The sequence below is a fragment of the Bradyrhizobium sp. HKCCYLS3070 genome (assembly GCF_051167575.1).
Lineage (GTDB): Bacteria > Pseudomonadota > Alphaproteobacteria > Rhizobiales > Xanthobacteraceae > Bradyrhizobium.
This window is the reverse complement of sequence record NZ_JBNPTI010000001.1, coordinates 228891-342520: the sequence shown is the minus strand read 5'-3', so window position 1 is coordinate 342520 and position 113630 is coordinate 228891. Positions and strand designations below refer to the sequence as shown.

The window sequence follows — 113630 nt, the reverse complement described above, 5'->3', positions numbered from 1 at the left end:
GAACGAGCCGGCAGCCAGCAGCGCCAGCGTGAAAGTCAGCGCCAGCCTGCGGCCGCGCGCTAGCAGCAACACGGCCCAGACCACGATCGGCAGCACCAGATAGAACTGCTCCTCGACCGCGAGCGACCAGGCGTGCAGCAGCGGCTTCTCCACCGCGGCGTGGTCGAAATAGCCCGACTGCTGCCAGAAGAAGATGTTCGAAGTGAAGGTGACGACGGCGGCCGCGGAACGGAAGAATTCGGCGCGCTCGGAGCCCAGCATGTCCTGCGACGCCGGGAGCGCCGCGAACGCCACCATGGCGTAGAGCGCCGGCAGCAGCCGCCGCACCCTCCGCTCGTAGAATTGCACGAACGAGAAGCGGCCCGCCGCGATCTCCGCGGCGATGATGCCGGTGATCAGGTAGCCGGAGATGACGAAGAAGATGTCGACGCCGACGAAGCCGCCGAAGATCGCCGGCGCCTCGAAATGGAATGCGACGACGGAGAGCACCGCGATGGCGCGCAGCCAGTCGATGTCCTCGCGATGTCCTACACCCGAAGCCGAGCCGGCGCCCGCGCTGGCGAAGCGGGGCTGCATCGATGCGCGCGTGCGAGGCGCGCGCGGGATCGTGGGAGCGAACTGGACGACGAAGCGCGGCAACGGGACGGGTACGCCTTTACGCAAGCCCGCGGCGAACACCTCTTACGGATTCGTCGCCGGCCCATCCGTCCCAGTGACGCGAGACCGGATGTCAACACACACGCGCGATGGGACCGCCGTCCATCGCACGCAAATGTTTCCATCCATTTCTGTCGGCTTTACGTCGACAGTTCGACGGTTTTGAAGTCGGCCGGCAGGATCACTTCCAGCAGCTCGACGTCGTCGGAATAGTCGAGGATCATGTGCCGGATCTTCGGCGGCTGGGTCCAGCAGCTGCCCTCCTGCATCAGCGTCTCGCCGACGCCTTCGAGGTAGCTCTTCACCCAGCCCTTGAGCACATAGACCATCTGGAAGTCGACCGCATGGGTGTGCAGCTTGGAGACTTCCTGCGGATTGCACGGCGGCAGCATGCGGATGACATGCGCGCGCGCCAAACCGTGCGTCGCGTCGGCGATGCCGAGGTCGCGGTAATGGGCATAGGCGCGCAGGCCGTCGGCCTTGAAGTCCTCCTCGCGGTGATGGCTGATCGCGACCTTCTGTTTGCGGCGGCGCGGCGCCGGCGCTGGTCGCCCCTTGCTCGCCAGCGCCTTGCGCGCCGAGGGCGCAGCCGCCCGGCCCGGCTTGGCGGGCGTCTTCGCCAGCGGCTTGGCGCTAGTTCTCGTAACGGCCTTCGCCGTCGCCTTACTGCTCTTGCCGGTCTTCAGCGCCGCTGACTTGGCGGCGGCGCGTGATGCGGGCTTGGTCGTCCGGCTCTTGGTGGCCATGGTGCTCTCCCTGCGTATCCTCGTCGCGAGGGTAGCACATATGGAGAGTCCCAGCAGCCGCTCCAACAAAGGTCGTCATTCCAGGGCGTGCGAAGCACGAGCCCGGAATCCATTCCTCCGCGCGTTCTGCCGCCCGATGGATTCCGGGCTCGCGCTTCGCGCGCCCCGGAATCTCATGAGGCGGCAGCGGTGGCTGTCAGCCTCAATGCAGCCGGAAGACGCCGTCGACGGCGCGCAGCTCGGCCGGCTTGATCAGCTTGGAATGCGCCACCGTGACCGAATACAGCGGACCCTCGATCTTCTCCTGCCAGAACGCCAGGAAGTCCTGCAGCGCCGGGAATTTCGGAAACAGGTCGTAGTTCTGCCAGACATAGGTCTGCAGCAGCGAGCGATGGTCCGGCATCCGATACAGGATCTGCGCCGTCGTCAGCCCGTAACCCAGCACCTGTTTCCGAAAGTCCTCGGAAACCTCAACCTTCGACACCATGCCAACCTCCGTTTCTGGAGCGCATGTCCGTGTGGCCATCCGGGATGGAGCCACCCGGCAAAGATGCGCTCACTGCCTAGAAATGTGACGCATGTCCTCAACCCATCTCAAGCTTAAATGTTTAACGACATGTTGAAAAATGCTGCATTAGCAGCCACTTAGCCCAGGTGCTAATACGGGGTTTCACGGTCCGTTCCGCTCCCGTTAACGCTATCGGAACGCTTTGGCAGAGCCCGCAGTTGACTGCTAATTTTTCTGCTACAAGCCCTTGCCCGGCTGAATGCTCTCCCCTAAATCCAGCCTGCGTGCTGGCACTCGCCGGCGCCGACTGCCAAATTTCCAGAAACTGACAATCGCCTCAATAGCTTAGGAGGACTGTATGGCTTTCCGTCCGCTTCACGACCGCGTCGTGGTCAAGCGCATCGACGCCGAAGAGAAGACCGCTGGCGGCATCATCATCCCCGACTCGGCCAAGGAAAAGCCCTCGCAGGGCGAAGTGATCGCGGTGGGCCCGGGCGCCCGCGACGAGAGCGGCAAGCTGGTCCCGCTCGACGTCCAGGTCGGTGATCGCGTGCTGTTCGGCAAGTGGTCGGGCACCGAGGTCAAGATCGACGGCCACGAGCTGCTGATCATGAAGGAAAGCGACATCATGGGCGTGCTCACCGACACCGCGTCGAAGAAGAAGGCCGCCTAAGCCAACCCGCTCAACGCTCACCCTGAGGAGCGCCTGCGGGCGCCCTGCCCAGGGTGAGACGACCAATTCAACTCAGGGAAACCCAATATGTCAGCAAAAGACGTAAAGTTCGGCGTCGACGCTCGCGACCGCATGCTGCGCGGCGTGGACATCCTCGCCAATGCCGTCAAGGTCACGCTCGGTCCGAAGGGCCGCAACGTCGTCCTCGACAAGTCGTTCGGCGCGCCGCGCATCACCAAGGACGGCGTCACCGTCGCCAAGGAGATCGAGCTCGACGACAAGTTCGAGAACATGGGCGCGCAGATGGTGCGCGAGGTCGCCTCGAAGTCCGCTGATGCGGCCGGCGACGGCACCACCACCGCGACCGTGCTGGCCCAGGCCATCGTGCGTGAAGGCGCCAAGGCGGTTGCCGCCGGCATGAACCCGATGGATCTGAAGCGCGGCATCGACCTCGCGGTCGAGGCGGTCGTTGCCGACCTCGTCAAGAACTCCAAGAAGGTCACGTCGAACGACGAGATCGCCCAGGTCGGCACCATCTCCGCCAACGGCGACGCCGAGATCGGCAAGTTCCTCGCCGACGCCATGAAGAAGGTCGGCAACGAGGGTGTCATCACCGTCGAGGAAGCCAAGTCGCTGGAGACCGAGCTCGACGTCGTCGAGGGCATGCAGTTCGACCGCGGCTACATCTCGCCCTACTTCGTCACCAACGCCGACAAGATGCGCGTCGAGATGGATGACGCCTACATCCTGATCAACGAGAAGAAGCTGTCGTCGCTGAACGAGCTGCTGCCGCTGCTCGAGGCCGTGGTGCAGACCGGCAAGCCGCTGGTGATCGTCGCCGAGGACGTCGAGGGCGAGGCGCTGGCTACGCTCGTCGTCAACCGCCTGCGTGGCGGCCTGAAGGTCGCGGCCGTCAAGGCGCCGGGCTTCGGCGATCGCCGCAAGGCCATGCTGCAGGACATCGCGATCCTGACCGGCGGCCAGGCGATCTCGGAAGATCTCGGCATCAAGCTCGAGAACGTCAACCTCTCCATGCTCGGCCGCGCCAAGAAGGTGATGATCGACAAGGAGAACACCACGATCGTCAACGGCGCCGGCAAGAAGGCCGACATCGAGGCGCGCGTTCAGCAGATCAAGGCGCAGATCGAGGAGACCACCTCGGACTACGACCGTGAGAAGCTGCAGGAGCGTCTGGCCAAGCTCGCGGGCGGCGTCGCGGTGATCCGCGTCGGCGGCGCGACCGAGGTCGAGGTCAAGGAGCGCAAGGATCGCGTGGATGACGCGATGCATGCGACCCGCGCGGCTGTCGAGGAAGGCATCCTGCCGGGCGGCGGCGTCGCCCTGCTCCGTGCCTCCGAGCAGCTCAAGGGCCTGCGCACCAAGAACGACGACCAGAAGACCGGCATCGAGATCGTCCGCAAGGCGCTCTCCGCTCCGGCCCGCCAGATCGCGATCAACGCGGGCGAGGACGGCTCGGTCATCGTCGGCAAGATCCTGGAGAAGGACCAGTACGCCTATGGCTTCGACAGCCAGACCGGCGAGTACGGCAACCTGGTCTCCAAGGGCATCATCGACCCGACCAAGGTGGTTCGCGCCGCGATCCAGAACGCCGCCTCCGTGGCCGCGCTGCTGATCACGACCGAAGCCATGGTCGCCGAGCTGCCGAAGAAGAACGCCGGCGGCCCCGCGATGCCTCCGGGCGGCGGCATGGGCGGCATGGACTTCTAAGTCCGACGCTTCGTCGCAGACGACAATTGCAAAACCCCGGCAGCGATGCCGGGGTTTTCGTTTGTGCTGGAATTGTCGCATCGCCAGCCTCGGTTTCGGGCTCATGCCCCCGATGCATTCAATGCGTAGTTCAGATGAGCGCACGCCGCATCCCGAAGGGCGCAGGCGGGAGCGACATCCGGGGTGTCACGAACCGACCAGGTGATCCCGCATGTCGCTTCGCTCATGCGGGCTACGGGCTCCGCGCCGCCCTACTTCACCATCGTCCCGATCCGCTCGAAACGGATCCGGCCCGGCTTGCCTTTCTCGGCGCTGGTGGCCGAGAAGAAGATCATCGCGGCGCGGCCGATGACATTCTCGATCGGCACATAGCCGATGGTGCCAAGCACACGGCTGTCGGTCGAGTTGTCGCGGTTGTCGCCGAGCATGAACAGCCGCCCGGGCGGCACGACGAAGACGTTGGTATTGTCGAAGAAGCCGTGGTCCAGGCAATCCAGCGTCTCGTAGCTTGCCCCGTTCGGCAACGTCTCGCGCCAACGCTTGACGCGCTCGTTGGCATCGCCGCCGCAGGCAGCCTCTCCGGTCAGATCCTCGACCCGCTCGCGCTCGACGGCCGTATCGTTGATGTAGAGCACTCCATCCTTCATCTGGACGCGATCGCCGGGCAGTCCGACGACGCGCTTGATGTAGACGGTCGCATTGTCTTTCGGCAGGAAGAACGCGACCACATCACCGCGCGCAGGTGTCGCGCCCCAGATGCGCGCCGACGGCGGCAACGAGGAAGGCCATGACAACGGCCAAGTGAAGCGGCTGTAGCCGTAGGGATATTTCGACACGAAGAAGACATCGCCGACGCGAAGCGTTGGAATGTTCGAGGATGAAGGGATGTTGAACGGCTGATACAGGAAGGAGCGGATCAGTACCGGTGAGGCCAGCAGCAGGCACAGCAGCGCAAAGCCCGCGATGAAGATCCCCGCGATCGCCCACCACGGCTCGCGCTTCGGCCCGATTGCACCCGCATCCAGGCTCGTCATCGCGTCTCCCCCCTTCTTCACAGCCTGAGGATGATGGAAGGCCCGGCCATGCGCAATCGCCAAATGAACCGGCGGCCACGCGGCCGCTGATCACCTCCGGCGCCTGCCGCCCCGTCAACAGGAGGCCGCCCGTGGGCGACCTCACCGATTTGGAGTCTTCACCGCCCCTTCCGCCACGGCGCGTCGGCTTCCCAGTCACCGGCCATGATCGAGCCGTAAGGGATCACCTCGTCGGTCACCTCGCCGAGGCCGTAGCGTGCGATCTGCGCCCGTACCGACGCCGCGTTCTTGTAGGCCTGCGGCAGCTCCGACAAATCAGGCTTGCCGCAATAGAACCGCGCATCGATGCCCTCGGGCATCTCCGGGCGATGCGCGCGCAAAAACGCCTTCCGACCGAGATTGCGGCCAGCGCCGTGCGGCGCGAAGCCGAGCGCATCCTTGTTGTCGCGATGCTTCAGGATCAGCACCGGCTCGGCCATGTTGAGCGGCACGATCGTGCGTCCGTCATCGTCAGCCGAGAAGCCGGACCAGTTCGGCGTCGCCCCCTTGCCGTGGTAGAACAGGCCGTCGCTCTTCTGGAAGACGAAGTTGTGCTCGTTCCAGAACCGGTCGGCGACGGCGTTGCCGAGCTTCGCCGCAGCGAGATCGTGAATCGCGTGGTGATTGGCCCTGGTCCACAGCCGCGCGACCTGCAACGCCTCCCAATAGGCGCGGCCGTCGTCGCTCGACGCCTTGATCCAGGCGCTGTGCTCCGGGACCTTCGGCGCATGGATCGCGGTGTGCCGCTTCGCCACCGCCATGCCGCGCTTGTAGAGCTGTGCGCCGAAGCCGCGCGAGCCGTGATGCGTCACCAGCGCCGCCTGCCCGGTCGACCTGAGATGGCCGACATAGGCGAAGTGGTTGCCGTCGCCCTGCGTGGCGAAGTGGCCGATCGCGAAGCGCTCGAGCCCCTTCAGGAAGGGATTGGCCTCGAACCCTGCCATCACCTCGTCGGGCGGCTGATGCAGCCGGTCGCGTCCGCCGGGACCGAAATGGGTCACGGCGTGAACCGCATCGAGAATGCGCTTGGGATCGTCCTTGCGCGCGAACACCGTCACCGCCACCGAGCAGCAAATGTCGGAGGAATGGAAGCCCGGATGGATCGCGTCCTCACAGGCGACCACGCCGCCGACCGGGATGGTGCCGAGCGCCGTTCCCGACGGACAGGCGTCCGGCATCACGGCGCCGGCTACGATGGTCGGCACCCGCATCAACGCATCCATGTGCTGGGTCACCGCCGCGACATTGGCGCGCTCCAGCTCGTTGTCGGCCTCGATCAGCATCGCGAACGGCACGCCGTTGGTGCGCATCAGCGTCTCCGCCGGCTGCAGTTCCTGCAGCGCGGCGAAGATCGCGTCATCATCGGCGCCATCGGCCCGCATCGCATTGGCCGTCGCCAGTCCCTCCTTGAACCAGCGACCGGGCTTGAAGCCCCAGGCGATCAGGGTGTTTCCGTCGATCATGGCTCGTCTCACATTCCAATCAGGTCAGTTTGTAACATCCAGCGGCAGCTGCGTTCATTCGCCGCTCGTAGCGCGATCAGTGGCGCCTGTGCGTGCGTAGTTCGTGACACCAAGATGTTGCGCTCATCGCCGGCCAAGCATATGGCATCCGTCGATGATCTATACCCCCGACACTGTGCTGGCCGAGAATGGCGGAGGAAAGAGCGCGTGATCTCTCGATGCGTCATTCCGGGGCGCGTCGGCAAGCAAATGGCAAAGCCATTTGCGCAGACGGCGCGAGCCCGGAATCCATACTCCCGACGGTCAGTGTGAGGCACCGTCTCAACCACAAATCCCCGGATACAGATCGTCCCAATTCGGGTTGTTCTCCTCGATCAGCCTGATTTTCCAGTCGCGCCGCCACTTCTTCAGCTCCTTCTCGCGCGCGATGGCCGTGATCGCGTTGTCGTAGATCTCGAACCAGACGAGCTTGCCGATGTCATAGCGCGAGGTGAAGCCCGGAGCCGCCTTGGTTCGGTGTTCGTAGACGCGTCGAATGAGATCATTCGTGATGCCCAGATAGAGCGTCCCGTGTTTTTTGCTCGCCAGTAGATAGACGTAGTATGCCATCCGAGAGCCGTGGTTATGGATTCCGGGCTCAGCCGCTACGCGGCTGCCCCGGAATGACGCGTGGAGAGAGGTGTGATCTCTCCTCCCGTCATTCCGGGGCTCGCAGCGAGAGCTCGGAATCCATACTCACGAAACTGAGCTGCAATTTCAATTCTGTCCTACGCCCTCTCACTTCCAAGCGAGAGGCCGCCCTTGGGCGGCCTCTCTTCGATCACGCCGTCTCCGGCGCCTTCAGCCGCACCAGCCGCGTCAGCAGCGCGTCGAGGCCGGCGCCGTCGCCGGCGTGCAGGTCGATACGGCCGACCTTCTCGACCAGGCGCTCCAGCGACTCCAGCTCCTTGAGCCGCAGCAGCAGCGGGTTCTCTTCCATCAGCCTGGCAGTGTTCAGGAGCGAGCGCGTCGCCGCGGTCTCCTCCTGGCGACGGATCAGGTTGGCCTTGGCCAGCCGCTCCGCCTCCACCACCTTGTTGACGAGGTCGCGGATCTCGCCGGGCAGGATCACGTCCTTCACGCCGAGCTCCGTCACCTCGACGCCCGAAACACCCAGCCGCGCGCGCACGTAGTCGCGCAGCTCGGCATCGAGCGAGACCTTGGCCGCCAGCACCTCGTCGAGCGTGCGCGACGCCACCGCCTCCCGGATCGCGAACTGCACCAGCCGGTACAGCCACGCATCCACGTCGGGCGTGGTCGCGACAGCCGCCTCCGCGTCGGCAATCCGCCGGAACGCCGTGAGCGTCACCCGCAGCGCGATGCGATCCTTGGTCAGCATCTCCTGCGCGGTGATCTCCAGCACCGTGGGCCGCAGATCCAGGCGCTTGACCTCGATCTTGCGGCCGACCGCCCAGAAGGCGTGCCGGCCCGGCGCCAGCCGCTCGGTCAGCTTGCCGTCGACATAGAGCAGACCAGCCTCGTGGTTCTCGACCACGGCCTCGGTCACGATGCCCGGCCGGTTACGCTCGATCATCGCCAGGTGCCGCGCGCTCACGCGCACGTCGCTGGTGATGTCGATGCGCTCGACTTCGACCTCAGTCGCAACCTTCCAGTAGACCCGGGTCTGCCAGGGCGTGAGCAGATGCGTCGGCCGGCCATCGAGGCTGACGATCGCGATCTCGTTCGCGCCGGTCTCGACCGCCGCGAACAGCTCCGCGGCGAGATCGGGACGTGCGGCCTTCAGCACTGCGTAGCGCTCGGCCGGGTATTCGGCCTTGACCACGTCGAACACCTGCACCTTCAGCCGGCGCAGCGGGTCGAGCAGCGCATGACGGCCGGGCGCGAGCACGCGCACGAGCTGGCCGTCGCGCCAGACCAGCGCCCGCTCGCCATCCTCCACCGTCACGGTCTTCGTCACCAGATGCCAAGTCACAACACACTCCCACAGCTTGCGTCCGGCCCATCGGCCGAAACGCGATTCATTGATCAAAGGACGTGAGGACCGGACGACGCTTCCTGCGTGAACCGAGCGGACCGAGGCTTGAGCATCTGACGATGCCGGGCGCACGCGCGCGGTCACACGAGCTATCAGCCCGAGCGTCCTTGCGCAGCCTTCCCGGCATCTTCAGACGCGGTATCCACCGCGGCACAGAGCCGGTTCTGCAGTGTCTTGATCTGGTCGAAATGCCCTAGAACTTTCTTCTTGGGCAAAACGGCCGGACCGCGACTGAAGCGCGCGTCCGGTCCTCGTCAGAGGCGATTAGCTTCTCAGGCTAAACCGAAGCGCTGGAGCGGGAGTCGAACCCGCGACCCGATGATTCACAGTCATCTGCTCTACCTAACTGAGCTATCCTTTGGTGGTGTCGATCGGAATCGAACCGATGCCTTCGGGCCTTCAACCCGACGCTCTCCATGAGCTACAGACTCCTTGTTCTTTGCGACGACGGAACACGGGACCGGACACCGGCCGCGCCAGTCGGGATTTCAGCGAGCCCGAACCAAAGTCATCACGAAGGACGGTGCTACTACACACAATCAACGGCACGCGCAAGACGTAGACATCGATTATCTTCGAACGATCTCATTCCGTAACTAATCGTCTACATATCGATCTACTCATAACGACGTCGCTCGCATGCAAATGCGGGCGACGCAATTTCGTAGCCCGGATGTCGCTTACGCCGAGGCCCGCTGGACCTCGGCGCACGCTCATCTGGGCCACCTCTCCTCACCGCTCCAGCTCCACGTCCCAATAGAGATAATCCTGCCACGTCTCGTGCAGGAATCTCGGCGGAAACAGGCGCTGCGCGGCCATCAGCTCGTGCCGCGTCGGCTCGAAGGGCGGCCGTCGCGGCTTGAGATAGCGCCGGTCCTTGCGCGCGTTGCATGGACTGCAAGCGGCGACGATGTTGGTCCACGACGTCTCGCCGCCATCGGCCCGCGGTACCACGTGGTCGAACGTCAACTCGCCGTGCAGATAGCGGCCGCCGCAGTACTGACATTCGAAGCGATCGCGCAGGAATACGTTGAACCGCGTGAAAGGCACGCGCATCGCGGGCCTGACGTAGTCGCGCAGCGCGATCACCGACGGCAGCCGCATGGTGACGCTCGGGCTACGAACGACCCGGTCGTATTCCGCGACGACGACGTGAGAGCCGCTGACGACTGCCCTAATCGCATCCTCCCAGCTGACCACTGACAGCGGGAAGTAGCTCAGCGGCTGGAAGTCGGCGTTGAGAACCAGCGCCGGACTTGTTGCTGACATCGTCGACCTCCTCTCTTCGCTTCAACCGCCTGGTCGTTTTTGGCGCCCATGGCGGGAATCGAACCCGCCTTCCCGGATCGACGGTCCGGTCCCTTCGCCAGATGGGGACATGGGCCTCAGGGTCTACCCGGCGCACCGCTCGACGCTCGCCGGCCATCGCGCCCGCCGTCCGCCGAGTGCGGATGAAACGCGTCCGGATCGGTGCGATTGAGGTAGTCGAGATAGAGCTGCCGCGCGCGCGCCTCGGTCACGCCTCGGCACGTCATGACGATGCGCACGAAGGCTGCTGCCACCGGTGAATCCAGTGCGCGCGCAATGTTGCAAGTCTCGGGATCTTCGCCTGACGTCCGGGTCATCCAACCCTCCGCTTGGTGCGCGGAGGGTGCAGTCCCGCCGCTGTTATGCTCTTGCTGAAATCTGGAGTCCCGGTCGGGCCAGGATTTTCACGAGATCGCTTGGACCCTGACAGGCGACGCGCAGACCCGACCAATCGCTCGACCGATTAAAGGGTCGTTCGTTGGTGGCGGCGTTCGCGAGATGTGAGCGTAGGCTCAACACGGTCGTAGTCCTCAAGAGCGCGCCGGTGATGATCGGCGGCCGATTGCGATGGGGCAGAGCTATGCGCAGAATTTTCCGAAACCGTCAAGACCAAAGCGTGATGCGATGACGTTGCCGGCTTCCGCAATGCGACGGATCTGCAACAGCCGGACTGCTCGTCGGGCAAATCAGTTGCGCATTTTCGCGCACGACAACAGCACTGTCGCCCGCTCGAACGATCGAAGACGCGCGCGCGAAAGCTGATTTGTTGAGCCGGGTCAATCAGATCGCCCCGCTCGCCTCCTGTGCCTCGCATTTTCTTGTTTCCAAAAATCGGAAATCATGCATTCTATGCCGGTCCCGCCCTCATGAGAGGGGCGCTTCGCGATCGTCATGAACGTGGAGGGCGGGATGCGGTGGGCGCGTCGGGTTGCAGCGTGATCTGATCACGCGGACGAACGATCCGGTGCGCACGGCGAAGTCGTGATGTCCTGACACCCCGATGCTGGTGTCAAGGTCGAGAGAGACGAATGCTCCGACCGATGGTGGCCAGAAAGCCCGGCGCACCAGGGAGACCACGTATAAGCCGTAGGTCCATCGCGCGGGGAATGCCGGATGATGCGGCTGAACCTGTGGTGACTGCCGCCTGCTTTCTTTGTTGCAGGCGGGCCATGGGTGAGGCCCTCACCCGGCATTCCCCGCGCCCTCTCCTGATTTACGAGGGCGATGTCGCTGGCAAGCCTCGGGCGTCATTCGCCGCGAGAATGCGATGTCGTGTCCAGGAGTGTTCGAGCTGTGTATCCGTTTTTCCTTCTTCCAGTGCGATCGCATGAAGCGGTCGCCCGGAGCGACGCCGATCCCGAAGCCGCATCAGAAATCGTGCGCTCGTGACTGCACGGCAGCCAACGGATTCTCGATCTTGTGGCTCTAAAAGTGCGTGCTCTAGGAGATTGGGAGATCGGACGAGCGCTACAAGTGAATGCGCCCTCTCCCACAAGGGAAGAGGGCGCTGTATCGCGCAGCGTAGTAGTTGGCGATATAGCACTCGTGCGACGGGATTCACGGCGCACCTTTGCACGCCCTACAGTTCGGAACTACTGCTGAGTGTGAGGGCGACCATGCAGATCCCACCTCAACGCCGCCTGTCCGGCTCACTCGATGCGGGCGAGCACGGCGAGCTTGCGGATGCCCTTGTTCTTGTAGGCATCGAGGAACGCATAGTAGTCGCGGAACGAGACGCAGCCGTTGGAGTCGCCGTTCGGGCCGAGCATGAAGGTGTGCGCCAGCAGGCCGTTGCGACCGTGGATGGCGTCCTCGCCGCCGATCGGGTTGAGCCGCAGCGCCGGCACGCCATGGAACAGCGCCTCGCGCGGCTTCAGCTCGTAGATGTGCGGCGGGGTGACGCCGCGCATCTTGATCTTCTCCGAGCTCGGCTTGTCTAGGTTGTCGCCGAGGCCGGAATGCGCCTCGAGCTTGGTGCCGTCGGGCAGATACACCGCCTTGGCCGAGATGTCGTACACGGCCGTGCTCAAATCGTACGGCGGCCGGCCGCCGCGGGTCGGATCCTTGGCGATGCTGGCAGTGATGTTGGAATCAGCCGAGGCATAGGCCAGGAGCCCGCCATCCTGGTTCTCCGGCTTGCCCCAGAGCTTTTCCTGGATCGAGTGGCGCTCACCCGCGATCGACAGCACCGCCGCCTTGGCACGCTCGGTCATCGCGCGCAGCGAGAAGCCGCTGCTCTTCGGCGCATTGGCCTCGGCAGCCTGCGCCGGCGTCGCGGGCTGCGCGGCCGGCCTGGTGTTGGCGAGCGCCAGCTGCATCGGCGGCCGGGCATCCTTCTTCGACGCCTCGGCGACCTTCGCAGGCTCGGCCGGCTTGGCCTCGGCCGACTTGGTCTCGATCTGCCTGGTCTCGATCTGCTTGGGCGCGGCTTCGGCGAGCTTGGGCAGCGGCGGCGCGCCGTTCGCGGCGTTGGAGGCGACGCCCTGCGGCACGGCCGCGCCGAAGCGGTCGTTGAACATCTGCGGCGTGATGGCGGCGGCCGTGGTGACGGGCGGAGATTCCGGGAATGCCGAGAAGGCCTCACCCACAGCATCGGCGGCGCTGCGCGTTGCAAGCCGCGGCGCCGGGCGCACGACGGGCTCATCCTGCTCGATGCTGCCCAGGGTCGGATAAGCGTCGGCCGCGATGATCTTGGTATAGACCGTTACGGCGCAGCCCCCGATCAGGCATGCGATTGCCGCGCCACCGATCAATTTGTGAGAGAACGCGATCAGGGAGGACTTCCTGCGATTTCGTGCGGCCAACGCAGCTCGACTGTTACTCATTCACTCACGCCCGAACGAATACTCGACAACTCTCGCTCGATGCGCCACGGACACCCGCTTTGCATCTCGCAGAAGCACAGAGCTTCATTAAGGCGACTTTTAGTTAAATGCTGATTAAGTTTTGGCGGATTAGAGGCGGGTTAACCATCAGGGCCTGTTTTGCCGGCAAACAGGGCAGAAACAGGGCAAAACTGCAGCCGGAGGCAATATTGCCGTACCGGAAAAATCGGGAGAGGCAGCATCCGTCGGTCGCGCCGATCCGTAAAACAGCGCACGCCGCGTTAACGATTGGGCCGGGGCGGCGGCGAGCGATCGATGATCTCTCGTATGCGTGCGCTGACGAGGTAAAGGCCGCAGGTCTCGCCAGTCGAAAGCCCCTGCTCCGGCAGGCCGGGTGCGCGACAAGCGCATCCGTAGCAACCCGGAGTTACAGGTGCTGTGGCCGCTGGCGACAGTATGGTACGGGACGATTCTCTGCGACACGCCGTCGGCGAATCGTACCGCGTCCGCTCCCGGCCAAGACGACACGAGAGGACCTCTCCATGCAGATCCCCGGCCGGAAGCTGGCCTTCGTGCTGGCCTCGACCAATCAAGGTACGATGATCGTCAACCGGCTCGACTATCGCATGATCGACGCCAACCGCGGCTACGGCGTCGGCTTCCAGATCCTCAACACCGGCGCCTTCGATCCGGGAGAGGTGCAGCTGGCCGTCCGCCTGCTCGGCGTGCGCCGCAGGCACCATGGGGACGGCGCGGTCGCGATCGACTGCGGTGCGAACATCGGCGTCCACACGATCGAATGGGCGAAGGCGATGACCGGCTGGGGATCCGTGCTCTCGATCGAGGCGCAGGAGCGGATCTACTACGCGCTCGCCGGCAATATCGCGATCAACAACTGCTTCAACGCGATTGCGATCCATGCCGCGGTATCCTCCGAGCGCGGCGTGCTCAACATCCCGAGCCCGAACTATCTGACCCCGTCGAGCTTTGGCAGCCTCGAGCTGCGCCAGCGTCCCAACACCGAGTTCATTGGCCAGGCCATCGACTATGCGAACGACACGGTCGAGGTGCGCAAGCTTCCGCTGGACGATTTCAACCTGCCGCGTTGCGACCTGATCAAGCTCGACGTCGAGGGCATGGAGCTCGAGGCGCTCGAAGGTGCGGCGGCGACGATCGAACGCTGCACGCCGATCATGCTGGTCGAGAAGATCAAGACCGATGCCGACCAGTTGCGGCAATGGTTCGATCGCCGCGGCTACAAGACCATCGACGCCGACATCAACATGGTCGCGATCCACGGCGGGGACAAGGCGCTGGCGGACATCATTCCGCAGCAGGCCTGAGGCGCGTGTCAGCGCTGCAGCTCCGGCGGCGGCGTGCGGTCGAGGAGATCGCCCTTCGGCTCGCTGAGCGCGTAGAAGGCGTAGGTCTCGATGGTCAAGGACCCGCGCTTGCGTGCGGCCTCGCCGACCTTCTCGATGCGGCCGAACGTGTTGCTGACGTAGACCCGCGTCGCGATCTGGGCCTCGTCGACGAAAAGCTGCGTGCCCGCGAGCTTGGCCGGATCCGGCTCCGGGAAATTGACCCAGCGGATGCGCTGGATCGGCTGCAGCACGCAGGTCCCCGGCGGCAGATAGAACGACAGCCAGGCGGTGGTGCCATAATCCATCGCCAGCACGCAGGACGCGTCGGCGCGCACCCGCGCCGCCTCGATCTCGGCAGCCAGCGGCCGCCAGCCGACGCCGACGCTGCGCACCGTGGCATCGCGCCGGTAGCCGGACAGCAGGCCCGTGTTGGCCTGCACGATCAGCGCGACGAACATCACGACGCCGACGGGCACGGCCCAGCGCAGACAGAACGTCGCGGTGCGCTGCTCGCGCGCCGACCAGGCGACGAGATGGGCCGCCGCCGCGGCAGCCACCACGAACGCCGGATAGACCGGCGCGAACCAGTTGGCCTCGACCCGGGCATGCAGCGAATGCCAAACGAAATAGGCGACGATGACCCAGACCATCGCCTCGATCAGGACGCGCGCCGCCGCATCCCCTGCCCTGCGCCGGGCCAGGCCGTAGAGGCCCATCAGGCCGAGGATGAAGACCAGCGGCGTCGCGAAGGCGAACTGCGTCGGGATGATCTCGGCGATGTAGACAGGCCTGACCGCCTCGACCCTGGCACGGCCGAGCTGCTTGATGAACGACACCCATTGGTGATCGGCATTCCACAGGATCACCGGCGCGAACAGCGCGAACGCCACGAGGCCGCCGAGATAGGGCCAGGGCGAGGCCAGCCAACGGCGCAGTTTCGGCACGGCGACGAGCCAGATCAGGATCGCCGCGCCGAAGAACATCGCGGTGTATTTCGACAGCAGCGCCGCACCGACGGCTGCGCCGACCGCGAGCCACCACGCGCCTCTCCCCGTCTCCAGCACCTTGGCGCAGAAGAACAGCACGAAGCTGGAGGCGACCAAGAGCGGCGCGTCGGGGGTCACGATCAAGGTGCCGACCGCCGCCATCAGGGTGACGTTGAGCAGCAGCGCCGCCGTCGCCGCCACGCGCACGCCGCCGAACAGGATCTCGGCCGTGCGATACACCGCATAGCTCATCGGCAGGCCGAGGAGGATCGAGACGAGGCGCACGCCGAGCTCGCTGTCGCCGGCGATCAAGGTGCCCAGCCGGATCACGACCGCAACCATCGGCGGGTGGTCGTAATAGCCGCCCGCGAGATGCTTCGACCACATCCAGTAATAGGCTTCGTCGAAGGTGATCGGCGTGACCGCGGCCGCGATCAGCCGGACAACGACGAGGCCCGCGATGGTCAGCCAGACATTGCGGACCAGCCGGGCGTCCTCGGCACATGCCGCAGGGGTCATCGCTTGCGCCAGACGAACAATCCGGAGATCGCGTAATTCCACACCACGCCCATCAGCGCGCCGGCGGCGCCCGCCAGCCACCAGATCGGCTCCTGGTCATAGACCGAGAAGGCGACGCCGACATTGGCCAGCAGGCCGACCGAGCAGACCAGATAGAAGACGAGCAGGCCACGCAGGATGGCAAAGCCCTTCAGCCGCTGGTCGCGATAGGTGAGGAAGTTGTTGAGGATGAAGTTCGAGGTCATCGCGACGAAGGCGCCGAGCGCCTGCGACTCCGCGAACGGAAGGTCGAACAAATTGAGACCGAGGAACAGCGTGGCGAGATGGACCACCAGGCCGGTGCCGCCGACCATCGCGAACAACAGGAAGCGCAGCGACACCACGTCGTTGGTCATCTTGGCCAGCACGAGGCCGAGGAAGTCGAGCGCGACCATCGAGTCGAGCTTGCTCTCGCCGTGCAGGCGCGAACCGAACGTATAGGGCACCTCGACCGTCTTCAGACCACCCTCGGCGCTGGCGATGATGTCGAGCAGGATCTTGAAGCCCTGCGTGGAGAGCTTCGGCGCGATCGCCTCGAAGCGATCGCGGCGGATCATGAAGAAGCCGCTCATGGGATCGTTGACCTCGACCTTGAGCGCGCGGCGCGCGATCTCGGTGGCGAAGGCGCTGGCCCCGGCCCGCTTGCTGTCGAAGCTTGCGGCGCTGCCGCCCTCGATGTAGCGGCTGCCGACGACGAGCTCGGCCGCGCCGCTCTGCAGCAGCGACAGCATCTTCGGCAGCTGGGTCTCGTCATGCTGCAGATCGGCGTCGATCACGGCGGCAAAGGGCGCGCTGGCGGCCAGGATGCCCTCGATGCAGGCGCCGGACAGGCCGCGCCGGCCGACCCGGCGGACGCAGCGGACGCGTTTGTCGCTGCGCGACAATTCGCGCACCACCTGCCAGGTGCCGTCCGGGGAGTTGTCGTCGACGAACACCACCTCCCACGGCACATCCTTGAACGCCGCCTCCAGCCGCCGGTACAGCGTGGTGACATTGTCGCGCTCGTTGAAGGTCGGAACGACCACCGAAACGATCGGAATATCAGCGGTTTGCGGCGGCGCGGGCATGGCCGGTCGGAGGACATCGTTCATGGTGCGGATGCGTATATCTGCCGCGTTCCACACTGCCAAGCGCAACGGCTGAAGGAAGACGCAAAAAGCCCGGACTGTGGTGCCGGCGTGCACCGCTGCCGAACGGGCGGCCCAAAATGCCAACGACCACAAACAAAGGGCGCGCGTACATCCGGCGCAACCGCTCTGCCGTGGTCGTCTCGGTGCCGGAGCCGTTACAGCTCGACGTCACCGTCCCGACCAAAATGGGGTACCTCGGCGGGATTGCAAGGGGTCCCTGGCCGGCCTAGTTCGGAACCTCCCGGACCACGGGTCCGCGTACGGCCGGAGCCACCGGAACCGTCTGCACCGGCGTGGGCGGCACCTCGACCTTGGCCGGCTGCATCTGACGGGCCATCGGCCCGACGGGAACATAGTAGAAGGCTGCCGCAAGCACGACAGCGGCGACGATTGCCCCCAGCAGGCCGCCGACCGATTCCGCTCTCATTGTCCTATCTCCCCTTCCCGGCCCCCGCCCTGGATACACGAGGCTCCGGAGCACGGGAAGAGCGACGGCGCGACCGCGCCGAACTGGTCAGAACCGGCCCGGTTGACTATCGTCTCCCCTACCGCAACACCCTCGGCAATCAGCATCGGAATTGGTCCGTGAGCAAAGCCCCCGCACGCGCCTCGCAATCCAAGAGCCACATCTACATCGGCATCGGCGGCTGGACCTTCGCGCCGTGGCGCGGTGTGTTCTATCCGGACAAGCTGCCGCAATCGAAGGAGCTCGAATACGCCGCCTCGAAGCTGACCTCGATCGAGATCAACGGCACCTATTATGGCTCCCAGAAGCCGGAGAGCTTCCGCAAATGGGCGCGCGAGGTGCCGGACGGCTTCATCTTCTCGCTGAAGGGGCCGCGCTTCGCCACCAACCGCCGCGTGCTCGCCGAGGCCGGTGATTCGGTGAAGCGCTTTTACGACACCGGCGTGCTCGAGCTCGGCGACCGGCTCGGGCCGGTGCTGTGGCAGTTCGCGCCGACCAAGAAGTTTGACGAGGCCGATTTCGGCAAGTTCCTCGAGCTGTTGCCGCGCGAGCTCGACGGCCGCAAGCTGCGTCACGTCGTCGAGGTCCGCCATGACAGTTTCTGCGTCCCCGGCTTCGTGGCGCTGCTGCGCGAGTTTGCCACGCCGGTCGTGTTCGCCGAGCACGGCAAATATCCGGCGATCGCCGATGTCGTGGGTGATTTCGTCTACGCCCGACTGCAGAAGGGCAATGACGAGCTTGCGACCTGCTATCCGCCGAAGCAGCTCGACGCCTGGGCGAAGCGATTGCAACTGTGGGCCGGCGGCGGCGAACCGGACGACCTGCCACGGGTTGACGACAAGCCGGCGAAGAAGGTGCCGCGCGACGTGTTCGCCTATGTCATCCACGAGGGCAAGGTGCGCGCGCCGGCTGGCGCGATGGAGCTCATCGAGCGCGTGAGTTGACGCAGGAGGCGCATGATGGCCAAGAGCAAGACCCTGTTCACCATCGGCTATGAGCACACGCCGGCCAAGGCCGTGCTCGATGAGTTGCAGGCCGCCGGCGTCAAGCTGCTGGTCGATGTGCGCGCGGTGGCGGCCTCGCGCCGACCGGGCTTCTCCAAGAGCCAGCTTGCGGCCGGGCTCGACGAGCGAGGCATCGGCTATGTGCACCTGCGCGGGCTCGGCACGCCGAAGGAAGGCCGCGAGGCGGCCCGCAGCGGCCACTACGACACGCTGCACAAGATCTACAGCGCGCATCTGAAGACGCCGCAGGCGAAGGAGCAGATGGACGAGCTGGCCTCGCTCGTGAAGAGCGCCGGTCCCGTCTGCCTGCTCTGCTACGAGCGCGACCACGCTCATTGCCACCGGCAATGGATCGCCGAGATCATCGAGGAGCGCGACCATGTCCGAGTCGAGAATCTGATCGCGCCGCAGGTCTGACGTTTCACTCCGCCGCGCAGGTGAAGGATGACGCCTGCTCGACGTCGCCGCCGACATATTTGGCGAATTTCGGCCACGGGCACAGCGGCCGCGTCCGCTGCGGGCTCCATGTCGATGGGAGCTCCTTGTTGGCCGCATTGACCGAGGCCGTGATCGCCTCCGGCGCCTTGCCCTTCTCGACCCAGTCCATCAGCGCGCCCAGCGCATCGAACTTCTCCAGCGTGACGCCGCCGCCGCAATGGGTCTCGCCGGGCAGCGCAAACAGCCGCGCGAAACCGTCGGCCTTGCCCTGGACGTTGGCGTTGAGCTTCTCATACCAGCGGATCGTGTCGTTGATTGAGAACACCGGATCAGCCTGGCCGTGGTAGATCAGCATCTTGCGGGCACCGTTCTGGAACGCCGGCAAAGTCGGGTGATCGACCGCGGGCGGAGCCATGAAGTCCATCGCCGACTCCGTGAAGGGGCCTTCCTTGGCGTAGATCTTCGGTGCGTCCTTGTCGAAGTCGTAGGTCTGCAGCTTCTCGACGAGCTTGTCGGGCGAGCCTTCGATCTCGACCGGCGGCGTCGAGAAGATGTAGTTGAGCGAGGCGCCGCCCATGGTGGCAATGATCGGAAGGTTGTTCCACGGCGCCACCGGGCTTTCGACCTTCCAGGCGCGCCAGTTGCCGGTGCCGACGCCACCATCCGCCGGCCAGTCGGAATACAGCGGCTCGCCCTTGGAATTGTGGGGGCCCGCGAAGACTTTCTTCAAGGCATCGACCTTGGCGGCCGGCAGGCAGGCTTCGGTTGCCCCAGCGGCGCAGCGCAGGCTGTCGAAACTGAACGCCTTCTGGCAGGCTTTCAGGTTGGCCGTGAGGCCGTCCTTGGCGCCGTCGAGCCCGTCGCAGACCTCCGTGATCTTGGAAGCGATCAGCTTGGCATCCTCCCGCGTGATCGACTTGCGGATGTCGACGTCGGCCTTGGTCAGCGCCTGCACGTCCCAGGCGTGCTGCACGGCAGCGCGCGGCAGGTTGAAGCCGGGATTGCCGACCAGGAAGCCGTCATACTGCTCGGGCATGCGCTCGGCAGCCACCATGGTGTGGCGGCCGCCATTGGAACAGCCGGCGATGTAGGAATAGTCCGGCTTCCTGCCGTAATGCGCCGAGATGATCGCCTTCGCGATCGGCGCCAGCGTGATGTCGGCCGAATAGCCGTAGTCGCGGCGCGCCTGCGGATCGAGCCCGAAGGCTGAGCCGGACGCAAGCCCGCGCGGCTTGTTGGCGGGATCGTTGCCGGAGTGGCCACTGTCCGACGACAGCACGGCAAAGCCGCGGCCGAGCGGCGTCACACCGCCACCGACGAGACCGTCGGCCTTGTCGCCGAGCGCCGGCACCACCACGCCGTCATTGCCGCCATTGACCTGATGCAGGAAGCGGCCGTTCCAGGTCTCCGGCAGCCTGATCTCGAACTGGATCGCATAGGCATGGCCATCGACGCCGGTGCGCTCATTGACCTTGCCGGAGAGAATGCAATGCCGCGGCAGCCCGTCGGCGGCCTCCTGCAGCTTCGATCCCGTCAAGGTCAGCCCGGGGATCTTCAACGCCTCGGCCGTCACCTTGCTGCAGGCAACATCCTCAGCCCGCACCGCCTCCAGCCCGGCTGCGCACAAGATCCCTGCTGCGGCCAAAAACGACGCCCCGGTTCGGATCATGCATTCCCCCTGATGATGCTTCTCGTTGGGGGCAGTTAAACGCGGAGGCCAGCCAATGTAAATCTCCGACATCGCGCGCCGTATCGCCTGCGTCAGTGCAATTGCCAGATCTCGAACGGCCGGTCGTAGCCACGCACTGACACCGCGCCGTGGAAGACGGCGTCGCGCGCCCCGTCGCCGGCCGCCTGCCGCACCTCGCTCGAGATCAGGAGTTGCGAATCGAACTCCTTGTTCAGCGCCTCGAGCCGCGAGGCGAAGTTCACGGTGTCACCGATGACGGTATACTCTTTGCGCCGCGGCGAGCCGATGCTGCCGGCGACCACCTCGCCCAGATGTATGCCGATCCCGATCCTGAGCTGCCAGGATGACGATGCGTTGACGCGCTCCATCGCTGCCACCATCTCGCGCGCAGCCATGACCGCCTGCACGGCGGCATCGCGCGCCTCGAACGGCGCGCCGAACAGCGCCAGGAAGCCATCGCCGAGGAATTTGTTGACGATGCCGCCATGACGCTCGAGGATCTCCACCAGCACCGCGAACGCTCCGTCGAGACGATCGACAACCTGCTGCGGCGTCTTCGACCGCGCCGCCGCGGTGAAGCCGCGGAAGTCGACGAACATCACCGCGACCTCGTGGATGTCGCGCGCCTCCGCCGTCCCCTCCTTCATCAGGCGCTCGACGACCTGGGGCGAGACGTGCTGGCCAAACAAATCCGTGACGCGGTCGCGCGCCGACGCGGCCTCGATGCTCGCCGCGAACTGGCGTCGCAGCTGCACGCTGACGGCACCGGCGAGCATCCCGCACAACAGGATGATGAAGCTGCGCTCACCGTGATAATAGATCTCCGGATTCTGGCTGAGATCGATCGAAGGCCGGTCGAACAGCGCCACCACCAGCAGCTCCACCGCAGCAACCAGACCGGTGAAGCTCGACAGCCAGAAATCGAGACGAAGCGTCGAGAGAACGATGAAGATGAAATAGACCAGCGGCGCGCCGAAGCCCAGCGCCTTGTCGTGGCCGATGCCCTCGATCTGCAGGATGAGGACGAACGTTGGCAGCGAGGTCTCGACCAGGGCGCTGACATAGCGCCAGATCACCGGCACGTCCCGGCCGTGGCGGATGTCCGCCTTGATCCTGAACAGGATGAGAGTCTGGAAGCTGATGAATGCGACGATGATCGCGTAGACGTAGAGGACCCCGGTTCGGGTCGGCCAGATCCACTCCGAGATCTTGGGCTCGAAGATTTCGACCAGCACCGATATCACGAGAAACAGAGCCGCAGTGGCGATCAGCGCCCTCACCCGCAGCAGCTCGGTGTTCAACGTCTGACGCATCAGCGCCTGGTCGAACTCGGCCGGCGCTCCGGCCGGCGCTTCGTTCGCCTGTCCTGCTCCTCCCACGATCTGCATCTTGCCTCAGCCGTTCCTGCTCCCGGCCGCCATTGTGCCTCAATCGAGGGTGCGGCGGAAGCGCAGGACGGCGACCGTCATGGCGAACAGCATGAGGCCGAACAGGGCGATCGTATCATGCTGCAGGTTCTGGAGCGTCGAGCCCTTCAGCATGATGGCGCGGACGATCCGCAGATAGTGCGTCAGCGGCAGGCATTCACCGAGCACTTGCGCCCATTGCGGCATGCCGAGAAAGGGAAACATGAATCCAGACAACAGGATGCTCGGCAGGAAGAACATCATCGAGAGCTGCATTGCCTGCAGCTGGTTCTGCGCCAGGGTCGAGAAGGTGTAGCCGATCGAGAGGTTGGTCGCGATGAACAGCGTCGACAGCAGCGCCAAGAGCAGCAGGTTGCCCATGATCGGAACGCCGAACAGCAGGACGCCGATGCCGATGATGATCGTCGCCTGCAGGAAGCCGACCATCACATAGGGGATGATCTTGCCGAGCATGACCTCGACCGGCTTGATCGGCATCGACAGCAGGCTCTCCATCGTGCCGCGCTCGATCTCGCGCGTCACCGAGAGCGCGGTGAAGATCAGCATGGTCATGGTCAGGATGGTGCCGACGAGGCCCGGCACGATGTTGAGCCGCGACGAGGCCGCCGGGTTGTAGCGCGCGTGGGCCCTGATCTCGAACGGCGTCGTGACGGGATTGCCGGTGTAGAGATCGTGCGCGAGCGCGGTCTGCACGATCATGCCGAGCGAGGACAGCGCCGATGACGCCGCGACCGGATCGGTCGCGTCGGCCGCGACGAGCAAGGCCGGCCGGTCGCCGCGGCGGACCGCGCGCTCGAAGCCACGCGGGATCTCGACGCCGAACAGGACCTTGCCGGACAGCAGGAGATCGTCGAACTCGGCGACGCTGCTGACCTCCCGGGTGAAGCGGAAATAGGCGGTGTTCTCCATCGCCTTCAGGATCGAGCGGCCGAGATCGCTGTCCTCCTGCAGCAGCACCGCCGCCGGCAGATGATGCGGCGTGGTGTTGATCGCGTAGCCGAACAACATCAGTTGCATCACCGGGATCATCACGATCATCGCAAACGAGACCCGGTCGCGCTTGAGCTGGATGAACTCCTTGACCAGCATCGCATAGGTGCGCCGCCAGAAGCCGAAGCGCGGCTCGGAAGACGCGTGATGGACGGCTGCGTCGCTCATTGGAAATTGTCCCGTGAACGGTTCATCAGGTCGATGAAGACGTCCTCGAGCGAGGGCGCGGCGGGCTGCCAGTGCAGATCAGCCTTGTCGCGCCAGGGCGCGATCGCAGCGTCCAGCGCGTCGCGGTCGCGGCCGGACACGTGCAGGCTGGTGCCGAACGGCGCCACCATGTCGACCCCCGGCTTGCCGGTGAGGTCCGCCGCGAGCTCGCGCAGATCGTCGCCGCTCACCGTATACGTGGTGAGCGCCGATTGCGCGATCACCTCCGAGACGGTGCCGTGCACCAGCAGATGACCATAGGCGATATAGGCGATCTCGTGACAGCGCTCGGCCTCGTCCATGTAGTGGGTCGAGACCAGCACGGTCAGCCCTTCGCCGGCGAGCGCATGGATCTCGTTCCAGAAGTCGCGCCGCGCCTTGGGATCGACCCCGGCGGTGGGCTCGTCGAGCAGCAGCAGTTGCGGATTCGGCAGGGTGCAGGCCCCGAGCGCCAGCCGCTGCTTCCAGCCGCCCGACAACTCGCCGGCGAGCTGCCGCTCGCGGCCGGCAAGCCCGAGCCGCTGCACCATGTCGCGCGCGGCCCGGCGCGGATCGGACATGCCATAGAGGCGCGCCACGAATTCGAGGTTCTCCCGCACCGAGAGGTCCTGATAGAGGCTGAAGCGCTGCGTCATGTAGCCCACCCGGCGCTTGATCTTGTCGGCGTCGCGACGGATGTCGAAGCCGAGGCAGGTGCCCTCGCCGCCGTCGGGTGTCAGCAGGCCGCACAGCATCCGGATGGTCGTGGTCTTGCCCGAGCCGTTCGGGCCGAGAAAGCCGTAGATCGAGCCGCGCTTCACTTGCATCGACAGATCATGCACGACCTCGCGGCCGTCGAAGGACTTGGTCAATCCCTGGACGTCGATCGCGATCTCGGCGGGACCCGTTCCGTTCATTGCTTGTCCGCCACCGGGGTCTTCGGATCAGGCGTCCTGGAATGCGGATAGATGCTGACCGGCTGGCCGACGCGCAGCGCATCCGGCCGCGACGGCCGCGCCTGGATCAGATAGACGAGCTTGTTGCGCTCATCGAGGCTGTAGATCACCGGCGGCGTGTATTCCGCCGAGGTCGCGAGGAAATAGATTCTGGCCGTCAGATCATCAGCACAGTTGTCGCAGGTGACGCGGACCTCGTCACCGATCGCGAGCTTCGGCAGATCAGGCTCGGGCACGTAGAAGCGCAGCTTCATGTTGCCCGGCGGCATGATCGACAGCACCGGCCGTTGCGCCGCGACCATCTCGCCCTCGCGGAAGTAGATCTGCTGGATGGTGCCCGCGACCGGCGCCACGCCCTTGCGCCGTGCCAGCCGCGTCTGCGAGGTCACGAGATGGGCCTCGGCGACGCGCAGCGCCGAAACGGCGGAGTCGAGCGTCGCCTGTGTCCCCGCGCCCGTCTTGCTCAGGGCCGCGGCGCGGTCATAGGTCTGCTGCGCGTTGGCCAGCGTCGCCTTGGTCTGGTTGAGATCGGCCTGCTGCAGATCGTCGTCGACCGAATAGAGCGGATCGCCGACCTTGACCACGTCGCCCTCATGCACGTTCAGCTTCGTGATCCGACCCGCTTCGTCCGGGCTGACGAAGATCATGTCGGCCTCGACCCAGCCTTGATAGCCGGGATCGCGCGTCTCCTTGCAGGCGTTGAACGTGAAGGCCGTGACCAGCACGGCGAGGCAATGCAGCAGGCTCATGTCGGCCTCCTCGTGCCAAAGATCAGATCGAGATGGGTCTGCAGCATCGCTTCGGCGTCGAGCGGCGCATGTCGCTCGAACAGGCTCTTCCACAGCACCGCGACCATCATTGGCGCGATCATCAATTGCGGGTGTTGCACCAGCTTGGGCTCGCGGATCTCGCCGCGCGTGATCGCCAACTGGATCAGCGCGCGCATGGCCGCGAGACCGCGGGAGACGACCTCGCGATAATAGAAATCGGCAATGGCCGGAAAGCGCGGCCCTTCCGCGATGATGAGCCGGACGAGATCGGCCCGCCGGGTGCCGGCGACCTCCTGCAGGAACATGCGCGCCAACGCCTCGACCATGTCGCGCACCGAGCCGCCGGCAGGCGGCGGTGCGGCAAGACGGCCGACGAAGGGCACGATCGCGGTCCGGATCAATTCCTCGAACATCGATTCCTTGTCCTTGAAGTGCAGATAGATCGTCCCCTTGGCGACCCCGGCCCGCTTGGCGACGTCGTCCAGCCGGGTCGCCGCGAAGCCTCGGGCGATGAACTCGTCCATCGCGGCCTGCACGATCGCCGCGCGGCGCTCGGCGGAGCGATCCGCCCGGCGCGACGCGCCAGCTCCCGCTGGCTTGGCGGCCTGAACTCTGCGCTCGGACAATTTCGACGGCTTCGACATGGAACAATTATGACTGACTAGTCAGTCATTGTAAAGAGGCCTCGCAGATCTATCGGCGCGGGTCAGGAGCCCTACCCGACCGCGCGCGGCCCCCTCGTCAGACGAAGTCGGCGCGATCACGCACAGGACCTGATGTAAGGCCGATTGACCTCCCAGAGCTCGTCCACGATCTGGCGCGCGGCGGCCGCCGAGTTGACGACGGGATCGATGAGCAGCGCCTGCAGCGCGAGATCCTTGGAGGCGGTCATGGCCGCCTGCACCGCCAGTTGCTGAACCTGAACCTGGACCGACATCAGCTTGGCGACGGCATCTGGAAGCGGGCCCAGCGACACCGGATGGATACCGACGCGATCGGCGACAACGGGCACTTCGACCGCGGCCTCGGCAGCCAGGTTGGGAATGACGTGACGGTTCAGAACGACGCCGGACTCGATGACCTGCTTCCGATCGTGCAGCACCGAGCCGATCACGGTGACCGCGCGCTCTCCGGACGGCATTCGCCACCAGTCCGGCATGCCGGATTTGCCTGCCAGGACCTCGTCGATCTGCCGGATCAGCTTGGCCCGTTCCGCCTCGTCCCAGGCGAAGTCGTACCCGCTCTCGCCCGCTTCCCAGCCATAGGCGAGATATTCGCCGACATGGCTGTCGCCGCAGCCCAGCCAGAAGCCGAAGTCGCGCAACAGCGCCCGCGTCAGCGGCGCGACCTTGGGGTCGTGGCTCCCAGCCTTTTCGCGGAGCAGTGGATAGAGATCGGCCCCGGTGTCGCGATCCCGGATCTGCATGAGACATTGGAAATGGTTGAGCCCGGCGCCCCACACGTCCACGCGCTCCTCGGCCAGTTCCAGAATGGAAGCCACCTGGCTGCGCGCGATGAAGATGCCGTGGCACAGGCCGATATGCGCGAGGCGGCTGTGAAGCCCCAGCGCGAGGATGATGCGGCTCTCGGGATTGGAGAAGTTGATGAACAGCGCGTCCGGACAGCGCCGCTCCATCTCGCGCACGAAGTCGAATACGACCGGCAAGGTGCGGAGCGTGAAGAACAATGCGCCCGGCCCGCCATTCTCGCCCAGCGTGTGACGGATGCCGTATTTGCGCGGCACCTCGAAATCGAGCTTCCACAGGCGGTTGCGGTCGATCGCGGTGGCATGGATCACGAAGCCGGCGCCGTCGAGCGCCGCGCGCCAATCCGTGGTCGCCTCGATCTTAAGGCCGGCGCCGGAGAGGTCGTTGAGCAGCCGGGCCAGCGCTTCCGACCGGGCAAGCCGGGTCGGGTCGCGGCCGACCAGCACGAGCGTCGAACCAGCGAGATCATGCGTCGAGAACAGGTCCCGGAACACGCTGAGTCCAAAGGACGCGCTGCTCGCGCCGAGGAAGACGATCTTGGTGACGGCTGCCATGAGCAATTTGTGCCAGCGCCGCGCGTCCCCATTCCTGATCCAGATCAAACCGCCGCCCCAATGTTCGGCACGGCGGCGCGTCGATCGGTCTTGCGATCAGCCGAAGTCGAGCACCACGCGACCGTCGATCTTGCCGGCCTTCATGCGGTCGAAGACGGTGTTGATCTCCGACAATGGCGCCGTGGTCACCTCGGCCGTCACCTTGCCGTCCGCGGCGAACGCGATGGCTTCGTCGAGATCACGCCTGGTGCCGACGATCGAGCCGCGCACGGTGATGCGCTTCAGCACGACATCGAAGATCGGTGTCGGGAATTCGCCCGGCGGCAAGCCGACGAGGCTGACCGTCCCCTTGCGGCGGACCATGTGCAGCGCCTGGGCAAAAGCCGGCGTCGACACCGCGGTGACCAGCACGCCATGAGCGCCGCCGCCGGTGATTGCGATCACCTGCGCCACGGCATCCTTGTCGAGCGCGTTGACGGCATGTTCGGCGCCGGCCTGCAGCGCGAGTTTCAGCTTGTCCTCGGCGATGTCGAGACCGATCGCCTTCAGCCCCATCGCCTTCGCATACTGGATTGCAACATGACCGAGGCCGCCGACGCCGGAGACCACCACCCACTCGCCCGGCCGCGCGTCGGTCTCCTTCAAACCCTTGTAGGTGGTGACGCCGGCGCAGAGGATCGGGGCGATCCTGGCGAAATCCACATTGGCCGGCAGACGCGCAGCGAACGCCGCGGATGCGATCACGTATTCGGCAAAGCCGCCATTCACGCTGTAGCCGGTGTTGTGCTGGTGCTCGCACAAGGTCTCCCAGCCGGTCTCGCAATACTCGCAGCGCAGGCAGGCATCGTGCAGCCACGCCACGCCCACGGCGTCGCCGACCTTGAAGTCGGTGACCCCGGGCCCGAGCGCCGCGACGATCCCGGCCGCCTCGTGTCCTGGGATGAATGGCGGCACCGGCTTCACCGGCCAATCGCCGGAGGCGGCGTGAAGGTCGGTGTGGCAGACGCCGCAAGCCTTCACCCTGACCAGAAGCTCGCCGGGTCCCGGCACAGGAATCGGAACGTCCTCGATGTCGAGCGGCTTGCCGAAGGCTTTGACGACGGCGGCTTTCATGGTCTGCATCTGTCTGCTCCTCATGTCGCGGCGCAAACTAACGACGTCGGCGTATTCCGGGCTTGATCGGCATCAAGCCGCGCCGCTGCATGAAGTAACAGTTTGATGACAGCGCAATGTGCCCATGGCTGTCAGGCGTGAAATTTGAGTCCGTCGACCACCTTGTCGACCACCTTGCGCTCCGCACGAAACGCCAATCCCACCAGATTGAGATCGGTGCGCGCCACCGCCTTCACGGCATCACGGTTGGCCTCGTCATGCGCGGTCTTGAACATGTCCTCGGTGTAGAGCGCCGGCTTCACGCTGCGCGACAGCGCCCGATCCAGAGCACGCGCCAGCGCGGCACGATCCGGCGCGCCGTAGATCAGGATCGGTTGCCCGATCAACGCGTGATACAGGGTTGCCGAGCCGTCCTCATAAGGTGCGCCGATGCATTCGGGAAATGCCGCGGCGATGCCGCTGGAAAGAAACGCCGCGACGTTGAGCTTCTGCCAGGCCTCGAGATCGTTGCGGATGATCAGCGCGATCTTGGTGTCGAATTGCATGCCACTTCCAGGGTTCGATGTCATCGAACCCCGAGAATAGCCGAGCCGTTCTCAGGGTGAAGCATCGAAATGAAAGCGGAAGCGGAACCCCGGCAGCGGAGCCGCTGAGATCATCAGACTTGAATCAATCCTTGGCGTCGCATACCCAGGCGCGGATGACGCATTCCTTGCCGCCATATTTGTAGCATTCCCGGGTCGCTTCGTTGAGCGAGGTCGAGATCGTCGGCCGAACAGCATAGCCGTGGGCGCCGCAGGGATTGGTGAGATCGACCGCGAACGCCGCGCAGGCCTTCTTCATCGTCACCGCGGTGCAGTCCCCCTTGCACTGCTTGAGCGCCGCGGCCTTGGCGAGATGCTCCGCCGGATAGTCGAACGCCTGGCCATAGGCGGCGCACTGGCCAATGGCGAACGCGCCGGCCGCATGCGCCGGGCTGATAGCGCTGGTGTCTGCGATGCGCGCGGCACCAACGATCACGGTCAATCCAAATGCAAACAGCGCGAAACGTCGCGCGGCGGTCGAAATGATCACTCTCTCCTCCCCCGAGGCCCAATGTCGGCAAATCTAGCCGGGGGTCGTTGAAACTTGGTGAATGAGAGGTTGAGTCGGAGGGAAGTCGTAGCCCGCACGAGCGTAGTCGACATGCGTGCTCTCACGCACGGCGTCCCGCATGTCGCTTACGCTCATGCGGGCTACGGGCTTCAACCGCGCCGCGCGGCTTCCAGCGCCTGCGGCGTGTCGATGTCGAGAAATGCACTGTCACCGTCGACCGGCACCTCGGCGACAGCCTCGGTGTGCTTGGCGATCAGGTGCCGCGCGCCGACATCGCCGTCCAGCGTCATCAGCTCGGCGAAGAAGCGGCGCGACCACAGCACGGGGTTGCCGCGGCGTCCCTCGGACACAGGCACCACGATCAAATTGCCGCGATCGGGCGCGAACGCGCCGATCAGGCGGTCGAGCAGATCCGAGGACACCATCGGCATGTCACCCAGGCACACCACCGCGCCATCGACGCCCTCAGGCACCGCGGCAATGCCCGATTTCACCGAGCTGGCGAGGCCGCCGGCGAAATCCGGGTTGCGGACGAAGCGGACGTTGAGGTCGGACAGCGCCTGTTCGACCAGCTCTGCCTGATGACCGGTGACGACGATGACCTCACCGGCCTTGGAGGCCAGCGCCTGCTCGGTCACGATGCGCACCAGCTTCTTGCCGTCGAGCTCAGCCAGCAGCTTGTTCGGTCCCCCCATGCGGGTCGAGCGTCCGGCGGCGAGCACGACGGCGGCGACCTTGCGTTCGCCCTCGACCTCCGGCTTGGCGCGCGGCTGCGGCCGCGTCACGATCTCCATGAGGAGGCCACCCACGCCCATGGCCGTGAGCTCGGCGCGGCTGACCTTGATGCCGGCGAGCAGCCGCATCAGCACCCAGTCAAAACCGTTCTCCGCCGGCGAACGGGCGCAGCCGGGCGCGCCGAGCACCGGCACACCGCCGGCATTGCCGATCAAGAGCAGATTGCCGGGATCGACCGGCATGCCGAAATGCTCGATGGCACCGCCGATGCCGGTGATTGCGGCTGGAATGACGTCGCGGCGGTCGGCGATGGCGGACGCGCCGAACACGATGACGAGCTCGGCGCCCAGCGCCAACAACTCCCTGATCGCAGCAGCCAGCGCGGCCTGCTCATGCGGCACGCGGCGCTCGGCGATGATGGTGGCGCCGGCCGGTGCGAGCCGCTCTGCGGTGACGCGCAGCGTCTTGTCGATGACCTTGGGTGCGAGCCCCGGAAGAAGCGTCGAGACCACGCCGACGCGCTTGATCACATAGGAGGCGATGCTGAGCGCGCCCCTGCCCGCCGCCGCGACGGCGGCATCGCGCAGGCGGCCTTCGACGCCGAACGGGATCAGCTTGACGGTGCCAACCATCTCGCCTTCGACCACCGGCTTGAACGCCGGCAGGGTCGCAAAGGTGATGGCCTCGTCGACGCCGTTGATGCGCTCGACCGCGGCGCGGTCGATCATCAGCACGCCGGCCTGCGCCGCGAACAGATTGGCGCGCCCGGTGAAGGCGCGATCGACGTGAATGCCCGCGCCGGCGACGACCTTGGCGACGTCGGCGGCCGCCTCGTCCTCGGAGACGTCGCCGGCCTCGAGCCGGACGACGACGATCTCCTTGACGCCTTCCCGGACCAGCGCCTCGACCTCCGCGGGACCGATCAGCGTACCCTTCTTCAGCACCAATGATCCTTTGCGCAGGGTGTGCACCGTCACCCCGCCGATCGCCTCGGCTGGACTGGCAGGACCGAACTTCATGCCGCCTGCTCTTTCTCCTTGGCCGGCAGCCGCAACGTGGCGGTGATCTCGGCCATGATCGAGACCGCGATCTCCGACGGCGACACCGCGCCGATGGCGAGCCCGATCGGCGCATGGATGCGAGCAATGTCGGCATCGCTGGCGCCCTGCGCGCGCAGCCGATCACCGCGCTTGGCGTGCGTCTTCCGCGAGCCGAGCGCGCCGATATAGAAGCAGTCGCGCGAGAAGGCGTGCAGCAGCGCCGGATCGTCGATCTTCGGATCATGCGTCAGCGCGACAAAGGCGGTGTAGTGATCGACGTTGAGCGGGGGTAGCGCCACGTCGGGCCATTCGGCGATCAGCGGCACGTCAGGGAAGCGCTCGGGGCTGGCGAAAGCCGTGCGCGGATCGACGACGGTGACGTCATAGCCCAGCGACTTGGCGATCGGCGCCAACGCCTGGCTGATATGGACGGCGCCGACGATCACGAGCTTGGCGGTCGGCGCGTAGACGTTCAGGAACAGCCGCTTGCCGTCCACCTCGACCATGCCGCTCTTGCCCATACGCAGATGGGTCGACAGCTCGTTGCGCAGCGGATCGTTGGCGATGGCGGCGGCCCTGACCAGGCGCTGCGCCCCGGAGCCGACGTCGGTGACGAGAATCGCCGGGCGACGCGCGGCACGCTCGGCGTTCAGTTCGGCCAGCGTTGCAAGCTGCATGGATCAACCCACCTTCTCGACGAACACGCGGATGGTGCCGCCGCAGGACAGCCCGACATTCCAGGCCGTCTCGTCGGCGACGCCGAACTCCAGCATCTTGGGCTGGCCGCTGGAGATGACGTCCAGCGCCTCGGTGACGACGGCGCCCTCGACACAGCCGCCGGACACCGAGCCCAGGAAGGTGCCCTCATCGTTGATCACGAGGTTGGAGCCGACCGGGCGCGGGGCCGAGCCCCAGGTCTCGACCACCGTGGCGAGGGCCACGCCGTGACCGGATTTGTGCCAGTCCTCGGCGGCCCTGAGGATGTCTTCGTCGCGGTTGAGCATGGTCATCTCCCTCTCAGGCGGCGGGCCGGATCGCGCTGCGCTCGTGCGGCGGCAGCGGCGACGACAGCGCCGAGATCAGCGTCTCGATCGAAGTCAAGTTATGTACCGGGCGGAATTCGTCAACGTGGGGCAGCATGGTTTTGATGCCCTGCGCCTTCGCCTCGAAGCCGGCATAGCGCAGCAGCGGATTGAGCCAGATCAGCCGCCGGCAGGAGCGGTGCAGCCGGTCCATCTCGAAGGCAAGCTTGCTGTCGGCCTCGCGCTCCAGCCCGTCGGAGATCAACAGCACGATCGCGCCCTGCCCGAGCACGCGGCGCGCCCACTGCTTGTTGAAGGTCTGCAGCGAGGTGGCGATCCGGGTCCCGCCGGCCCAGTCCTCGACATTGGCCGAGCAGCTCGCCAGCGCCTCGTCGGGATCGCGCTGGCGCAGCGCCCGCGTCACGTTGGTCAACCGGGTGCCAAACAGGAACACCGAGACCCGCTTGCGCGCATCGGTGATGGCGTGGAGGAAATGCAGGAACAGGCGGGTGTACTCGCTCATCGAGCCGGAGATGTCGAGCAAGGCCACGATCGGCGCCGGCTTCTCGATTCTCCCCAAGCGATGAAAGTTGATGATCTCGCCCTCGGTGCGCAGCGCCTGACGCAGCGTCTTGCGCATGTCGATTCGACGGCCGCGCGGGTCCGCGGTGTGGCGGCGCGTTTTCAGCTCGGCCTGCGGCAGCCGCATCTTGGCGATGGCGCGCGCGACCTCGGCGATCTCCGCCGCGCTCATCTGCGCAAAATCCTTCTTCTGCAGCACCTCGCGGTCGGACACCGCGAGCCGCAGGTCCTGCTCCTGCGCCTTCGGCTCCTCATGGGTCTGCGGCTGCGACATCGCCTCCTGGACCCGGCGCGAGGCCGGCGGCGGCTTCTTTTTGGCGTGATCCGGCAGCGGCACCGAATCGAGCATCGACTTCCACTCCTCGGCGGGGCGGAAGAACAGGTCGAAGGCCTGAGAGAAGATCAGCGCATGCTCGTGGCGCTTGACGAAGATCGATTCAAGCGTGGTGAAGACGTCCGCACGCTTGCCGATGTCGATGACCTCGAGCGCGGTCATCGCGTCGATCACGGCACCGGGACCGACCGGCAGGCCGGCGGCACGCAGCGCCCGCGCAAAGCCCGCGATGTTGTCGGCAATGCCGCCGGTCGGCGGCGCGAGGTGATTGATGCTTGTGGGCACGTTCTGATCCCTCGTCCGCTTCGCACACGCCTCAAATTGAGCTCGTCATTCCGGGGCGCCCGGAGGGCGAGCCCGGAATCCATACTGACGATCGCGGTTATGGATTCCGGGCCTGCGTGCTGCGCACGCATCCCGGAATGACGACCTTTATTGTGGGCACCGGCGTGAACTACGTCTCGTTGGTCGCGTCCTTGATCGCCTTCTGCAACGCATCGCCCTGCATGCGGGCGATGTCGTCCTGATATTTCAACAGCGCGCCCAGCGTGTCGCCGACGACCTCGGCGTTCAGCGAGCGCGCATCGAGCTCCGTCAGCGCCGTGGCCCAGTCGAGCGTCTCGGCGACCCCCGGCGACTTGTAGAAGTCCTGGTCGCGCAGCGCCTGGACGAAGCGCACGATCTGCTGCGACAGCCGCTGCGAGATGCCGGGCAGCCGGGTTTTGACGATGGCAAGCTCGCGCTCGGCGGAGGGATAATCGACCCAGTGATACAGGCAGCGCCGCTTCAGCGCGTCATGGATCTCGCGGGTCCGGTTCGAGGTGATGATGACGATCGGCGGATGCGGCGCCTTGACGGTACCGAACTCCGGGATCGTGACCTGGAAGTCGGAGAGGATCTCGAGCAGATAGGCCTCGAACGCCTCGTCCGCGCGGTCGAGCTCGTCAATGAGCAGAACCGGCGCGCCGGCGACATCCGGCTCCAGCGCCTGCAGCAGCGGGCGCTTGATCAGGTAGCGGTCGGCGAAGATGTCCGACGTCAATTGATCGCGGTCGACCTCGCCGCCCGCTTCCGCCAGCCGGATCGCGATCATCTGCGCCGCTGAATTCCATTCGTAGACGGCGGAGGCGACGTCGAGACCCTCGTAGCACTGCAGCCGGATCAGCTTGCGGCCGAGCGCCGCCGACAGGACCTTGGCGATCTCGGTCTTGCCGACGCCGGCCTCGCCTTCGAGGAACAGCGGCCGGCCCATGCGCAGCGACAGATAGGTCACCGTCGCCAGCGATCGCTCGGCCAGATAGCCGCGCGAGGACAACAATTCGAGCATCGCGTCGACCGATGCTGGCAGGGCCGGAGCACTCATGGGCGAGACCGCTTCCTTCTTCACGCGTCCGTCACGAAGCCGGAGCCTCGGGTTCGGCGGCTCCCTCCGACGCGGTTGAGGCCTTGGCGCCGGCATTGGCCGCATCGACCGCACGGCGCGCCAGCACGCCGATCAGATGGGCACGATATTCGGCGCTGCCGTGAATATCGCTGTTGAGGCCTTCAGCCGAGACCGGAATGCCCTCCAGCACCTTCGGCGAGAAGCGCTTCTGCAGCGCCTCCTCGAAGGCGGTGACGCGGAACACGCCATTGCCGCCGGCCCCGGTCACCGCAACGCGCACGTCGGACGGACGGCGGGCGACGAACACGCCGACCAGCGCGTAGCGGGAGGCCTGGTTGCGGAACTTGACGTAGGCCGCCTTCTTGGCCAGCGGGAAGCTCACCTTGGTGATGATCTCGTCCGGCTCCAGCGCGGTCGTGAACAGCCCGAGGAAGAACTCCTCGGCCTTCAGCTTGCGCTTGTTGGTGACGATGGTGGCGCCGAGCGCAAGGCACGCGGCTGGATAGTCCGCGGTCGGATCGTTGTTGGCGATCGAGCCGCCGATGGTGCCGCGATGGCGCACCGCGGGATCGCCGATCAGGCTCGCCAGATGGGCGAGCGCCGGAATCGCCTCGCCGACGGTTGCGGAGTTGGCGACGTCGGCATGACGCGCCATCGCGCCGATCACGAGGTTTCGGCCCTTCACCTCGATCGTATCGAGCCCCTCGACATGGGAGAGATCGACCAGATGCGGCGGGCTCGCGAGCCGCTGCTTCATGACCGGCACCAGCGTGTGGCCGCCAGCGACCAGCTTGGCGTCTTCGTTCTTGGTGAGGAGATTTGCGGCCTGGCGCACGGTCGCCGGCCGATGATATTTGAATTCGTACATGGGGGAATGTCCTGTGCGCAGCGGGCCGACTAAGGCAAGGTCAGACGTTTAGGCGAGGTCCGATTTGGCCATCGCCTTGGCGCCGGCGGCGATCGATTGCACGATGTTCTGATAGCCCGTGCAGCGGCAGAGATTGCCCTCGAGCTCCTCGCGAATGGTCTCGTCGCTGAGCTCATGTCCCTTACGGTGGACGAGGTCGACCGCGGTCATGATCATGCCCGGCGTGCAGAAACCGCATTGCAGGCCATGATGCTCGCGAAACGCCTCCTGCATCGGATGCAGCGGCGCGCCGTCGGCAGCGAGTCCCTCGATCGTCCTGACCTCATGACCGTCGGCCATCACGGCCAAGGTCGTGCAGGACTTCACTGCCTTGCCATCGAGATGGACGACGCAGGCGCCGCATTGCGACGTGTCGCAGCCGACATGGGTGCCGGTGAGGCGCAGATTCTCGCGCAGGAACTGCACCAGCAGCGTCCGCGGGTCGACGTTCGCCGTGACGGGATTACCGTTCACAATCATGGAAATCTTGGCCATTCAGGACTCTCTATTATCCGCGCGACAGCGTTGCACTGCAGCGCAGCCCAGCAAAATCAGTCGAAAACCATCATATGGGCGCTCCCGGCGGCGGGCAACCTCGCCCCCGGCCGCGCATGGGTCGGTTGCGGTCAGCCTTGAACGGCTTTGGCGAAGTTGGCGAAGAATTCGTCGGCGAGCTTCTTTGCGGTGCCGTTGATCAACCGCTGGCCAAGCTGCGCCAGCTTGCCGCCGATCTGCGCTTCGACATTGTAGGTCAGCAGCGTGCCGCCGTCCTTATCCGCCAGCGCGACGACCGCGCCACCCTTGGCGAATCCGGCGACACCGCCCTCGCCTTCGCCTGAAATCTTGTAGCCGTTCGGCGGATCGAGATCGCTCAAGGTCACCTTGCCTTTGAAGCGCGCAGAGACCGGTCCGACCTTCATCTTGGCAACGGCGCGGAGGCCGCCATCCTCGGTCCTCTCCAGCTCCTCGCAGCCGGGAATGCAGGCCTTGAGCACCTCCGGATCATTCAGCTTGTCCCAGACCTGCTCTCGCGGAGCGGCCAGCTGGACTTCGCCCGTCATCGTCATAGCCATGTGCATCTCCCCCCGATTGGCGCGGTTAGAGGCATTCAAGTAAAGCACCGAACGCCCAAAAGGAAGGGCGAGCAGCGCCCGGAAGCGTTGCAGAAAAGCCGGGCACCGCAGCATTCCGGACCTCGCCGCCGTCGGGTTTTGATTGGCAGACGGCGGCGGCGGTGGTTAGTTCGCCATCAAATCTGCACGATTCCTCCGGCGGCGCGGCCGCCTGCGACAAGGATTCCGCCCATGCCGATGATCGATGCCGACGGCTGTCTGTTGAATGTCACCGTCGAGGGCCGCGACGGCGGGCCGACCCTGATGCTCTCGAACTCGCTCGGCTCGACCCTGCAGATGTGGGAGCCGCAGATGCGCACCTTCACGCAGGTGTTCCGCGTGATCCGCTATGACCGGCGCGGTCATGGCAAATCGCAAGTGCCGCCCGGGCCCTACTCGATCGAGCGATTCGGCCGCGATGCGCTGGCGATTCTCGATGACCTCAACATCGAGAAGGTGCACTGGTGCGGCGTGTCGATGGGCGGCATGGTCGGGCAGTGGCTCGCCGCCCATGCTCCTGAACGCATCGGCAAGCTCGTGCTCGCCAACACCACCTGCTACTACCCCGATCCGGCAATCTGGGACGCCCGCATCAAGGCGGTCGAGGACAGCGGACTCGCTGGAATCGCCGACACGGTCATCGCTGGCTGGCTGACGCAGGAGTTTCGTGATCACAATCCTGATGTCGCCGACCGGATGAAGGCAATGCTCGTGGCCACCCCTGTCGGCGGCTATCTTGCCTGCTGCGCGGCGCTGCGTGCCCTGGACCTGCGTGAGGATCTGCCGGCCATCAAGAGCCCGACCCTCGTCGTGGCCGGCCGCTACGACAAATCGACGCCGATCGCGATGGCGGAAGCAATCCGCAGCCGCATCCCCGGCGCCAGCATGACCATCGTCGATGCCGCGCACATCTCGAATGTCGAAGCGGCGGGCCAGTTCAACGATGCCGTGCTGGGCTTTCTGACCCAGCACTGATGCACCGCGATGGATCGGGGCGTCATGCCTGCTGCGGCGACGGCGTCGCCGTGGGCTCCATCTTCGGCGAAGCGGATGCGGAAGACGGCGAGGCTTGCGTCGTCGGCTTCTCCACCAGCATGACGATGGCCGTGCCGAGCAGCATCAGGAGTTCCGTGGCATGCAGACGCAACGCCTGGGGCTCCCCGACTTTGGCAGCCATGATCATGCTGAAGAAGGCGAGCATGCTGCCGAAGCCGAGCCCGATCGACAGCGCCTCGACATAGCCGGCCACCTTTCGCACCCGCGGAACCAGGATCAGCACCAGGAACATCGCGAAGAAGCCTGCGACCGTCAGTCGCGCCAGCGCAAGCAGCCAGGCGGCGCGAACCGTCTCGATGCCCGACAGCTGCAGGTGGTCGCTGATGAACAAGGCCACCGCGATATTCGGCCGCGCGAACAACCCCTGGATCGGCGACACCATGATCTGAAACGCGATGATGGTCCAGGCGGGCACGAAATAGAGCGCCAGCAGCACACCGTTGACGCAGCTGAGCCGCCAATTCCTGATCACGCAATCCTTGATCATGTCACGCCCACCTTTGCATCCCATCAACTGCCCGTCCGGCCGATTTCCAGACGAGCTAACGCCCGGCAAACGCGCCCGGCAATTTAAACCATTCGTTTACCTTAACAGGGGGGCGACGGGCGCGATCCACTAACGGTCACCGTCCAAGAGACCGTGCCGATGACCTCGCCGATCAGGCCCCGAATTCCCGCGTGATAGCGGCCTTTCCGGCCATCGACGCCTCCTCGAACATCTGCATCGCATCCGACATTGCGTCCGTCGGCGGCCGCTGATTCACGTCCATGCGCCTCGCAACTCTGTGCGCCACGCCATCGGTGTTCTTGACTAGCGTCAAAGTAGTCTAGAACAGATATACTACCTTAGAGGCGAACGCCGCTGCGTTTCGCACAGCGGGATCGTGATGCGGCAGGCAGCTGCCGAGCGGGAGTACCGCATGAGAGTAGCTCGGATCTTCATCGGCATCCTCCTGCTGGCCGGCGGCCTCTACATCCTGGTCGGCGAGCATTTCGCCGGAACTTCAGGCGACGCGACCGTCAATGCCCGGCTTTACGTCGTGCGCGCGCCGATCGAAGGCCGCGTGACGCTGGGGGTGAGCAATATCGGCGCCAGGGTCAACGCCGGGGAACTCATGGCCGAGATCGTCGACGACCGGTTCGACACCACGCGCCTGCTCAATCTCGAGCGCGACCGTGACGAGCAGAAGATCGCGCTCAAGCGGGTTCCGGCGCAGCGTTCGGCGCTCGAGCAGGCGCGGGCCGCCTTCGCGGCCCAGTCGGCCAACTACAAGACCGGCCGCGTCCGCCAGATCGCGGCACGCATCGCCGAGGCCAAGGCGGCGGAGGATGCCGCGGCCGCCCGGCTGAAGCTCGCGGATCTCACCTTCACGCGGGCCAACGAGCTGAAGGAACGCGGGGTCCAGACGGTCGCCGGCCTCGACCAGGCCAGCGCCTCGCTCGATATCGCCAAGCAGGATTTGGAAAGCGCGAAACAGCGCAGCAACTATGTCGAGACCGAGCTCGGCTCCGCGCAATCGGGGGTCTTCATCGGCGACTCCTACAACGACGTGCCGTTCTCGATGCAGCGCATTCACGAGCTCGACCTGCGCCTCGCCGAACTTGCCGTGGACGAGCAGCAGATCCAATCCCGCCTGGTCCAATACGAGCAGCAGATCAACGCCGAACGCGTCCGGATCAACCGGCTGACCTCGGCGACGCTGAGGGCCCGCGTCCTGGGCATGGCCTGGGATTTCCTCGTCGACGATGGCGAATATGCCCGTCGCGGTCAGGATCTCGTCAAGCTGGTGGACTGCAACAGTCTCGTGGTGACCGCGAGCGTTCCCGAAAGTCTCTACGCCCGCCTGTCGATCGGCGCCCCGGTGCAGTTCCGTCTGTTCGGAGACGACCGGATATTCGATGGGACGGTGACACGTCTCGGCGGCTCGGGCGCCTCGCAACTCTACGCCAATCTCGCCGTCGGCCCGACGCCGCAGCACTTGCAGCGCTTCGACGTCACCGTTGCGGTGCCAGATCTCGCCAAGCAGCCGGATCTGTCCTGCGCCATCGGGCGCACCGGCCGGGTGATCTTCACCAGCGGACCGATCGCGGCATTGCGCGGCTTCATCGCCCGGTACGGCTACTGATGCCGACGTTGTCACCATTCCTGTCCGCGTTCGCAGTTGTTGCGATCATCGTAGGGCTGCGCGTCCTGGCGTTGCCCCTCCTGGACCCGAAAATATGGTACTGGCGGACCCTGCTCCTCAGCGGCTCGATCCTGCTGGCCTGGCGCTATGTCGCCTGGCGCTTCACCGAGACCCTTGCTCCGCCCGGCCTCACGCCGGATGGGATCCTCAGCTGGGGCTTCGCCATTCTCGAAGCGCTCACCGTCGTTTCGTCGTCCTTCGCCTTCCTGATCCTGACCAGGACCAAGGAGCGGACGACGGAGGCTGATCGCCATGCCGGCTGGTGGCTTCCGAGGCCGCCGCCTCGGGTCGACATCTTCATCACCACCTACAACGAGCAGCTCGAGGTCCTGGAGCGAACCATCGTCGGCGCCAAGGCGATCACCTATGCGGCATTGCGCGTCTTCGTCCTTGACGACGGCAGCAGGGCCTGGCTCCGGGATTACTGCACCGAGCACGGCATCGGCTATGTCGCCCGTACCGACAAGTCGCACGCCAAGGCCGGCAACATCAACAATGCCTTGCGGCTGCGCGCGGCTGATGCGGACCGGCCGGATTTCGTCGCCGTTCTCGACGCCGACTTCGTGCCTCATCTCGACTTCGTCGAGCGGACGCTCGCGTTGTTCCACGATCCGGCTGTCGGCCTCGTACAGACGCCCCAGCACTTTTTCAACCCGGACCCGATCCAGCACAATCTCGGCATCGGCGCGTCCTATCCCGACGAGCAGCGCCACTTCTTCGACAACGTCGAGCCGGCGCGCGACGCCTGGGGCATCGCAATGTGCTGCGGCACCTCCTCGATATTCCGCGTCTCCGCCGTGGAGATGATCGGCGGCGTGCCGACCGAGAGCGTCACCGAGGATTTCCTGCTCACGCTGCGCCTGTCCGCGCACGGCTACCAGACCGTGTACCTGAACGAGGCGTTGTCGGAGGGATTGGCGCCGGAAGGCCTTGCGGAATACGTCACGCAGCGCGGTCGCTGGTGCCTCGGCCTCATGCAGATCGTGCGCAACGTCTACAATCCATTCGGCTCCCATGGTCTCGATTTCTTCCACCGGCTCAGCGTGCTCGACTCGCTGCTCTACTGGACGTCGACCTATCCGTTCCGCCTCGCCGCGCTGATCTGTCCACTGCTCTACTGGTGGGGCGGGGTGACGGTGGTGAACGCCTCGATCGCCGACATCATCCGGTATTACGGCCCCTATTATCTCTCGATCATGTACACGCTGAACTGGCTGTCCAAGGGACTGTTCATTCCGATCGTCAACGATGTCTCGCAGATCGTCGCCGCCTGGCCCGTGCTCCGCGCCGCCGCTCTCGGCCTGCTCTCCCCCGGTCCGCACAAATTCTCGGTGACCGCCAAGGGCGGCGATCGCGCCAAGATCATTGTCCAATGGCCGCTGATGCGGCCCTTCCTGATCCTGATGGCGCTGACGATCGGTGGCCTGATCGTGTCGCTGACGTCCGATTTCGTCTTCAATACCACGGGGACCGCGGGAGACGGCGTCATCGTCGTGATGTTCTGGACGATCTACAACATTCTGGTGCTGTCGGTGGCGATCGCCGTGTGCATCGACCGTCCACGCTACAACCGGCCGCAACGCCAGATCGTCGAGCCGATAACCCTGACGGTCGACGGCGAGCCGCAACGCGGCTGGATCGTCAATCTCGGCCCCGGCGGCGCACGCGTCAGCGGTCCGGTCGGCCTTGCGACCGGCGCCATCGGCACGCTCACCCTGCCCCTGATCGGCGATATCCCAACCAAGGTCGCGGCTCCGACGAACGACGGCTACCGGCTCATATTTGCGGTGACGCCGCAGCAGCGCGCCCAGATCATCGAGCGGCTGCACACCGCGAGCGGAGTGCCCGGCGCCGACAGCGGCGATCTCGGCCGCATGCTGAAAGAAATCGCGCGAGCCGTGGCCGATTGAGGAGTGGACGATGACGAGGCGACGGTGGAGCTTACAGACAGCGGTTTTCCTCGGCGGCACGACACTGATCGTCGTGACGGCGCTGGCCGTTGCCATCCTCTATTCGGCGTCGCTGCAGCGGCGCGGCGAGGAGCTCGCGATCGAGCAGCTGAGGACGCGCGGTGAGCTCAGCGCAAACCTGCTGGCGCGACAGCTGTACGGCACGTGGAGCGACGTGTCGCGGCTCGCCGCGATCATCGACCCCGCCGACGTCGCCGAGGCGCGCCGGCAGATCCAGTTCGTGAGCCAGTTCCAGCCGCGCTATGCCTGGCTCGGCATCGCCGACCCCGGCGGCAAGGTCATCGCGAGCAAGGACCGGATGCTGGAAGGACAAAGCGTCGCCGACCTGCGCTGGTTCCGGCATGGACTCGGGGTGCCGACGGCGGTCGATGATCGCGAATCAGAGGCCCTGGGCCGGATGTTGCAGGCCGCTTCGGGACCGGACCGCTTGATCGCCATGTCGGCTCCGCTCGTGCACGACGGCGCCCCCGCCGGCGTCATCGGGGCCCAGATCGATTGGAAATGGGTGATCGAATCCGTCGCGGCGCTGGCGTCGCGCGACATCGATCTGGTGTTGCTGTCGCGCGAGAGCATCGTGCTGTTCGGCCCGCCGGATCTCGTCGGCAAGCAACTGACGATCGGCTCGGCGCAGGCCGCAAGCCGCGGGGCCTCGGTCGCGCTCATCGAGCGATGGCCCGACGGCAAGGATTATTTCACCCTCACGTTCCCCACCGTGAAGTACGCCGATCTGCCGAGCTTCGGCTGGTCCCTTCTGATCCGGCAGGACGCCGTTGCCGCGATGGTGCCGACCCGCCAGCTTGTGCGCTCGTTTTGGTTCAACGTTGCCGGTGGCGTGTTCTCGATCCTGGTGCTGCTCAATTTCGCCGCGAAATGGGTGGTGACGCCGATGCGCCGTCTTGCCCAGGCCGCCGAGACCATGGTGAAAGATCCGTTTTCTGGCATGGTGGCTCGGGAAACCCGGTACGATGAGGCGACGCGGCTGCGCGACGCCTTGGTCAGGCTCCAGTCGAAGCTGATGGCAAAAGTGCCTGGTTCGACGGAAGACAGCGGTAGCGGCATATAGCGGCGCCAGCAACCGGTGCGAGAACCCTCCTTTTCGGCGCTACGTGCTGGGTTCCCAAGCGGTCATTTGATGGCGACGGCCGGCCCCGAGGAAGGCAGGGGAACCGCGCCATCAAAGGAGGCGGGATAAGCCCGCAATTGTGGCACTGCACGCTGTTGCGGCACCCGGTTCCGAACTGTTAGTACTGCCGCACGCGTCGCCTTGGGCGCGGGTGCGTCTCCAGGCATACCGGCACCCGCTCTACAAGGCCCCCGCCGCGTTGCGAACCGGTATCGGCAGTCTCACTCACGGCAGTTCATGGATTATTTCGCGCAACAGCTCATCAACGGCCTCGTTCTTGGCTCGATCTACGGCCTGATCGCCATCGGCTACACCATGGTCTACGGCATCGTCGGCATGATCAATTTCGCCCATGGCGACATCTTCATGATCGGCGGCTTCATCGCGCTGATCTGCTTCCTGGTCCTGGTGTCGCTGGGCCTGACCGCGGTTCCGGTGATCCTGCTGATCGTGCTGCTGGTGTCGATGGCCATCACGGCGCTCTATGGGTGGACCATCGAACGTATCGCCTATCGCCCGCTGCGGCACTCGTTCCGCCTGGCGCCGATGCTGTCCGCCATCGGCATGTCGTTCGTCCTCACCAACTATTCGCAGGTGTCGCAGGGCGCGCGCGTCAAGCCGGTGCCGCCGATCATCACCGGCGGCTACACGCTGCACGAGGGCGCGGGCGGCTTCGTCGTCCAGCTCTCCAACATCCAGATCGTGGTGGTCATCACCACCATCGTTCTGCTCGCGCTGTTCACCTGGCTGGTATCCCGCACGCGGCTCGGCCGCGACATGCGCGCCTGCGAGCAGGATCAGACCATGGCGGCACTGCTGGGCGTCGACGTCGACCGCACCATCTCGATGACCTTCGTGATCGGCGCGGCGCTCGCGGCCGTCGCCGGCATGATGTACCTGCTGTATTACGGCCTGGTCGATTTCTTCATGGGCTTCGTCGCCGGCATCAAGGCGTTCACGGCGGCGGTGCTCGGCGGCATTGGCTCGCTGCCGGGCGCGATGCTCGGAGGCCTCGCGATCGGACTGATCGAGACGTTCTGGTCGGCCTATTTTTCGGTGGAGTACAAGGACGTCGCAGCATTCTCGATCCTGATCGTGGTGCTGATCTTCCTGCCAACCGGCCTGCTCGGCCGGCCCGAAGTCGAAAAAGTCTGAAGATGGAGTCCGCGTGAGCGCGTCCCTTCCCGCCTCGTCGAAAGGCTCCGAACCGGTCGGAGCCGCCTTCATCCTCAAGAAGGCCTTTCTCAGCGCACTGGTCGCTCTCGGTCTGTTCTCCCTGATGGTCGGCGTCCGCACCGAAGCGGGTCAGAGCGGCCAGCTCGTATACTGGACCCGCTTCGGCGACCTCGCCAGCCTGGTTGTGGCGGTGTTCGTCGGCTCGATCGCGGTCGAGCTGCTGCGGCTGTGGCTCGGACCGCGCGGCGGCCTCGGCAGCTTCGTGCCGCCGTCCGTGCGGAGCGGCATGTCGGTAGCCGGCCGCTATCTCGCGCCGGCGCTGCTGATCTTCACCTTGCTGGTGCCGGTGATCTTCTACAATCAGCGTTACATTCTCGACCTCGGCATTTTGGTCCTGACCTACGTCATGCTGGGTTGGGGCCTCAACGTCGTGGTCGGTCTCGCCGGCCTGCTCGACCTCGGCTACGTCGCGTTCTACGCCGTCGGCGCCTATTCCTACGGCCTGCTCTCGACCACCTTCGGCCTGTCGTTCTGGGTCTGCCTGCCGCTCGCCGGCATTCTCGCCGCATTCTGGGGCGTGCTGCTCGGCTTTCCGGTGCTGCGGCTGCGCGGTGACTACCTCGCCATCGTCACCCTGGCCTTTGGCGAGATCATCCGCCTCGTCCTCATCAACTGGCAGGACGTGACCGGCGGTCCCAACGGCGTCTCCGGGATTCCGCGACCGACGTTGTTCGGCATTCCGCTCGCACCGGGCGAAGGCGGCCTTGCATCGATGCTCGGCATCCCGTTCTCGCCGACGCATCGCATCGTTTTTCTGTTCTATCTGATCTTGGCGCTGGCACTCCTGACCAACTGGGTCACCATCCGGCTGCGCCGGCTGCCGATCGGCCGGGCCTGGGAAGCGCTGCGCGAGGACGAGGTCGCCTGCCGCGCGCTCGGCATCAACATCACCACCACCAAGCTGACCGCATTTGCGACCGGCGCGATGTTCGGCGGTTTCGCCGGCGCCTTCTTCGCCACGCGCCAGGGCTTCATCAGCCCGGAATCCTTCACCTTCCAGGAATCGGCGCTGGTGCTCGCCATCGTCGTGCTCGGCGGCATGGGGTCGCAGCTCGGCGTCGCGCTGGCGGCGCTCGCCATGATCGGCGGCTTCGAGCTGTTCAGAAGCCTCGAGGGCTACCGCATGCTGGTGTTCGGTCTCGCCATGGTGCTGGTGATGATCTGGCGGCCGCGCGGCATTGTCGGCCATCGCGCGCCGACCGTATTCCTGGAAAAATCCAAGAGCATCTCTTCGGACCTCGTCAAGGAAGGCCACGGATGAGCTCCGCTCCCATTCTCGCACTCGAAAACCTCACCATGCGCTTCGGCGGCATCGTCGCCGTCAATGCGCTGTCGTTCACCGCGCAACGCACGCAGATCACGGCCCTGATCGGCCCCAACGGCGCCGGCAAGACCACCGTGTTCAACTGCATCACCGGCTTCTACAAGCCGACCTCCGGCGTCATCCGCCTGACCCATGATGACGGCGCGCAGTTCGAGATGCAGAAGCTGAAGGACTTCAACATCTCCAAGCAGGCCAAGGTGGCGCGGACGTTCCAGAACATCCGGCTGTTTCCGGGCATGACGGCGCTCGAGAACCTGATGGTCGCGCAGCACAACGCGCTGATGCGCGCGTCCGGCATGACGGTGCTCGGGCTGCTCGGCGTGCCCTCGTGGCGCGCGGCCGAGCGGAACGCGATCGATGCGGCCGTGTTCTGGCTGAAGCGCGTCGGGCTGATCGACCGCGCCGACGACGCGGCCGGCAATCTCGCCTATGGCGACCAGCGTCGGCTGGAGATCGCGCGCGCGATGTGCACCTCGCCGGCCCTGCTCTGCCTCGACGAACCGGCCGCCGGCCTCAACGCGCGCGAGAGTGCGGCCCTCAGCGAGTTGCTGCTGTCGATCCGGGCCGATCACGCCACGTCGATCCTGCTGATCGAGCACGACATGAGCGTCGTGATGGAAATCTCCGACCGCGTCGTCGTGATGGACTACGGCGTCAAGATCGCCGAGGGCACGCCGCGCGAGATCCGCGACGATCCGAAGGTCATCGCCGCCTATCTCGGCACCGACGAGGAAGAGGCCGCAGCCGTGATGGAGGCCGAGGCGTGAGTGCGTCCCTGCTCGCGATCCGCAATCTGCGCGCGTCCTACGGCAAGATCGAAGCGCTGAAGGGCGTCGATCTCGACATCAAGCCGGGCGAGATCGTCGCGCTGATCGGCGCCAACGGCGCCGGCAAGTCGACGCTGATGATGTCGATCTTCGGCCGCCCGCGCGCAAGCTCCGGCAACATCGTCTACGACGGCAACGACATCACACAGGTGCCGACGCATCAGATCGCGCGGCTGCGCATCGCGCAGTCGCCGGAGGGACGCCGCATCTTTCCGCGCATGAGCGTGGCGGAAAACCTGCAGATGGGCGCCGACGCCGGCGAGACGACCGACGCGGAGCGGGCAAGCACGCTGGAGCGCGTCTTCGCCCTGTTTCCGCGCCTGAAGGAGCGCGTCGACCAGCGCGGCGGCACGCTATCCGGTGGCGAGCAGCAGATGCTGGCGATCGGACGCGCGCTGATGAGCCGGCCGCGCCTGCTGCTTCTGGATGAGCCCTCGCTCGGCTTGGCGCCGCTGATCGCCCGCCAGATTTTCGACGCCATTCGGACACTCAACCGCCAGGACGGTCTGACCGTGCTGATCGTCGAGCAGAACGCCAATCACGCGCTGAAGCTCGCCCATCGCGGCTATGTGCTGGTCAACGGCCTGATTACGCTGTCGGGCACCGGCACCGAGCTGCTGCAGCGACCGGAGATCCGCGCTGCCTATCTGGAGGGCGGCCGCCACTGAGGCGGGCCCTCAAAACGCGGCCAGAATGGCCTTAGTCCTTCGTAGGTGTGGTCAAAAATTGCCGGTGACTTCGCCGGAAAATCAGCCACAATGCGCGCGGTCTGCGGCCCGCCGTTCGGGCCGTTCCGTGTCGACCTACCCCCGCGAGGATTTCTCATGAAACCACTCAAACTCATCGGCTTGGCTCTGGGCGCATCGCTGGCGCTCTCGACTGCTGCCTTCGCCGAAGACATCAACATCGCCGTGGCCGGCCCGATGACCGGCAGTGAATCGGCCTTCGGCCGCCAGATGCAGAACGGCGCCGAGATGGCGGTCGCCGACCTCAATGCCGCCGGTGGCGTGCTCGGCAAGAAGCTCGCACTGCAGGTCGGTGACGATGCCTGCGATCCGAAGCAGGCGCGTTCGGTTGCCGAAAAGCTCGCCGGCTCCGGCATTCCGTTCGTCGCCGGCCATTTCTGCTCGTCGTCGTCGATCCCGGCCTCCGAGGCCTATGCCGACAGCAACGTGCTGCAGATCACGCCGGCCTCGACCAACCCGCTGTTCACCGAGCGCAAGCTGTGGAACGTGGCGCGCGTCTGCGGCCGTGACGACCAGCAGGGTCTCGTTGCCGCCAACTACATCGCGAAGAACTTCAAGGGCAAGAACATCGCGATCCTCAACGACAAGACCACCTACGGCAAGGGTCTCGCCGACGAGACCAAGAAGGCGCTGAACAAGGCCGGCGTCACCGAGAAGATGTTCGAGTCCTACAACAAGGGCGACAAGGACTTCAACGCCATCGTCTCCCGCTTGAAGCGTGACAACATCGATCTCGTCTATGTCGGCGGCTATCATCAGGAAGCCGGCCTCATCCTGCGCCAGATGCGCGACCAGGGCCTCAAGACCATCCTGATGGCGGGCGACGCGATGAACGACAAGGAGTTCGCTTCGATCACCGGTCCGGCCGCGGAAGGCACGCTGTTCACCTTCGGCCCCGAGCCGCGCAACAAGCCGAGCGCGAAGGCGATCGTGGACAAGTTCAAGGCCAAGAACATCGATCCCGAGGGCTATACGCTCTACACCTACGCCGCGATCCAGGTCTGGTCGCAGGCCGTCAAGAAGGCCAACACCACCGACGCCAAGAAGGTGATGGACACCATCAAGGCCGGCGAGTGGGACACGGTGCTGGGCAAGCTCGGCTTCGACGCCAAGGGCGACATCAAGCAGATCGACTACGTCGTCTACAAGTGGGACGCCAAGGGCGGCTACGCCGAGCTCGGCGGCAAGGGCTCCTGATAGAACTCCTGACCGTCTCGATCATCATCAGCAAAATACAAACGCCCCGGTCCTGGACCGGGGCGTTCTGCTGAGCGCTTGGTTCGTCGTTGAGGCCCGCCGACCGTGGGGAACCACGTCGTACAGAGGAACAGACCGGCTCAGCCGGCACAGGCCGAAAGCGATGGGGCCCCCTTCGCCGCCACTGCTGCACGGGCCGTTTCAACGGCACGCATCAGCTCGGCCGGGCGGAACGGTTTCTGCAGGTAAACGACACGGGTCAGCTCGTCCGACATCGACGCGCCATCGAAGGCAGTCATGCCGGAGACGGCGACCACCGGAACGTCGGGAACCAGCGCGCGCATACTGCTGACCAGATCGAGCCCGTTGGAATCATCGAGATAGATGTCGACGATGACGGCATCGAATGCCTGGTCGCGGAACAACTGCAGTCCGGACGCAGCGGTTCCCGCTTCGACCACGTCGAACTGATTGACGCGCAGCACCATACAGATCATGGCGCGCACATCCTTCTGATCGTCGACCACCAGAATCCGTGGCATCAACTTCTCCAGAATTTTTCCGTTGGACAGCCTACAACGTAGAAAGAATTCGGACACAACTATGAGTATATTTATCCCATTTGCGGTAAAGGTGCGGTTACTCCAACTATCGACTCATTCTACAGAACGATCCGATCTGGTACCATACAACCTTCATTAGAACAGTGATTTTCTTCGCGCACCAGCTGTAGAACCTCCCCTCTTGCACGTCGGCTCTGTTGCGCAGGACCCTTGGAGATGCAGAGCATCAAGGATCATCGCGAAGTCCTCCTGTCGACGTCCACCGCGACGCGCCGAGACCAAATCGCAGCACTCGCCGCGGTTGCGATCTCGACCTTGCTGTTTGCCGCCGCCGCTCCCTTTGCCAAGGTGCAGTTGCCGCCGGTGCCTGCGTTCGTCGCGAGCTACCAGTCGGCGCTGGCGCTGAACGATCTCATCACCGCGTTCCTGCTGTTCTCCCAGTTCGTGCTGCTTCGCTCGCGACCGTTGCTGTGGTTGGCCTCCGGTTACCTGTTTACCGCGCCGGCCTCGCTGCTGCACACGCTGGTGTTCCCAGGCCTGTATTCTCAAACCGGCCTGCTCGATGCAGGGCCGCAGACCGCAGCCTGGATCTACATGATCTGGCACGGCGCGTTCCCCTTGTTCGTTCTGGTCTATGCGCTGCACGACCGTCTCCGTCCGGCGCCCGTTGGGTCGGTTGCGCTGTCTCTCTCGGTCGCCGTGCTCGGCGTCGCGATTGCACTTGCGGCACTCACCTGGGCGGTGATCGCCCATGATACGGCACTGCCTGCGCTCGTCCGCGATGACGCTGCCACTCCGGCTTTGAAGATCGTGGTCGGCGCCATCTGGTGCGTAACATCGGCTGCCCTGCTCGTCCTGGCGTTGCGCAGGCCGCACAGCATTCTCGACCTCTGGGTCATGGTGGTGCTGTGCGCTTGGCTGTTCGATCTCTCGCTCTCCTCGCTGCTCAACGCCGCCCGGTTCGACCTCGGCTACTATGCGGGCCGCATCTATGGCTTGCTGGCAGCGAGCTTCGTCCTCGGCGTCCTGCTCGCCGACAATGTCAGGCTGCAGACGAGGCTCACGCGGCTGCTGCAGCAGCAGCGCCGGCAGAGCGAAAGCGAGCGGGCCCGTTTCATCGCGCGGGAGCGGCTGTTCAGCGCTGTGGTGGAATCCTCCAACGACGCCATCATCACGCTGACGCTGCAGGGCAAGATCACGTCCTGGAATCGCGCCGCCGAACACCTGTTCGGATACGGCGCAGACGAGGCGCTTGGCAACGACATCGGCCTGATCGTGCCCGCCGAACGGCGCAGCGAAGTCGATCGCATCCTGAGCCGGATCGGCGGCGGCGAGAAGATCGAGCATCACGAGACGATCCGCCGCCACAAGGACGGCCGCGAGATCGAAGTATCGCTCGGCGTGTCGCCGATCCTCGACGCGCATGGTGTGATCATCGGCGCCTCGAAGGTGGCGCACGACATCACCGAGAGCAAGCGCACCCGAACCGCCCTGACCCGTGAGACCGAGGAGCGCCGCCGCATCTTCGAGACCTCGCAGGACCTGATCCTGGTTGCCAACTCCTACGGACAATTGATGCAGGTCAGCCCGAGCGCGCTGGACGTGCTCGGCTACCGGCCGGAGGAGATGGTCGGCCGCAATGCCAGCGACTTCGTCTATCCGCCCGAGCTCGAGGCGGTCCGTAGCCAGATGCGCGCCTGCCGCCGCGGCCGCGACGTCCGTAATTTCGAGGCGCAGCTCATGCACAAGGAAGGCCGCGGCGTCGTCCTGAACTGGATGGCGAGCTGGTCGGAGCCGGTGCAGCGCCACTTCTTCGTCGGCCGCGACCTCACCGAGAAGCGCGCGGCCGAGGCGCAGTTCCGCCAGGCGCAGAAGATGGAGGCGGTCGGTCAGCTCACCGGCGGCGTCGCCCACGACTTCAACAACATCCTCACCGTCATCACCGGCAGCATCGGCATTCTTGCCGACGCCGTGTCCGACCGGCCGGAGCTCGCCTCCGTCGCCAAGCTGATCGACGACTCCGCCGACCGCGGCGCGCAGCTCACGCGGCAGTTGCTGGCCTTCGCCCGCAAGCAGCCGCTGCAGCCGACGGATCTCGACGTCAACGCCCTGTTGAACGAGACCGCAGCCTTGCTGCAGCCGACGCTCGGCGCGCAGATCGAGATCGAGCGTATCCTTGACGCCGATCCCTGCACCGCGCTCGCCGATCCGAACCAGCTCGCCACCGCGGTCATCAATCTCGCGCTCAATGCGCGTGATGCGATGCCGCAGGGCGGCAAGCTCACGCTGGAGACAGCGAACGTCACGCTCGACCGGGACTATGCCGACGTCCATAGCGAGGTCATCGTCGGTGACTACGTGATGATCGCCGTGAGCGACACCGGCTGTGGCATTCCGCCGGCCTATCTCGAGAAGGTGTTCGATCCGTTCTTCTCGACCAAGGGCTCCGGCAAGGGCACGGGGCTCGGCCTCAGCATGGTGTTCGGTTTCGTCAAGCAGTCCGGCGGCCACATCAAGATCTACAGCGAGGTCGGCCACGGCACCTCGATCAAGCTGTATCTGCCGCGCTCGGCGTCCGCTCCGGCGGCCAGCGCGGGCTTGCAGGCGCCAGACGCGCGCGGCGGCAATGAGACGATCCTGATCGTGGAGGACGATCCGCTGGTACGCCAGCACGTGATCGCCCAGGTCGGCAGCCTCGGCTACACCACCCTGGCTGCAGCCAATGCCGCCGAGGCGCTCGACGTGCTCGATCGCCATCCGGAGATCGACCTGCTGTTCACCGACGTCATCATGCCCGGCGCCATGAACGGCCGCCAGCTCGCCGACGCCGCGCGGGTGCGGCGGCCGGCGCTGCGGACGCTGTTCACCTCGGGCTATACCGAGAACGCGATCGTGCACCACGGCCGCCTCGACGCCGGCGTGCTGCTGCTGCCCAAGCCTTACCGGAAGCCAGAGCTGGCCCGCATGATCCGTATCGCGCTGGAGCGCTGAAGCACGCGCCCGGATCGGCGTAAGCGACATCCGGGCCCACCGGCGCGGCACGTGAGACCCGGATGTCGCCTGCCCCTTCGCGCCCGCTGGACGCAAGCGGGGCGCTCATACCAGCGCCGAGGCGCGTGCCCTCCTGCATTGAGGCCTCGCGCCGGCCGCGCTATCCATCCGGCATCATCATCTGCAGCGAGGGACGATCGTGCAGAACCTCCTCACCGACATCCCCGGCGTACGCGTAGGCCATGCCCATGACGCCGCGCTCGCTTCCGGCGTGACCGCGATCCTGTTCGATCAGCCGGCGGTCGCCGCGATCGACATCCGTGGCGGCGGACCCGGGGTGCGCGAGGATGCGCTGCTCGATCCTGCGAATACGGTGGAACGGGTCGACGGCATTGCCCTGTCGGGAGGCTCGGCGTTCGGGCTCGAGGCCGCGAGCGGCATTCAGGCCTGGCTGGCGGAACAGGGGCGCGGCTTTGCCGTGCGCGACGCGCTGATCCCGATCGTCCCCGGCGCGATCGTGTTCGACCTCTTGAACGGCGGCAACAAGGCCTGGGGCCGCTACGCGCCGTATCGCGAGCTCGGCTACGCGGCGGCGGCGGCGGCCAGCACGACCTTCGCGCTCGGCAGCGTCGGTGCCGGGCTCGGCGCCACCACGGCCAACCTGCAGGGCGGGCTCGGCTCGGCGTCGGCGACGACGACAGGCGGCATCAAGGTTGCGGCCATTGTTGTGGTGAATGCGGTCGGCAGCGTCACTGTCGGCGACGGTCCCTGGTTCTGGGCGGCACCGTACGAGATCGACGGCGAGTTCGGCGGCCGCGGCCTGCCGGCCGCCTTCACGCCGGACATGCTGGCGATGCGCATCAAGGGCGGCCCGGCAGCATCGGCCTCCGAGAACACGACGATCAGCCTCGTCGTGACCGATGCCATCCTGACTAAGGCGCAGGCCAAGCGGCTCGCGATGATGGCGCAGACCGGCATGGCGCGCGCGATCTATCCGGTGCATCTGCCGCTCGACGGCGACATCGTGTTCGCGGCCGCGACCTGCACCAGGCCGATCGAGCCGCTGGTCGAGCTGAGTGAGCTCGGCATGGTCGCGGCCAACGTCCTGGCGCGCGCGATCGCCCGCGGCGTCTATCACGCGAGCCCGCTGCCGTTCGCCGGCGCGCTGCCGTCCTGGCAAGGCCGCTTCGGCAGTTGAGCTTACGCGCTGACCGCGGTCGTTGAAGACGTGGAGGCCGACAGCATGTTGGACTGCCGCTGGATCAGCTTCTCGATCATGTTGTAGGACGAGGTCGCAGCGTTGGACGCGGTTGTGGCTGCCGGCGTCGTCAGCGTCACCTTGGAGCCGTCGGCATAGGTGATGGTGGTCGTGGTCGAGCCGTCGCTGTTGGTGGACGAGGAACTCGAGGCGCCCGACAGCGCCTGCATCAGCGCATCTGCGCCCGCGCTGGATGAGGTGCCCGAGCCGCCGCTCCCGCCCGCCTCCTGGTGATGATGGTGGCCACGTCGCCCCTTGGCGCCCTGCAGCGCCGAGGACAGCTCGTCGAGGCTGACATTGCCGTCGCCGTTCGTATCCAGCTTGCCGAACACCTTGTCGGCATTGGCGACGTTGGTGCCGCCGGCGCCGAGCGCGCTCTCGAACTCCGATTTGCTGATCTGACCATCGCCATCGCCGTCGATCTGCGAGAACAGGTCCTGTAGCGGATTGGTCGATGAGCTTGCGCTCGACGACGCGCCCGACTGGCTCTGCGCTGCGAGCAGCGCGCTCATGGTCTCCGGCGCGATCTGCCCCGAGCTGCTGCTGCCGCCCGCGCTCGACCACGGGCTGAAATTGCCGGAGCCGCTCGCCCCCTTGGTGTCGAGGCTGAACGGACCGCCGCCCGACTTGCCGGAGCCCGACTTGGTCGAGCCGAGCGACTGCAGGCTGTCCAGGACCGACGAGGCGGCCCCCAGTGCAAACCACATGGCGAAACTCCCGCAAGGCCGCCCACGCGGCGGCAGAACATCTTCCCACCGCCGTCGCAATCCCCATGCCAGCGCCAAACCGCTGATATGTCCGGATATTTCGCGATGTTACGGTGGCCTGAACCCGGCAGATCGTGCCGCGCCCGGCAGATTTTTCCCGCTCGCGTTGCCGCAGCCGGCCCTGCATGATACGGCGACATCCCCGATCGTCCTGGAACAGCCGCCCATGACCCAGTCCTTCACGCCGCGTCCGCTCGTCATCGCACCATCGATCCTGGCCTCCGATTTCTCCAAGCTCGGCGAGGAGGTGCGCGCCGTCGATGCCGCCGGCGCCGACTGGATCCATCTCGACGTCATGGACGGCCATTTCGTGCCGAACATTTCCTACGGCCCTGACGTGATCAAGGCGCTGCGTCCGCACACCACCAAGATCTTCGACGCGCATCTGATGATCACGCCGTGCGATCCCTATCTCGAAGCCTTCGCCAAGGCCGGCTGCGATCACATCACGGTCCACGCCGAGGCCGGCCCGCATCTGCATCGCTCGCTGCAGGCAATCCGCGCGCTCGGCAAGAAGGCCGGCGTCTCGCTCAACCCGTCGACCCCGCTCAACGTCATCGAATATGTGCTCGACCTCGTCGACCTCGTGCTGATCATGTCGGTCAATCCCGGCTTCGGCGGCCAGGCCTTCATCCCCTCGGCGATTGGCAAGATCCAGGATCTGCGCGCGATGACCGCGGGCCGGCCGATCGATATCGAGGTCGATGGCGGCGTCGGCCGCGACAATGCCGGCGCGCTCGCCGCGGCCGGCGCCAATGCCTTCGTCGCCGGCTCCGCCGTGTTCAAGGGCGGCACGATGGAAGCCTATCGCAGCAACATCGCCGCGATCCGCAGCGCCGCCGCGTTGGCGCGCGGCGAAGCGATCTGAGGCACGCGAGACGGGATGCACACGCTCACGCCGCAGCCGCTGACGAAAGCGGCCTTCGCTGCTTTCGGCGACGTCGTCGAGACCGATGGCGCCCAGCCCATCGACATCAACCAGGGCTTCGCCCGCCGCTGCAACGGCCTCGCTGCTGTCGACGTGACATCGGGCGGCGCGGCCGTGAACATCAGCCTGTTCGAGGCCAAGCCGCGGCCGTTGCCGATCGAGATCAAGCTGATGGAGCGGCACCCGCTCGGCAGCCAGCTGTTCATGCCGTTGCAGGACCGGCCGTGGCTGGTGCTGGTCTGCGCCGATCCGCGCGATCCCGCGAGCTACCGGGCCTTCACGGCAACCGGCCGCCAGGGCGTCAACTACGCGCGCAACGTCTGGCATCATCCGCTCTTGGTGTTCGACGAGGCCTCGCGCTTCATGGTGGTCGACCGCATCAGCCCCGACAATCTCGAGGAGCTGTGGCTCGACGAGCCGCTCTACCTTGCCATTCCCTGATGACCGATGGCGCGCCGGTTGATCATCCGCGCCGTGGAGAGACGATGATGGACAAGCCGAACTACTTCGTGCCGCATGGCGGCCACCCGCCGCAGACCGACCTGCTGACCGGCCGCGCCGTGTTCACCGAGGCGTATGCCGTCATCCCGAAGGGCGTGATGCGCGACATCGTCACCTCGGCGCTGCCGTTCTGGGACAAGACGCGAACCTGGGTGATCGCGCGTCCCCTCTCCGGCTTCTCGGAAACGTTCTCGCAATACATCGTCGAGGTCTCGCCCGGCGGCGGCAGCGCCCAGCCCGAGCCGGATCCGGAGGCCGAGGGCGTGCTGTTCGTGGTGTCAGGCGAGATCATGCTCACCATCGCCGGCAAAGAGCATCGCCTGGGCCATGGCGGCTACGCCTTCCTGCCGCCGTCCTGCAAGTGGACGATGCGCAACGACAGCCAGGCGCCCGCGACCTTCCACTGGATCCGCAAGGCCTATGAGGCCGTTCCCGGCATCGCCGTGCCCGAGGCCTTCGTCACCAACGAGGCGACGATCGCCCCTGCCGCGATGCCGGAGACGCAGGGCCGCTGGGCCACCACGCGCTTCGTCGATCCGCTCGACGTTCGCCACGACATGCACGTCAACATCGTCACCTTCGAGCCCGGCGCCGTGATCCCGTTCCTGGAGACGCATGTGATGGAGCACGGGCTCTATGTGCTCGAGGGAAAGGCGGTCTACAAGCTCAACCGCGACTGGGTCGAGGTCGAGGCCGGCGACTTCATGTGGCTGCGCGCCTTCTGCCCGCAGGCCTGCTACGCCGGTGGCCCCGGCCGCTTCCGCTACCTGCTCTACAAGGACGCCAACCGGCACATGAAGCTGCGGCCGTTCAGGTGAAGGCCAGCAGCATCCGCTGAATGAGTCCTGGATACACGGCTGATGTCGACCGTTCCCGAACGCCTGGAGAGCTTGATCGAAGGGGAATTGGCTGAGCTGTCCGACAAGCGTGTGCTCTCGCATATCCGCGGCATGCTCGTCGCACCTCACATGGTGCTGCGCGATTGGGACTATGGCCAACCGGGGGAGCAATATCCCTGCTGGTTCGTGCTTCGCGATGCACAATCCGGTGCCGAGATCGCCTATTGTGAGCACGGCTTCGGACCGGGCTGCCCCTGGGGCCTGGTGAGTTCTGCGCACGAACCGGAGTTCCGCCATATGGGCATGGACTCCGGCTGGTTCACCTCGTTTCTGGATGCATTTTTCGATTCTTTCGCCTGCGTGGCGCTTCTAATCTGGAAGGTGATCAACATCGATGCTGACGGAACCCGGACCTGTCTGACCGCCGAAGGCGCGTGGGAGAGCACATGGCAGCGGGTCTACGAATTGCGCAATCATGATCCGAGCGGCCGCTATGAATGCGGCCACGACATCGGCTATCGCAAGACTGCCACCTGATGCGCTCGTCGAATCTTCGGCCGCAACCGCCGACGAAGAGCTTCTCCTCATCGGCCTCGAACACCGGGTCGATCGCGCGATCGACCAATCCACGCCGTACTCGCTCCCTCATTCTCCCCCTAGTGATCCTCCCTCACGCCCCCTGATACTCCACCTCTTCCGCCGTGCCGCGGTCGAGCACGGCCTTCGCCTTGGCATGGTCGAGGTCGTCCTCCCAGGCGGCGACGACGACGGTGGCGACGCAGTTGCCGATCAGGTTGCCGACGGCGCGCGCGATGCCGACGAACCAGTCGACGGACAGCACCAGCACCAGACCGATGGCGGGGATCGCCGGCACGGCGCCGAGCGTTGCGGCCAGGATGACGATGGCCGAGCCGGGCACGCCATGGGCGCCCTTGGACGTGACCAGCGACACGCCGAGCACCAGCAGCAGGTCGCTGACCGACAGCGGCGTGTTGGTGGCCTGGGCGATGAAGACGACGGCGAGCGTCAGGTAGATCGAGAACGCATCGAGGTTGAAGGAATAGCCGGTCGGGATGACCAGGCCGACGACCTCCTGCTTGACGCCCATCGCCTCGAGCTTGCGCATGATCTGCGGCAGCACCGAGTCGGACGACGCCGTCGCCAGCACGATCAGGAGCTCCTCCTTCAAATAGCGCAGGAACTTGAACAGGCTGAGGCCGGCCATGCGCATCACGAGGCCAAGCGCGGTCACGACGAACAGCGCCACCGAGACGTAGAACAGCACGACCAGCGCCAAGAGCTGCTTGAGCGAGCCGACGCCATATTTGCCGACGGTGAAGCCGATGGCGCCGAGCACGCCGAGCGGCGCGACGCGCACGATCAGCCCCATCGCCTTGAACAGCACCTTGGCGACGGACTCGATCAGGTCGACCACGGGCTTGCCGGGCTCGCCGACCAGCGCCAGGCTGACGCCGAAGATCACCGCGAAGAACAGCACCTGCAGCACGTCGTTGCGGGCAAAGGCGTCGAACGCCGTCGGCGGAATGATGTTGAGGATGAAGCCGCCGAAGCCGCCGCCCTGCAGCTTGTGGGCGTTGTCGGCGAAGCTCGCGAGCTGCTTGGCGTCGAGCTTGGAGACGTCGATGTTCATGCCGTGGCCGGGGCTGAAGACCAGCGCCAGCACGAGGCCGAAGGCCAGCGCGATCGTGGTCATGCCCTCGAAATAGACCAGCGACTTGACGCCGACGCGGCCGACCTTCCTGAGATCGCCGGCGCTCGCAATGCCGTGCACGACGACGCAGAACACGATCGGCGCGACCACCATGGCGATCAGACGCAGGAAAGCGTCGCTGAAGAATTTGAGCCCCTGGGCGGTCTCGGGCGCAAAGACGCCGATCAGGATGCCGAGCACGAGCGCAGCCACGACCTGAAAGAAGAGCGAGCCGAACAGGCCTCGCTTCGGCGCGGCTGTCCCCGCCATGCTCACATCCGTTGCCGCCATTGATCGTCCCCCCTCAGAAAAAAACCGACACGTTCCGCACGCGCCGGATCACTTTGGAGGGGGAACTTTCGAAACGCAACCGCAGCCGCGCCTCACTTTTCAGCCTGTGCATGCCGTTCTGACTGTCGTGCTTGGAGGCGCCGTGGATCTTCATCGCATGTCCATCATTCCCCCGACACGACCCTTGCCGGCGCATCATCATCGTCGCCCTCGGCTTCCCGTGCCGCGAGCCGTGTCCGCACCACGGTCACCGTACACCCCGCCTCCGCGGCGACCTTCGCCGAGACGCTGCCGAGCAGCGAGCGCAGCACGGAATCGCGGCGGGCGCCGATGATGATGTGGTCGACCTGGTTGGCTTCGGCGAATTCGATGATGGAGGCCGCCGGATCGACCGCCTCCAGCACGTGCACCGTCAGCCGGCTGGCGTCGAGCTTGAGCGGCGTCGCCCAGTGCTTCAGCGCGACCATGCGGTCGATGTGCTTGTTGTTGCCCTCCTCGTCCAGGGTGCGGTCGATGGTGAGACGCCCGAGCTTCAGCACGTTGACGCAGGCGAGCCGAGCCGCGGGCAAAGTGGCGAGGATGCGCTGCGCGGTCAGCCGCAGCGCGCCGTTGAGCTCCTCGCCGCCTTCCACGGTGTCGATCGCGACCGCCACGATCGGGCTGGAGGCGATCTGCACCGCGACGTCGGATGTTTTCTGTTCCGGCTGCACCAGGCCGCGGTTGAAGCGGCGGCGCCACACGGCCGTGATCGGGTCGCGCTTGACCTTCTCCGCACGCGCCGTCAGCTTGACCTGGTCGGGATGGCCGAGATCGAAGGCGAGCTGCGCCGCGGTCGGATAGCGCCACACCGGCTCGATCTCCAGGCAGCGCAGCACGATCTCCTGCAGCCACGGCGGATAGTCCGGCTTCAGCTGTCGCGGTGGATAGGGATCGCGCCACAGCCGCCGGCGCATGCCGCGCAGGGTCTCGGTCTCGCCGAACGGCCGCACGCCGGTGGTGAAGAAGTAGAGCAGCACGCCGAGCGAAAAGATGTCGCTGCGCGGATCGCTACGCGTGCCCATCATGCGCTCCGGCGCCATGTAGGGCGCGGTGCCGTAAGGCAGGCGGAACTCCTCCTGCAAGAGATCCGGCAAGTGCTTGTGGCAGGACAGGCCGTAGTCGATCAGCACCGCCTCCCCCGTCGGCCGGAACATGATGCTGGAGGGCTTGATGTCGTGATGGATGACGTGCTGCCGGTGAATATCGGCGAGCGCGGTCGCGATCTTCGCGACCAGCACCCGCGCCTCCTCGTAAGCCAGCGGCAGCTCGGGCAGCCGCTTGTACAGCGTATCGCCTGGAATCTGCTCGATCACCACATAGGCCTGGGTGGCGAAATCGCCGGTGCCGAAACAGGCCGGCACGTGCGGTCCCGACAGTTTTGGCAGAATCATCTGCTCCATCTCGAAGCTGACGATCGCCGCAGGATCCTCGCCCTCGGAGACGCGCGGCACCTTCATCAGGATGGGCCGGTCGATGTCCGGATGGGTGACGCTCCACAACGTCGCCATGCCGCCGGAATGCACGCATTCACCCACCGTGAAGCCGTCGATCACGACGCCCGGCTTGAGCCTTGATTTCGTCATGCTCTAGCGCCCCATCGAGAGCCGCTGCGCCAGCCAGGGCGGCAGGCCGTTGTCGCGAATGCGCTGCGCCGCCGCCTCGACGTCATAGGGCACGCGGCAATAGGTCAGCTCGCGGGTCCTGGTGTCGAAGGTCACGAACGACGCGGCCGGATCACCGTCGCGCGGCTGGCCGACCGAGCCGACCACGGCCAGCCATTGCCGGCCGCGCAACAGCTGAATGGGCATGTTGGCGGTCGGGGTGAAGCTCGTCATCTTCGCGGTGGCGGACATCGAGTACAGCGCCGGACGGTGGATGTGGCCGCAGAACGTCACCTGCGCCTCGGTCGCGATCATGCTGCGGGCCGCGTCGGCCGACGACTGCACATAGCGCCAGCGCGGCGGGCTCGAGGCCTCCGCATGCACGAACAACCGGTCGTCGTCACCGATGCTCATCGGCAGCTCGGCGAGAAAGCGGCGCTGCTCGGCGCTGAGCCGCCCGCGCGTCCACTCCATCGCCGCCTGCGCCTCGGCATTCATGCTCTCGCTTGCCGTCGAGACGGCATTGTCGTGGTTGCCGCGCACCGCCAGCCCGCCACCGGCGACGATCTCCATGACGGTGTCGACCGACCATTCTGGATCGGCGCCATAGCCGACGATGTCGCCGAGACAGATGAGACGATCCGCGCCACGCGCACGCGCCGCCTCCAGGCAGGCCGCGAAGGCCTGCCGATTGGCATGGATATCGGTGAAAATCGCCAGCAGCACCCGTGTCCTCCGGTTCTCAAGGCTAGCGGCCGTGGCCACACGAGACTTGAGGAACATCAAACAAGATAGGCGGAGAGATGCGGAATGTCAGCGTTGCAGGTCCCCTGCGATGCGCCGGTGCGGCTGTCTTCCCTGGGTAAAGCCGAAGCCCAGGAACTTGCGGTGGTTCGGTCTGGCGACCGCACTCTTGACCTTGTTGACCTTGAGCTCGAGGCGCCGTGCCAGGAACGTCCCGATGCTCGCCATCACCCGCGCGCGAGCTTCGCGCGGGAGGATACGGCTGCAGCCGCCTACTGCTCGTCCTTCGGCGGCATGCGCGGCGGCAGCAGTGGCGTGAACGAGACGCCGTCGCCGGCGTTCTTGGCGGCCTTGAACTCGCCGGTGGAGGGATCACCGCCGGCGGTCTCGATGATCGTCTTCGGCAGAATGTATTCGCGCGCGGCGTCGATGACCCCGCCGTCGCCGGTGCCGAAATCGGCGGCGCGACCGCCCTGCGGATGGCCCGCCGCGATCTGGTCGGCGGCGTGCTGAGCCTTGTCGGCAAGTGTGTCGCTGTAGGGAATACGATAGGCGCGCGGCACGCCGCTCGGACGGTTGTCGTCGTCCAGCGCCTCGACCCACAGATAGACCGCGCCGGGATCGCCCTCGACGGAGTGCGGATCGACGATCCGCACCTGCAGCACCTTGAAGCTCCTCGGCAGCCGGTCGACGCTGGCCCAGCCGAGCAGGCCGCGGGCGCCGGCGAAGCTGCCGACATAGAACGCACTGGTGATGACCACGGCGACCGCCTTGGCCTGCCAAGGCAGCCTTGCATAGACCAGCACCAGCAAGAGCAGCGCGCCGATCAGCGCGTAGCACACGGACAGCGTGACGATGACGGTCTGCAGACTGCTCATCATCGCCTGATCACCCTGACGCCGGTCTTGGGATCGAGATCGGCGCCGTTGCGCCAATTGCTGCGGAACGTCTCCAAAAGCGATTTCGGTCGGCGCTGCACGTCGATCACCTTGCCCTCGGCATTGAGCTTGAAGCGCAGCGCCGTCTTCTCGTCGCCGGAATGGTCGAGCACGACCTTGTCGTCGAAGATCACCTGCGCGGTCGGGTTGAGCTTCTGCACCTTCACGGTGGCCTCGACCGGCGCGCCGCTGACGTTCTGGAAATGCGAGATGTTGACGGTGTATTCGCCGGCGACGATGCCTCTGATGGTCACGATCTCCTCGCGGATCGGCGACGGGATCTTCAGACCGTTGACCAGGATGAAATCGTTGGCGCCGCCGCGGTCGTCGCGATCGAGGGTGAGGAAGCCGGCCTCGCGATGCCGGTACCAGGCGATGTTGCCGACGGGGTCCTGCACGAACAGGTCGAGATCGTCGGGATGGTTATCCGGCCAGTCCATCGTGATCAGGAACTCGGCCTTCGAGTCGACCTTGCCGTCCTTGGCGTCCGGCGAGATCGCGAGCACCGCGATGAAGAAGAAGAACGCGACGATCTGCAGCGCCTTGAACAGCATGACGCTGAACGGGTCGAACTGCTCCTCGCGCGGATAGAGCCCGAAATCGTCCATCATGCGCCCTGCTCCGGCGCGCGATCCATCGCGCGCTCGAGCCGCGGCGTCACCCGCGTCTCGGTGAGCATGACCGCGTCCGAAAACACGCGCCCGGTCGCCGCGTCCAGCATGTAGTACTGGATGCGCACCAGGATCGAGCCGACGAGGCCGGCGAGCGTCGTGTACATCGCCACCGCCATGCCGTCACTCATCAGCCCCATCGAGGATTTCATCGCCAGCTTGTCGTTGACGTCGAGGCCGGCAATCGGCGCCAGCATGATGATGAAGCCGATGATGGTGCCGAGCAGGCCGAGCTTCATCAGCGTGTCCGATGCGAAGCCGCCGAAGCCGTTGGAGCCGCGCAGGCGGTCGGCGAGCGTCCGCAGCAGCAGCGTCTGGTCGAGCCGCCCTGCCCCTTGCGTCCGCGCCTTGGTGACGAGGCTGCGGATGTGGTTGGTGACCAGCCCTTTGGGAAGCAACTGCGCATCAGGTTCGAGCGCGCGCGCCGCATCGGGCCCGATCAGCACGGCGCGGCAGCGCCGCGCCGCATCCGCCTCGCGCGCGATCGCTCTGGTGCGCCAGAAGCAATGGCAGCACGTGGCGACGTAGAGCACGGCGATGACGCTGGAGATGTAGGTGCGGTCGGAGGCGACCATCAGGTGGAAATAGCCGTAGCGGGCGAGCACCACGGCGGCGAATATCGTGAGGCCGGTGAAGATCATCCAGAGCAGCAGCGGCCCGCGCTCGGCTGCGTCGCGCGCAGGTTCCACTCGTTCGGCACTGCTGACCACGCTCATGCATGAACTCCCGATGCGCGCCGTTTCGTTCGGCGCTTCGCAGACGAGTTAAGCAGAGCAGCGGAACAGCGTCCAAAGACATCTGCCTCGAGGCTCTCGGGAAAATTTCCCAACCTGCCGCTTGCTGCAGTGCATTTGCTTGGCGGAGCACCAGCCCATTGTTACGCTGCGGCAAAAGCCGTGGAGAGGATCGCATGCGTCTCGTGCTCCAGCTCATTGCGCGCCTTGCGCTGATCGTGCTGCTGTGTCTGGCCGCCGCGGCCGTATGGGTCACCGTTGACGCCTATCGCAGCGTCGACCGCGCCACCGCGGCATCGGCCGACCGGGTCTCGCAGGCGCTGGAGGCGCTGTACTGGCGCGAGCTGCTGCTGCGCGGCAACCGATCGCGCGAGCGGCTGCTGCCGCTGCCCGACTGGCGCACGACCGAGACCATGAAGCTGATCGCGCCCGGCATCTGCGTACAGTTCAAGCCCGAGGCCGCATTCGAGAAGCCGCTGTGCGGCCAGAGCAAGGGCCTCGGCGCCGCGCCGCCGCGCTGGTTCTCAAGCGCCGTGGAAGCCATCCTCGGCGATCACGCGGCGGTCGCGCAGCCGATCAGCGCGCGCGCCACCACGGCGGGAACCGTCTCGGCGATCGCCGATCCCGATGCGGCGATCCAGCTCGCCTGGCTGCGCATCCAGGACAGCTTTGGCGTGGCGCTGGCGATGGCGGTCGCGATCGGCGTACTGGCCTCGCTGGCGATCGCCCATGCGCTGGCGCCGGCGCGCAGCATCGTCTCGGCGCTGCAGCGGATGGCCGAGGGCGACCACCGCCCCTCGCTGCCGCGCTTCCGCTCGATGGAGCTCGCGATGATCGGCCGCGCCGTCGGCGAGCTCGGCGACCGGCTGGCGCAGGCCAATGAGCAGCGCGCCGCGCTGACCGAGCGCCTGCTCGACATCCGCGACGAGGAGCGGCGGGCGCTCGCCCGCGAGCTGCACGACGAGTTCGGGCAGAACCTCACGGCGATCCTCGCTTTTGCCTCGACGATCGAGAGCGCCGGCAACGGCCGCAACGATCAGATCGCCCAGGACGCACGCATGATCACGCGATCCGTCAGCCATCTGATGGCGTGCCTGCGCGGCACCTTGAGCCGACTGCGCCGTCCGCTCACCGAGGAGCTCGGCCTCGCCGCAGGCCTGATCGCGCTGACCGAGAACTATCAGCACGCCGCGCGACCGGCGATCCGGCTCGACCTCCACGGTGATCTCGCCGACATCCAGGGCCCGGTCGCGGTCACCGCCTACCGGATGGCGCAGGAGTGCCTGACCAACGCCCTGCGCCACACCAGTGCGAGCGAGGTGTCGTTGCGGGTCGAGCGGCGCTCCGGGCCCGACGGTGCGCTGCTGATTTCAGTCGAGGACGACGGCGGCGGCGATGCGACCCTGCTGGCGCAATCGAGCGGCTTCGGCCTGACCGGAATCCGCGAGCGCATCGCCGCCGTCGGCGGCTCGCTGTCGATCGGACCGGCCGCGCGCGGGCTCAGCGTCTCCGCGACAATTCCACTGGCCGCCTGAGATTACGGGGATGCCCGAGCGCACAGGCATTTCGATCCTGCTGGTCGACGACCACCCGGTGGTCCGGCAAGGCTATCGCCGCGTGCTGGAGAGCCAGGACGGGTTTCGAGTCATCGCCGAGGCCGACAGCGCCGCGGCGGCCTATGCCGCGTTCAAGGCGCATGCGCCCGACGTGGTCGTGCTCGACATCTCGATGAAGGGCGCCAGCGGGCTGGAGGCGATCCGCAATATCCGCGCTCGCGACAATCGCGCCTGCATCCTCGTGTTCTCGATGCATGGCGAGGCGCCGTTGGTGAAGGCGGCGTTCGCCGCCGGCGCGAGCGGCTTCGTCACCAAGAGCAGCGAGCCGTCGGCGCTGGTCCGTGCCATCCGCATGGTGATCAGCGGGGAGCGCGCGCTCAGCGACGACGTCGCCCATGTGCTGGCCGCCGACAGTCTCGATCCGCAGCAGACCGTGCTCGACCGGCTCGGCGAGCGTGAGATCGAAATCCTGCGCCAGTTCGCGTCGGGCCTCACCACCGAGCAGATCGCCACGAACCTGCACCTCAGCGTCAAGACGGTGCAGAACTATCATTATCTGGTGAAGGCCAAGACGGGACTGCAGACGGATGCGCAGCTGGTGCGGCTGGCGGTGACCAGCGGGCTGACGGATTTGTAGCCCGGATGAGCGCGCGCCTAGCGTGCCTGAAGTCCACGGAGCAGCAGGGTCAGCACGGCATCGACGCGGGCCGAGCAGGTGCATTCGCCCCATTCCTCAGCGTGGGCGGGATGATGGAAGCTTCGGGTCGCGTCGAAGATCGCCGCGGCCGCGGTCTTGGGATCAGCGACATCGAACGTCCCCTGCGCGACCCCCTCAGCGATCATGCCCTCGACCTGGGCGATCAGGTTCTGCTTGTGCGCCTTGACCACCGAGCACGCCTCGCGCGCCAGGGTGAGATAGGTCGCGAACATCTCCGGATCTTCACAGACCCGCTTCTGCTTGGCGCCGAACAGCTCGCGCAGCCAGCGCTCCAGCTTCGCCGGCGCCGGTCCCGGCTCGGCCGCGATCTGCGCCAGCGGCGCGCTGACCCGCTCGAGCCAGCGCTTGGCAACCGCCTCGCGCAGCGACGCCTTGCTCGGAAAGTGACGGTAGACGGAGCCGTGGCTGACATCGAGCGCTCTCGCGACGTCGACGACCGTCGCTTTGGCGAGCCCATAACGGCGCAACACGTCCTCGGTAACTTCGAGGATGCGCTCGGATGTCAGAACCACGGCCTCATTCATGCGTGCACCATATCGGCGTCGGACGTATTCGCCTTGATCTGGATCGTCTCAGCCTGGTCGGTGGACGATGGCGCGCGAAACCTGGTGGCCTGGGCCTCCAGGTGACGCGCGACCTGGAGATTCAGCCAGTCCTGAAATTGTGAGTGCAACAATCGCTTTTCAATCTTCATCGAAGCGGTCCTTCGCAGTTGAAACCGCTGAACCCAAGGTCAGACAGTGGAAGTTGGTCTTAAGCAAGATGGCAGGATCGACATACACCATCGCGCTGACAGATTTCAATATCTGTCAGCGCGATTTTTTGAAAATGGTATTATGATCCGGTAACGGCATGCCGAGCGGCCGGAAAGACCGCCGTTTGTGTCGATCCGGCCGCTCTGGTAAAGCGCGGCGTAAAATGCCGGCGCGGACGCTTGGTCCCGCCCACCTTCCCTCCCGCCTCGGAGCGCCGTCGATGATCCCCCGCTATTCCCGTCCCGAAATGGCCTCGATCTGGGAGCCGCAGACCCGGTTCAAGATCTGGTTCGAGATCGAGGCGCATGCGGCGGACGCGCTGGCGGAGCTCGGCGTGATCCCGAAGGAGGCCGCCAAGACGATCTGGGCCAAGGCCAAGGACGCCACCTTCGACGTCGCCCGCATCGATGAGATCGAGCGCGAGACCAAGCACGACGTCATCGCCTTCCTGACCCATCTCGCCGAGATCGTCGGTCCCGAGGCGCGCTTCGTGCACCAGGGCATGACGTCATCGGACGTGCTCGACACCTGCCTCAACGTCCAGCTCACCCGTGCGGCCGACCTGCTGCTCGCCGATCTCGACCGCGTGCTGGCGGCGCTGAAGACGCGCGCCTTCGAGCACAAGATGACGCCGACCATCGGCCGCTCGCACGGCATCCACGCCGAGCCGGTGACGTTCGGTCTCAAGCTCGCTTATGCCTATGCCGAATTCTCTCGCGCGCGCGAGCGCCTGGTCGCCGCGCGGAAGGAAGTCGCGACCTGCGCGATTTCCGGCGCCGTCGGCACCTTCGCGCAGATCGATCCGCGGGTGGAGGAGCACGTCGCCAAGGCGATGGGCCTCAGCCCCGAGCCGATCTCGACCCAGGTGATTCCGCGCGACCGCCACGCGATGTTCTTTGCGACCCTTGGCGTCATCGCATCGTCCGTGGAGCGCCTGGCGACCGAAGTGCGCCATCTGCAGCGCACCGAGGTGCTCGAAGCCGAGGAGTTCTTCTCGGAGGGCCAGAAGGGCTCGTCGGCGATGCCGCACAAGCGCAATCCGGTGCTGTCGGAGAACCTCACCGGTCTCGCCCGCATGGTGCGCGCCTATGTGACGCCCGCGATGGAGAACGTCGTGCTCTGGCACGAGCGCGACATCTCGCACTCCTCGGTCGAGCGCATGATCGGCCCCGATGCCACCGTCACGCTCGACTTCGCGCTGATCCGCCTCGCCGGCCTGATCGAGAAGCTCCTGGTCTACCCGGCCAACATGGAGAAGAACCTCGACAAGCTCGGCGGCCTCGTCCACTCGCAGCGCGTGCTCATCGCGTTGACCCAGAAGGGCGCGAGCCGCGAGGACTCCTACAGACTGGTCCAGCGCAACGCGATGCCGGTCTGGCGCGGCGAAGGCGACTTCCGCACCCTGCTCAAGGCCGATGCCGACGTGAAGAAGTACCTGACCGACGCCGAGATCGACGAGCAGTTCGACCTCGGCTATCACCTCAAGCACGTCGACACGATCTTCCGGCGCGTGTTCGGCGAAGGCTGATCCCAGGTCGAGCAGGCGGACGCCGCGTCAGTCCGCCTCCTCGACCTTGTCCTGCCTGACCTTGAACATCTTCCGGAACTGCGTCTCGAGCGCGCTCCGCATCGCCTCCATCTTCGTCTCGCCGGTGTTGCGGAGGTTGTAGTTGATAGCGCAATTGGTCCAGCCGAAATTGACCAGATAGATCCGCATGCGCTCCTGGCCGTCCGGCTTCTGCGCTTCGGCGGCGTAGCGAGCGACGCAGGCCTTCGGACTGGCGTTGTCGGCACAGCCCTTGTCGACGGTCTGGCGAAACATCTGCTGCAGGTCGGTCTTGCCCTCGATCGCGTCGACGAACTTTGCACAGGCGGCGGCAGGCTGGTAGTCGCGCAGCGTAGAGGGCGTCTTGAATCCGCGGGTCTGCACCAGGTCGAAATCGCAACTGTCCTTCAGCTCCGCCACCCTGGCGCGCCGATAGTCATCGATGCCGGGCAGCGCGATGAACTCCAGCCGCGCGGCAGCGTCGAGCGTGGCCTTGCAGGCGCGGTCGATCTTGTCGGCGTCGAGCGCCGCGACCGCCTTCGGGTCGAATGCCGGCAACGTGCCCGGCGAGTCGAAATCGGACGGGCCAAACAGCAGACGGACGGTGTTGCGCAGCCGCGTCTCGTCGTGCTTGGCGGGATCGTACCGGACCGTGAAACGGCAGCCGCTGTCCCAGGACATCGTCCGCTCGGCGGCATGGGCGCTGGCACCGGCGAGCGTGACGGCGGCGAGCGCCAAGCGTGCGGTCCATCCTGTCCAGCTTCGTCGGGTCATGGTACTCTTCGCAGTCGATCAATGCCTGTATCCTACCCAGCCCCGACGCCAACACCAGCCCGTGCCGCGCAGCATCTGAAGCGTGACGACGTCACGCTCGACAAGTGCCAGACCTGGCAGCGCTTGCAGCTACAGCTTCTTCAACGAGACGACCGCGTTGCCCTTGTTGTTGAAGTAGAATCGATACAACAGCAGCCAAGGAAGCATGATGGACGTGTCGTTGACGTAGACGAACACCTCCCCATCGCTGCGGGCCGTGAACCTGGCTGTCCAGCGGCTGCTGCCGGGCGTTTCCTGCTGGAAAGCCGGGAGATGCTCCTCCAGCCCGGTGCTGCCCACCCGCACGATCGGTGCGAACCAGTTCGACCAGATCAGCCGCTTGAAGGGTATCCCAGGCAATTGGGTCCAGGTGCCGTAACCGAAGCCGGCCGGAGTCGCAGGGATGCCGCCGTCGCTCCATGCCTCCCCGACGTCGAGCACGATCTGATAGGTCTCGCCCTGCGCCACGGTCAGCGCTGTCGGATAGCAATGGTGACGCGTCTCGAATACTGGCCGGATGCTTCCACCAGGGTATGCGCCGATCTCTGTCTCCTCGACCTCGATCGGCCTCAGCGTCTCCTTGCAGAACAGCCCGGCCGTATTGGCCGCGCCGAACCCCAGCCACCAGAACAGCCAGAACATGATGGCGAACGGGAAGATCCACGTTTTCAGCAGATAGAAACCGGCAACATACCAGCCCTGGCGTCGCAGCGAATAAACCGTCGCGCGCCAGCCGGTCACCGGCTTGTGCCGGGATGGATCGTTCCAGGCGATGCGTGCGGCGTCGCGGATCGTTCGCTGCAGTGAGGTGCCCCACGCCGTCAAGCCGAGCGCAGCGGCCACACCGACCACCAGCAAACCCGGCGAATCCCGAAACGCGACGAACCATGGGTCGAGAAATTTGGGCAAGAAGGCTGCCGCTCCGTTGACCAGCGGATTTACCAGCCCATGCAAGGGCTCATAAAGCACGCGCGGCCAATAGATGACGAAATATGGGATCGCCGCGACGAACAGCAGCGCGAACATGGTGGCGAAATAGACCACGCGGCGCAGCCAGACCCAATTCCAGACATCGTCCTGCACCCGCGTCCGCGCGTGCCCGTGATCGAGCGGATGCAGCGCATCGACCGGCGTATCGGTCTCATCCGTGACGCGGTAAGCGGCGGGTACGACCACCGGTGCATAGTGATCGGGACCCGACCCAATGCGTTCGAACACGGTGCGGTGGATCGTCGGCTTCACCGGCGGCAGAGGTGGCTGCGGCAGGCTCGGATGCAGATCGTCAGCAAGAAGCCCGGTCTGGGCCTTGAACGGCGAATGAAGCAGCCACTTGATGCGACTGACATCGTACCGGAGCGATAGCTTGTAGGGCGGCGCGTCATAGATCTCGCGCAGATTGCGCGGCTTGTAGCGGTAGTAGGCCGCAAGCCCCTTGCGCGAGTCGTTCAGCGTGTCGAGCGGATCGATCTCGGGATCGTAGAGCAGCCTGCGCCGCCCGTCGAGATAGACGAGACCATAGGCCTGGGCGCGGTCGAGCATCCAATCGAGCGTCACATAGGAAAGGCCATCCTGCGGATAGCCGCCGCCGATGTCGGAATGCACGCCGGTAAACCACACCTGGCTGATGCGCTCGCGGTCACGTGGCGGCAGATCGGTGCGCAGATGCGGCGGCGGCTCGGCCAGTTTCGCAGCCGCGCTGCGCGGATCGTGGTCGATGCCGAACAGCCAGTCCTTCTTGTCACTGCGGCCTGAAACAGCCTCGTCCCGTCCCCACACATAGCGCTCATCCCAGATCACCGGGCGGAAGGCGTCACGCTCCTCCTCGATCGCGAGGGCGTGGCAAGCGCGATGGATCTTGGAATTCATGAACTGGTCCGGCATCGACAGCGGCCAGATCCAATAGTCAATGGCGCGCGTCATCTCCTCGATCGGCCCGCCGTAGGCGTCAACGGTGTCCCAAATGCCGACGAAATGCACGCTCTCGACCTCGACTGCTGGCGGAGCCTGCAGCGCCACGCCCTGCACTCTGCGCAGCGTTCTAATTCCCCAGTCGCGCACTCCGCGCAGGTCCAGGCCGATCTTGCCGAGATATCTGAGAATTCCGCTATTGTAGCGACGCCGATAGCGGCGATAGGCGTCTGCGGCGAACCGGGCGAGATCGGCTTCATTGTCGTCGTAGGCGACGAGCCCCTGCCCCGCGATCATTGCCGCCACGATACGGATGGTGAAGGCACCGCGGCTGAACCCGAAGCAGTAGATGCGGTCGCCCGGCTTGTAGTTGCGACAGCAGAAGCTGTAGATCGCAATCACATTCCGCTTCAGGCCGAAGCCGAAGATGCCGCCGAGGGCTGCGAACAGCTTGAAGGAGGACGTTCCGACGCCATCGTCATAAAAGGCGACTTGCCGGCGCGGATCGCGCAGGTCCAGCAGCTGGAACAGGCGCCAGACATTGGTCTTGAACACGGCCTTGGCGCTGTTGCCGGTCCCGTCCGACAACAGCACGATGTTCTTTGCAACAGGATTGGACACGAGGCCCCCCGACCAGAATGCCGGCAGGGAGATTGGTCCGCAATTGCAGGAAAATCAAGGCACAATCCCTGCGCGAGCCCGCAGGACCACCCGCTCAGTTCTCAGCACCGCCCGTCATCCGCAAGGCAACATCGTCGCTTGATCCAATGCAGTCATCGAACGGGGGACGGCTTATCGAGGCGCGACTGACAGAGCGGCACGCATGGAATCACTCAAAAATGATCAGCAGATGCCTTTGTGCGGTTGTCCGACATCTCGTCGTCGACCTCTGATCCTTCGACAGAGGTCAGATCCGCGACTAAGCAGGTCGCCGGAATTCACCACTGACGAGCCCGACATGCCCGAGACGATCGCGAGCTACGATCCCCTGCTGCGATGGATTCATTGGGCGACCGCCCTGCTGTTCATCGCAGCGATGCTGATCGGGCTGTATTGCGGCCTTCAGCCGGCCGGGACGTCGCCGCGGCGGGAGCTGCTGGAGGTTCACAAATCGCTCGGCGTCACGCTGTTTATGCTGGCCATTCTCCGCGTGATCGTGCGGGCTCGCACCACGGCGCCGGCCGCTCCGGCCACGTTCGGACCGATGGTCCGCGCGCTGTCGCAGCTCAATCATTGGGCGCTCTATGCGCTGCTGCTGATCATGCCCGTCACCGGCTACATGTTCTCGTCGGCCGGCGGCTATTCGCTGCGTTATTTCGGGACCTTCAGCTGGCCGCGCCTGTTCGCCGGCGACAGGACGATCGCCCATGCCGGCGAGATCACGCATGATACGCTGGCCTATCTGGTCTATCTCGTGGTCGGCCTGCACATTGCGGCCACGCTCTGGCACGCGTTTGTCAAGAAGGACGAGGCGCTGGCCCGGATGTGGCCGCGGCGGTGAGCGTGGCCGCCGTAGGGTGGGCAAAGCAGCCGCCGTCAGCCGGCAGCGTGCCCATCGTCGTGCGGCGAGCTCATTGCCAAGACGATGGGCACGGCGCTACACAATCCCTGGAGACCGCACGGCCGCGCCTTTGCTCCCCGACTCGACAACTATATCGGCTTCGCTGCCACAACGAGATCGCCGGCGCGCTGGTCCTGCTTCAGCAGGGCGGCGAGCTCGCTCTCGTCGAGCGTCTCCTTGACCAGCAGGCGGCGCGCCGCGCGCTCCAGCACGTCGCGCTTGTCCTGGAGCAGCTTGCGGGTGCGCTCCAGCGCGTTCGTCACGATCGCACGCACCTCGGCGTCGATCGCATCCCCTGCGGCCTCGCCATACTCGGCGCTGCGTGAGACGCCCGGCGCAAGAAACGACTGGTTGTCGCGCTCATAGGCGACCGAGCCCAACTGCTCCGACATGCCGTAGCGGGTCACCATCGAGCGCGCGATGTCGGTGACGCGGCGCAGATCGTCGGCGGCGCCCGTCGACAGATGGCCGTAGACCACGAGCTCCGCGGCGCGACCGCCGAGCAGCACCGCCATCTTGTTCTCGAGCTCCTCGCGCGTCATCAGGAAGCGATCTTCCGTCGGGCGCTGGATGGTGTAGCCGAGCGCGCCGACGCCGCGCGGGATGATCGACACCTTGTGCACGGGATCGGTGCCCGGCAGGCTCATCGCGACGATCGCATGCCCCATCTCGTGATAGGCGACGATCTCGCGCTCCTTCGGATTGAGCAGCCGGTTGCGCTTCTCCAATCCGGCGACGATGCGCTCGATCGCATTGTTGAAATCATCGAGCGTGACCTCGTCGCCGCCGCGCCGCGTCGCCAGCAAGGTCGCCTCGTTGACGAGGTTGGCGAGATCGGCGCCGGTGAAGCCGGGCGTCAGCGCCGCGACCTTCTCCGGATCGACGTCGGCGGCGAGCTTGGCCTTCTTCAGATGCACCTGCAGGATCTGGATGCGACCCGGCTTGTCGGGCCGGTCGACCAGCACCTGGCGGTCGAAGCGGCCGGCCCGCAGCAGCGCCGGATCGAGAATCTCCGGCCGGTTGGTCGCTGCCAGCAGCACGAGGCCGGTCGAGGAATCGAAGCCATCGAGCTCGACCAGCAACTGGTTCAGAGTCTGCTCCTTCTCGTCATGGCCGCCGGCGAACGGGCCCATGCCGCGGGCGCGGCCGAGCGCATCGAGCTCGTCGATGAAGATGATCGCGGGCGCCTTGGCGCGGGCCTGCTCGAACAGGTCGCGCACGCGCGCGGCACCGACGCCGACGAACATCTCGACGAATTCCGAGCCCGAGATCGAGAAGAATGGCACGCCGGCCTCGCCCGCGACCGCCTTGGCGAGCAGCGTCTTGCCGGTGCCGGGCGGGCCGACCAGCAGCACGCCCTTGGGCATGCGGCCGCCGAGACGGCCATAGGATTTCGGATCCTTCAGGAACGAGACGATCTCGCGCAGTTCGTCCTTGGCCTCGTCGACGCCGGCAACGTCGTCGAATCGGACGCCCGTGTTGGATTCGACGTAGACCTTGGCCTTGCTCTTGCCGATCTGCATCAGGCCGCCGCCGAGCCCGCCGGCGCCACCCATCATCCGGCGCGACAGCCAGTACCAGACGCCGAAGAACAGCGCGATCGGCATCACCAGCGAGAGGATGTCGCCGAGGATATTGCTCTCGACGCGACCGGTGAAGGTGACGTTGGCCTTGCTGAGCTCCTTGGCGAACTCCTGGTCGACGCGCGTCGTCGCGAAGCGCGACTGGCCGCTGGGCAGCGGCTCCTTCAGCGTGCCTTCCAGGTAGTTCTCGGAGACGCCGACCTCCTTCACCTTGCCGGCTGCGAGCAGGTCCTGGAATTGACTGTAGGGAATGACGGCGACCTGGCGATAGCTCGTCCACGCATTGTGGATCATCATCGCGACGAAGATCGCGACGATTGCGTACCAGAGATTGAAGCGGGTCTGCTTGGTCATGGGTCTCTCAATCGGGTGATCAGTCGAAATCGAGTGTCCGCGAACGGCGGATCAAGCGGCCGCGCGTCAGGTGCGGTCCTGCGCTGCGACCTCGGGCACGAACACCGTGACCGCACGCGGCAGCACGGAGAAGCGCGCCGGCGTGAAGGTGACGAGCTCGCCATCGGCATTGATCCGGCGCGGACGGCGCGTGCGGATCTCGAACGATGTATCACGCGAGGCCCGCACCTCCTGCCACAGGCCGTGGCGGCCTTTGCGGAAGTCATAGGCCATCGCCAGCAGCTTCCAGATGCGGCCGATCTCCAGCGAATACAGATCGAGATGGGAATCGTCGATCTCGGCGCGGTGATCGACCGCCATGCCGCCGCCGTAGTAGCGGCCATTGCCGACCGCGATCTGCAGTGTCTTCACCCGCACCGCGCCGTCGGACGATACGATCATCGCGCGGAACGGCCGTGCATTGGTCAGCACCTTCAGCGCCGTGAGCGCATAGCCGAGCCGGCCGAACCTCCGCTTGGTTTCCTTGGTCAGCTGCCGCGCGAGCTCGGCGCTCAAGCCGAGGCTGGCGACGTTGAAGAACGGGTGCCCGTTGACCTCGCCGAGATCGATCCGGCGGCGATGGCCGGCCGCAATCACATCGACCGCGGCCTCCATATCCGCCGGCAGGCCAAGCGTGCGGGCAAGGTCATTGGCGGTGCCAGCCGGAATGATGCCCAGCGGCAGGCCTGTCTTGAGCAGTGCAGGCGCAGCCGCGTTCAGGCTGCCGTCCCCCCCGGCGACGACGACCGCTTCCGCATCGTCGGCATGGGCTTCGATCCACGGCGCCACCTCGCGCGGACTATGCGGCGCCGAGATCACGAGATCATAGCCGGCTGCGCTCAGCCGCGACACGGCAACGCCGGCCGCCTCGCCGCCGGAGCGGCTGCCGCGATTGATGATCATCAAGAGGCGGCGCGTTGCCACGGCCGGGCGCGACGGCGGCGCCTTCGCGATCGATACCTGGTCACCCCCCGTGGTCACGATTGTCTCCCGTACACAAAATGCCAGCGCGCTCCAGCGCACAGGTTCCATACAAAGTGGCGAGCAGGCGCTCCGGTTCCATCACGATCACCGCCGCCCATCCAGGCGATGCCGGGAGGTTTCAGCGGGGTAACGATTGTTGGGATGGTGATGTGGGGGCGAGAGCCGCAAGGCCCGATAGCAACAAGCGACGCGTGGGGCCGCATCTCGTCAAACTCCTCAATAGCGCCCGAAGTGCGCAATACCGCCAGCGGCAGCGGTCATGAAAGAGAGTCCGACATCATAGTCTCACGGACTATCAGAGGGGCCCGGATCTCCGGCCCTCTGGAATTAGTTCACCGCCGCACGGCCGCAAGACGGCCGCCGGGCAGCAGACACTCTGTCGCACCTCGCCGTCCATCTTGCTGAACGCAGATGCGAACGGCGGGCTCTTGAAAACCGCAGGCTCTTGAAAACCAATCGGCAGACACATACGTCCGTCGCCTACCCCTGGTCCGGGCCCCTCTGGTGAAGCTGCCGGTGCGCTCACGATGTCGGACCTGACATCAATCTCACCGGCTTGAAAGAGGGACCCGTCGTGGAATTCCTGCTCATCGCGTTTGCCGGCAAGCCCGTCTGGATGTGGCTCGCCTTCCTCGCAATCGTGCTCGCCCTCCTCGTCTTCGATCTCGGCATCCTCCATCGCAAGACGCGCGAGATCTCGGTACGCGAGAGCCTCGTCATGAGCGGCATCTACATCATGCTCGCCCTCGCCTTCGGCGCCTGGGTATGGTGGCAAATCGGCGCCGAGGCCGGCACCGCCTATCTCACCGCGTTCACGATCGAGAAGGCGCTGGCGATGGACAACGTCTTCGTCATCGCCATGATCTTCAGCTACTTCTCGATCCCGCGCGCCTATCAGCACCGCGTGCTGTTCTGGGGCATCGTCGGCGTCATCGTGCTGCGCGCGATCATGATCGGGCTCGGCGCCGCGATCGTCGCCCAGGCGAGCTGGGTGCTGTATCTGTTCGCGCTGTTCCTGGTCGCGACCGGCATCAAGATGCTGGTGTTCAAGGACACGCCGCACGACATCGGCGCCAACCCGGCGCTGGCCTGGGTGCGCCGCCGCTTCGACGTCACCGACCGCCTGCACGAAGAGCGCTTCTTCGTGCGCCAGCCTGATGCGCGCGGCAAGCCGACCTGGTTCATGACGCCGCTGTTCCTGGCGCTGATCCTGATCGAGTTTGCCGACGTCATCTTCGCGGTCGACTCGGTGCCCGCGATCTTCGCGATCTCGACCGACCCCTTCGTGGTCTACACGTCGAACATCTTCGCGATCCTCGGCCTGCGCGCGCTCTATTTCGCGCTTGCCGCGATGGTGGATCGCTTCCAGTATCTCAAGCTGGCGCTGGCGGCGGTGCTGATCTTCATCGGCTCGAAGATCTTCCTGGCCGACCTGCTCGGGCTCGAGAAGTTTCCGCCCGCGATTTCGCTCGGCATCACCTTCGGTCTGCTCGGCGCCGGCATCGCCTATTCGCTGTGGAAGACGCGGCCTGCGGTCGAGCCGATGAAGTGAGGCAGGTCAAAGGACAAGAGGTTGCTGCGTGGCAGTGAATGATGTCGCATCCGACGACGAGGACTCCTCGGCGCCGCGCCGTCACAACGGGCCGATCAGCCGCCGGCTGCTCGCGATCGCCCGGACGGTGCGGTCCGAGGAACCGTCGATCGGCGAGTTGTTCGACCGGCTGGAATCGGAAGGTCTTGGCCTGACCCTGCTGCTGCTGACCCTGCCGGCGCTGATCCCGTTGCCGGGCCCATTCGGCATGGTGTTCGGCACCTTTGTCGCGCTGGTCGCGCTGCAGATCCTGTTCGGCGCCGAGCGGCTATGGCTGCCCGAACAGTTGCGCAGCCGGCCGGTGCCGCAGCGGCTGCTGCGCAAGATCATCCGCGCCGGTCTCGACTGGGCGGGCTATGCCGAACGCGGCCTGCGCGAGGACCGGCTGGTCTGGCTGACCGGCCGGCCGGCGCGGATGCTGCTCGCGCTGCCGCTGCTTCTGATGGCGGTCACCATCATCCTGCCGATCCCGATGGGCAACGTGATGCCGGCGCTGGCGCTGATCGCCGCCTCGATCGGCTTCATGGCAGGCGACGGCCTCGCCGTGCTGGTGTCGATCCTGATTGCGATGGCTGCGGTGGTCTGGACTGCCGTTCTGCTCTACACCGGCGCTGCAGCAGCCGACTATGCCGCAACTCTCCTGGCCCGCTTAGCTGTGCATCTGCGGGCGATGTTGGAAAGCGTCGGTGTCGATCTCGGCTTTGCCGCAGGCGTGACGACCGTATTTGCAGTGGTAACCGGCATCGCTGCGCTTGCCTTCTGGGTGCAGGCGGTACGCCATCGGCGCAGCCGGCGCGCATCCGTCGATCCGGCGCAGGATCCGCGCGAGCGCTCCCGCGCGCTGGCGCGTCGCGGCCGCGGCCTCGTGGCCGCCGCGAGCATTGCGACCACCGCAGCCGCCGTCTTCATCGCCACGCGTTTCATGCTCACCGGCTCGATCTGAGGTTCCGCCTGTGGCGGCGCGGCCGCACGACGGTGCATTGCGGCTGCGACGGACATATCTTCGTGAGCACCTGCCGGCCGCAAGCGCGAGCACTTGTCATTGAAGCAGCAACAAAAAATGCGACCGGTAAGCTCTGGCGCGTCGCGCATCGTCGACGGCCTGCGAGAAATGCCACTGTCCCTTTGTGCCGGCTGCAGCTATACGAGAGATGACTGTCATTAAACGGTTACAGAATCGACACATGCCCGATTCGAACGCACCGGCGTCGATCCACGGCAGTGGCCATGCGGTCGGCGTGCGGGAGAGTGGTGAGTCGGCGAGCAGCGATCCCGGTGGCGCCGCCGATCGCTTGACTGCGCAGCACCTAGCCGATCACGCGGCCACGCAGGAGGATGCCGCAGCGCTTGGCGTGGAGGTCGCGGCGCCGTCCTTGCCGGATCCGGCGGCCGGCAGCGGCCACGAGATCGAGCTGAAACTCCTCGTCGCGCCCGATCAACTCGCCGGCTTCAACAACGCACCGGTCGTCACCGCGCATGCGCGCAACAAGGGCTCGCGCAAGCATCTGACATCGGTCTACTACGACACGCCGAAGCGCATGCTGTGGAAGAACGGCTTCACCTTGCGGGTGCGCCAGAGCGGCTCGCGCTTCGTGCAGACCGTGAAAGAGCAGCACAGCGACGACCCGCTCAAGCGCGGAGAGTGGGAGGCCAGCGTCAGCTCGCTGGCGCCCGATCCGGTGCTGGCGGCCGCGCTGCTGCCGGAGGAGCTTCGCTCCGCGCTGGCCGAGGCAACGCTCGAGGCGGTGTTCACGGCCGACGTGCATCGTCACGCGCGCATGCTCGACGTGCCCGGCGCGACGATCGAGATCGCGTTCGACAGCGGTGTCATCAAGGCCGGCGAGCACCGTGAGATCGTGAGCGAGATCGAGCTGGAGCTCAAGAGCGGCAACCCCGCCGCCATCTACGAGATCGCACAGCGCATCGCCGATCACGGACCGATCAGACCTTCGATCCGCAGCAAATCGGCGCGCGGTTTCGACCTCGCAGCCGGAGCAGCGCCGGGGGCCGAAAAGCCGCCCAAGCTGCGCCTCGATCCGGCGGTGTCTCTCGACGAGAGCTTCGCCCTCGTCCTGCGCGGCAGCCTGCATCATCTGCTGCAGGCCATGCCTGCGGCAGAGGACGGACGCGATACGGAAGGCGTGCATCAGTTGCGGGTGGCGCTGCGCCGCCTGCGCGCCGCGCTGCACCTGATGCGGCCGCTCGGGACCTCGGCGACGCTCGACGGTCTTGAGGCGGATGCGCGCTGGCTGGCACAGAGCCTCTCGGCGGCGCGCGACCTCGACGTGTTCCTGACCGATACGCTGCCCGAGATCGCCGAGGCCTGCCCCACTGTTGCAGGCTTCGACTCGCTCCGGGCGCTCGCCGAGCGGCGCCGCGATCTCGCCTATCGCACGCTGCGCATCGCGCTTGCCGAGCGCCGCTGCGCCGCTTTCGTGCTCGGCCTCGGCGAATGGATCGAGACCCGCGGCTGGCGCAACGACGTCTCCCCCGACGATCTCCGACGCCTCGCGGCGCCCGCGATCGATTTTGCCGGGCCTGTTCTGTCGGAGCGCCACCAGAAGGTGCTCAAGCGCGGCCGCCGCTTCAAGAAGCTGTCGGCCGAGCGGCGCCACCGGCTGCGTCTCGCGCTGAAGAAGCTGCGCTACAGCATCGACTTCCTGCTGGCGCTCTACGGCGCGAGCAAATCGGCGAAGAAATATGCCAGGACGCTCGCCGGCTTCCAGGAGCAGCTTGGCCACTACAACGACATGGCGGTCACCGCCGGCGTGATCGAGACCCTCGGCACCACCTCCACCGAGGCGGCGATCGCGGCTGCCGCGATCACCGGCTGGCAGTCGCATGCCATGGCCGGCGTGGAGGAGCCGTTGCGCGAGGCGTGGCGCGCCTTCACCAAGGCGCCGACGCCATGGCAGGCCGAGGAGGCGTGACGGCCGGACGCGGTGACGTCGGTTCATGGACCGCATTGATCTGGTTCAAGGCGTCTGGTCGAGCTGTTTGGGAGCGTGATCTCATGAAGATATCCAGCGTGACGTGTCCCCATTGCCGTGCCGCCTACGAGATCGCGGAATCGACCTCCGCCATTGGCGCTGCCGGGCGGTTCGACTGCGGCGTCTGCGGCACGCCATTGGCGGCGTGGGACGAGCCGAAGCTGCGGGCCTTCCGCCTGGAGGTACCACCCGAGCGCAAATATCCCCGCGTGCCGGCCCCCGCCCCGCTCACCTGACTCCCGTTCCGCAATCCGGAACGCCCGGCGTGGTCCGTCGAGGTGACCGCGCATCCGCGCATGGCGCCATGGCCGGCGGCAACTTGCCTGGCTTTTTTGACCGGGTCATAGTCGGTCACCGCGCGGTGCTGCCGGCTGGCTTGGCCGCATCCACTGCAGCGTCCCGATCCACTTCAGCGAGTCATCCGGTCCTCATGCCCATCCTCAACAGCATCGCCGCGCTCTCCGACGAAATGGCCGCTTGGCGCCACGACTTCCACGAACATCCCGAGCTGCTGTACGAGGTGCATCGCACCGCCGGCATCGTCGCCGACAAGCTGCGCGCATTCGGCTGCGACGAGGTGGTGACGGGCATCGGCCGCACCGGCGTGGTCGGCGTGATCCGCGGCCGCAAGTCGGCCTCGGGCAAGACCATCGGCCTGCGCGCCGACATGGATGCGCTCCCGATCGAGGAAACCTCTGGCGTTCCCTACGCCTCGAAGACGCCGGGCCTGATGCATGCCTGCGGCCACGACGGCCACACCGCGATGCTGCTGGGCGCTGCGAAATATCTCGCCGAGACCCGCAATTTCGACGGCACCGCCATCGTCATCTTCCAGCCGGCCGAGGAAGGCGGCGCCGGCGGCAAGGCGATGGTCGATGACGGGCTGATGACGCGCTGGGGCATCCAGGAGGTCTACGGCATGCACAACATGCCGGGCGTGCCCGAAGGCCATTTCGAAATCTCGCCCGGCGCGATGCTGGCCTCGGCTGATGCGATCCACATCAAGGTCACCGGCAAGGGCGGCCATGGCGGTGCCGGCCCGCACCGGGCGGTCGACAGCATCCTGATCGCCTCGCAGATCGTCAACGCGCTGCAGTCGATCGTCGCCCGCAACGTCGATCCCTTGAAGTCGGCGGTGATCTCGGTGTGCTCGATCCATGGCGGCACCACCTTCAACGTGATCCCCGAGACGGTCGAGATGCTGGGCACCGTGCGCACGCTCGATCCGGAGATCCGCGATCTCGTCGAGAGGCGCATCGTCGAGGTCGCCGAGGCCACCGCGCGCGCCTATGGCGGCTCGGCCGAGGCGATCTACGAGCGCAAATATCCGGTGACGATGAATCACCCTGCGCAGGCGGCTTTCGCCGCCGACGTCGCCCGCGACGTCGCCGGCGCTGAGCGCGTCAACGACCGCGCCATTCCGCTGATGGGCGGCGAGGATTTCGCGTTCATGCTGGAGGCGCGCCCGGGCGCCTTCGTGTTCCTCGGCATGGGCCCCGGCAACGAATGCCACCACCCGGCCTACCGCTTCAACGACAACATCCTCAGCGCCGGCGCATCGTACTGGGTGAAGCTGGTCGAGAAGAGCATGCCGGCGAACTGATCGGAGCGACCGCGCAAGCTCGCAACGGCGTCATTGCGAGGAGCCGTAGGCGACGAAGCAATCCAGGATCTTCATCGGATCGCCAGTCTGGATTGCTTCGCTCCGCTCGCAATGACGGGTGTGGCTGACATCGCCGGCCCCACAGGCTCCGTCATCGCGAGCGCCAGCGAAGCGTCCAGGGACGCAATGCACCGATCGGAATGGCTTCGGTTTCCTTCCACGAACAGTTCGCCCCGTATCGAAACATCACGCGCCGCCGCCCGGCTAGGAGAAGCCATTCTCCCGCCCGCGAGGCACCATGCAGAGCCGCTCCGATCTCACGACAGAATTCGCCCTCCTGCTCGTTCTGTCCACCTTGTGGGGCGCCTCATACACCTTCATCAAGATCGGCGTCGAAACCATTCCGCCGCTGACCCTGATCGCCGTGCGCACGCTGATTGCGGGGCTGCTGCTGGCCGCGATCATCCGAAGCCGCGGCCTCGCTTGGCCACGTGACCGGACGATTTGGCGTCGCTTCGTGATCCAGGCCGGTCTCAACAGCGTCGTGCCGTTCACGCTGATCGCCTGGGCCGAGCGCACCGTCGAGGCGGGTCTTGCGACGATCCTCAACGCGACCTCTCCGATCTTCACCTTCCTGCTGACCGCGCTGGTGACGCACCACGAGCCTGTCACCCTGCGCAAGCTGGTCGGCGTCGCCGCCGGACTCGCCGGCACCTGCCTCATCGTCGGCACCGAGGCGCTGGGCGGGCTTGGCCGCGAGCTGTGGGCGCAGATTGCGATCGTCGCCGCCACCATCTGCTATGCGGGTGCGGCGATCATGGGAAAGAGCTTCAAGGGACTCGATCCGATGTTGCCGGCCGCGGGATCGCTGCTGTCTGGCGCCGCGGTGCTGATCCCGCTTGCGCTGGTCGTCGACCATCCGTGGACGCTGGCACCGTCACTGCGCTCGGTGCTGGCGCTGGCCGCGCTCGCGACCGTCTCGACTGCGGCCGCGATGGTGATCTATTTCCGCCTGGTGCAGACGCTCGGCTCGATCGGCGCCACCGCGCAATCCTATCTGCGGGTGCCGATCGGCGTTGCGATCGCCGTGGCCGGGCTCGACGAGCACCTCGCGCCGACCGCCTTGATCGGCCTCACCTGTGTCCTCATTGGTGTGATCGCGATGACGCTGCCCGCGCGCAAGAAGCCGACAGGCGATTCGATCAAAGGTTGACCGTACGCACCAGCGCTGCTTTGAACCCAAAGCGGCAACGCTGGGTCAATAAAATGCAATGCGTCTTCGTTTTGCTTCTTGTCGCGCTGGCAACCACGATTGGTCCGGCCGCGGCCTCGGCCGACATCCCCTACGCGATGTCGGAGCATCCTTCACAAGACGGCCGCTGCAAAGGAGACACCGGCAAGGCCGACCTCGACCGCGACGAGCAGGCCTGCCTCGCTCAGTTGAAGGATGTCGTCAGGCGCAACGGCAAGTCGCTGGAAATCACATTCAAGGATGGTTTCACCAGAAGCTACGTGACCCGACTTCCGGATGACCTACCCGGACATGAGGACGGCTCGGTCGAGTACAAGCTCGTCGGCTACTTTCCGGAGCACGAACTCCTGCTGATCGAGATCGGCTATTGGGAAGGCGTGCAATGGATGCTGCTGTGGCTCAATCGCGGCATCGAGACCAAGATCCATTCGCCGCCGCACGCCTCGCCAAGCCGCCGCTGGCTGTTTTCGGTCTGCTCCAGCGAAGGTCCCTCCGGCTGCGGCAACGGGATGGAGATCGTTGCCGCGCCGTTCGACCTCAAGCTGGGGGGCTGGTCCTATCTCACCCCTGACGACGACTACACCTTCTACGAGTTCGACGGCTGGGACGGCGACGACCGCGTCAAGCTCATCGCCACCTTCAAGGTTGGCACCGAGATGAAGCCATTCCCGGCCTCTGTCGAACGCATCAACGGCCGCTGGCAATTGAAGCTGCCAAAACAGCACCGCAAACCGCCACGTCATTAGCAGCCCGTTTCTCTCGCCGTCATTCCGGGGCGGCGCGAAGCGACGAGCCCGGAATCCATAACCACGACTGTGCATGTGGCGAAGACGAGCATACCGGCCAGCTCGCGTCGCACAGCATCCTGTGGCTATGGATTCCGGGCTCGCGCCGCTGCGCGACGCGCCCCGGAATGACGGCGGAGAGAGTGAGGCTAAGAGAGCGCTGCCCTGCTTCGATGACGCAGTCGCCGACAGCAGCGTGGTCACTCATCCCCCGATCGCGATCGTCACCTTGCCGAGATGCGCGCCGCTCGCCATGTAGTGGAACGCCTCGCGCGCCTCGCTGAACGAAAACACGCGGTCGACCACCGGCTTCACCTGATGCAGCGTCAGCGCGTTCGCCAGCGCCTGGAGATCGTCGACCGAGCCGACCGTGACGCCCTGCAGCCGCTGCTGCTGCATCACCATCAGCGGCAGCCGCAGCTCCGAGGCCGGCGCACCGGCGAGCACGCCGATGAAGGCGATGGTGCCGCCGATCCGGGTGGCGCGGATCGACTCGTTCAAGGTGCCGACGCCGCCGACCTCGACCACGAGATCGACGCCCTGCCCGGTGATCTCGCGCGCCTTCTTGCCCCAGTCCGGCACCTGCTTGTAGTTCAGCGCCACGTCGGCGCCGAGCGCCCTCAGCCGCGCGATCTTGGCGTCGCTCGACGACGTCGCGACCACCCGCGCGCCGGCCATCTTCGCGATCAGCAGCGCAAAGATCGAGACGCCGCCGCTGCCTTGCGTCAGCACGGTGTGGCCGGGCCTGATGCCGCCGAGCTTGATCACCGCGCTCCAGGCGGTGACGCCGGCGCACGGCAATGTCGCGGCCTCGACGTCGGTGAGATGCGCCGGCGTCCGCACCAGCGCGTGCATGGGAAACACCCGATACTCCGTCAACGTGCCGTCGACGGCGCCGCCCAGCGCCGCACGCATCTTCGCTTCGCTCGGCTCGCCGCCGGTCCAGCTCTCGAAGAAGCTGCCGATGACTCGGTCGCCGGCCGCGAATGCTGTGGCGCCCTCACCGACCGCCTCGACCACGCCTGCGCCGTCGGACAGCGGCACCAGCGGAAATTTCTGCCGCGAGCCGTAGCCGCCCCTGACCGTGATCAGGTCACGATAGTTGATGCTCGCGGCCGTCAGCCGCACCAGCACCTCGCCCCTCCCCGGCTGCGGCACGGGCTTGTCGACCAGCGCCAGCGCATCGATTCCGCCGGGCCCCTGCAGCTCGTAACATTGCATCCGATGTCTCCCGCCCACGCGGCGCCGCCGCTTCGTTGTTCTGCCGGGAATGGTGAAGCGTTTCGTGCCGGCGATCAAGCCGAGCCCCGTTCCGCGCGGCGGACAGACAATTCGAACGCGCGCATATCCGATGGTCGCGGCGCCGCCGGCTCTCAGTCATCGATCAGCGGGATCACGACATGGTTCAGCACATATTCCGTGCCAATCCAGGTGATGGTGATTGCCAGCAGCAGCAATCCAGCCAGCAGCAGCATGTCGCGCCGTTCCATCGAACACATACGCAGCAGCGCCGCTGCGCGTTTCGCATCGCAGCCATGCCACGCGCCGCGAGACATGCGACAGCCTGTGAGGAACCGCGCGCGGCGACCGCCGGTCCGCCGTCACATCGCCGCTTCGAACCTGATCCGGCAGACCAGACCCTCGTCACGAAAATCCTGCTCGATGCTGCCGCCGATCGCCGCGAGGCTCGCCCGGATCATGCGCGTGCCGAATCCCTCGCTCCCAGGCGGCTCGATTGCGTGCGGACCGAGCTCGCGCCAGGCCACGGTGCCGCGACCACCTTCCTGCGCAATCTGGATCTCTAGCCGTCCGCCCTGACCGCGCAGCGCGCCGTATTTGACGGCATTGGTCGCAAGTTCGTGGAACACCAGCGCGAGATTACGCACCGCTTCCGGCCCCAACGGCATGTCCGGGCCGTCCACCGTCACGGCGCCGGAGGCGCGATACGGCTGCAGCTCGACGTCGAGCAGCATGCGCAAGGTCATCAGGCGGTGGTCCGACCAGGCGAGACTATTGGCGCGCGCGACGGCGTCGAGCCGCAGCGCGATCGCTTCCCCTTTGGCGCGATCCTCGCCCGACAGGCTCGATCTGACGATCGCCTGAAACAACGCGAGCTGATTGTTCACGCGATGTCTCAGCTCGCCGAGCAGCAACTCGCGCGCATGCTCGCTGCGCTTCAGCTCCATCAGCGCGCCGCGACAGAGATGCCCGAGCCAGATGATCAGCGCCGCGGTGCTCAGGAATCCGACGAGGTTGATCGCCTCGGCATGATCCGGACGATCGGTGAAGCCGACGAGCACCACGGTGGCAGACAGCCAGGCGGCAAAAATGGCCGCGGGAATGCCGCCGAGCAGCGCGGCGAACACCACCGCAGGGTAGAACGTCGCGTAGGGCAGCGTCGCGCCGGCATAGTCCAGCCCGATCCGGCCCGCGGTCGAAATCGCGACGGCGAGCATGGTGAGCAGAAACGTGGTCGCCGACCACTGTCTGCCCCGAACGATCCAATCTGAGAAACTCCGACCCGCGCGCACGATTGACCCCGAGCGCAAGGTCTATCGCCGGACGCCTGCTGGAACAAGCTGAAGCAACTGCCGCATGGGCGCAAAAATTTTAGGAACTTTTGCCGCGCCGTTGCGTTCGACGGCCCTGTTGCGCCAGACGGAACGCATCATGCCGCGTGGTGGGAGAAGCGACCGCTGCGCCGCCACCGGCGAGCGTGACTACATGGCCCCTGGCGCCCGCAGCGCCTCTGCTCGACACCATCAGCGCTACTCCGCGTCGCGTCGGCGCAGCACGAATGCTGGACGTTGCATGATGAGCTCGTCGCCGGCTGCGCCGATGAACTGAAAGACAACGGTATCGGAACGCTGCACGCGAGAGAGCTTGTATCCAGCGCCTCTTGCTGCGCTAACCCTAGCGGCTTGCCGCTGAGCGCCGCAGCGTCGATCATGGCGGTCATGACGACGAAATCGCGCGAGAGACTCTACGGTGCCGGCATCCGCATCGCGCAGGAGCAGGCCGCGCGCGCGCGCAAGGAAGCGGATCGTCTGGCCTGCGACGCCTGGAACAAGCGGATGCTCGGCTACAAGGGACCGGCGCAGCCGTCGCCGCTGCTCGGCGACGCGCTCAACGCGGGCTATTACTATCTCGAAGTGCGCTGCCTCGGCTGCGACACCAATCAGACCGTTGCGCTCGACATCATCAGGCGCGCCAAGACGACGCCAATCCATGAACTCGAGCGCTACATGCGCTGCCAGGACTGCTCGCGGCTGCGCGGTCGTCCCTACAAGCGCAGCGCGCTGGTGGCATTGCGCGAGACCAAGATCTCGGCCGCGCATCCGGCCTCGACATGGTGGCCCGGTGAACGATAGACAGTCGAATGCCGAGCGTCGCGTCATCTCGCATCCCCATAGAGGTACTCCGATCAGGCGCTGACGGCGCCGCTCGAAAAAATGCATGGACACCCGGAACAATCATGACGATCCGTTGTTTCGAAAACTTGCCGGCGCGGCAGGGAAGCGGAACATGTCAGAGTTGATGACCCAGCCGGACAAGCTGCGGGCCGACGCAGCGGAATGCGCCCTCATTCGTGATCTCGCCACCGACCGCGACAAGCGCGAGCTGTTCGCGCGCCTGGCCGAGCATCTGAGCATGCTCGCCGCCGAGGTCGAGCACGCGGCGCGCGCACGGGATGGGCACGCAGAGAATGCGAGCCTGCGCTGAACCGCGACGCTCGCCGGACGAACTGCGCCGATTGCGCTCCGCTGCTGTTGCGGTGCTCGCCACACAATCGCGCACCTCCCATTCGCTATAGATCGGGATGATCCGCGATCGATTCGCGCAGCGAGCGATCACGCCCCTCTCAGCGCCACAGGTGCCGATCTTGCGACGTCTCCTCCCCCGTCTCGCCTGCCTCGTTCTGCCGCTTCTCCTCGCTTTCCCCGCCACAGCCGCTGAGCTCGTCGGCCGCGTCAGCATCGTCGATGGCGACACGCTGGACATTCACGGCGAACGGATTCGCCTGTGGGGCATCGACGCGCCCGAAAGCGCGCAGCTCTGCCGCGGCCGCGACCGCAAGCCATATCGCTGCGGCGCGCTGGCCGCCAACACGCTGGACGCGTTCACGCGCAGCAAGGTTCTGCGCTGCCTGCCGGTCGATGGCGATCGCTACGGCCGCATCGTCGCGCGTTGCGCCGCCGGCGCGACGGATCTCGGCCAGTTCATGGTGTCGCGCGGGCTTGCGGTCGAGGAGCCGCAATATTCGCGCGGCGTTTACACCGCCGATCAGCGCGCCGCCCGCCGCGCCGGCCGCGGCATCTGGTCGGGCCGCTTCATCGAGCCGCCGCTCTATCGGAGCTGCATGCATGCCGGCGGCACGACGTCGGTGTGCTCGGACGGCGGGATCGGCTGGCGGTGAGCGCCGCCGCATGACGACGTCGCCTTCCACCACACCCGACACAACACCTCAATTGCCACGCGTTGGCCTCTGGCTGTACGGTCGCGCATCGCAGAGATCAGGGCTGGATGAGGACGATGACGGAGACAAAGACGCGCGTGGCGATCCTGTTCGGCGGGCGCTCGGCGGAGCACGACGTCTCGCGGGCCTCGGCGGCCAACATCGTCCGCTCGCTCGATGCCGGCCGCTACGCCGTCACGCTGATCGGCATCACCACCGACGGACGCTGGGTGCTCGCCGACGCTGCGAATGACGGCACAGGCGCGGCGCTGACCGTACCCGCTGACGGCCCGCAGATCGTGCTGCTGCCGGCCGGCCAGGGCCGCGCGCTGGTCATCGGCGACGGCGCCCCGCGCGAGCTCGCCTTCGACGTCGTGTTTCCGGTGCTGCACGGTCCGAACGGCGAGGACGGCACCGTGCAGGGCGCGCTGGAGCTCGCCGATGTCGCCTATGTCGGCGGCCGCGTGATGGGATCGGCGGCGGCGATGGACAAGGACGTCGCCAAGCGCCTGCTGCGCGATGCCGGCCTGCCGATCGTGCCGTTCGTCACCATGACGGAAGCGTCGCCTGTGACCTATGCGGCGGCGGTCGACGCCGTCGGGTCATCCGAGCTGTTCGTCAAGCCGGCCAATCTCGGCTCCTCCGTCGGCATCTCCAAGGCGCGCAACGCCGAGGAGTTCGAAGCCGCCTGCCGCCTGGCGCTGCGCTTCGACCTGAAGATCCTGATCGAGCGCTGCATCAGCCCGGTGCGCGAGATCGAATGCGCGGTGCTGGAGCATGCCGACGGCGAGATCGCCGCCTCCGAGCTCGGCGAGATCGTGCCCGCCGACAGCCACGGCTTCTATTCCTATGAGGCCAAATACACCGATGCCAAGGGCGCCTCGCTGCACGTCCCGGCGCAGGTCGAACCCGCTCTCGCCGCGCGCATCCGCAAAATGGCCACCGAGGTGTTCGGCGTGCTCTGCTGCGAGAGTCTCGCGCGCGTCGACTTCTTCGTCCGCGGCGAGGAGGTCTACGTCAACGAGGTGAACACCCTGCCGGGCTTCACCAACATCAGCATGTACCCGAAGATGTGGGAGGCCACCGGCCTGCCCCAGCCGGCGCTGATGGACAGCCTGGTCGCACACGCGCTGGCGCGCCATGCCCGGCTCAGGCAACTGGCGTCGCAGCGCTGAGGAACGCGTCTGCGGCCGCCGCAGGTCAGCGCGGCGCCACCTTGACGCCGGCGGCGACCCGGTCACTGGGATAGATGATCACGACATCGCCGCTGGCGACGCCGTCGGCCACGGCGGCGAACCGGCCCGAGCGCCGGATGAGCCGGACGGTGCGCAACTCGGCGCGCCCATCCTTCAGCGCGAACACCGACCAGTCGTCACCGCGCTTGAACAGCGCGCCGGTCGGAACGATGGTCGCATCCTCCTGCGTGAAGACGACGATCTGCGCATCGAGCTGATAGGCATCGCCGAGCCGCTGCCATTGCTCGGCCGGCGAGACGATGTCGATCAGCACGTTGACCCGCTGCTCCTCGACGCCGAGCGTGGAGATCTTCGTGAAGGCCGCCGGCTCGACCCGGCGAACCCGGCCCGACAGGCGGCCTGCCCCGCCCCAGCGATCGATCGTGACCTCGGCGCCGGGACGGATCTCGACCGCGTCGGTGCTCAGCACGTCGATGACCACTTCGAGATCACGGGGATCGCCGAGCTCGAGCAGCGCCGCGCCTGGCTGCACCGTCGTCTCGCTTTCCTGGATCACTTTCAGCACCAGCCCGCCGACCGGCGCGGTCACGCTCCAGCTATCCGCCGGCGCATCGGCATCGGTCTTGCTCCCGTAGCGCGCCAGCATCGCCCTGAGCTGGCTGAGCTCGTGCTCGGCGGCATGGTCGGCATATTCGGCGGCGCGCAGGTCACGTTCGGCAATCCGCATCGCGAGCTCGGCGCGCTCCCGGGCCTGCGCCGTCGCGGCTCCGCTGGCGGCCAGCGCCGTGGTACGCGCCAGATCGGCGCTCGCCTGTGCGCTCTGCGCCTGCGCTCGGGCCACTACCTCCTTGGCGCGCTCGACATTGGCCTCGGCCGCACCGAGCAGCTCCTCGACCTCGCGGCGGGCCCGCGGATCGAGCAGCGGCGCCGGCGCCGGCATGATTGTGGCGACCACGTCGTCGGCCTTGACCTGGTCGCCGGCCTTGAAGCGGATGCGGCCGAGACGGCCGGCGAGCGGCGCGGCCACGACGTAGCGCTGGCGCACCCGCGTCTTGCCGTCGTCCTCGACGGTGGCAACGAACCGCCCTTTCGTCACCGCGGCCGTCTCCACCGGGACGGGGCCGGGCATCAGCATCCAGGCGATGACGGCGGCCGCCGCCAGAACGCTCGATACGATGACGACGCGGCGCAAAACGGGTGGCATGCTCATTCCCTGGTCTTGAGGGCCGCGACCAGATCGAGCTGATCCACCCTCCTGCGGACGATGATGGCGCTGATCGCGGCGCTGGCCAAGACCACCGCTGTCGCGATCAGGTAGGTCTGCGGCGCGATCACGCCCGGGATCTGGAAGCTCTCGCTGGAATGCAGGCGCGCGATCAGCCCGATGATGGCGTGCGACAGCCACAGGCCGAGCGGAATCCCGACCGCGATGTCCAGCGCGAACTCGCCGAACAGGATGCCCGCGACCTCGCCGCGAGTGAAGCCCAGCACCCGCAGGCTCGCGAGCTCCCAGGCGCGCTCCTGCAGGCTGATGCGGGCGCTGTTGTAGACCACGCCCACGGTGATGATCGCGGCGAAGCCGGTGAGGATGCCGGCGGTGACGAACACGAGGCCCGCGATCTTCTCGATGAAGGATGCGAGGGTGTAGGCCTTCATCGTCACGGATTCGATTTTCGGCATGCTCTTGAACCTCGCGCCGAGCGCAACCAGCGCCGCCGGCTCGACCTGGAGGCTCGCCGCCGAGATCACCGCGCCTTCGCCGGTGAAGCGGTTGAGCGTGTCGATGTCCATGTAGGACGCCATGCCGATCGCCTCGTCGACGATGGCGCTCACCGGCAGGTCGCGCCGCCGACGGTGGCCTTCCATCGCCTCCACCGTCACGACCTGCCCTGCGCTCAGCGCCAGGCGCTCGGCAAGGCGTCGGGTCAGCGTGATGCCATCGGGCACAGCGACGATCGGACGGCGCGCGGAATCGTGCGGTCGGCGCAGCTCGTCGGCGGCCGCCAGTCCGATCACCGAGGTGAGGTAGCTTTGGTGCCCGGCGCGCAGGCGCACCGGAACGATGCGCTGGCCCTCGATCGCGAGCACACCAGGCTGGCGCGCCAGGTCACGCAGGATCGCGCGGTCCATCGGATGGATGAAAGTGATCGTGGCGTTGCCGCGCTCGACCAGATTGAACTGCAGCTCGATCATCTCGCCGATGGCATCGCGCCAGAAGATCCCGAGCACCATCATCGGCACCGCGAAGGCGATGCCGACGATGGTGAACAGCGAACGGAACGGCCGCCCCGCGACGTTGCGCAGCATCATCATCCGCCGCGCGCCGAACGCCGTGCCGGGCAGGATGCGCTCGATCCAGGAGCGGCGGAACCCCAGCGGCATCGCGGGCCGCATCGCCTCCGCCGGCGCAAGGCCGACGACCTCCTGAAGCGCCGTGACGACACCGAGGGCGCCCGCCGCGACGCTGATCGCGACACCGGCCACCGCCGCCCAGGGCGCCAGCCGAAACGGCAGCTCCGGAAGACGGAAGAACCCCTGATAGCTCGCGATCATGGCATGGCCGAAGCCGACGCCGCCGGCGATGCCGAGCACCGATCCGATCAGCACGATGACCAGCATCAGCTTGAGATAGTGGAAGGTGAGCCGCAGCGTCGGAAAGCCGAGCGCCTTCAGCGCCGCGATCTGCTCGCGCTGCGCGGCGACCAGCCGCCCGAGCGCGCCGTTGAGCAGGAACGTGGCGACACCGAAGAAGATGATGGGGATGGTGATCGACATCACCTTCTGCTGGTTCAGCTCGTCCTCGAGAAAGCGGTTCGACGGCTGGTCCCGCCGCGCGATCGCGCCGATCGAGCCATAGGGCTCGAGCAGCCGGTCGAGCTCCTCGATCACGGGCTTGGGATCGACACCCGGAGCGAGCGCGACCACGGCATCGTTGAACGCCCCTTTCATGTCGAAGGCGGCCTCGGCCGCGCTCCGGTCGACCCACAGGATGGCGTAGAGGCGATCGTCGGGGATCGGCAATCCCGGCTTCACCGCGTAGACATATTCCGGCGACAACGCGATGCCGGAAACCCGGAAGCCCTGCACGCGGCCATTGAGCAGCACGCGGATGTCGTCACCCGGACTGACGCCATTGGCCTCGGCAAACGCCTCGTTGACCGCGGCGCTGCGGGCGGCACCCGGCTCGGGCGCGGCGCCGCGGCGCAGATGCAACCGCGCCAGGGGCTCATCGCCGGCGTGGGTCAGCGACACCAGGCGGGCCGAGACCGGTTGCGAGACGGCCGGCCAATCGACGATGACCTCGCGCACGATGCGCGGCTCGACCGCGACCACGCCAGGAATGGAACTGAGCCGCGGCACCAGCGCCAGCGGCGCCCGCTTCAGCGTGACGAAGATCTGCGGAAACCGGCCGTCGGCATAGAACTGCTCGCAGCCGCCGCGCAGGGACAAATAGGTCGAGACCGAGCCGACGAACACGGCGACACCGGCCGCCACCAGCAGCGCGATCGTGACCACCTGTCCGCGCATCGCGCCGACGTCGCGCCACAGCTTGCGGTCCAGCAGGCTCACCAGCGCACCTCATCGGCCGAGAGGCGCCGCGCATTGCGCGTCTCGCCGACGATGCGTCCGCCGCCGAGCCGCAGCACGCGATCGGCCATGCCGGCGATCGCCGCATTGTGCGTGATGATGATGGTGGTCGTCCCGAGCTGCGCGTTGGCGCGCGCGATCGCGGCGAGCACGACCTTCCCCGTCTCATAGTCCAGCGCACCGGTCGGCTCGTCGCACAACAGCACGTCGGGCGCCTTGACCATGGCGCGGGCCACCGCGACGCGCTGCTGCTCGCCGCCGGACAGCTGCGAGGGAAAGTGGTCGATCCGCCGCTCGAGGCCGACGAGCTTGAGCACCTCGAGCGGATCGAGCGGCTTGTCGGCGATCTCGGTGACCAGCGCGACGTTCTCGAGGACCGTCAGACTCGGGATCAGGTTGTAGAACTGAAACACGAAGCCGACATGCTCGCGCCGGTAGCGCGTCAGCTCGGCATCGCCGGCGCCGACCAGTTGATGATCGCGCCATTGCGCTTCGCCCGACGTCGGGCTGTCCAGTCCGCCGAGGATGTTGAGCAGGGTCGACTTGCCCGATCCCGACGGCCCGAGCAGCACCACGAGCTCCCCCTCGTAGATGTCGAGGTCGACATCGCGCAGCGCATGCACCTCGACCTCGCCCATCCGATAGGTCTTCGAGAGCTTGCGCGCGCGGAACACCGGTGCGGCGCCGGGCCGATCAGAAGGCGCGGCAAGGCCCCCGTCGTTGGTGACGGCCGAACTCATCGGGCTGCGGTTCCTGCACCAAAGGCCCGCATCGAACGTGCGAGACGTCTCACGCCTGAATCCTCGACATCGGATGACATCCCCGACCATCGGTCGGCAGCCATCGCCATCCGTTGATGCATGTCAAGCTGGCCACATCATCCCGTGGCCAACGCGCTGATGCCCATCAGACCGCGGTCGCGATCACATACACCAGCACGGCTGCGCCGAGGCAGCGGCGCCAGGGGTTGACGCCGCGCAGGAGTTCGTCGAACGCCCAGACGAAGAGACTGGCTTTGACCAGACAATCCAGATTGGCGCCTGTCTGACCCGGCGGATGCCAGACCCAGCCGACGAGGCTGCCCGCCAGCACGATCCAAAGAGCGGGGTTCGGCATCTGGGCGATCGTGATCTCGCCGGTCGCGCGATTGCGGAAGAACCAGTTCAGGAATCGCGACATCGGACCACCCGCGTTCGTCGTGACATGGTCATTCGCCCTCCCGAGGACGACACCCGCCAGGATATTCGTGCCCGCTTAACGGGGGAGATGCATCATGGTTGCTGGTAGCAGCGACGCGCAGATGTGCAGATGTCTTGACCTCGCAAGACGGAATGCAGCGCCACCGGCATTTTCACGGGCGCCGTTGTCTTGCTAGTCCGCGCATGAATGCGCGAGGAAGAACCGCAGCATCTCCCGCGTCGCATCCGGTCCTTTCGGATCGGTGTAGGATCCGGCCGGACTGCCGCCGGACCAGGCGTGAGCGGCGCCGTGGACGGTCCAGTGCTCCGACGTCACCTTCCCGCTCGGCTCGGTCAGAATCGTCCGCGTATAGGCATGGCCACCAGGCACCCGCCCGTGCACGACCGACGATGTCCCGCGCATGGCGCCGGTCGCCTGCGCAACGACCCGGTCGCCGTTGGCGGGATGCACGGTCGTGTCGCGATCGCCATGGAAGACGATCGTCGGCACAGCCGATCTCCGATCCGCCGTGTGGCCGGCGCCTTGGCGCATCGCCATCAACGCCGAGGGAAGATCGCGCGCGGCCCCGCAGGCGAGACCGGAATGGACGCCCGCCGCGGCGTAGAGATCGGGATAGGTCGCGGCCATGATGGCGGCCGTGGCGCCTCCGGCCGACAGGCCGGCGACATAGACGCGCCTGGGATCTACAGCATGGTCGCGCATCACCTGGCGGGTGATGCCCGCGATCAGCGACGGCTCGCCGCCCTCGCGCTGCTGGTCGCCGGTGCGAAACCAGTTCCAGCATTTCGACTGATTGGCACCGCTCGGCTGCTCCGGATAGACGACGAGGCAGCTCTGCTCCTCGCCCAGGAAGTTCATCCGTGTGCCGGCCGCGAAATCGTCCGCCGACTGTGTGCAGCCATGCAGCATGACGACGAGCGGAAGCTGACGGCCCTCGGCCCTGCTGGGGATCAACAGCTTGTAGCTCCGGCGTCCCGCCGCATTGCCGAAGCTGGCCTGGACGAATCTTGCACCTTCGGGGGTGGTGTCGCGCGCCGAAGGCGCGCGCAGATGCGGACCTCGCAGGCCGAAGCCCGGCAGCTCGCCGAGATCTTCGCGCCGGACGGGTCGCTGGCGCGCCTGAGCGGGCTTGGCTTGCCATGGTTTGGCTTGCGATGGCTTGTGCGATGGCTTGGCCTGCATGGCGCGCGCTTGCGCCGGGGCAACCTTCGCGGACGGCCGGTCGCGCTCACTGACGCGCGTCGCCTGTCCCTCGATGGTCGGGGGCGCGAGCCGCGCCGGCGCTGATCGCACTGGATCCGCCGCTGCCGCCGGTGCGCTGTCGCCGCGCAGCATACGTTGCAGCAACGCCGTGGCCTCGCCCAACTGGCCGGCCCGCGTCAGGCGCGTCGCTTCGCGCATGATCTCTGGGTTCAGCATCGCGCTACCTCATTCTGTCGGCGAGAGCGGCCTTGACCGCGGGGGTGGCATGGAGTGCGCCCAGCACGGAGACCGAGGCGACGGTGGCGCGGGCCAGCTCGGGCGTCACATCGGCGGCGATGGTGGCAAGCCCAAGCACGTTGATTTGCAGCATCTGCCCTGCCCGCTGCGCCGCTTCGAGATCGGCGCGGCTGTAATGCCGCAAGCCGAGGTCCAGGCTGTTGCGCACCGTCGACTGCCTGACCACGTCGGCGTGCCGGTCGAGCTGGTTGCGGATCGCCGTGCGGATGAAATCGGTGCGGTTGGAATAGAACCCTTCCCGCACCATCAGATCGACCTGACCGAGATCGACGTAGCCGAGATTGACGGTGATCTTCTCGGTGTCCGGGACTTTCCCGCGGAGTGGGTGGACGTTGTCGGGCACAGCGGCATCCAATTCCACCATCCACCGGGATGGTGCATGGATGGCATATGGATGCCCACCGTTGACATTCAAGGCGCAAGCGCAATGTTCCGCCAGGGAACCGGTGATGCCGCGAGCTTCCTGTCGATCCTATCGCCTGCCAGCGCGGCCCGGCTCGATGCAGCAACCGAGGAAAGGGCCGGTCCAACATCGGAGGGGCAAGATAGAGCGTGCAGTCGCCACTGCCCCACCGCCGCGCACGCCGTCGTTAGTGTAGTGCACAGTAACCCCGGGGCCGTAACCCTGGTCATCGTCGAAGGCGGACGATCCAGTACGCCGAGGTTTTTCGGTTCGGTATCTTCTGCAGCAGAATACTGGATGCTCCGCTTTTGGCGGAGCATGACAGCATTGGAGACGGCGAGAGCTCATCCCACGGCCAATTGCCGATTCTCAGGAAATGCTCGTCTCGTTCGCCCCAAGCACCAAGACTCACCGGGGCGGCATCTTCTCGAATTTCGGCAGCGCCGGATCGAGGTGATCCCAGGCGTATCCGGCTGATGTCCACGACACCAGTTGCGGCTTGTAGCGGCCGGGGTCGTCGAGGCTGGCCGGCGGGACGATGAACACCTCGGGCATCGCGGGAAATGTCAGGTGAACGTGCGAGCCGCAGGTCGGACAGAACGCGCGCCGCTTGACGGTGCCGCCGTCGCCTGTGGTCTGCCAATGCGACACCTCGCCTTCGACCCTCACCTCCGCCGCGACGAAGGTCAGGTGCGATTGATGCCCGGTGCCGCTGTCGCGCTGGCATTGCCGACATTGGCAGTCCAGCATCACGGCCGGCTCGCCCGTGATCTCGTAACGCACCGCGCCGCAGGCGCAGCCGCCGGCATAGGACTTCGTCATGTCGCTCTCCTGCTTGTTTCAATGCGGCCGCTGCGATGACGCCTGTTCGGCGGCGATCTGATCGAGCTTCTTGACGACCGTCTTCCAGCCCTCGCCCATCTTGCGATAGGCGGTGTCATTGGTCGGCAGCACGAAGCCGGAATGCACCAGGCGAAGGCGCGTGCCCGTGTCCGCCTTGGAAAGACTGAAGGTGACCACCGTCTCCAGCTTCGCGCCGTAGCCGACATTGCTGTCGTGGCCGCCCTTCCACGCGTAGGACAGCCGCTCGTTCGGCACGACCTCCAGCACCTCGCAGTGAATGGTGCCATCCCATTGGCCGGCCGGCGTCGTTTGAAAGGTGAACCGATTGCCGATGATCGGCTCAAAGCCCTTGGGCGCCATCAGCCAGCGGCCGATCAGCTCGCCGTTGGTCAAGGCTTTCCAGATGATCTCCGGCGCATGCGGAAAGATGTTCTCGACGACAATGGCCCGCGTATCCGCGTTCACGGCTTGGTTCATGGATCGATGTCCTTCAGCAGGTTTCTCAGATTGGCAAAGCGGTCGCGCCAGAACGCGCCGTAATGGCTCATCCAGTCGGCCAGCGGCTCCAGGCCGCGTGGCTCCGCGCGGTAATAGACCTTGCGGCCCTCGGGGCGCTCGCAGACCAGGCCGGCCTGTTTCAAGGATTTCAGATGCTGGGAGATCGCGCCCTGCGTGACGGTGCTGCCGCGGGTGAGTTCGACGACGGTGATCTCGTCGGCCTCGACGATGCGCTCGAACACCGCACGCCGCGTCGGATCGGCCAGCGCGCGCATGACGGCAGTGATGGGTTCAGGCTGGATCATGGAAAAACAATAGCAATCACTAATCAATTAGTCAATGCTAATATTATTGGAAAGACCGCCTGGCATTTCGCCATGGCAAGGGGAGCCAACCTCACGGCTAAATCGCCCACTCGAAAATCCGAATTTTTGTTCTTCCGTTTTTCAGAATTTGATGCTATGGTGTCGCGTCCCGCCTCGATTGAGGGGCGTTTCGCGATCGTCACGAACGTTGGGTGCGGGATGCGGTGGGCGTGTCGGGTTGCAGCATGAGCAATCATGCCGACGAACGATCCGATGCGCACGGCGAAATCGTGTGGTCCTGGCATCCCGGTGCTGATGCCAAGCCGGCGCTGCAAGTACGACGAGCGCGCTGGCGACGGGGGCAAGAAAGCCGATCCCCGGGGAGATCACGTATAAGCCGTTCAAACCATTGCGCGGGGAAGGCCGGGATGATCCGGCCCGTACCTGTGGTTCCTGCCGCCTGCATTTTTTTCGCAGGCGGGCCATGGGTGCGACCGGCACCCGGCCTTTCCCGCGCCCTCATTCTGAAGAGGGCGATCAGACGAGCAACACTCGGACGCGGAAGCGGGCGCGAGGATGAGAGCACATGTTTCAGCGTCATTCATGTTTCAGCGTCATTGCGAGGAGCGCAGCGACGAAGCAATCCAGAGTCGTCGCGAGACTCTGGATTGCTTCGCTCGGCATGACGCCTCCATCTCCACTGTCGTCCCGGGCAAGCTGCGGCAACGCGTCAGCGTTGGCGCGGCGCCGCCCCCGGGACCATACTCCGCAGCGGTCGTGTGACGCACGCTGGAGCGTCCAGCTCGCACGCCCAACCCCGCCGGTGGTTATGGATCCCGGCGTTCGCCGGATGACACTGAGATTTTGACAGCCACCGTGGCCCCAATGCGCAGCTTTGAACCTTCGCCCCCGCTGCCCGAACACACCCAAGCGCCTCATTCCCGCCAAATCCCGCAGAAAAACCGACTGAATCCGCCTCCCCGATCCGGTAGACTCGCCGCGTGACCCATCGCCCTACGATTCTCGTCTTCGACTCAGGCCTCGGCGGCCTGTCCGTGCTGCGCGAGGTGGTGCGGGCGCGGCCCGATGCCCACTACGTCTATGTCGCCGACGACGCGTTCTTTCCGTACGGCCATCACAGCGAGGCGGCGCTGATCGCCCGCGTGGTGCCGCTGATGGGCGAGTTGATCGCCGCGCACGAGCCGGACCTCGTCGTGATCGCCTGCAACACCGCCTCGGTGCAGACGCTGGCGCCGCTGCGCGCGGCCTACGCGACGCCGTTCGTCGGCACCGTGCCGGCGATCAAGCCGGCCTGCGCGCAATCCCTGACGAAGCGCGTCTCCGTGCTCGGCACCAAGGCGACGGTGCAGCGCGAATACACCCACGCCCTCATCCGCGACTTCGCGCGGGGCTGCGCCGTCACGCTGGTCGGCTCGCCGGAACTCGCGTCACTGGCGGAGGCCGCGCTCAGCGGAACCCAGGTCAGCGACGCGGCCATTGCCGCCGAGATCGCGCCTTGCTTCGTGGGCGACGCCGCCGATCCCGCGGGCCGGACCGACACCGTCGTGCTCGCCTGCACGCATTATCCGCTGCTGCTCGACCGGCTCGAACGCCTGGCGCCCTGGCCGGTGACCTGGATAGATCCCGCGCCCGCCATCGCGCGCCGTGTCGTCGACCTGCTGGGCCCCTCGGCCGGCGGCCCCGACAATGGCGGCGCCACCATGATCTTCACCTCGAGCAAGCCACATCAGCTCGGCCGCGCGCTCACGCCCTATTTCGGCGGCCGCGTCCCGGCCTGACGGAGACCGCCGATGGCCGCAGCGCCCAAACCGCTCAACCGCCTCAAGCAGGCCTGGCGCGACAAGCGGCCGACCTTCGGCGCCATCGCCACCATCCCGAGCATCCAGACCGTGCGCATCATGGCGCAGTCGCTCGACTGGATCATCGTCGACCTCGAGCACGGGCCGATCGATCTCTCCACCGCGCACGCGATGATCACGGCCACCGCAGGCACGCCCTGCGTGCCGCTGGTGCGCATCGCCGCCAACGAGCCGCATCTCGCCAAGGCGCCGATGGACCTCGGCGCCCTCGGCATCAACTTCCCGATGATTTCCAGCCGCACTGATGCCGAGAAGGCGGTCCGCAGCGTGCGCTACCCGCCCCAGGGCGACCGCCTGTGGGGTCCGTTCCACGCCCCCTTCCGCTGGAACGTGTCGATGGCCGACTACATGGCCACCGCCGACGACGACATGATCTGCATGGTGACGATCGAGCATGTCGAGGCGGTCGAGCGGATCGACGAGATCATGGCCACGCCCGGCATCGACATCGCGGTGATCGGCCCGGGCGATCTCGCCACCTCGATCAACAAGCGCGGCCAGCTCGATGATCCCGAAGTGAAATCCCTGATCGCCCGCGCCGAGGCCGGCATCCTCAGATCAGGCGTGCCGATCGGCGGCGCCGCGCGCTCGGCCGATCAGGCCAATGCGATGATCGCGCGCGGTTACGTGGCGCTGGCGCTCGGCTTCGACTGGTCCTTGTTCCAGCGCGGCATCGCCGCGAGCTTCGAGGGGATCAAGCGCTGATTCGCGCCGTTTCGAGCCGCGCTTCATGTTTCAAACGAAAAACAACTTTGCGGAAGAAGACCATGAGGAAGAAGACGATTTTCGGTCTGTCGCCGGCCGTCCTCGGGGTCTGAGGCCAAGCCGCTCGCCTCGCCGGCGCCCTCGAACGGCGCTTCCGTAACCCGGCCTGCGGTGTTAACAGCAGCCGCCGCCGGGGAGCCGGATCAGGCCAAGCAGAACGAACGGGAGCGACAGGTCCAGGATGCGCGGAACCACCAGGCCGATTTCGCTGCACCGCCGTCTGATCATCGATCTGATGCTCGCCTCCCGTGGTGTGCCGTTCGTCTCGCTGGCCCGCACGATCCAGATCGGCCCGATGCTCGAGGCCCGCGCCGCGGCCGTCCGCCCGCCCGGTTTCGCCGCGATCTTCGTCAAGGCGTTCGCCCTGGTTGCCCGCGACGAACCGGTGCTGCGCACGCTCTACACCGGGTGGCCGCGGCGCTGCCTCTACGAGCTGCCGCGCAGCGTCGCCACCGTCACCATTGCCCGGGTCGAGAATGGCGAGGATTGCGTGCTGCCGCAGCGCGTCTCCGGGCCGGAGGCCATGTCGCTGGCCGAGATCGACGCGGTGATCCGGCAGGGCAAGGAGGCGCCGGTCGGGGACGTCGCCATGTTCCGCAAGATCATGCGGGCGACCCGGCTGCCGTTGCCACTGCGCCGGTTCGCCTGGTGGGTCGGGCTGAATTTCGGCCGCCAGCGCGCCAACTGGTTCGGCAATTTCTCCGTCACCAGCGTCGCGGCCTGCGGCGGCGGCCAGCTCCTCGCCCTGAGCCCGGGACCGTTCATCATCAATTACGACGTCGTCGGGCCGGACCAGACGATTCCCATCCTGATCCGCTGGGATCACCGGGTTACCGACGGTGCCATGATCGCCAGGACGGCGATCCGGCTCGAGCAGATGCTGAATGGGGAGATCGCGGCCGAGCTGCGGGGCCGCCCGGTTCCCGGGCGCGGGCCGGCGGACGCTGACCTGGGATGCGAGGCGGCGCGGCAGAAAATGACCATCCTGAGGGGGCCGAAAGGGTGATTTGTCGGCAAAAGCGGCGGTTGCGGTTTGACAAACCGGCGCTTTCTCGCCTAAGACCCCCCTGCTCGCGGGCCGCTTTCGGCCCGCGTTGCGTTTCGCGACCCGTGGCCTTCTCCCTTCATGCTTTGGGGATGGGCCTGTCGGTGGGCCGGATTTCCGGACACACAGGAGGGCGCGTTTCCTCAAACCCTAACTTGATCGAAGAGGACGCGATGACTAAGCGCAGTGAGGCGAAGTACAAGATCGATCGCCGCATGGGCCAGAACATCTGGGGCCGCCCGAAGAGCCCCGTCAACCGCCGCGAATACGGCCCCGGCCAGCACGGCCAGCGCCGCAAGGGCAAGCTCTCGGACTTCGGCGTGCAGCTGCGCGCCAAGCAGAAGCTGAAGGGCTACTACGCCAACATCTCCGAGCGCCAGTTCCACGGCATCTATGTCGAGGCCGGCCGTCTCAAGGGCGACACCGGCGAGAACCTGATCGGCATTCTCGAGCGCCGTCTCGACACCGTCGTGTTCCGCGCCAAGTTCGTCTCGACCATGTTCGCGGCGCGCCAGTTCATCAACCACGGCCACATCAAGGTGAACGGCCGCAAGGTCAACATCGCGAGCTACCAAGTCAAGCCGGGCGACGTGATCGAGGTCAAGGAAGCCTCCAAGCAGCTCGCCGTGGTGCTGGAAGCGACCCAGCTCGCCGAGCGTGACGTGCCCGACTACATCGAGGCCGATCACTCCAAGATGACCGCGAAGTTCATCCGCATCCCCGCGCTGTCGGACGTGCCGTTCGCGGTGCAGATGGAGCCGCATCTGATCGTCGAGTTCTACTCGCGCTGAGCTTGACCGGACCGCGGTCCGGTCCCATCTGATAATCCGAAGGCCCTGGCATGCGCCGGGGCCTTTTCTTTTTGGGCTTCTTTTCGGATGGGGCGAACCGATTCCCGAATGCCACACCTGCCACGAATTCGCCCCAACCTGGGCTGACAGCTACTCCGTCCCGTGATTCACTGTCTGCAGTTGTAAAGTAGCGGGGCGTTCGCCATGGAGTTCAACAGGCGCAATATCATCTTCGGTGCGTTGCCGACCGGTGCGGTCGGTGCCCCGCCTCTGCCGCCGTTGCGGGTGCCGCCGCTCAGCGCTCCGCCGTTACGCGCACGGACCTCCGGCGTCCGCTACCGCTTCAACGACGGCCTCTATCCCTCGACGGTCTTCGACCTCCTGGAACGCTCCTGCTGGCACGTCCAGTCCGATGCGACAGCCCATGTGATCCGCCATGTCGGGACCGGGCTCACCTTTGCCGACGCGCAGCTTCGCCACGATCCCTACGCGCTCGAGCTCCTCCACTGTTTCGACGATTCGCGCGAGCTCGCCGACGAATGGCACACCATGCTGGTCGGCTGGGCCGCGGTGAACATGGGCTGGAACATCAAGCGGCAACAGCCTGGCGCAGCGCTGCTTCTTTCACCGTCGCGACAGAGCCCGATGGACTCCTGGGTGTTCGACTGCACCGAGGCGCCGCCGCTGGTCGCCGAGCCGATCGAGAGCAAGCCGTTGCGGCGGCCGGACATCTGGCTCAACCCGCCGCGCGCGGCGTAATCGAGGAGGCGTTTTGCGGGGGCGATGCGAGTTGGGTAAGGTCCGGGTCGTGATAAGCCGAACGAGGACCGCCGATGTATTACACCCCGCCCGCGCGTGATCCCAAGGCGCCGCCCGTGCGCGTCAATCTGTTGTCGGACACGCAGACCCGCCCGACAGCCGCGATGCGCGAGGCCATCGCGCGGGCCGAGGTCGGCGACGAGCAGATCGGCGACGATCCGACCGTGCATGAATTGTGCGGCCGCGTCGCCGCGCTGCTCGGCAAGGAGGCCGCCGTGCTGATGCCGTCGGGCACGATGTGCAATGTCGCGGCAACGCTGGTGCATTGCCGCCCAGGCGACGAGATCCTGGCACACGAGACCGCGCACATCATCTCGCGCGAGGGCGGCGCGCATGCGGCGCTCGGCGGTTTCCAGGTGACGCAGTTGAAGGGACCCGACGGGCAGTTCACACCGGAGACGTTCCGCGCCGCGCTGCATCCGCGCTCGCGCTACCAGCCGCCGCAGACCGTCGTCAGCGTCGAGCAGACCGCCAATATCGGCGGCGGCACGATCTGGAAGAAGGCCGCGCTCGACGAGATCGCCGAGATCGCCAAGGCGAACGGCATGGCGACGCATATGGACGGCGCAAGGCTGCTCAACGCGACGGTTGCCACCGGCATTCCGGCGGCCGAGATGACCGCAGGCTGGGATTCGGCCTGGATCGATTTCTCTAAGGGGCTGGGCGCGCCGATCGGCGGCGTGCTCGCCGGCAGCGCCGCCTTCATCGACGAGGTGTGGCGCTGGAAGCAGCGGCTCGGCGGCGCGATGCGCCAGGCCGGCGTGGTCGCCGCGGCCTGCATCTATGCGCTCGATCATCACGTCGACCGGCTCGCCGAGGATCACGCCAATGCGCGGGCGCTGGCACGCGGGCTGTCGCAGATCCAGGGCGTCGAGGTCCAGGAGCCCGAGACCAATCTGGTGTTCTTCAAGCCGGACGGCGCCGGCGTGTCCGGCGAGACGATGGTGAGTGAATTGCGCAAGCGCGGCGTGCTGCTGGCGATGATGGACGGCCGCATCCGCGCCTGCACCCATCTCGACGTGACAGCCGCCATGATCGAAGAGACGATCGGCCACGTCAGGGAGATCGTACGCAGGGCATGAGGATCATCGCACGCGCGCCCGGCAGACCTAATGCCGCACAGGGCACGCCGCTGTCAGCGCGGCGATCCCTTGCGAGCGCGGCTCTCGACGGCCCGGCTCAACGCCTCATCGTGCAGCTCGGCACTCGCATCGGAAAAGCAGCAGAACACGATCTGCGACAGCGACGTCTCCGCGCTGATGATCTCGATCGAAGTGGCGACCGCTATCGATGCCGCACGATCCGCAGGGAAGCGGAAGATGCCCGTCGAGATCGCGGGGAACGCGACCGAGTCCAAACGATGCTTGTGACACAGCTCGATCGAGCGCCGGTAGCACGAGGCGAGCAGCTCCGGCTCGCCGCGATCGCCTCCCTGCCAGACTGGGCCGACGGTATGGATCACATGGCGCGCCGGCAGCCGATAGCCCTTGGTGATCTTGGCCTCGCCGGTCTTGCAGCCGTGGAGCATGCGGCACTCCATGACGAGGTCCGGTCCCGCCGCACGGTGGATCGCACCGTCGACGCCTCCACCACCGAGCAGAGACGAGTTCGCGGCGTTGACGATGGCGTCAACGCCGAGCTTGGTGATGTCGGCGACGATGACCTCGAATCGGGTCGCGCCGACCTTTCGGACCGGATAGCTCAGCCGGATAGCTCAGACAGAGGCCGCCGTGCCGACCGGGATGCCCTTGTCGGTGAACAGCTGCTGCAGCTCGCCGCTCTGGAACATCTCGCGCACGATATCGCAGCCGCCGACGAACTCGCCCTTCACATAGAGCTGCGGAATCGTCGGCCAGTTCGAGAACGTCTTGATGCCGTTGCGCAGCTCGGCGGATTCGAGAACGTTGAGGCCCTTATAGCCGACGCCGACATGATCCAGGATCTGCACGACCTGGCCGGAAAATCCGCACTGCGGAAACTGCGGCGTCCCCTTCATGAACAGGACGACGTCGTTCGACTTCACTTCATTGTCAATGAATTGCTCAATGCTCATCTTCGCTTCCTCTAGGGCGCCTCAAGGAACGCCTGGGGCTCGGTGCGCGCTGATCGCCACCGGACGGATTTCGTCCGCAGCCGACCGTCACTTCTCTATATGTAGCGCAAACCGTTGTTCAACCAAAGTAAAATGCCGAGGATCGGCCGGCGACCCAGGCCCCGGCCGGACCATAGGCTGACGGCAGCAATATTATAGCCGGCACGAGGGTTTCATCCCGTAACCAAGCCCCTATTTAGGACGAACTGTCGAAAGGAACTTGTTCCGTCGAACATCGTTTTCTGCTGGCAAACGGAGACCCTCGTGACCAGTTCTGCCTCCGCTACGGCCCCGATCCCCGTTACTGATGCGCTTCAGAGCAGGTCCGGCTCCCTCGCCGGGCGCCTGACCGAGGCGTACCTCGCCGTCCGGGGCGAGACCGAGCGGCGCGCGGCGCCGCTGAGCCCGGAGGATCAGGTCATCCAGTCGATGCCGGACGCCAGTCCTGCCAAGTGGCATCGCGCCCATACGACCTGGTTTTTCGAGCAGTTCGTGCTGGGCGAGTACTGCCCGGGATATACCCCTTTTCACGCCGATTACGCGTTCCTGTTCAATTCCTATTACGTCAGTGCCGGCCCGCGCCACACGCGGGGCGAGCGCGGCCTGATCACCCGCCCGGGCGTGGCCGAGGTCACGGCATATCGGCGGCATGTCGATGCGGCGATGGTGGACTTCCTGGGCAGCGCCGATACCGCCACATTGGCCGCGGTGGCGCCGCTCGTGGAGGTCGGCCTCAACCATGAGCAGCAGCATCAGGAGCTGATGCTGACCGATATCCTGCATGCGTTCGCGCAGAACCCGACGGCCCCGGCCTACGATCCATCCTGGACCTTCCCTGCCCCCACGGAAACGGGCGAGGATTGGATTCACCTCCCCGAGGGCATCCATACCGTCGGGCACGCCGGCGATGGTTACCATTTCGACAATGAGGAGCCAGCCCATCGCGCGCTCGTCGGGCCGGTAGGCATCGCGCGCAATCTCGTCACCAATGCCGAGTGGCTCGCCTTCATGGATGACGGCGGCTACCGGACCGCCACGCTCTGGCTCATGGACGGCTTCGCCACCGCCAGCCGCGAGGGCTGGCAGGCTCCCGGGCATTGGTACAAGGTCGAGGGCGAATGGCGCATCATGACGCTCGGCGGACTGCGGCCGGTCGATCCCGCTGCTCCGGTGTGCCACGTCAGCTACTACGAAGCTGACGCCTTCGCGCGCTGGCGCGGCAAGCATCTGCCGACCGAGATGGAATGGGAGGTCGCCGCGCGCGGCAACCAGCTCAACGATGCCTTCGGCATTGTCTGGCAGTGGACCCGCAGCGCCTACAGTCCCTATCCCGGCTATCGTGCCATCGAGGGTGCGCTCGGCGAGTACAACGGCAAGTTCATGGTCAATCAACTGGTGCTGCGCGGCTCATCGCTCGCGACGCCGGTGGGCCACAGCCGCGTCACCTATCGCAACTTCTTCTATCCGCATCATCGCTGGCAATTCACCGGGCTCCGGCTCGCCGACTACACCTGAGCTATCAGCATTCGTTGCCCGACAGTCGCGCGTGTGTGCGCGTCCAGGAGAGTATCATGAACGTGCACGTCAACGCGCTGCTCGACGCCCATCTCCCCGACGACAAGACGTCGGCCTTTGCGACGGACGCAGTCGCAGGCCTCGCCCAGCAGCCCAAGCAGCTATCGCCGAAATATTTCTACGATGCCGCCGGATCCGATCTGTTCGAGCAGATCACGCGCCTGCCGGAGTACTATCCGACGCGGACCGAGCTCGGCATCTTGAGGGATCGCGGCGCCGAGATCGCGGCAGTCATTCCCGACGATGCCGCCCTGGTCGAGTTCGGCGCCGGCGCCACCACCAAGGTGCGGCTGCTGCTGGAAAGCTGCCGCTTCGCGGCCTACGTGCCGGTCGATATTTCCGGCGAGTTCCTGACCGCACAGGCCGACAGCCTGCGCCGCGACTTCCCGCAGCTCGCCGTGCACCCGGTCGTCGCCGACTTCACGACGGCGTTCAAACTACCTGACGCCATCGAAGGCAAGCCGAAGGTCGGCTTCTTTCCGGGATCGACGATCGGCAATTTCGAGCCGCATGAGGCGTGCCGCTTCCTGCGCTCGGCACGCGAGATCTTGGGGACCGGCGCACGGATGATCGTCGGCGTCGACCTGGAGAAGGACGAACGTGTGCTGCACGCCGCCTACAACGACGCGGCCGGCGTGACCGCGCGCTTCAATCTCAACCTGCTGCTGCGGATCAACCGCGAACTCGGCGGCAATTTCGACCTGTCCGCCTTCGTCCACCGCGCGATCTACAATCGCGAGCAGCACCGCATCGAGATGCATCTGGTGGCGCGGAAGCCGCAAACGGTGCGGCTACTCGGCACCACCATCTCGTTCCGGGCCGGCGAGAGCATCCACACCGAGAACAGCTACAAATACAGCATCGCGCGCTTCGGCGCGCTGGCCCGCGGATCCGGCTGGAAAGTCCAGACCGTGTGGACGGATGCCGAGAAGATGTTCTCGGTTCAGGCGCTCGTCGCCGAGGCGTGAGGCTCCGGCTTCGACCGCAACGACAGCGTCTCCCACAGCGCGACGATCGCCAGTAGCGCGCTCGTCAGCGCCGAAAGCACGAGAGGCGACAGTTCGGTCGCGAACCAGCCGAGCCCGATCAGTGCGAGCAGTCCGGCGCCGTGCGACAACTGCAGGAAGCCGCGGATGTTGAACTTGAAGAGGATGGTCCCGAGCAGAAACACGAACGGACCGCCGATCGTCGTCGCCGCCATATTCAGGTCGGTATGCCCGAGGGGGTGCTTCAGGACGATCTCGTCCGACACCGCCGACACGATGATGCCGGCGACGATCGGCATGTGCAAGTAGGTGTAGGCCGAGCGCGCCATCAGCCCGGATTGCGCCGACTGCGAAATCACTTCCGATCCCGCCTCAGCGCCGCGGTTGAAGTACACCGCCCACATCGCCACCGTGCCGATGAAGGCGCTGGCGAAGGCGGCAATGTTGGCTCCGGTCCAGTCGAGCTCGGCAAAGGTCGCGCCGGTGACGACGATGGATTCGCCGAGCGCGATGATGATGAACAGCGCACAGCGCTCCGCCATGTGGCCGCCTTCGACCATCCAGTCCTCGACGGTGGAGGCACCCAGCCCGGGGACCCAGAAGCGGACGGCCGGCGACGCATATTCCAGGGTGAGCGCCGCCCCCCACAGCCCCATCCGCGCCGGGCCCTCGGCAAGGCCGCCGAGCAGCCAGAGCACGGCGGAGGCACTGAGCCAGGAGAGAATGCGGGCGGCGTTGCGGCGGACGGCAGATCGCTGCGGCGGCGTCGCGGTCAGCCAGAACGCGGTCCGGCCGACCTGCATGGCGGCGTAGGCCATGGCGAACCACAGGCCGCGGTCCTCGAACGCCCGCGGGATCGACATCGACAGAACGAGGCCCGCCAGCATCAGCGCGAACAAGAGACCTCGGACCAGCGCCTTCTCTGGATCGAGCCAGTTGGTAACCCAGGCGGTGTAGACCCATACCCACCAGACCGCAAGAAACAGAACGGCCGTCTGGGCGGCGCCGAGCGGCGAGAAATGGCCGATCAGATAGTGCGAGATCTGCGTGACCGCGTAGACGAAGACGAGATCGAAGAACAGCTCGACGAACGTGACCCGGCTGTGCCGGTTCGGCTCGATGACGCGAAACAGCGCACCACGCGGATTGTCCACCGCCATCTCCCCCGGATGAGCGATCTCCCCCTAAGCAGTCAGCGCTGGTCCGGCACCCCGGTCTGCAGGGCCAGAGCATGCAGCACGTCACCCATCTGGCCGCGCAGCGATTGATAGACGAGCTGATGCTGCTGAACGCGGGATTTGCCGCGGAACGATTCCGAGATCACCGTCGCGGCGTAATGGTCGCCGTCGCCAGCGAGATCGCGAATCGTCACCTGTGCGTCAGGGATGGCAGACTTGATCATCTGCTCGATATCGTGGGCATCCATGGGCATCCCGGTGCATCTCCTTGTGTCGGGCAGGCGCCGCATCCCGTGGACGATGTAGCCCGCAGGGCCCGCGGCTTGGCTGCACTCCCATCAGTGGCCCGCCGAGCACGGCGAATCAAGGCGTTCTCGCGGGACCGTGATGGCGAAATCTAGCGCGAACCGCTTTCGAGGTCACGCGCGGAACCACTATATACCGGGTCAAACGAGATACGTCGGACCGGGTGACGCACCCAAAAGGCTGAATCGTGAGGGCGACATGAAGCTTCCAGGACCGGATCACCCGATCACCATCACCCCCAATCCGAAACGTGTGCGGGTGATCGCCGACGGCGTCGTGATTGCCGACACCACCCGCGCGTTGACGCTGAAGGAAGCGAGCTACCCCGCTGTTCAATACGTGCCGCGGGCCGACGCCGACATGGCGGCCCTGCAGAAGACCGATCGTGTCACCCATTGTCCGTACAAGGGGGATGCGAGCTATTTTAGCGTCGTCGCCAACGGCAAGACATTGGACAATGCGATCTGGAGCTACGAGGCGCCCTTCCCGGCGATGACCGAGATCTCGGGCCACCTGGCGTTCTATCCGGACAAGGTGCGGATCGAGGAGGTCGCAGCTGATTGAACTGCGGTGACAGCCCGCCGCGCGGCCGGCACGAGGCCCATACCGGCGCGGCGGTCGTTTCGGTCACTGACCTGATGGCGTGCTACACTCTGAAAATCGTAAGCCCGAGAATCAGCAGCACGAGGAAGATCACCAGGAAGATATAGAACAGGATCCGCGCAATGTCGGCGGAAGCTGCCGAGATGCCGGTGAAGCCGAGAATACCGGCCACCACCGAGATCACGAAGAACAGCAGCGCCCATTTGAGAATAGTCACGGTATGGTCCTCCGGTTCTGCGCCGCGCCGGCGCGGCGCCTCACTAACGATGACGCGGGGAACCGGTTCCTTCGGCCATCGGTCCCGGTGCCGAAGAAATGCGCAACCCACGACAGTCCCGGCCGTAACTTCGTAGGTCGTCGGTTCGTAAGGATATCCGGAGCGGAAATCGGCAGAGTGTGTGAGAAACCGGCTTGCGGACCGCGGCACTTGCTGATTTGCAGCACCAACGACGACATCTGGTAGTCCGGCGCCGTCATTCGCTCGCTTTTGGGCGACTCCAGCGAATGGCGGTGCCAGAGGGTCACACGAGCTCATCCACTCATTCCAGCTCGCGCAGCCTTGGACGACGTTTGCATGACGCCCCGCGGCCGAAGGGGGATGCGAACGTCACATCCGCTGCACGGGCCGGGCAGCAGCGACGCCGGGGGGCGTATGGTCATATCGGTTACACAATCGGCGGCGGCCGCAAAGGTCGAGCTTCAGGCCCGCCCGCGCGCTCGGGCACGCAACGCCGCGCTCGATCACGCCCGGACATTCCTGACGCTGGTGGTGCTGCTCCACCACGCCGTGATTCCCTATACCTATTTCGGGCACACCGATCCGACGTCCTTCCTCGGTTTCGACGCCATCGTGCTGGCCACCGACAGCTTCTTCATGGCCATGTTCTTCTTTCTGTCGGGCCTGTTCGTGTGGTCGGGCCTTGCCCACAAGTCGACGCTGCAGTTCCTGCGTGACCGGCTATTGCGCCTTGGCCTGCCCTTCGCCATCGCGGCCCTGACCGTCATTCCGCTTGCCTATTACGCGATCGAGCTGCGCGCCAATCCCGACGCCCGCTTCGCTTCCTTCTGGTGGAAGACGGTCACGGTCGGCCCATGGCCGAGCGGGCCGATCTGGTTCATCTGGGTGCTGCTGGCGTTCGACACCTCGGCAGCCCTTTTGTACCGCGTCTCGCCGCGCCTGCTGGATCCGATCAATCGGCTGTCGCAGCGCGCCTTCGAGCATCCGCGCGACTTCTTCTTCGTCTTCCTGCTGATCACGGGCGGGCTCTACATCCCGTCCCGGCTCTATTTCGGCCCGACGTTGTGGTTCGAGGCAGGGCCGCTCTCGGTGCAGGCCAGCCGCGTCTTGCTCTACGCCGCCTATTTCTACGTCGGGGCTGGCATCGGCTCGGCCAATTTCGAACGCGGCCTGCTGGCCGCAGAAGGGCAGATGTCGCAGCGCGGACTCGGGGCCTGGATCGTGGTCACGCTCGTGCCCTATGCGCTGCTCTGGGTGCTCATCACGATCAAGCGCCAAGTGCTGGGCAATCCGCCCGTGTTGCCGCAATGGTACGAGGCGGCCTATGGCTTCTTGTTCGTCATCTTCAGCGCCGCGATCCTGTTTGCGATCCTGTCCTACTTCCTGAACAACCGCCGCTCGGAATTCTCCGTGCTCGATCGCATGCAGGCCGATGCCTATGGCATGTTCCTGGTGCACTATCCGATCGTGCTGTGGATCCAGTACTGGCTGTTCGACTTCGGCCTGCCAGCCATCGCCAAGGCGACGATCGCCTTTGTCGGCAGCATGCTGCTGAGCTGGGGCGCGACCTGGGTGCTCAGGCAGATTCCGGGGGCGAAGAACGTGTTGTAGGACGGTCCTGCCTCCTCCGTCATTGCGAGGAGCGCAGCGACGACGCAATCCAGACCGCATCCGCGGATGGCGTTCCTGGATTGCTACGCTGCGCTCGCAATGACGCTGGGCGAGGCCAACGCTCTCACGACGAACTCCGTCGTCGTCGGCCAGCGTGCCTGACTGTGACAGCCGTGGCGTGCATCCGGGGTCAGGCGGCTGACCCGCCCATGTATTTGGGCAGCCAGCTTTCGAATCCCGTCTTGAGCGCGGCGACCTCGACGGCACCATCGCCGGCGATCGCCAGCGCAGTGCCGCCTGTCGTGCCGATGCGCGTGCACGGCACGCCGGCGCCGCGCATCTTGGCGAGCACGCGGCCAGCCTCGGTCTCCGGCACCGTCACGAGATAGCGCGCCTGGTCCTCGCCGAACCAATAGGCATGCGGCACGATCGAGGCAGGCGCGGCCAGCAGCCGCGCGCCGATGCCGGAGGCCATCGCCATCTCGGCGAGCGCGACGAGCAGACCACCGTCGGCCAGATCATGCGCAGCTGTCGCCGTGCCCGCATGGATCATGCCGCGGACGACATCGCCGATGCGCTTCTCGGCGGCGAGGTCGACAGGCGGCGGAGCGCCCTCCTCCCGGCCGCAGACGTCGCGCAAGTAGACCGACTGGCCGAGCCAGCCATGGGTCTCGCCGATCAACAGGATCGCCTCGCCCTCGGCCTTGAAGGCGATGCTCGCCGACTTGGTGAAATCATCGAGCAGGCCGACGCCGCCGATCGAGGGCGTCGGCAGGATCGCGCGGCCGTTGGTCTCGTTGTAGAGCGAGACGTTCCCAGAGACGACGGGGAAGTCGAGCGCGCGGCAGGCCTCCGAAATGCCTTTCAGGCAGCCGACGAACTGGCCCATGATCTCGGGCCGCTCCGGGTTGCCGAAATTGAGATTGTCGGTGATCGCAAGCGGCCGGCCACCGACCGCGGTGATGTTGCGCCAGGCTTCGGCGACGGCCTGCTTGCCACCCTCGAAAGGGTCGGCCTCGCAATAGCGGGGCGTGACGTCGACCGTGAGCGCAAGCCCCTTCGGGCCATCCTGCACGCGCACCACGGCGGCATCGCCGCCGGGGCGCTGCACGGTGTTGCCGAGGATCACATGGTCATACTGCTCCCAGATCCAGCGCTTGGAGCACAGATCGGGCGTTGCGACGAGCTTCTCCAACGCCGGGATGATGTCCAGGGGCGGCTTGACCTCGCGGGCGTGGATCACCGGCAGCGCCGATGAGGCCACGTGCGGACGGTCGTACAGCGGCGCCTCGTCACCGAGCTCCTTGATCGGCAGGTCGGCCATGACGTCGCCGCCATGCTTCACCACGAACCGCTTGCTCGGCGTGGTGTAGCCGACCACCGCGAAATCGAGCCCCCATTTGCGGAAGATCGCCTCGGCTTCCTTCTCCTTCTCCGGCTTCAGCACCATGAGCATCCGCTCCTGGCTCTCGGAGAGCATCATCTCGTAGGCGCTCATGCCGATCTCGCGGGTCGGCACGGCATCGAGATCGAGATCGACGCCGAGGTCGCCCTTGGCGCCCATCTCGACCGCCGAGCAGGTCAGGCCGGCCGCACCCATGTCCTGGATCGCGATCACGCAATCGGCGGCCATGATCTCCAGGCACGCCTCCAGCAGCAGCTTCTCGGCGAAGGGGTCGCCGACCTGCACCGTCGGGCGCTTCTCCTCCGAGGAATCGTCGAACTCGGCCGAGGCCATCGAGGCGCCGTGGATGCCGTCGCGGCCGGTCTTGGAGCCGAGATAGACGATCGGCATGTTCACGCCGGAAGCCGCCGCATAGAAGATCTTGTCGGCGTCGGCGAGGCCGACCGCCATGGCGTTGACCAGGATATTGCCGTCATAGCGGGTGTGGAAGCGGGTCTGGCCGCCGACCGTCGGAACGCCAAACGAGTTGCCATAGCCGCCGATGCCGGCCACCACCCCGGACACCAGATGCCGGGTCTTGGGATGCTCCGGCGCGCCGAACGACAGCGCGTTCAGGCACGCGATCGGGCGTGCGCCCATGGTGAACACGTCTCGCAGGATGCCGCCGACGCCGGTGGTCGCACCCTGATACGGCTCGATGTAGCTCGGGTGGTTGTGGCTCTCCATCTTGAACACGACGGCCTGGCCGTCGCCGATGTCGATCACGCCGGCGTTTTCGCCGGGGCCCTGGATCACCCAGGGCGCCTTGGTCGGCAGTCCCCGCAGATGGATGCGGGACGACTTGTACGAGCAGTGCTCGTTCCACATCGCCGAGAAGATGCCGAGCTCGGTGAAGGTCGGCACCCGCCCGATCAGCTTCAGGATGCGCTCATATTCATCGGGCTTCAGCCCGTGGGCGGCGACGAGCTCGGGGGTGATCTGCGGTTCATTGCGCATGGAGAAATGCCTTTGCCCGTGGGCCGCTGGTCCCTTGAAGCCTGCTTCATAGAAAGATCGCCAGGGCGGGAAAAGGCCTTTTACGGCCCTATTCCGCCCTGTCCAGAGCTTTGGCCCGGACCGCCAGAAGGGATATTTGCAGATTGGCGACCAATCGGATTTAAGACGGTAAATCAACAGTTAAAGGCCCTGACACGTGCACGACCTGTCCCGTTCCGCCTTCGAGAACCGCCCTGGCATCCACATCGCGACCGACGGCGAGTTCGCCGGCTGGCGGACCTGGATGCGCGACAGCTACGAATCCCACACCGGGCCATTCTGGCACCGGATGGAGGACGATGGCTCGATCCGCTGCGCCTTCCGGGTCGAGAAGAAGCACCTCAACGGCGGCGGCAACGTCCATGGCGGCTGCCTAATGACATTCGCCGATTACTGCCTGTTCGCCTTCGCCGCGCCGATCATGCAGGGCCCAGGTGTCACGGTCTCGTTCTCGAGCGAATTCCTCGACGCGGCGCGCGAGGGTGAATTGATCGAGGCCACAGGCGAGGTCACCCGCGCCGGCGCGTCGCTGATCTTCCTGCGCGGCATGCTGCATTCCGGCCCAAAGCCGCTGTTCTCGTTTTCCGGCACCATCAAGCGCATCAGGCGGCGGACACCGGAGGCGGCGAACTCGCCGTAGGGACGGAGCAAGGGGGATCGCGCTCAACTCTCTCCGTCGTTCCGGGG

111 protein-coding genes and 3 tRNA genes (1 of these 114 only partly in view) are annotated in these 113630 nt (G+C 66.0%); 46 read left to right on the top strand and 68 right to left on the bottom strand.

The genetic code is table 11. The features are described 5' to 3' along the window. From ACQR03_RS01550 to ACQR03_RS01540, 3 genes are all read right to left on the bottom strand, one after another. Positions 1-576, bottom strand: the 5' portion of a protein-coding gene (locus ACQR03_RS01550; protein ID WP_434841519.1) for an acyltransferase family protein. It extends 1446 nt beyond the left edge of the window; only the first 576 of its 2022 coding nucleotides appear in the window; the start codon lies at positions 574-576; its stop codon lies beyond the left edge, outside the window. 221 nt (positions 577-797) lie between these two features. Beyond that, positions 798-1403, bottom strand: coding sequence for a cupin (locus ACQR03_RS01545; RefSeq protein WP_315749404.1), 606 nt, complete (start codon positions 1401-1403; stop codon positions 798-800). 202 nt (positions 1404-1605) lie between these two features. Continuing rightward, positions 1606-1890, bottom strand: coding sequence for an usg protein (locus ACQR03_RS01540; protein ID WP_315714735.1), 285 nt, complete (start codon positions 1888-1890; stop codon positions 1606-1608). A gap of 379 nt (positions 1891-2269) precedes the next feature. Here ACQR03_RS01540 and groES point away from each other — a divergent pair, with 379 nt between their 5' ends. Both groES and groL read left to right on the top strand, forming a co-directional pair. Continuing rightward, on the top strand, positions 2270-2584 hold the full coding sequence (groES, locus tag ACQR03_RS01535) for a co-chaperone GroES (RefSeq protein WP_315714736.1): 315 nt from the start codon (positions 2270-2272) through the stop codon (positions 2582-2584). A gap of 87 nt (positions 2585-2671) precedes the next feature. Continuing rightward, positions 2672-4312, top strand: a complete 1641-nt coding sequence (groL, locus tag ACQR03_RS01530) for a chaperonin GroEL (RefSeq protein ID WP_315714737.1) — start codon at positions 2672-2674, stop codon at positions 4310-4312. Between the two features lie 251 nt (positions 4313-4563). Here the strand turns inward: groL and lepB are convergent, their stop codons facing one another. The 10 genes from lepB to ACQR03_RS01480 all read right to left on the bottom strand — a co-directional run bounded on the left by lepB (position 4564) and on the right by ACQR03_RS01480 (position 13016). Continuing rightward, positions 4564-5346: a signal peptidase I gene (gene lepB / locus ACQR03_RS01525; protein ID WP_316202219.1), complete on the bottom strand. Its 783-nt coding sequence runs from the start codon at positions 5344-5346 to the stop codon at positions 4564-4566. 158 nt (positions 5347-5504) lie between these two features. Continuing rightward, on the bottom strand, positions 5505-6848 hold the full coding sequence (locus tag ACQR03_RS01520) for an RtcB family protein (protein WP_315749400.1): 1344 nt from the start codon (positions 6846-6848) through the stop codon (positions 5505-5507). Between the two features lie 321 nt (positions 6849-7169). After that, entirely contained in the window at positions 7170-7457 is a 288-nt protein-coding gene (locus tag ACQR03_RS01515) for a GIY-YIG nuclease family protein (RefSeq protein ID WP_315714979.1), read from the bottom strand. A gap of 211 nt (positions 7458-7668) precedes the next feature. After that, positions 7669-8820, bottom strand: coding sequence for a slipin family protein (locus ACQR03_RS01510; protein ID WP_434841520.1), 1152 nt, complete (start codon positions 8818-8820; stop codon positions 7669-7671). Between the two features lie 354 nt (positions 8821-9174). Beyond that, positions 9175-9240: transfer RNA gene (locus tag ACQR03_RS01505), tRNA-His, on the bottom strand. Positions 9241-9242: 2 nt separating this feature from the next. After that, a tRNA-Phe gene (locus tag ACQR03_RS01500) sits at positions 9243-9315 on the bottom strand. Between the two features lie 300 nt (positions 9316-9615). Further along, a complete protein-coding gene (locus ACQR03_RS01495) occupies positions 9616-10152 on the bottom strand; it encodes an HNH endonuclease (protein ID WP_316194594.1) in 537 nt (178 codons plus the stop codon). Between the two features lie 40 nt (positions 10153-10192). Further along, positions 10193-10267, bottom strand: a tRNA-Asp gene (locus ACQR03_RS01490). A 1-nt stretch (position 10268) separates the two neighbouring features. Further along, positions 10269-10445 (bottom strand): hypothetical protein, encoded by a 177-nt coding sequence (locus tag ACQR03_RS01485; RefSeq protein WP_315767494.1) that lies wholly within the window; start codon positions 10443-10445, stop codon positions 10269-10271. 1395 nt (positions 10446-11840) lie between these two features. Beyond that, positions 11841-13016, bottom strand: a complete 1176-nt coding sequence (locus tag ACQR03_RS01480) for a DUF2778 domain-containing protein (protein WP_315749391.1) — start codon at positions 13014-13016, stop codon at positions 11841-11843. 542 nt (positions 13017-13558) lie between these two features. Here ACQR03_RS01480 and ACQR03_RS01475 point away from each other — a divergent pair. Beyond that, the gene (locus tag ACQR03_RS01475; protein ID WP_315714743.1) at positions 13559-14359 is read left to right on the top strand and encodes an FkbM family methyltransferase; all 801 of its coding nucleotides are present in this window, start codon (positions 13559-13561) and stop codon (positions 14357-14359) included. A gap of 8 nt (positions 14360-14367) precedes the next feature. On the opposite strand, the gene ACQR03_RS01470 is transcribed toward ACQR03_RS01475, so the two are convergent. The 3 genes from ACQR03_RS01470 to ACQR03_RS01460 form a co-directional block, all read right to left on the bottom strand. Further along, positions 14368-15885, bottom strand: coding sequence for a glycosyltransferase family 39 protein (locus tag ACQR03_RS01470; protein WP_434841521.1), 1518 nt, complete (start codon positions 15883-15885; stop codon positions 14368-14370). Then, a complete protein-coding gene (locus ACQR03_RS01465) occupies positions 15882-17015 on the bottom strand; it encodes a glycosyltransferase family 2 protein (RefSeq protein WP_316164460.1) in 1134 nt (377 codons plus the stop codon). The genes ACQR03_RS01470 and ACQR03_RS01465 overlap by 4 nt, the downstream gene beginning before the upstream one ends. Positions 17016-17280: 265 nt before the next feature. Beyond that, positions 17281-17481, bottom strand: a complete 201-nt coding sequence (locus ACQR03_RS01460) for a hypothetical protein (RefSeq protein ID WP_315714746.1) — start codon at positions 17479-17481, stop codon at positions 17281-17283. Between the two features lie 158 nt (positions 17482-17639). On the opposite strand from ACQR03_RS01460, the gene ACQR03_RS01455 reads away from it, so the two are divergent. Together ACQR03_RS01455 and ACQR03_RS01450 are read left to right on the top strand one after the other, a co-directional pair. Beyond that, positions 17640-18464: a DUF72 domain-containing protein gene (locus tag ACQR03_RS01455; RefSeq protein WP_315749384.1), complete on the top strand. Its 825-nt coding sequence runs from the start codon at positions 17640-17642 to the stop codon at positions 18462-18464. A 15-nt stretch (positions 18465-18479) separates the two neighbouring features. Next, positions 18480-18941: a DUF488 domain-containing protein gene (locus ACQR03_RS01450; protein ID WP_315749383.1), complete on the top strand. Its 462-nt coding sequence runs from the start codon at positions 18480-18482 to the stop codon at positions 18939-18941. A 4-nt stretch (positions 18942-18945) separates the two neighbouring features. Here ACQR03_RS01450 and ACQR03_RS01445 read toward each other — a convergent pair whose 3' ends face one another. The 18 genes from ACQR03_RS01445 to ACQR03_RS01360 form a co-directional block, all read right to left on the bottom strand. Next, positions 18946-20631: a tannase/feruloyl esterase family alpha/beta hydrolase gene (locus ACQR03_RS01445; protein ID WP_315749381.1), complete on the bottom strand. Its 1686-nt coding sequence runs from the start codon at positions 20629-20631 to the stop codon at positions 18946-18948. Between the two features lie 92 nt (positions 20632-20723). Then, a complete protein-coding gene (locus ACQR03_RS01440; protein WP_315749379.1) occupies positions 20724-22040 on the bottom strand; it encodes an adenylate/guanylate cyclase domain-containing protein in 1317 nt (438 codons plus the stop codon). A 39-nt stretch (positions 22041-22079) separates the two neighbouring features. Next, positions 22080-23237, bottom strand: coding sequence for an ABC transporter permease (locus ACQR03_RS01435; protein WP_315714752.1), 1158 nt, complete (start codon positions 23235-23237; stop codon positions 22080-22082). After that, the gene (locus ACQR03_RS01430) at positions 23234-24172 is read right to left on the bottom strand and encodes an ABC transporter ATP-binding protein (protein WP_315749378.1); all 939 of its coding nucleotides are present in this window, start codon (positions 24170-24172) and stop codon (positions 23234-23236) included. The genes ACQR03_RS01435 and ACQR03_RS01430 overlap by 4 nt, the downstream gene beginning before the upstream one ends. After that, positions 24169-24960, bottom strand: coding sequence for an HlyD family secretion protein (locus ACQR03_RS01425; protein ID WP_315714754.1), 792 nt, complete (start codon positions 24958-24960; stop codon positions 24169-24171). The genes ACQR03_RS01430 and ACQR03_RS01425 overlap by 4 nt, the downstream gene beginning before the upstream one ends. Then, the gene (locus ACQR03_RS01420) at positions 24957-25625 is read right to left on the bottom strand and encodes a TetR/AcrR family transcriptional regulator (RefSeq protein WP_315714755.1); all 669 of its coding nucleotides are present in this window, start codon (positions 25623-25625) and stop codon (positions 24957-24959) included. Before ACQR03_RS01420 ends, ACQR03_RS01425 begins: the two co-directional genes overlap by 4 nt. 116 nt (positions 25626-25741) lie before the next feature. Further along, positions 25742-27022, bottom strand: coding sequence for an alpha-glucosidase/alpha-galactosidase (locus ACQR03_RS01415; protein ID WP_434841522.1), 1281 nt, complete (start codon positions 27020-27022; stop codon positions 25742-25744). Between the two features lie 96 nt (positions 27023-27118). Continuing rightward, positions 27119-28144, bottom strand: a complete 1026-nt coding sequence (gene adhP, locus ACQR03_RS01410; protein ID WP_316170283.1) for an alcohol dehydrogenase AdhP — start codon at positions 28142-28144, stop codon at positions 27119-27121. A gap of 122 nt (positions 28145-28266) precedes the next feature. Then, positions 28267-28680, bottom strand: a complete 414-nt coding sequence (locus ACQR03_RS01405) for a DUF2000 family protein (protein WP_434841523.1) — start codon at positions 28678-28680, stop codon at positions 28267-28269. Positions 28681-28804: 124 nt separating this feature from the next. Continuing rightward, the gene (locus tag ACQR03_RS01400) at positions 28805-29209 is read right to left on the bottom strand and encodes a DUF4189 domain-containing protein (RefSeq protein WP_434841524.1); all 405 of its coding nucleotides are present in this window, start codon (positions 29207-29209) and stop codon (positions 28805-28807) included. A 170-nt stretch (positions 29210-29379) separates the two neighbouring features. Further along, entirely contained in the window at positions 29380-30984 is a 1605-nt protein-coding gene (locus ACQR03_RS01395) for an NTP transferase domain-containing protein (protein WP_434841525.1), read from the bottom strand. Next, positions 30981-31682: an XdhC family protein gene (locus tag ACQR03_RS01390; protein ID WP_316194592.1), complete on the bottom strand. Its 702-nt coding sequence runs from the start codon at positions 31680-31682 to the stop codon at positions 30981-30983. The genes ACQR03_RS01395 and ACQR03_RS01390 overlap by 4 nt, the downstream gene beginning before the upstream one ends. Positions 31683-31685: 3 nt before the next feature. Further along, complete coding sequence (locus ACQR03_RS01385) at positions 31686-32009, bottom strand: XdhC family protein (protein ID WP_315750017.1); 324 nt, start codon at positions 32007-32009, stop codon at positions 31686-31688. Positions 32010-32022: 13 nt separating this feature from the next. After that, on the bottom strand, positions 32023-33228 hold the full coding sequence (locus ACQR03_RS01380; RefSeq protein WP_434841526.1) for a vWA domain-containing protein: 1206 nt from the start codon (positions 33226-33228) through the stop codon (positions 32023-32025). Between the two features lie 169 nt (positions 33229-33397). Next, positions 33398-34306, bottom strand: a complete 909-nt coding sequence (locus ACQR03_RS01375) for an AAA family ATPase (protein WP_315714763.1) — start codon at positions 34304-34306, stop codon at positions 33398-33400. Between the two features lie 31 nt (positions 34307-34337). Then, entirely contained in the window at positions 34338-35195 is an 858-nt protein-coding gene (locus ACQR03_RS01370; RefSeq protein ID WP_315714764.1) for an FAD binding domain-containing protein, read from the bottom strand. A gap of 48 nt (positions 35196-35243) precedes the next feature. Then, on the bottom strand, positions 35244-35729 hold the full coding sequence (locus ACQR03_RS01365) for a (2Fe-2S)-binding protein (RefSeq protein ID WP_172180444.1): 486 nt from the start codon (positions 35727-35729) through the stop codon (positions 35244-35246). Between the two features lie 131 nt (positions 35730-35860). Beyond that, positions 35861-36307 (bottom strand): SRPBCC family protein, encoded by a 447-nt coding sequence (locus ACQR03_RS01360; RefSeq protein ID WP_315714765.1) that lies wholly within the window; start codon positions 36305-36307, stop codon positions 35861-35863. A 231-nt stretch (positions 36308-36538) separates the two neighbouring features. Here ACQR03_RS01360 and pcaD point away from each other — a divergent pair, with 231 nt between their 5' ends. Then, positions 36539-37321 carry a 3-oxoadipate enol-lactonase gene (pcaD, locus tag ACQR03_RS01355; protein WP_315826274.1) on the top strand — a complete coding sequence of 261 codons (783 nt, stop codon included), beginning with the start codon at positions 36539-36541 and terminating at the stop codon, positions 37319-37321. A 22-nt stretch (positions 37322-37343) separates the two neighbouring features. Here pcaD and ACQR03_RS01350 read toward each other — a convergent pair whose 3' ends face one another. Beyond that, complete coding sequence (locus tag ACQR03_RS01350; RefSeq protein WP_315714767.1) at positions 37344-37889, bottom strand: hypothetical protein; 546 nt, start codon at positions 37887-37889, stop codon at positions 37344-37346. A 433-nt stretch (positions 37890-38322) separates the two neighbouring features. On the opposite strand from ACQR03_RS01350, the gene ACQR03_RS01345 reads away from it, so the two are divergent. The 8 genes from ACQR03_RS01345 (at position 38323) to ACQR03_RS01310 (ending at position 48011) form a co-directional block, all read left to right on the top strand. Continuing rightward, positions 38323-39528: an HlyD family secretion protein gene (locus ACQR03_RS01345; protein ID WP_434841527.1), complete on the top strand. Its 1206-nt coding sequence runs from the start codon at positions 38323-38325 to the stop codon at positions 39526-39528. Further along, positions 39528-41498, top strand: a complete 1971-nt coding sequence (locus tag ACQR03_RS01340) for a glycosyltransferase (RefSeq protein WP_434841528.1) — start codon at positions 39528-39530, stop codon at positions 41496-41498. Before ACQR03_RS01345 ends, ACQR03_RS01340 begins: the two co-directional genes overlap by 1 nt. 10 nt (positions 41499-41508) lie before the next feature. After that, entirely contained in the window at positions 41509-42621 is a 1113-nt protein-coding gene (locus ACQR03_RS01335; protein ID WP_434841529.1) for a hypothetical protein, read from the top strand. Between the two features lie 297 nt (positions 42622-42918). Then, positions 42919-43836, top strand: a complete 918-nt coding sequence (locus tag ACQR03_RS01330) for an ABC transporter permease subunit (protein WP_315714772.1) — start codon at positions 42919-42921, stop codon at positions 43834-43836. A gap of 13 nt (positions 43837-43849) precedes the next feature. Next, positions 43850-45178, top strand: coding sequence for a high-affinity branched-chain amino acid ABC transporter permease LivM (livM, locus tag ACQR03_RS01325; RefSeq protein WP_315749360.1), 1329 nt, complete (start codon positions 43850-43852; stop codon positions 45176-45178). Beyond that, a complete protein-coding gene (locus tag ACQR03_RS01320; RefSeq protein ID WP_315714774.1) occupies positions 45175-46008 on the top strand; it encodes an ABC transporter ATP-binding protein in 834 nt (277 codons plus the stop codon). The genes livM and ACQR03_RS01320 overlap by 4 nt, the downstream gene beginning before the upstream one ends. Beyond that, positions 46005-46736 carry an ABC transporter ATP-binding protein gene (locus tag ACQR03_RS01315; RefSeq protein ID WP_315749359.1) on the top strand — a complete coding sequence of 244 codons (732 nt, stop codon included), beginning with the start codon at positions 46005-46007 and terminating at the stop codon, positions 46734-46736. Before ACQR03_RS01320 ends, ACQR03_RS01315 begins: the two co-directional genes overlap by 4 nt. Before the next feature lie 156 nt (positions 46737-46892). Continuing rightward, entirely contained in the window at positions 46893-48011 is a 1119-nt protein-coding gene (locus tag ACQR03_RS01310) for a branched-chain amino acid ABC transporter substrate-binding protein (RefSeq protein ID WP_315714776.1), read from the top strand. Between the two features lie 140 nt (positions 48012-48151). Here the strand turns inward: ACQR03_RS01310 and ACQR03_RS01305 are convergent, their stop codons facing one another. After that, a complete protein-coding gene (locus ACQR03_RS01305; protein ID WP_315750016.1) occupies positions 48152-48553 on the bottom strand; it encodes a response regulator in 402 nt (133 codons plus the stop codon). Between the two features lie 237 nt (positions 48554-48790). On the opposite strand from ACQR03_RS01305, the gene ACQR03_RS01300 reads away from it, so the two are divergent. Both ACQR03_RS01300 and ACQR03_RS01295 read left to right on the top strand, forming a co-directional pair. Continuing rightward, entirely contained in the window at positions 48791-51565 is a 2775-nt protein-coding gene (locus ACQR03_RS01300; protein WP_434841530.1) for a PAS domain S-box protein, read from the top strand. A 199-nt stretch (positions 51566-51764) separates the two neighbouring features. After that, on the top strand, positions 51765-52763 hold the full coding sequence (locus ACQR03_RS01295) for a P1 family peptidase (RefSeq protein ID WP_316164448.1): 999 nt from the start codon (positions 51765-51767) through the stop codon (positions 52761-52763). Positions 52764-52765: 2 nt separating this feature from the next. Here ACQR03_RS01295 and ACQR03_RS01290 read toward each other — a convergent pair whose 3' ends face one another. Continuing rightward, positions 52766-53530, bottom strand: coding sequence for an EF-hand domain-containing protein (locus ACQR03_RS01290; protein WP_315749355.1), 765 nt, complete (start codon positions 53528-53530; stop codon positions 52766-52768). Positions 53531-53756: 226 nt separating this feature from the next. Between ACQR03_RS01290 and rpe the strand changes: the two genes are divergently transcribed. Genes rpe through ACQR03_RS01270 form a run of 4 tightly spaced genes read left to right on the top strand, consistent with a single transcriptional unit; the run spans position 53757 to position 56395 of the window. Continuing rightward, complete coding sequence (gene rpe, locus ACQR03_RS01285; protein WP_315714981.1) at positions 53757-54458, top strand: ribulose-phosphate 3-epimerase; 702 nt, start codon at positions 53757-53759, stop codon at positions 54456-54458. Between the two features lie 15 nt (positions 54459-54473). After that, the gene (locus tag ACQR03_RS01280) at positions 54474-54959 is read left to right on the top strand and encodes an ureidoglycolate lyase (protein WP_434841531.1); all 486 of its coding nucleotides are present in this window, start codon (positions 54474-54476) and stop codon (positions 54957-54959) included. 47 nt (positions 54960-55006) lie between these two features. Beyond that, positions 55007-55837, top strand: coding sequence for a bifunctional allantoicase/(S)-ureidoglycine aminohydrolase (locus tag ACQR03_RS01275; protein WP_315714982.1), 831 nt, complete (start codon positions 55007-55009; stop codon positions 55835-55837). A gap of 42 nt (positions 55838-55879) precedes the next feature. Beyond that, a complete protein-coding gene (locus ACQR03_RS01270; protein WP_315714782.1) occupies positions 55880-56395 on the top strand; it encodes a hypothetical protein in 516 nt (171 codons plus the stop codon). Positions 56396-56528: 133 nt separating this feature from the next. Here the strand turns inward: ACQR03_RS01270 and ACQR03_RS01265 are convergent, their stop codons facing one another. The 7 genes from ACQR03_RS01265 to ACQR03_RS01235 all read right to left on the bottom strand — a co-directional run bounded on the left by ACQR03_RS01265 (position 56529) and on the right by ACQR03_RS01235 (position 62569). Beyond that, positions 56529-57860, bottom strand: coding sequence for a dicarboxylate/amino acid:cation symporter (locus tag ACQR03_RS01265; RefSeq protein WP_315714783.1), 1332 nt, complete (start codon positions 57858-57860; stop codon positions 56529-56531). Positions 57861-58024: 164 nt separating this feature from the next. Continuing rightward, positions 58025-59482 (bottom strand): serine/threonine protein kinase, encoded by a 1458-nt coding sequence (locus ACQR03_RS01260; protein WP_316170294.1) that lies wholly within the window; start codon positions 59480-59482, stop codon positions 58025-58027. A gap of 3 nt (positions 59483-59485) precedes the next feature. Beyond that, positions 59486-60226 carry a metallophosphoesterase family protein gene (locus tag ACQR03_RS01255; protein ID WP_316170295.1) on the bottom strand — a complete coding sequence of 247 codons (741 nt, stop codon included), beginning with the start codon at positions 60224-60226 and terminating at the stop codon, positions 59486-59488. Between the two features lie 87 nt (positions 60227-60313). After that, complete coding sequence (locus tag ACQR03_RS01250; protein WP_316203822.1) at positions 60314-60472, bottom strand: hypothetical protein; 159 nt, start codon at positions 60470-60472, stop codon at positions 60314-60316. Positions 60473-60516: 44 nt separating this feature from the next. After that, the gene (locus tag ACQR03_RS01245) at positions 60517-61125 is read right to left on the bottom strand and encodes a hypothetical protein (protein WP_315749351.1); all 609 of its coding nucleotides are present in this window, start codon (positions 61123-61125) and stop codon (positions 60517-60519) included. Continuing rightward, complete coding sequence (locus ACQR03_RS01240; protein WP_315714788.1) at positions 61122-61793, bottom strand: hypothetical protein; 672 nt, start codon at positions 61791-61793, stop codon at positions 61122-61124. Before ACQR03_RS01240 ends, ACQR03_RS01245 begins: the two co-directional genes overlap by 4 nt. After that, the gene (locus ACQR03_RS01235; RefSeq protein WP_315714789.1) at positions 61790-62569 is read right to left on the bottom strand and encodes a MotA/TolQ/ExbB proton channel family protein; all 780 of its coding nucleotides are present in this window, start codon (positions 62567-62569) and stop codon (positions 61790-61792) included. Before ACQR03_RS01235 ends, ACQR03_RS01240 begins: the two co-directional genes overlap by 4 nt. A 194-nt stretch (positions 62570-62763) precedes the next feature. Here ACQR03_RS01235 and ACQR03_RS01230 point away from each other — a divergent pair, with 194 nt between their 5' ends. Together ACQR03_RS01230 and ACQR03_RS01225 are read left to right on the top strand one after the other, a co-directional pair. Further along, entirely contained in the window at positions 62764-64122 is a 1359-nt protein-coding gene (locus ACQR03_RS01230; protein ID WP_315749346.1) for a sensor histidine kinase, read from the top strand. A gap of 10 nt (positions 64123-64132) precedes the next feature. After that, positions 64133-64780, top strand: a complete 648-nt coding sequence (locus ACQR03_RS01225; protein WP_315714791.1) for a response regulator transcription factor — start codon at positions 64133-64135, stop codon at positions 64778-64780. A gap of 17 nt (positions 64781-64797) precedes the next feature. Here the strand turns inward: ACQR03_RS01225 and ACQR03_RS01220 are convergent, their stop codons facing one another. Further along, positions 64798-65385 carry a TetR family transcriptional regulator gene (locus ACQR03_RS01220; protein ID WP_316164442.1) on the bottom strand — a complete coding sequence of 196 codons (588 nt, stop codon included), beginning with the start codon at positions 65383-65385 and terminating at the stop codon, positions 64798-64800. Beyond that, positions 65382-65555 carry a hypothetical protein gene (locus tag ACQR03_RS01215; protein ID WP_316170297.1) on the bottom strand — a complete coding sequence of 58 codons (174 nt, stop codon included), beginning with the start codon at positions 65553-65555 and terminating at the stop codon, positions 65382-65384. The genes ACQR03_RS01220 and ACQR03_RS01215 overlap by 4 nt, the downstream gene beginning before the upstream one ends. Positions 65556-65836: 281 nt before the next feature. Here ACQR03_RS01215 and purB point away from each other — a divergent pair, with 281 nt between their 5' ends. Beyond that, entirely contained in the window at positions 65837-67144 is a 1308-nt protein-coding gene (purB, locus tag ACQR03_RS01210) for an adenylosuccinate lyase (RefSeq protein ID WP_434841532.1), read from the top strand. A 27-nt stretch (positions 67145-67171) separates the two neighbouring features. Here the strand turns inward: purB and ACQR03_RS01205 are convergent, their stop codons facing one another. After that, entirely contained in the window at positions 67172-67936 is a 765-nt protein-coding gene (locus tag ACQR03_RS01205; protein ID WP_434841533.1) for a hypothetical protein, read from the bottom strand. 129 nt (positions 67937-68065) lie between these two features. Then, a complete protein-coding gene (locus tag ACQR03_RS01200) occupies positions 68066-70504 on the bottom strand; it encodes a DUF2235 domain-containing protein (RefSeq protein WP_315714796.1) in 2439 nt (812 codons plus the stop codon). A 337-nt stretch (positions 70505-70841) separates the two neighbouring features. Between ACQR03_RS01200 and ACQR03_RS01195 the strand changes: the two genes are divergently transcribed. Continuing rightward, entirely contained in the window at positions 70842-71384 is a 543-nt protein-coding gene (locus ACQR03_RS01195; protein ID WP_316194587.1) for a cytochrome b, read from the top strand. Between the two features lie 149 nt (positions 71385-71533). Here the strand turns inward: ACQR03_RS01195 and ftsH are convergent, their stop codons facing one another. Next, positions 71534-73381 carry an ATP-dependent zinc metalloprotease FtsH gene (gene ftsH, locus ACQR03_RS01190; protein WP_315714798.1) on the bottom strand — a complete coding sequence of 616 codons (1848 nt, stop codon included), beginning with the start codon at positions 73379-73381 and terminating at the stop codon, positions 71534-71536. 66 nt (positions 73382-73447) lie between these two features. Further along, on the bottom strand, positions 73448-74401 hold the full coding sequence (locus ACQR03_RS01185) for a lipid kinase (RefSeq protein ID WP_315749338.1): 954 nt from the start codon (positions 74399-74401) through the stop codon (positions 73448-73450). A 577-nt stretch (positions 74402-74978) separates the two neighbouring features. Here ACQR03_RS01185 and ACQR03_RS01180 point away from each other — a divergent pair. The 7 genes from ACQR03_RS01180 to ACQR03_RS01150 all read left to right on the top strand — a co-directional run bounded on the left by ACQR03_RS01180 (position 74979) and on the right by ACQR03_RS01150 (position 82586). After that, positions 74979-75956, top strand: coding sequence for a TerC family protein (locus tag ACQR03_RS01180; protein ID WP_316225232.1), 978 nt, complete (start codon positions 74979-74981; stop codon positions 75954-75956). Positions 75957-75984: 28 nt separating this feature from the next. Then, a complete protein-coding gene (locus ACQR03_RS01175) occupies positions 75985-76938 on the top strand; it encodes an exopolysaccharide biosynthesis protein (RefSeq protein ID WP_434841534.1) in 954 nt (317 codons plus the stop codon). Between the two features lie 241 nt (positions 76939-77179). Next, the gene (locus ACQR03_RS01170) at positions 77180-78925 is read left to right on the top strand and encodes a CHAD domain-containing protein (RefSeq protein ID WP_434841535.1); all 1746 of its coding nucleotides are present in this window, start codon (positions 77180-77182) and stop codon (positions 78923-78925) included. An 83-nt stretch (positions 78926-79008) separates the two neighbouring features. Further along, a complete protein-coding gene (locus ACQR03_RS01165; protein ID WP_315749332.1) occupies positions 79009-79221 on the top strand; it encodes an MJ0042-type zinc finger domain-containing protein in 213 nt (70 codons plus the stop codon). Positions 79222-79415: 194 nt separating this feature from the next. Continuing rightward, complete coding sequence (locus ACQR03_RS01160) at positions 79416-80588, top strand: M20 aminoacylase family protein (protein ID WP_316185270.1); 1173 nt, start codon at positions 79416-79418, stop codon at positions 80586-80588. A gap of 298 nt (positions 80589-80886) precedes the next feature. After that, complete coding sequence (locus ACQR03_RS01155) at positions 80887-81801, top strand: DMT family transporter (RefSeq protein ID WP_316185268.1); 915 nt, start codon at positions 80887-80889, stop codon at positions 81799-81801. A gap of 53 nt (positions 81802-81854) precedes the next feature. Beyond that, the gene (locus ACQR03_RS01150; RefSeq protein WP_316185267.1) at positions 81855-82586 is read left to right on the top strand and encodes a hypothetical protein; all 732 of its coding nucleotides are present in this window, start codon (positions 81855-81857) and stop codon (positions 82584-82586) included. Between the two features lie 243 nt (positions 82587-82829). Here the strand turns inward: ACQR03_RS01150 and ACQR03_RS01145 are convergent, their stop codons facing one another. The 3 genes from ACQR03_RS01145 to ACQR03_RS01135 all read right to left on the bottom strand — a co-directional run bounded on the left by ACQR03_RS01145 (position 82830) and on the right by ACQR03_RS01135 (position 85081). Beyond that, positions 82830-83846, bottom strand: a complete 1017-nt coding sequence (locus tag ACQR03_RS01145) for a zinc-dependent alcohol dehydrogenase family protein (protein WP_434841536.1) — start codon at positions 83844-83846, stop codon at positions 82830-82832. A gap of 152 nt (positions 83847-83998) precedes the next feature. Next, complete coding sequence (locus ACQR03_RS01140; RefSeq protein WP_316185263.1) at positions 83999-84181, bottom strand: hypothetical protein; 183 nt, start codon at positions 84179-84181, stop codon at positions 83999-84001. 45 nt (positions 84182-84226) lie between these two features. After that, complete coding sequence (locus ACQR03_RS01135) at positions 84227-85081, bottom strand: HWE histidine kinase domain-containing protein (RefSeq protein ID WP_316170307.1); 855 nt, start codon at positions 85079-85081, stop codon at positions 84227-84229. A 501-nt stretch (positions 85082-85582) separates the two neighbouring features. Between ACQR03_RS01135 and ACQR03_RS01130 the strand changes: the two genes are divergently transcribed. From ACQR03_RS01130 to ACQR03_RS01115, 4 genes are all read left to right on the top strand, one after another. Continuing rightward, the gene (locus tag ACQR03_RS01130) at positions 85583-85996 is read left to right on the top strand and encodes a hypothetical protein (protein ID WP_315714984.1); all 414 of its coding nucleotides are present in this window, start codon (positions 85583-85585) and stop codon (positions 85994-85996) included. Between the two features lie 166 nt (positions 85997-86162). After that, positions 86163-86348, top strand: coding sequence for a hypothetical protein (locus ACQR03_RS01125; RefSeq protein ID WP_315714985.1), 186 nt, complete (start codon positions 86163-86165; stop codon positions 86346-86348). Positions 86349-86505: 157 nt separating this feature from the next. Continuing rightward, positions 86506-87042 (top strand): thermonuclease family protein, encoded by a 537-nt coding sequence (locus ACQR03_RS01120; protein ID WP_316185395.1) that lies wholly within the window; start codon positions 86506-86508, stop codon positions 87040-87042. A gap of 116 nt (positions 87043-87158) precedes the next feature. Beyond that, positions 87159-88256, top strand: coding sequence for a D-alanine--D-alanine ligase family protein (locus ACQR03_RS01115; protein ID WP_434841537.1), 1098 nt, complete (start codon positions 87159-87161; stop codon positions 88254-88256). A gap of 25 nt (positions 88257-88281) precedes the next feature. Here ACQR03_RS01115 and ACQR03_RS01110 read toward each other — a convergent pair whose 3' ends face one another. The 9 genes from ACQR03_RS01110 to ACQR03_RS01070 form a co-directional block, all read right to left on the bottom strand. After that, positions 88282-89481, bottom strand: a complete 1200-nt coding sequence (locus tag ACQR03_RS01110; protein ID WP_316202224.1) for an efflux RND transporter periplasmic adaptor subunit — start codon at positions 89479-89481, stop codon at positions 88282-88284. A 2-nt stretch (positions 89482-89483) separates the two neighbouring features. Beyond that, entirely contained in the window at positions 89484-91850 is a 2367-nt protein-coding gene (locus tag ACQR03_RS01105; RefSeq protein ID WP_434841579.1) for an ABC transporter permease, read from the bottom strand. Continuing rightward, a complete protein-coding gene (locus ACQR03_RS01100) occupies positions 91844-92605 on the bottom strand; it encodes an ABC transporter ATP-binding protein (protein WP_316170311.1) in 762 nt (253 codons plus the stop codon). The genes ACQR03_RS01105 and ACQR03_RS01100 overlap by 7 nt, the downstream gene beginning before the upstream one ends. Before the next feature lie 166 nt (positions 92606-92771). Continuing rightward, entirely contained in the window at positions 92772-93044 is a 273-nt protein-coding gene (locus ACQR03_RS01095) for a hypothetical protein (RefSeq protein ID WP_315714813.1), read from the bottom strand. A gap of 192 nt (positions 93045-93236) precedes the next feature. After that, positions 93237-94484 (bottom strand): extracellular catalytic domain type 1 short-chain-length polyhydroxyalkanoate depolymerase, encoded by a 1248-nt coding sequence (locus ACQR03_RS01090; RefSeq protein WP_434841538.1) that lies wholly within the window; start codon positions 94482-94484, stop codon positions 93237-93239. 4 nt (positions 94485-94488) lie between these two features. After that, positions 94489-94929, bottom strand: a complete 441-nt coding sequence (locus ACQR03_RS01085; protein ID WP_315714988.1) for a CopG family transcriptional regulator — start codon at positions 94927-94929, stop codon at positions 94489-94491. A gap of 447 nt (positions 94930-95376) precedes the next feature. Then, on the bottom strand, positions 95377-95790 hold the full coding sequence (locus tag ACQR03_RS01080; protein ID WP_315826297.1) for a GFA family protein: 414 nt from the start codon (positions 95788-95790) through the stop codon (positions 95377-95379). Positions 95791-95808: 18 nt separating this feature from the next. Further along, positions 95809-96288, bottom strand: coding sequence for an SRPBCC family protein (locus ACQR03_RS01075; protein WP_315826298.1), 480 nt, complete (start codon positions 96286-96288; stop codon positions 95809-95811). Further along, positions 96285-96614 (bottom strand): ArsR/SmtB family transcription factor, encoded by a 330-nt coding sequence (locus ACQR03_RS01070; RefSeq protein ID WP_315714817.1) that lies wholly within the window; start codon positions 96612-96614, stop codon positions 96285-96287. Before ACQR03_RS01070 ends, ACQR03_RS01075 begins: the two co-directional genes overlap by 4 nt. A gap of 1001 nt (positions 96615-97615) precedes the next feature. Between ACQR03_RS01070 and murI the strand changes: the two genes are divergently transcribed. From murI to ACQR03_RS01040, 6 genes are all read left to right on the top strand, one after another. Next, complete coding sequence (gene murI / locus ACQR03_RS01065; protein ID WP_316202225.1) at positions 97616-98413, top strand: glutamate racemase; 798 nt, start codon at positions 97616-97618, stop codon at positions 98411-98413. Between the two features lie 12 nt (positions 98414-98425). Then, positions 98426-99199, top strand: a complete 774-nt coding sequence (locus ACQR03_RS01060) for an HpcH/HpaI aldolase family protein (RefSeq protein ID WP_315826300.1) — start codon at positions 98426-98428, stop codon at positions 99197-99199. Between the two features lie 241 nt (positions 99200-99440). Next, positions 99441-100265 (top strand): acyltransferase, encoded by an 825-nt coding sequence (locus ACQR03_RS01055; RefSeq protein ID WP_315826301.1) that lies wholly within the window; start codon positions 99441-99443, stop codon positions 100263-100265. A gap of 212 nt (positions 100266-100477) precedes the next feature. Next, positions 100478-101095, top strand: coding sequence for a 30S ribosomal protein S4 (rpsD, locus tag ACQR03_RS01050; RefSeq protein ID WP_011925811.1), 618 nt, complete (start codon positions 100478-100480; stop codon positions 101093-101095). A 204-nt stretch (positions 101096-101299) separates the two neighbouring features. Then, positions 101300-101854: a hypothetical protein gene (locus ACQR03_RS01045; protein ID WP_316194583.1), complete on the top strand. Its 555-nt coding sequence runs from the start codon at positions 101300-101302 to the stop codon at positions 101852-101854. Between the two features lie 74 nt (positions 101855-101928). Continuing rightward, positions 101929-102996, top strand: a complete 1068-nt coding sequence (locus ACQR03_RS01040) for a threonine aldolase family protein (protein ID WP_316164431.1) — start codon at positions 101929-101931, stop codon at positions 102994-102996. A gap of 53 nt (positions 102997-103049) precedes the next feature. Here the strand turns inward: ACQR03_RS01040 and ACQR03_RS01035 are convergent, their stop codons facing one another. Then, the gene (locus ACQR03_RS01035) at positions 103050-103619 is read right to left on the bottom strand and encodes an O-acetyl-ADP-ribose deacetylase (RefSeq protein WP_316192794.1); all 570 of its coding nucleotides are present in this window, start codon (positions 103617-103619) and stop codon (positions 103050-103052) included. A 9-nt stretch (positions 103620-103628) separates the two neighbouring features. Further along, positions 103629-103967 (bottom strand): Grx4 family monothiol glutaredoxin, encoded by a 339-nt coding sequence (gene grxD, locus ACQR03_RS01030; RefSeq protein WP_315714830.1) that lies wholly within the window; start codon positions 103965-103967, stop codon positions 103629-103631. A 303-nt stretch (positions 103968-104270) separates the two neighbouring features. Here grxD and egtB point away from each other — a divergent pair, with 303 nt between their 5' ends. Together egtB and egtD are read left to right on the top strand one after the other, a co-directional pair. After that, complete coding sequence (gene egtB / locus ACQR03_RS01025; RefSeq protein WP_434841539.1) at positions 104271-105521, top strand: ergothioneine biosynthesis protein EgtB; 1251 nt, start codon at positions 104271-104273, stop codon at positions 105519-105521. 56 nt (positions 105522-105577) lie between these two features. Continuing rightward, complete coding sequence (egtD, locus tag ACQR03_RS01020; protein ID WP_316202227.1) at positions 105578-106549, top strand: L-histidine N(alpha)-methyltransferase; 972 nt, start codon at positions 105578-105580, stop codon at positions 106547-106549. On the opposite strand, the gene ACQR03_RS01015 is transcribed toward egtD, so the two are convergent. Together ACQR03_RS01015 and ACQR03_RS01010 are read right to left on the bottom strand one after the other, a co-directional pair. Next, positions 106525-107727 (bottom strand): low temperature requirement protein A, encoded by a 1203-nt coding sequence (locus tag ACQR03_RS01015; RefSeq protein ID WP_315749305.1) that lies wholly within the window; start codon positions 107725-107727, stop codon positions 106525-106527. The genes egtD and ACQR03_RS01015 overlap by 25 nt on opposite strands. Before the next feature lie 32 nt (positions 107728-107759). After that, positions 107760-107999: a BolA family protein gene (locus ACQR03_RS01010; protein ID WP_315714834.1), complete on the bottom strand. Its 240-nt coding sequence runs from the start codon at positions 107997-107999 to the stop codon at positions 107760-107762. 250 nt (positions 108000-108249) lie between these two features. Between ACQR03_RS01010 and ACQR03_RS01005 the strand changes: the two genes are divergently transcribed. After that, on the top strand, positions 108250-108615 hold the full coding sequence (locus ACQR03_RS01005) for a DUF427 domain-containing protein (RefSeq protein WP_315749303.1): 366 nt from the start codon (positions 108250-108252) through the stop codon (positions 108613-108615). A gap of 82 nt (positions 108616-108697) precedes the next feature. Here the strand turns inward: ACQR03_RS01005 and ACQR03_RS01000 are convergent, their stop codons facing one another. Continuing rightward, positions 108698-108871 (bottom strand): DUF1328 domain-containing protein, encoded by a 174-nt coding sequence (locus ACQR03_RS01000; RefSeq protein WP_012045337.1) that lies wholly within the window; start codon positions 108869-108871, stop codon positions 108698-108700. 435 nt (positions 108872-109306) lie between these two features. Between ACQR03_RS01000 and ACQR03_RS00995 the strand changes: the two genes are divergently transcribed. Next, complete coding sequence (locus ACQR03_RS00995) at positions 109307-110503, top strand: acyltransferase family protein (RefSeq protein ID WP_315714836.1); 1197 nt, start codon at positions 109307-109309, stop codon at positions 110501-110503. Between the two features lie 190 nt (positions 110504-110693). Here ACQR03_RS00995 and purL read toward each other — a convergent pair whose 3' ends face one another. After that, positions 110694-112904: a phosphoribosylformylglycinamidine synthase subunit PurL gene (purL, locus tag ACQR03_RS00990; RefSeq protein WP_316175510.1), complete on the bottom strand. Its 2211-nt coding sequence runs from the start codon at positions 112902-112904 to the stop codon at positions 110694-110696. A gap of 196 nt (positions 112905-113100) precedes the next feature. Here purL and ACQR03_RS00985 point away from each other — a divergent pair, with 196 nt between their 5' ends. Beyond that, entirely contained in the window at positions 113101-113583 is a 483-nt protein-coding gene (locus ACQR03_RS00985; RefSeq protein ID WP_315714838.1) for a PaaI family thioesterase, read from the top strand. Positions 113584-113630 lie beyond the last annotated feature (47 nt).

Coding starts and splice junctions, on each gene's coding strand:
- ACQR03_RS01430 (WP_315749378.1), bottom strand. CDS start 24,172: ATGAACGGAACGGGTCCCGCCGAGATCGCGATCGACGTCCAGGGATTG.
- ACQR03_RS01130 (WP_315714984.1), top strand. CDS start 85,583: ATGACGACGAAATCGCGCGAGAGACTCTACGGTGCCGGCATCCGCATC.
- ACQR03_RS01360 (WP_315714765.1), bottom strand. CDS start 36,307: ATGGCTATGACGATGACGGGCGAAGTCCAGCTGGCCGCTCCGCGAGAG.
- ACQR03_RS01150 (WP_316185267.1), top strand. CDS start 81,855: ATGCAATGCGTCTTCGTTTTGCTTCTTGTCGCGCTGGCAACCACGATT.
- ACQR03_RS01460 (WP_315714746.1), bottom strand. CDS start 17,481: ATGAGAGCGGAATCGGTCGGCGGCCTGCTGGGGGCAATCGTCGCCGCT.
- ACQR03_RS01155 (WP_316185268.1), top strand. CDS start 80,887: ATGCAGAGCCGCTCCGATCTCACGACAGAATTCGCCCTCCTGCTCGTT.
- ACQR03_RS01305 (WP_315750016.1), bottom strand. CDS start 48,553: ATGCCACGGATTCTGGTGGTCGACGATCAGAAGGATGTGCGCGCCATG.
- ACQR03_RS01010 (WP_315714834.1), bottom strand. CDS start 107,999: ATGCCCATGGATGCCCACGATATCGAGCAGATGATCAAGTCTGCCATC.
- ACQR03_RS01160 (WP_316185270.1), top strand. CDS start 79,416: ATGCCCATCCTCAACAGCATCGCCGCGCTCTCCGACGAAATGGCCGCT.
- ACQR03_RS01165 (WP_315749332.1), top strand. CDS start 79,009: ATGAAGATATCCAGCGTGACGTGTCCCCATTGCCGTGCCGCCTACGAG.
- ACQR03_RS01405 (WP_434841523.1), bottom strand. CDS start 28,680: ATGCAATTCGACACCAAGATCGCGCTGATCATCCGCAACGATCTCGAG.
- ACQR03_RS01170 (WP_434841535.1), top strand. CDS start 77,180: ATGCCCGATTCGAACGCACCGGCGTCGATCCACGGCAGTGGCCATGCG.
- ACQR03_RS01110 (WP_316202224.1), bottom strand. CDS start 89,481: ATGCCACCCGTTTTGCGCCGCGTCGTCATCGTATCGAGCGTTCTGGCG.
- ACQR03_RS01100 (WP_316170311.1), bottom strand. CDS start 92,605: ATGAGTTCGGCCGTCACCAACGACGGGGGCCTTGCCGCGCCTTCTGAT.
- purB (WP_434841532.1), top strand. CDS start 65,837: ATGATCCCCCGCTATTCCCGTCCCGAAATGGCCTCGATCTGGGAGCCG.
- ACQR03_RS01320 (WP_315714774.1), top strand. CDS start 45,175: ATGAGCTCCGCTCCCATTCTCGCACTCGAAAACCTCACCATGCGCTTC.
- ACQR03_RS01270 (WP_315714782.1), top strand. CDS start 55,880: ATGTCGACCGTTCCCGAACGCCTGGAGAGCTTGATCGAAGGGGAATTG.
- groL (WP_315714737.1), top strand. CDS start 2,672: ATGTCAGCAAAAGACGTAAAGTTCGGCGTCGACGCTCGCGACCGCATG.
- ACQR03_RS01275 (WP_315714982.1), top strand. CDS start 55,007: ATGGACAAGCCGAACTACTTCGTGCCGCATGGCGGCCACCCGCCGCAG.
- ACQR03_RS01145 (WP_434841536.1), bottom strand. CDS start 83,846: ATGCAATGTTACGAGCTGCAGGGGCCCGGCGGAATCGATGCGCTGGCG.
- ACQR03_RS01245 (WP_315749351.1), bottom strand. CDS start 61,125: ATGATGAGCAGTCTGCAGACCGTCATCGTCACGCTGTCCGTGTGCTAC.
- rpsD (WP_011925811.1), top strand. CDS start 100,478: ATGACTAAGCGCAGTGAGGCGAAGTACAAGATCGATCGCCGCATGGGC.
- ACQR03_RS01300 (WP_434841530.1), top strand. CDS start 48,791: ATGCAGAGCATCAAGGATCATCGCGAAGTCCTCCTGTCGACGTCCACC.
- ACQR03_RS01365 (WP_172180444.1), bottom strand. CDS start 35,729: ATGGCCAAGATTTCCATGATTGTGAACGGTAATCCCGTCACGGCGAAC.
- ACQR03_RS01260 (WP_316170294.1), bottom strand. CDS start 59,482: ATGACGAAATCAAGGCTCAAGCCGGGCGTCGTGATCGACGGCTTCACG.
- ACQR03_RS01345 (WP_434841527.1), top strand. CDS start 38,323: ATGAGAGTAGCTCGGATCTTCATCGGCATCCTCCTGCTGGCCGGCGGC.
- ACQR03_RS01350 (WP_315714767.1), bottom strand. CDS start 37,889: ATGATCAAGGATTGCGTGATCAGGAATTGGCGGCTCAGCTGCGTCAAC.
- ACQR03_RS01090 (WP_434841538.1), bottom strand. CDS start 94,484: ATGCTGAACCCAGAGATCATGCGCGAAGCGACGCGCCTGACGCGGGCC.
- ACQR03_RS01290 (WP_315749355.1), bottom strand. CDS start 53,530: ATGTGGTTTGCACTGGGGGCCGCCTCGTCGGTCCTGGACAGCCTGCAG.
- ACQR03_RS01395 (WP_434841525.1), bottom strand. CDS start 30,984: ATGAAGTTCGGTCCTGCCAGTCCAGCCGAGGCGATCGGCGGGGTGACG.
- ACQR03_RS01135 (WP_316170307.1), bottom strand. CDS start 85,081: ATGCTCGCCGTCGCGATTTCGACCGCGGGCCGGATCGGGCTGGACTAT.
- ACQR03_RS01470 (WP_434841521.1), bottom strand. CDS start 15,885: ATGACCCCTGCGGCATGTGCCGAGGACGCCCGGCTGGTCCGCAATGTC.
- ACQR03_RS01340 (WP_434841528.1), top strand. CDS start 39,528: ATGCCGACGTTGTCACCATTCCTGTCCGCGTTCGCAGTTGTTGCGATC.
- ACQR03_RS01540 (WP_315714735.1), bottom strand. CDS start 1,890: ATGGTGTCGAAGGTTGAGGTTTCCGAGGACTTTCGGAAACAGGTGCTG.
- ACQR03_RS01015 (WP_315749305.1), bottom strand. CDS start 107,727: ATGGCGGTGGACAATCCGCGTGGTGCGCTGTTTCGCGTCATCGAGCCG.
- ACQR03_RS01375 (WP_315714763.1), bottom strand. CDS start 34,306: ATGAGTGCTCCGGCCCTGCCAGCATCGGTCGACGCGATGCTCGAATTG.
- ACQR03_RS01310 (WP_315714776.1), top strand. CDS start 46,893: ATGAAACCACTCAAACTCATCGGCTTGGCTCTGGGCGCATCGCTGGCG.
- ACQR03_RS00995 (WP_315714836.1), top strand. CDS start 109,307: ATGGTCATATCGGTTACACAATCGGCGGCGGCCGCAAAGGTCGAGCTT.
- ACQR03_RS01040 (WP_316164431.1), top strand. CDS start 101,929: ATGTATTACACCCCGCCCGCGCGTGATCCCAAGGCGCCGCCCGTGCGC.
- ACQR03_RS01390 (WP_316194592.1), bottom strand. CDS start 31,682: ATGCAGCTTGCAACGCTGGCCGAACTGAACGCCGAGCGTGCCGCGCGT.
- ACQR03_RS01005 (WP_315749303.1), top strand. CDS start 108,250: ATGAAGCTTCCAGGACCGGATCACCCGATCACCATCACCCCCAATCCG.
- adhP (WP_316170283.1), bottom strand. CDS start 28,144: ATGCAGACCATGAAAGCCGCCGTCGTCAAAGCCTTCGGCAAGCCGCTC.
- ftsH (WP_315714798.1), bottom strand. CDS start 73,381: ATGACCAAGCAGACCCGCTTCAATCTCTGGTACGCAATCGTCGCGATC.
- ACQR03_RS01140 (WP_316185263.1), bottom strand. CDS start 84,181: ATGTCTCGCGGCGCGTGGCATGGCTGCGATGCGAAACGCGCAGCGGCG.
- ACQR03_RS01415 (WP_434841522.1), bottom strand. CDS start 27,022: ATGGCAGCCGTCACCAAGATCGTCTTCCTCGGCGCGAGCAGCGCGTCC.
- ACQR03_RS01225 (WP_315714791.1), top strand. CDS start 64,133: ATGCCCGAGCGCACAGGCATTTCGATCCTGCTGGTCGACGACCACCCG.
- purL (WP_316175510.1), bottom strand. CDS start 112,904: ATGCGCAATGAACCGCAGATCACCCCCGAGCTCGTCGCCGCCCACGGG.
- ACQR03_RS01085 (WP_315714988.1), bottom strand. CDS start 94,929: ATGGTGGAATTGGATGCCGCTGTGCCCGACAACGTCCACCCACTCCGC.
- ACQR03_RS01335 (WP_434841529.1), top strand. CDS start 41,509: ATGACGAGGCGACGGTGGAGCTTACAGACAGCGGTTTTCCTCGGCGGC.
- egtD (WP_316202227.1), top strand. CDS start 105,578: ATGAACGTGCACGTCAACGCGCTGCTCGACGCCCATCTCCCCGACGAC.
- ACQR03_RS01265 (WP_315714783.1), bottom strand. CDS start 57,860: ATGGCGGCAACGGATGTGAGCATGGCGGGGACAGCCGCGCCGAAGCGA.
- ACQR03_RS01545 (WP_315749404.1), bottom strand. CDS start 1,403: ATGGCCACCAAGAGCCGGACGACCAAGCCCGCATCACGCGCCGCCGCC.
- ACQR03_RS01465 (WP_316164460.1), bottom strand. CDS start 17,015: ATGAACGATGTCCTCCGACCGGCCATGCCCGCGCCGCCGCAAACCGCT.
- ACQR03_RS01445 (WP_315749381.1), bottom strand. CDS start 20,631: ATGATCCGAACCGGGGCGTCGTTTTTGGCCGCAGCAGGGATCTTGTGC.
- ACQR03_RS01475 (WP_315714743.1), top strand. CDS start 13,559: ATGCAGATCCCCGGCCGGAAGCTGGCCTTCGTGCTGGCCTCGACCAAT.
- ACQR03_RS01055 (WP_315826301.1), top strand. CDS start 99,441: ATGCGCGGAACCACCAGGCCGATTTCGCTGCACCGCCGTCTGATCATC.
- ACQR03_RS01045 (WP_316194583.1), top strand. CDS start 101,300: ATGGAGTTCAACAGGCGCAATATCATCTTCGGTGCGTTGCCGACCGGT.
- ACQR03_RS01115 (WP_434841537.1), top strand. CDS start 87,159: ATGACGGAGACAAAGACGCGCGTGGCGATCCTGTTCGGCGGGCGCTCG.
- lepB (WP_316202219.1), bottom strand. CDS start 5,346: ATGACGAGCCTGGATGCGGGTGCAATCGGGCCGAAGCGCGAGCCGTGG.
- ACQR03_RS01450 (WP_315749383.1), top strand. CDS start 18,480: ATGGCCAAGAGCAAGACCCTGTTCACCATCGGCTATGAGCACACGCCG.
- ACQR03_RS01495 (WP_316194594.1), bottom strand. CDS start 10,152: ATGTCAGCAACAAGTCCGGCGCTGGTTCTCAACGCCGACTTCCAGCCG.
- grxD (WP_315714830.1), bottom strand. CDS start 103,967: ATGAGCATTGAGCAATTCATTGACAATGAAGTGAAGTCGAACGACGTC.
- ACQR03_RS01195 (WP_316194587.1), top strand. CDS start 70,842: ATGCCCGAGACGATCGCGAGCTACGATCCCCTGCTGCGATGGATTCAT.
- ACQR03_RS01075 (WP_315826298.1), bottom strand. CDS start 96,288: ATGAACCAAGCCGTGAACGCGGATACGCGGGCCATTGTCGTCGAGAAC.
- ACQR03_RS01280 (WP_434841531.1), top strand. CDS start 54,474: ATGCACACGCTCACGCCGCAGCCGCTGACGAAAGCGGCCTTCGCTGCT.
- ACQR03_RS01205 (WP_434841533.1), bottom strand. CDS start 67,936: ATGACCCGACGAAGCTGGACAGGATGGACCGCACGCTTGGCGCTCGCC.
- ACQR03_RS01095 (WP_315714813.1), bottom strand. CDS start 93,044: ATGTCGCGATTCCTGAACTGGTTCTTCCGCAATCGCGCGACCGGCGAG.
- ACQR03_RS01080 (WP_315826297.1), bottom strand. CDS start 95,790: ATGACGAAGTCCTATGCCGGCGGCTGCGCCTGCGGCGCGGTGCGTTAC.
- ACQR03_RS01070 (WP_315714817.1), bottom strand. CDS start 96,614: ATGATCCAGCCTGAACCCATCACTGCCGTCATGCGCGCGCTGGCCGAT.
- ACQR03_RS01330 (WP_315714772.1), top strand. CDS start 42,919: ATGGATTATTTCGCGCAACAGCTCATCAACGGCCTCGTTCTTGGCTCG.
- ACQR03_RS01060 (WP_315826300.1), top strand. CDS start 98,426: ATGGCCGCAGCGCCCAAACCGCTCAACCGCCTCAAGCAGGCCTGGCGC.
- ACQR03_RS01520 (WP_315749400.1), bottom strand. CDS start 6,848: ATGATCGACGGAAACACCCTGATCGCCTGGGGCTTCAAGCCCGGTCGC.
- ACQR03_RS01370 (WP_315714764.1), bottom strand. CDS start 35,195: ATGTACGAATTCAAATATCATCGGCCGGCGACCGTGCGCCAGGCCGCA.
- ACQR03_RS01240 (WP_315714788.1), bottom strand. CDS start 61,793: ATGATGGACGATTTCGGGCTCTATCCGCGCGAGGAGCAGTTCGACCCG.
- ACQR03_RS01480 (WP_315749391.1), bottom strand. CDS start 13,016: ATGAGTAACAGTCGAGCTGCGTTGGCCGCACGAAATCGCAGGAAGTCC.
- ACQR03_RS01125 (WP_315714985.1), top strand. CDS start 86,163: ATGACCCAGCCGGACAAGCTGCGGGCCGACGCAGCGGAATGCGCCCTC.
- ACQR03_RS01385 (WP_315750017.1), bottom strand. CDS start 32,009: ATGCTCAACCGCGACGAAGACATCCTCAGGGCCGCCGAGGACTGGCAC.
- ACQR03_RS01440 (WP_315749379.1), bottom strand. CDS start 22,040: ATGCAGATCGTGGGAGGAGCAGGACAGGCGAACGAAGCGCCGGCCGGA.
- ACQR03_RS01220 (WP_316164442.1), bottom strand. CDS start 65,385: ATGAATGAGGCCGTGGTTCTGACATCCGAGCGCATCCTCGAAGTTACC.
- ACQR03_RS01425 (WP_315714754.1), bottom strand. CDS start 24,960: ATGAGCCTGCTGCATTGCCTCGCCGTGCTGGTCACGGCCTTCACGTTC.
- groES (WP_315714736.1), top strand. CDS start 2,270: ATGGCTTTCCGTCCGCTTCACGACCGCGTCGTGGTCAAGCGCATCGAC.
- ACQR03_RS01215 (WP_316170297.1), bottom strand. CDS start 65,555: ATGAAGATTGAAAAGCGATTGTTGCACTCACAATTTCAGGACTGGCTG.
- ACQR03_RS01250 (WP_316203822.1), bottom strand. CDS start 60,472: ATGGCGAGCATCGGGACGTTCCTGGCACGGCGCCTCGAGCTCAAGGTC.
- rpe (WP_315714981.1), top strand. CDS start 53,757: ATGACCCAGTCCTTCACGCCGCGTCCGCTCGTCATCGCACCATCGATC.
- ACQR03_RS01230 (WP_315749346.1), top strand. CDS start 62,764: ATGCGTCTCGTGCTCCAGCTCATTGCGCGCCTTGCGCTGATCGTGCTG.
- ACQR03_RS01420 (WP_315714755.1), bottom strand. CDS start 25,625: ATGTCGAAGCCGTCGAAATTGTCCGAGCGCAGAGTTCAGGCCGCCAAG.
- ACQR03_RS01435 (WP_315714752.1), bottom strand. CDS start 23,237: ATGAGCGACGCAGCCGTCCATCACGCGTCTTCCGAGCCGCGCTTCGGC.
- ACQR03_RS01515 (WP_315714979.1), bottom strand. CDS start 7,457: ATGGCATACTACGTCTATCTACTGGCGAGCAAAAAACACGGGACGCTC.
- pcaD (WP_315826274.1), top strand. CDS start 36,539: ATGCCGATGATCGATGCCGACGGCTGTCTGTTGAATGTCACCGTCGAG.
- ACQR03_RS01235 (WP_315714789.1), bottom strand. CDS start 62,569: ATGAGCGTGGTCAGCAGTGCCGAACGAGTGGAACCTGCGCGCGACGCA.